Annotated in this window: 88 protein-coding genes, 2 tRNA genes and 1 riboswitch (1 of these 91 running past the window's edge); of the genes, 28 read left to right on the forward strand and 62 right to left on the reverse strand. The window is 30.7% G+C overall.

The window, feature by feature from the left end; genetic code table 11:
- Positions 1 to 589: 589 nt before the first annotated feature.
- The 8 genes from ACWYN7_RS09100 to ACWYN7_RS09135 all read right to left on the reverse strand — a co-directional run bounded on the left by ACWYN7_RS09100 (position 590) and on the right by ACWYN7_RS09135 (position 9,186).
- A complete protein-coding gene (locus tag ACWYN7_RS09100) occupies positions 590 to 1,672 on the reverse strand; it encodes a chorismate mutase (protein ID WP_459487197.1) in 1,083 nt (360 codons plus the stop codon).
- A 79-nt stretch (positions 1,673 to 1,751) separates the two neighbouring features.
- Positions 1,752 to 2,603 (reverse strand): prephenate dehydrogenase, encoded by an 852-nt coding sequence (locus ACWYN7_RS09105; protein WP_459487196.1) that lies wholly within the window; start codon positions 2,601 to 2,603, stop codon positions 1,752 to 1,754.
- Between the two features lie 95 nt (positions 2,604 to 2,698).
- Positions 2,699 to 3,841 (reverse strand): pyridoxal phosphate-dependent aminotransferase, encoded by a 1,143-nt coding sequence (locus tag ACWYN7_RS09110; RefSeq protein WP_462859608.1) that lies wholly within the window; start codon positions 3,839 to 3,841, stop codon positions 2,699 to 2,701.
- Between the two features lie 6 nt (positions 3,842 to 3,847).
- The gene (locus ACWYN7_RS09115) at positions 3,848 to 4,705 is read right to left on the reverse strand and encodes a prephenate dehydratase (RefSeq protein WP_462859609.1); all 858 of its coding nucleotides are present in this window, start codon (positions 4,703 to 4,705) and stop codon (positions 3,848 to 3,850) included.
- A gap of 412 nt (positions 4,706 to 5,117) precedes the next feature.
- Positions 5,118 to 6,140 carry a UDP-glucose--hexose-1-phosphate uridylyltransferase gene (locus tag ACWYN7_RS09120; RefSeq protein ID WP_462859610.1) on the reverse strand — a complete coding sequence of 341 codons (1,023 nt, stop codon included), beginning with the start codon at positions 6,138 to 6,140 and terminating at the stop codon, positions 5,118 to 5,120.
- 23 nt (positions 6,141 to 6,163) lie between these two features.
- Positions 6,164 to 7,312, reverse strand: a complete 1,149-nt coding sequence (locus ACWYN7_RS09125; RefSeq protein ID WP_462859611.1) for a galactokinase — start codon at positions 7,310 to 7,312, stop codon at positions 6,164 to 6,166.
- A 15-nt stretch (positions 7,313 to 7,327) separates the two neighbouring features.
- Entirely contained in the window at positions 7,328 to 8,218 is an 891-nt protein-coding gene (locus ACWYN7_RS09130) for an aldose epimerase family protein (protein ID WP_462859612.1), read from the reverse strand.
- 2 nt (positions 8,219 to 8,220) lie between these two features.
- Positions 8,221 to 9,186 carry a GntR family transcriptional regulator gene (locus ACWYN7_RS09135; RefSeq protein ID WP_462859613.1) on the reverse strand — a complete coding sequence of 322 codons (966 nt, stop codon included), beginning with the start codon at positions 9,184 to 9,186 and terminating at the stop codon, positions 8,221 to 8,223.
- Between the two features lie 252 nt (positions 9,187 to 9,438).
- Here ACWYN7_RS09135 and ACWYN7_RS09140 point away from each other — a divergent pair, with 252 nt between their 5' ends.
- The gene (locus ACWYN7_RS09140) at positions 9,439 to 10,530 is read left to right on the forward strand and encodes a formylglycine-generating enzyme family protein (RefSeq protein ID WP_462859614.1); all 1,092 of its coding nucleotides are present in this window, start codon (positions 9,439 to 9,441) and stop codon (positions 10,528 to 10,530) included.
- 14 nt (positions 10,531 to 10,544) lie between these two features.
- On the opposite strand, the gene ACWYN7_RS09145 is transcribed toward ACWYN7_RS09140, so the two are convergent.
- Complete coding sequence (locus tag ACWYN7_RS09145) at positions 10,545 to 13,301, reverse strand: outer membrane beta-barrel protein (protein ID WP_462859615.1); 2,757 nt, start codon at positions 13,299 to 13,301, stop codon at positions 10,545 to 10,547.
- A gap of 742 nt (positions 13,302 to 14,043) precedes the next feature.
- Between ACWYN7_RS09145 and ACWYN7_RS09150 the strand changes: the two genes are divergently transcribed.
- The 9 genes from ACWYN7_RS09150 to ACWYN7_RS09190 all read left to right on the forward strand — a co-directional run bounded on the left by ACWYN7_RS09150 (position 14,044) and on the right by ACWYN7_RS09190 (position 30,373).
- Positions 14,044 to 16,797 carry a hybrid sensor histidine kinase/response regulator transcription factor gene (locus ACWYN7_RS09150; protein ID WP_462859616.1) on the forward strand — a complete coding sequence of 918 codons (2,754 nt, stop codon included), beginning with the start codon at positions 14,044 to 14,046 and terminating at the stop codon, positions 16,795 to 16,797.
- A gap of 230 nt (positions 16,798 to 17,027) precedes the next feature.
- Complete coding sequence (locus ACWYN7_RS09155; protein WP_462859617.1) at positions 17,028 to 18,347, forward strand: sugar porter family MFS transporter; 1,320 nt, start codon at positions 17,028 to 17,030, stop codon at positions 18,345 to 18,347.
- Positions 18,344 to 19,939, forward strand: a complete 1,596-nt coding sequence (locus ACWYN7_RS09160; RefSeq protein ID WP_462859618.1) for a glycoside hydrolase family 32 protein — start codon at positions 18,344 to 18,346, stop codon at positions 19,937 to 19,939. The genes ACWYN7_RS09155 and ACWYN7_RS09160 overlap by 4 nt, the downstream gene beginning before the upstream one ends.
- Positions 19,940 to 19,956: 17 nt before the next feature.
- Entirely contained in the window at positions 19,957 to 23,055 is a 3,099-nt protein-coding gene (locus ACWYN7_RS09165) for a SusC/RagA family TonB-linked outer membrane protein (RefSeq protein WP_462859619.1), read from the forward strand.
- Positions 23,056 to 23,073: 18 nt separating this feature from the next.
- Positions 23,074 to 24,768 carry a RagB/SusD family nutrient uptake outer membrane protein gene (locus ACWYN7_RS09170; RefSeq protein WP_462859620.1) on the forward strand — a complete coding sequence of 565 codons (1,695 nt, stop codon included), beginning with the start codon at positions 23,074 to 23,076 and terminating at the stop codon, positions 24,766 to 24,768.
- Positions 24,769 to 24,785: 17 nt separating this feature from the next.
- Entirely contained in the window at positions 24,786 to 26,186 is a 1,401-nt protein-coding gene (locus ACWYN7_RS09175; RefSeq protein ID WP_462859621.1) for a DUF4960 domain-containing protein, read from the forward strand.
- Positions 26,187 to 26,197: 11 nt separating this feature from the next.
- On the forward strand, positions 26,198 to 27,757 hold the full coding sequence (locus ACWYN7_RS09180) for a glycoside hydrolase domain-containing protein (RefSeq protein ID WP_462859622.1): 1,560 nt from the start codon (positions 26,198 to 26,200) through the stop codon (positions 27,755 to 27,757).
- Position 27,758: 1 nt separating this feature from the next.
- A complete protein-coding gene (locus ACWYN7_RS09185; protein WP_462859624.1) occupies positions 27,759 to 28,667 on the forward strand; it encodes a carbohydrate kinase family protein in 909 nt (302 codons plus the stop codon).
- Positions 28,668 to 29,101: 434 nt separating this feature from the next.
- Entirely contained in the window at positions 29,102 to 30,373 is a 1,272-nt protein-coding gene (locus ACWYN7_RS09190; RefSeq protein ID WP_462859625.1) for a DUF4960 domain-containing protein, read from the forward strand.
- Positions 30,374 to 30,604: 231 nt separating this feature from the next.
- Here ACWYN7_RS09190 and ACWYN7_RS09195 read toward each other — a convergent pair.
- The 20 genes from ACWYN7_RS09195 to ACWYN7_RS09290 form a co-directional block, all read right to left on the reverse strand.
- Positions 30,605 to 30,678, reverse strand: a tRNA-Asp gene (locus ACWYN7_RS09195).
- A gap of 66 nt (positions 30,679 to 30,744) precedes the next feature.
- The gene (locus ACWYN7_RS09200; RefSeq protein WP_462859627.1) at positions 30,745 to 31,662 is read right to left on the reverse strand and encodes a DUF58 domain-containing protein; all 918 of its coding nucleotides are present in this window, start codon (positions 31,660 to 31,662) and stop codon (positions 30,745 to 30,747) included.
- Positions 31,659 to 34,229, reverse strand: coding sequence for a M1 family metallopeptidase (locus ACWYN7_RS09205; protein WP_462859629.1), 2,571 nt, complete (start codon positions 34,227 to 34,229; stop codon positions 31,659 to 31,661). Before ACWYN7_RS09205 ends, ACWYN7_RS09200 begins: the two co-directional genes overlap by 4 nt.
- Positions 34,230 to 34,350: 121 nt before the next feature.
- Positions 34,351 to 34,668: a thioredoxin gene (gene trxA, locus ACWYN7_RS09210; protein WP_462859630.1), complete on the reverse strand. Its 318-nt coding sequence runs from the start codon at positions 34,666 to 34,668 to the stop codon at positions 34,351 to 34,353.
- A 180-nt stretch (positions 34,669 to 34,848) separates the two neighbouring features.
- On the reverse strand, positions 34,849 to 35,802 hold the full coding sequence (gene metF, locus ACWYN7_RS09215) for a methylenetetrahydrofolate reductase [NAD(P)H] (RefSeq protein WP_462859631.1): 954 nt from the start codon (positions 35,800 to 35,802) through the stop codon (positions 34,849 to 34,851).
- A 382-nt stretch (positions 35,803 to 36,184) separates the two neighbouring features.
- Positions 36,185 to 38,872 carry a methionine synthase gene (metH, locus tag ACWYN7_RS09220; RefSeq protein WP_462859716.1) on the reverse strand — a complete coding sequence of 896 codons (2,688 nt, stop codon included), beginning with the start codon at positions 38,870 to 38,872 and terminating at the stop codon, positions 36,185 to 36,187.
- 176 nt (positions 38,873 to 39,048) lie between these two features.
- Entirely contained in the window at positions 39,049 to 40,074 is a 1,026-nt protein-coding gene (locus ACWYN7_RS09225) for a homocysteine S-methyltransferase family protein (protein ID WP_462859632.1), read from the reverse strand.
- A 305-nt stretch (positions 40,075 to 40,379) separates the two neighbouring features.
- Positions 40,380 to 41,267: a cysteine synthase CysM gene (gene cysM, locus ACWYN7_RS09230; RefSeq protein WP_462859633.1), complete on the reverse strand. Its 888-nt coding sequence runs from the start codon at positions 41,265 to 41,267 to the stop codon at positions 40,380 to 40,382.
- A gap of 3 nt (positions 41,268 to 41,270) precedes the next feature.
- The gene (gene epsC / locus ACWYN7_RS09235) at positions 41,271 to 42,047 is read right to left on the reverse strand and encodes a serine O-acetyltransferase EpsC (protein WP_462859634.1); all 777 of its coding nucleotides are present in this window, start codon (positions 42,045 to 42,047) and stop codon (positions 41,271 to 41,273) included.
- An 8-nt stretch (positions 42,048 to 42,055) separates the two neighbouring features.
- Complete coding sequence (locus ACWYN7_RS09240; RefSeq protein ID WP_462859635.1) at positions 42,056 to 42,388, reverse strand: 2Fe-2S iron-sulfur cluster-binding protein; 333 nt, start codon at positions 42,386 to 42,388, stop codon at positions 42,056 to 42,058.
- 319 nt (positions 42,389 to 42,707) lie between these two features.
- The gene (locus ACWYN7_RS09245; RefSeq protein ID WP_462859636.1) at positions 42,708 to 43,763 is read right to left on the reverse strand and encodes an NAD(P)/FAD-dependent oxidoreductase; all 1,056 of its coding nucleotides are present in this window, start codon (positions 43,761 to 43,763) and stop codon (positions 42,708 to 42,710) included.
- Between the two features lie 55 nt (positions 43,764 to 43,818).
- Positions 43,819 to 44,397, reverse strand: a complete 579-nt coding sequence (locus tag ACWYN7_RS09250) for a precorrin-2 dehydrogenase/sirohydrochlorin ferrochelatase family protein (protein WP_462859717.1) — start codon at positions 44,395 to 44,397, stop codon at positions 43,819 to 43,821.
- 65 nt (positions 44,398 to 44,462) lie between these two features.
- Positions 44,463 to 45,224, reverse strand: a complete 762-nt coding sequence (gene cobA / locus ACWYN7_RS09255; protein ID WP_462859637.1) for a uroporphyrinogen-III C-methyltransferase — start codon at positions 45,222 to 45,224, stop codon at positions 44,463 to 44,465.
- Positions 45,225 to 45,241: 17 nt separating this feature from the next.
- The gene (locus ACWYN7_RS09260) at positions 45,242 to 47,335 is read right to left on the reverse strand and encodes a HEPN domain-containing protein (protein WP_462859638.1); all 2,094 of its coding nucleotides are present in this window, start codon (positions 47,333 to 47,335) and stop codon (positions 45,242 to 45,244) included.
- Between the two features lie 155 nt (positions 47,336 to 47,490).
- Positions 47,491 to 48,738, reverse strand: coding sequence for a sulfate adenylyltransferase subunit 1 (locus ACWYN7_RS09265; protein ID WP_462859639.1), 1,248 nt, complete (start codon positions 48,736 to 48,738; stop codon positions 47,491 to 47,493).
- A 99-nt stretch (positions 48,739 to 48,837) separates the two neighbouring features.
- Positions 48,838 to 49,743 carry a sulfate adenylyltransferase subunit CysD gene (cysD, locus tag ACWYN7_RS09270; RefSeq protein WP_459487351.1) on the reverse strand — a complete coding sequence of 302 codons (906 nt, stop codon included), beginning with the start codon at positions 49,741 to 49,743 and terminating at the stop codon, positions 48,838 to 48,840.
- A gap of 10 nt (positions 49,744 to 49,753) precedes the next feature.
- The gene (locus ACWYN7_RS09275; RefSeq protein WP_462859640.1) at positions 49,754 to 50,368 is read right to left on the reverse strand and encodes a phosphoadenosine phosphosulfate reductase domain-containing protein; all 615 of its coding nucleotides are present in this window, start codon (positions 50,366 to 50,368) and stop codon (positions 49,754 to 49,756) included.
- Complete coding sequence (locus tag ACWYN7_RS09280) at positions 50,368 to 50,631, reverse strand: DUF2061 domain-containing protein (RefSeq protein WP_462859641.1); 264 nt, start codon at positions 50,629 to 50,631, stop codon at positions 50,368 to 50,370. The genes ACWYN7_RS09275 and ACWYN7_RS09280 overlap by 1 nt, the downstream gene beginning before the upstream one ends.
- Positions 50,632 to 50,857: 226 nt before the next feature.
- Positions 50,858 to 52,078: an acyloxyacyl hydrolase gene (locus ACWYN7_RS09285; protein WP_462859642.1), complete on the reverse strand. Its 1,221-nt coding sequence runs from the start codon at positions 52,076 to 52,078 to the stop codon at positions 50,858 to 50,860.
- 34 nt (positions 52,079 to 52,112) lie between these two features.
- Positions 52,113 to 52,526: an RrF2 family transcriptional regulator gene (locus ACWYN7_RS09290; protein WP_462859643.1), complete on the reverse strand. Its 414-nt coding sequence runs from the start codon at positions 52,524 to 52,526 to the stop codon at positions 52,113 to 52,115.
- Between the two features lie 207 nt (positions 52,527 to 52,733).
- Here ACWYN7_RS09290 and ACWYN7_RS09295 point away from each other — a divergent pair, with 207 nt between their 5' ends.
- Both ACWYN7_RS09295 and ACWYN7_RS09300 read left to right on the forward strand, forming a co-directional pair.
- On the forward strand, positions 52,734 to 54,644 hold the full coding sequence (locus tag ACWYN7_RS09295) for an Ig-like domain-containing protein (RefSeq protein WP_462859644.1): 1,911 nt from the start codon (positions 52,734 to 52,736) through the stop codon (positions 54,642 to 54,644).
- A gap of 29 nt (positions 54,645 to 54,673) precedes the next feature.
- The gene (locus ACWYN7_RS09300) at positions 54,674 to 57,097 is read left to right on the forward strand and encodes a T9SS type A sorting domain-containing protein (protein ID WP_462859645.1); all 2,424 of its coding nucleotides are present in this window, start codon (positions 54,674 to 54,676) and stop codon (positions 57,095 to 57,097) included.
- A gap of 48 nt (positions 57,098 to 57,145) precedes the next feature.
- Here the strand turns inward: ACWYN7_RS09300 and ACWYN7_RS09305 are convergent, their stop codons facing one another.
- The 4 genes from ACWYN7_RS09305 to ACWYN7_RS09320 form a co-directional block, all read right to left on the reverse strand.
- Positions 57,146 to 58,351 carry a polysaccharide lyase family 7 protein gene (locus ACWYN7_RS09305; protein WP_462859646.1) on the reverse strand — a complete coding sequence of 402 codons (1,206 nt, stop codon included), beginning with the start codon at positions 58,349 to 58,351 and terminating at the stop codon, positions 57,146 to 57,148.
- 137 nt (positions 58,352 to 58,488) lie between these two features.
- Complete coding sequence (locus ACWYN7_RS09310) at positions 58,489 to 59,655, reverse strand: trans-sulfuration enzyme family protein (RefSeq protein ID WP_462859648.1); 1,167 nt, start codon at positions 59,653 to 59,655, stop codon at positions 58,489 to 58,491.
- Between the two features lie 99 nt (positions 59,656 to 59,754).
- Positions 59,755 to 63,156 (reverse strand): bifunctional aspartate kinase/homoserine dehydrogenase I, encoded by a 3,402-nt coding sequence (gene thrA / locus ACWYN7_RS09315; RefSeq protein WP_462859649.1) that lies wholly within the window; start codon positions 63,154 to 63,156, stop codon positions 59,755 to 59,757.
- A gap of 222 nt (positions 63,157 to 63,378) precedes the next feature.
- The gene (locus ACWYN7_RS09320) at positions 63,379 to 64,653 is read right to left on the reverse strand and encodes an O-acetylhomoserine aminocarboxypropyltransferase/cysteine synthase family protein (protein ID WP_462859650.1); all 1,275 of its coding nucleotides are present in this window, start codon (positions 64,651 to 64,653) and stop codon (positions 63,379 to 63,381) included.
- 124 nt (positions 64,654 to 64,777) lie between these two features.
- Positions 64,778 to 64,899: riboswitch (SAM riboswitch) on the reverse strand.
- Between the two features lie 311 nt (positions 64,900 to 65,210).
- Between ACWYN7_RS09320 and metK the strand changes: the two genes are divergently transcribed.
- Together metK and ACWYN7_RS09330 are read left to right on the forward strand one after the other, a co-directional pair.
- Positions 65,211 to 66,467: a methionine adenosyltransferase gene (gene metK / locus ACWYN7_RS09325; protein ID WP_462859651.1), complete on the forward strand. Its 1,257-nt coding sequence runs from the start codon at positions 65,211 to 65,213 to the stop codon at positions 66,465 to 66,467.
- Positions 66,468 to 66,609: 142 nt separating this feature from the next.
- A complete protein-coding gene (locus tag ACWYN7_RS09330) occupies positions 66,610 to 69,105 on the forward strand; it encodes a zinc-dependent metalloprotease (RefSeq protein WP_462859652.1) in 2,496 nt (831 codons plus the stop codon).
- A 68-nt stretch (positions 69,106 to 69,173) separates the two neighbouring features.
- Here the strand turns inward: ACWYN7_RS09330 and ACWYN7_RS09335 are convergent, their stop codons facing one another.
- Entirely contained in the window at positions 69,174 to 69,560 is a 387-nt protein-coding gene (locus ACWYN7_RS09335; RefSeq protein ID WP_462859653.1) for a pyrophosphohydrolase domain-containing protein, read from the reverse strand.
- Between the two features lie 106 nt (positions 69,561 to 69,666).
- Here ACWYN7_RS09335 and ACWYN7_RS09340 point away from each other — a divergent pair, with 106 nt between their 5' ends.
- A complete protein-coding gene (locus ACWYN7_RS09340; protein ID WP_462859654.1) occupies positions 69,667 to 69,876 on the forward strand; it encodes a hypothetical protein in 210 nt (69 codons plus the stop codon).
- 81 nt (positions 69,877 to 69,957) lie between these two features.
- Here ACWYN7_RS09340 and ACWYN7_RS09345 read toward each other — a convergent pair whose 3' ends face one another.
- Together ACWYN7_RS09345 and ACWYN7_RS09350 are read right to left on the reverse strand one after the other, a co-directional pair.
- Positions 69,958 to 70,515 (reverse strand): DNA-3-methyladenine glycosylase I, encoded by a 558-nt coding sequence (locus ACWYN7_RS09345; protein WP_462859655.1) that lies wholly within the window; start codon positions 70,513 to 70,515, stop codon positions 69,958 to 69,960.
- Positions 70,516 to 71,862 (reverse strand): M24 family metallopeptidase, encoded by a 1,347-nt coding sequence (locus ACWYN7_RS09350; protein ID WP_462859656.1) that lies wholly within the window; start codon positions 71,860 to 71,862, stop codon positions 70,516 to 70,518. It abuts the gene before it with no gap.
- A gap of 224 nt (positions 71,863 to 72,086) precedes the next feature.
- Between ACWYN7_RS09350 and ACWYN7_RS09355 the strand changes: the two genes are divergently transcribed.
- Positions 72,087 to 72,524, forward strand: coding sequence for a DUF6146 family protein (locus ACWYN7_RS09355; protein ID WP_462859657.1), 438 nt, complete (start codon positions 72,087 to 72,089; stop codon positions 72,522 to 72,524).
- Here the strand turns inward: ACWYN7_RS09355 and ACWYN7_RS09360 are convergent.
- Complete coding sequence (locus ACWYN7_RS09360) at positions 72,521 to 73,009, reverse strand: dihydrofolate reductase (RefSeq protein WP_462859658.1); 489 nt, start codon at positions 73,007 to 73,009, stop codon at positions 72,521 to 72,523. The two genes, ACWYN7_RS09355 and ACWYN7_RS09360, sit on opposite strands and share 4 nt — an antisense overlap.
- A gap of 302 nt (positions 73,010 to 73,311) precedes the next feature.
- Here ACWYN7_RS09360 and ACWYN7_RS09365 point away from each other — a divergent pair, with 302 nt between their 5' ends.
- Entirely contained in the window at positions 73,312 to 73,608 is a 297-nt protein-coding gene (locus ACWYN7_RS09365; RefSeq protein WP_462859659.1) for an isoamylase early set domain-containing protein, read from the forward strand.
- A 70-nt stretch (positions 73,609 to 73,678) separates the two neighbouring features.
- Here the strand turns inward: ACWYN7_RS09365 and ACWYN7_RS09370 are convergent, their stop codons facing one another.
- From ACWYN7_RS09370 to ACWYN7_RS09395, 6 genes are all read right to left on the reverse strand, one after another.
- On the reverse strand, positions 73,679 to 74,503 hold the full coding sequence (locus tag ACWYN7_RS09370; RefSeq protein WP_462859660.1) for a thymidylate synthase: 825 nt from the start codon (positions 74,501 to 74,503) through the stop codon (positions 73,679 to 73,681).
- 153 nt (positions 74,504 to 74,656) lie between these two features.
- On the reverse strand, positions 74,657 to 76,060 hold the full coding sequence (locus ACWYN7_RS09375) for a NupC/NupG family nucleoside CNT transporter (RefSeq protein WP_462859661.1): 1,404 nt from the start codon (positions 76,058 to 76,060) through the stop codon (positions 74,657 to 74,659).
- Between the two features lie 15 nt (positions 76,061 to 76,075).
- Positions 76,076 to 76,687 carry a bifunctional nuclease family protein gene (locus ACWYN7_RS09380; protein ID WP_462859662.1) on the reverse strand — a complete coding sequence of 204 codons (612 nt, stop codon included), beginning with the start codon at positions 76,685 to 76,687 and terminating at the stop codon, positions 76,076 to 76,078.
- 187 nt (positions 76,688 to 76,874) lie between these two features.
- Entirely contained in the window at positions 76,875 to 77,831 is a 957-nt protein-coding gene (locus ACWYN7_RS09385; RefSeq protein WP_462859663.1) for an electron transfer flavoprotein subunit alpha/FixB family protein, read from the reverse strand.
- Between the two features lie 124 nt (positions 77,832 to 77,955).
- Complete coding sequence (locus ACWYN7_RS09390; protein ID WP_462859664.1) at positions 77,956 to 78,702, reverse strand: electron transfer flavoprotein subunit beta/FixA family protein; 747 nt, start codon at positions 78,700 to 78,702, stop codon at positions 77,956 to 77,958.
- A gap of 147 nt (positions 78,703 to 78,849) precedes the next feature.
- Positions 78,850 to 79,623: a polysaccharide lyase family 7 protein gene (locus ACWYN7_RS09395; RefSeq protein WP_462859665.1), complete on the reverse strand. Its 774-nt coding sequence runs from the start codon at positions 79,621 to 79,623 to the stop codon at positions 78,850 to 78,852.
- A 259-nt stretch (positions 79,624 to 79,882) separates the two neighbouring features.
- Here ACWYN7_RS09395 and ACWYN7_RS09400 point away from each other — a divergent pair, with 259 nt between their 5' ends.
- The 4 genes from ACWYN7_RS09400 (at position 79,883) to ACWYN7_RS09415 (ending at position 86,843) form a co-directional block, all read left to right on the forward strand.
- Positions 79,883 to 80,860 carry a pyruvate dehydrogenase complex E1 component subunit beta gene (locus ACWYN7_RS09400; protein WP_462859666.1) on the forward strand — a complete coding sequence of 326 codons (978 nt, stop codon included), beginning with the start codon at positions 79,883 to 79,885 and terminating at the stop codon, positions 80,858 to 80,860.
- Positions 80,861 to 81,002: 142 nt separating this feature from the next.
- Positions 81,003 to 83,513 (forward strand): DUF5686 family protein, encoded by a 2,511-nt coding sequence (locus ACWYN7_RS09405; protein ID WP_462859667.1) that lies wholly within the window; start codon positions 81,003 to 81,005, stop codon positions 83,511 to 83,513.
- Between the two features lie 121 nt (positions 83,514 to 83,634).
- Positions 83,635 to 84,168, forward strand: coding sequence for an inorganic diphosphatase (locus tag ACWYN7_RS09410; protein ID WP_462859668.1), 534 nt, complete (start codon positions 83,635 to 83,637; stop codon positions 84,166 to 84,168).
- A gap of 287 nt (positions 84,169 to 84,455) precedes the next feature.
- Entirely contained in the window at positions 84,456 to 86,843 is a 2,388-nt protein-coding gene (locus ACWYN7_RS09415) for a sodium-translocating pyrophosphatase (protein WP_462859669.1), read from the forward strand.
- Positions 86,844 to 86,985: 142 nt separating this feature from the next.
- Here ACWYN7_RS09415 and ACWYN7_RS09420 read toward each other — a convergent pair whose 3' ends face one another.
- Positions 86,986 to 87,147, reverse strand: a complete 162-nt coding sequence (locus tag ACWYN7_RS09420; RefSeq protein ID WP_215993626.1) for a DUF1328 family protein — start codon at positions 87,145 to 87,147, stop codon at positions 86,986 to 86,988.
- Positions 87,148 to 87,401: 254 nt separating this feature from the next.
- On the opposite strand from ACWYN7_RS09420, the gene ACWYN7_RS09425 reads away from it, so the two are divergent.
- The gene (locus ACWYN7_RS09425; protein ID WP_462859670.1) at positions 87,402 to 88,430 is read left to right on the forward strand and encodes a helix-turn-helix domain-containing protein; all 1,029 of its coding nucleotides are present in this window, start codon (positions 87,402 to 87,404) and stop codon (positions 88,428 to 88,430) included.
- Positions 88,431 to 88,502: 72 nt separating this feature from the next.
- Here ACWYN7_RS09425 and ACWYN7_RS09430 read toward each other — a convergent pair whose 3' ends face one another.
- From ACWYN7_RS09430 to ACWYN7_RS09470, 9 genes are all read right to left on the reverse strand, one after another.
- Entirely contained in the window at positions 88,503 to 88,703 is a 201-nt protein-coding gene (locus ACWYN7_RS09430) for a hypothetical protein (RefSeq protein ID WP_462859671.1), read from the reverse strand.
- A 7-nt stretch (positions 88,704 to 88,710) separates the two neighbouring features.
- Positions 88,711 to 89,070, reverse strand: coding sequence for a hypothetical protein (locus ACWYN7_RS09435; protein WP_462859672.1), 360 nt, complete (start codon positions 89,068 to 89,070; stop codon positions 88,711 to 88,713).
- Positions 89,071 to 89,073: 3 nt separating this feature from the next.
- Positions 89,074 to 89,406, reverse strand: coding sequence for a YtxH domain-containing protein (locus tag ACWYN7_RS09440; protein WP_462859673.1), 333 nt, complete (start codon positions 89,404 to 89,406; stop codon positions 89,074 to 89,076).
- 116 nt (positions 89,407 to 89,522) lie between these two features.
- Positions 89,523 to 90,377, reverse strand: a complete 855-nt coding sequence (locus ACWYN7_RS09445; protein ID WP_462859674.1) for a 5-oxoprolinase subunit C family protein — start codon at positions 90,375 to 90,377, stop codon at positions 89,523 to 89,525.
- Positions 90,370 to 91,101, reverse strand: a complete 732-nt coding sequence (pxpB, locus tag ACWYN7_RS09450; RefSeq protein WP_462859675.1) for a 5-oxoprolinase subunit PxpB — start codon at positions 91,099 to 91,101, stop codon at positions 90,370 to 90,372. The genes ACWYN7_RS09445 and pxpB overlap by 8 nt, the downstream gene beginning before the upstream one ends.
- Positions 91,094 to 91,825 (reverse strand): 5-oxoprolinase subunit PxpA, encoded by a 732-nt coding sequence (gene pxpA / locus ACWYN7_RS09455; protein ID WP_462859676.1) that lies wholly within the window; start codon positions 91,823 to 91,825, stop codon positions 91,094 to 91,096. Before pxpA ends, pxpB begins: the two co-directional genes overlap by 8 nt.
- A gap of 1 nt (position 91,826) precedes the next feature.
- The gene (locus ACWYN7_RS09460; protein ID WP_462859677.1) at positions 91,827 to 93,053 is read right to left on the reverse strand and encodes an Nramp family divalent metal transporter; all 1,227 of its coding nucleotides are present in this window, start codon (positions 93,051 to 93,053) and stop codon (positions 91,827 to 91,829) included.
- A 97-nt stretch (positions 93,054 to 93,150) separates the two neighbouring features.
- The gene (gene pckA, locus ACWYN7_RS09465) at positions 93,151 to 94,761 is read right to left on the reverse strand and encodes a phosphoenolpyruvate carboxykinase (ATP) (protein ID WP_462859678.1); all 1,611 of its coding nucleotides are present in this window, start codon (positions 94,759 to 94,761) and stop codon (positions 93,151 to 93,153) included.
- Positions 94,762 to 94,848: 87 nt separating this feature from the next.
- Positions 94,849 to 95,229 (reverse strand): DUF423 domain-containing protein, encoded by a 381-nt coding sequence (locus ACWYN7_RS09470; protein ID WP_462859679.1) that lies wholly within the window; start codon positions 95,227 to 95,229, stop codon positions 94,849 to 94,851.
- Positions 95,230 to 95,352: 123 nt separating this feature from the next.
- Between ACWYN7_RS09470 and ACWYN7_RS09475 the strand changes: the two genes are divergently transcribed.
- Positions 95,353 to 96,720 (forward strand): saccharopine dehydrogenase family protein, encoded by a 1,368-nt coding sequence (locus tag ACWYN7_RS09475; protein WP_462859680.1) that lies wholly within the window; start codon positions 95,353 to 95,355, stop codon positions 96,718 to 96,720.
- A gap of 57 nt (positions 96,721 to 96,777) precedes the next feature.
- On the opposite strand, the gene ACWYN7_RS09480 is transcribed toward ACWYN7_RS09475, so the two are convergent.
- Positions 96,778 to 97,500, reverse strand: coding sequence for a tRNA1(Val) (adenine(37)-N6)-methyltransferase (locus ACWYN7_RS09480; protein ID WP_462859681.1), 723 nt, complete (start codon positions 97,498 to 97,500; stop codon positions 96,778 to 96,780).
- An 88-nt stretch (positions 97,501 to 97,588) separates the two neighbouring features.
- Between ACWYN7_RS09480 and ACWYN7_RS09485 the strand changes: the two genes are divergently transcribed.
- Positions 97,589 to 98,011, forward strand: a complete 423-nt coding sequence (locus ACWYN7_RS09485) for a hypothetical protein (protein WP_462859683.1) — start codon at positions 97,589 to 97,591, stop codon at positions 98,009 to 98,011.
- Positions 98,012 to 98,079: 68 nt separating this feature from the next.
- Here ACWYN7_RS09485 and ACWYN7_RS09490 read toward each other — a convergent pair.
- The 5 genes from ACWYN7_RS09490 to ACWYN7_RS09510 form a co-directional block, all read right to left on the reverse strand.
- Positions 98,080 to 98,166: transfer RNA gene (locus ACWYN7_RS09490), tRNA-Ser, on the reverse strand.
- A 42-nt stretch (positions 98,167 to 98,208) separates the two neighbouring features.
- Entirely contained in the window at positions 98,209 to 98,733 is a 525-nt protein-coding gene (gene rimM, locus ACWYN7_RS09495; RefSeq protein ID WP_462859684.1) for a ribosome maturation factor RimM, read from the reverse strand.
- A 17-nt stretch (positions 98,734 to 98,750) separates the two neighbouring features.
- Complete coding sequence (locus ACWYN7_RS09500) at positions 98,751 to 99,287, reverse strand: 30S ribosomal protein S16 (RefSeq protein ID WP_462859685.1); 537 nt, start codon at positions 99,285 to 99,287, stop codon at positions 98,751 to 98,753.
- A gap of 139 nt (positions 99,288 to 99,426) precedes the next feature.
- Entirely contained in the window at positions 99,427 to 102,450 is a 3,024-nt protein-coding gene (locus ACWYN7_RS09505) for a WD40/YVTN/BNR-like repeat-containing protein (RefSeq protein ID WP_462859686.1), read from the reverse strand.
- 70 nt (positions 102,451 to 102,520) lie between these two features.
- A complete protein-coding gene (locus tag ACWYN7_RS09510) occupies positions 102,521 to 103,267 on the reverse strand; it encodes an outer membrane lipoprotein-sorting protein (protein WP_462859687.1) in 747 nt (248 codons plus the stop codon).
- A 246-nt stretch (positions 103,268 to 103,513) separates the two neighbouring features.
- Here ACWYN7_RS09510 and ACWYN7_RS09515 point away from each other — a divergent pair, with 246 nt between their 5' ends.
- The 4 genes from ACWYN7_RS09515 to ACWYN7_RS09530 all read left to right on the forward strand — a co-directional run bounded on the left by ACWYN7_RS09515 (position 103,514) and on the right by ACWYN7_RS09530 (position 110,562).
- Positions 103,514 to 103,960, forward strand: a complete 447-nt coding sequence (locus tag ACWYN7_RS09515; protein ID WP_462859688.1) for a ferritin-like domain-containing protein — start codon at positions 103,514 to 103,516, stop codon at positions 103,958 to 103,960.
- 146 nt (positions 103,961 to 104,106) lie between these two features.
- Positions 104,107 to 108,444, forward strand: a complete 4,338-nt coding sequence (gene dnaE, locus ACWYN7_RS09520) for a DNA polymerase III subunit alpha (protein ID WP_462859689.1) — start codon at positions 104,107 to 104,109, stop codon at positions 108,442 to 108,444.
- Between the two features lie 152 nt (positions 108,445 to 108,596).
- The gene (locus ACWYN7_RS09525; protein ID WP_462859690.1) at positions 108,597 to 109,925 is read left to right on the forward strand and encodes a D-arabinono-1,4-lactone oxidase; all 1,329 of its coding nucleotides are present in this window, start codon (positions 108,597 to 108,599) and stop codon (positions 109,923 to 109,925) included.
- A complete protein-coding gene (locus ACWYN7_RS09530; protein WP_462859691.1) occupies positions 109,909 to 110,562 on the forward strand; it encodes an HAD family hydrolase in 654 nt (217 codons plus the stop codon). The genes ACWYN7_RS09525 and ACWYN7_RS09530 overlap by 17 nt, the downstream gene beginning before the upstream one ends.
- A 189-nt stretch (positions 110,563 to 110,751) precedes the next feature.
- Here ACWYN7_RS09530 and gldA read toward each other — a convergent pair whose 3' ends face one another.
- From gldA to ACWYN7_RS09545, 3 genes are all read right to left on the reverse strand, one after another.
- Positions 110,752 to 111,648: a gliding motility-associated ABC transporter ATP-binding subunit GldA gene (gene gldA, locus ACWYN7_RS09535; RefSeq protein WP_462859692.1), complete on the reverse strand. Its 897-nt coding sequence runs from the start codon at positions 111,646 to 111,648 to the stop codon at positions 110,752 to 110,754.
- An 86-nt stretch (positions 111,649 to 111,734) separates the two neighbouring features.
- Positions 111,735 to 112,505, reverse strand: a complete 771-nt coding sequence (locus ACWYN7_RS09540; RefSeq protein WP_462859693.1) for a hypothetical protein — start codon at positions 112,503 to 112,505, stop codon at positions 111,735 to 111,737.
- A 72-nt stretch (positions 112,506 to 112,577) separates the two neighbouring features.
- On the reverse strand, positions 112,578 to 115,343 hold the 3' portion of the coding sequence (locus ACWYN7_RS09545) for a carboxypeptidase-like regulatory domain-containing protein (RefSeq protein ID WP_462859694.1). 6 nt of this gene lie beyond the right edge of the window; 2,766 of the gene's 2,772 nt are visible here — the last part of the coding sequence; its start codon lies beyond the right edge, outside the window — the gene reads right to left on this strand; the stop codon is at positions 112,578 to 112,580.

The raw sequence follows: 115,343 nt of genomic DNA on the forward strand, positions 1-115,343 counted from the left end.
CTGTATAAAAGTTATCTCTAACCACATAGAAGTTTAGAAATCTGTGTTTTGAGTGTAAGAAAAGACCCTTCAGGTTTTGGAAACCTGAAGGGTCTTAAAAATAATTCTTAAAAAAAATTCTTTATACAAAATTTCTAAAAAAGAAATTTTACTCAAAGTGACAATGTTTTTCTATATGTCTGTGTGAAAATTATCTTTAAACACATAGAGATATAGAAATCAAAGTTTTGGGTGTAAAAAAAGACCCTTCAGGTTTCCAAAACCTGAAGGGTCTGAAAAATAATTCTTCATACAAAATTTCTAAAAAAGAAATTTTATTCAAAGTGACAATGTTTTTCTATATATCTGTGTGAAAATTATCTTTAAACACATAGAAAATTAGTAATCAGTGTTTTAGATTCCAAATAAAGACCCTTCAGGTTTTGGAAACCTGAAGGGTCTTAAAATTATTCTAAAAGAAAGTTTTATGAACTTCCGCTTTTTAGTTTGCCTTACGCGTTAAGGATTGAGTGGCCTGTTTGAGCTCTTTTTTGTTTTTTACAAAAAAAGCGAGTAACGAAAGCCTGACCCTTGTGGTAACGCCCAAAAATTAACCGTTAATAATTTTTTCTTGATGATTGATAGATTCTTGGTGAATGGCTTTAAACATTTTTAAAACAAATTCTTCGCTTAAACCTTTGCTTGTTCCTTCTAAAACCATGTTTCCAAGAATTTCGTTCCAACGTCTAGATTGTAAAACAGCTACATTTTGCTCTTTCTTTAATTCTCCGATTTTATCTGCAACATCCATACGTTTGCCTAACAACTCAATTAATTGGTCATCTACCACATTAATTTGTGCTCTTAAGTTTTCTAAAGGCTCTCTGTAACTAGAGGCTGTTTCTGTAGTTTTCTTAATTTTTAACTCCTCCATAATTGATTTCAATTTTGTTGGTGTTACTTGTTGTGCTGCATCTGACCAAGCATTTTCTGGATCCCAGTGTGTTTCGATCATTAAACCATCGAAATTTAAATCTAAAGCAACTTGAGAAACATCTTGAATCATTTCTCTGTTACCTGTAATGTGTGATGGATCGCAAATTAATGGTAAATCTGGAAATTTATCTTGGAATTCGATTGCCAATTGCCAGTTTGGATTGTTTCTGTATTTTGATTTATCGTACGTAGAAAATCCTCTGTGAATTGCTCCTAAATTTTTGATTCCTGCAGTATATAATCTTTCTATACCACCTAACCATAAAGCTAAATCTGGATTTACAGGATTTTTTACCAAAACAATTTTGTCTGTTCCTTGTAAAGCATCTGCAATTTCTTGCATAATAAAAGGAGATACTGTAGAACGAGCTCCAATCCAAAGTAAATCTACATCGTTCTCAATAGCTAATTTACAGTGTGCTGCATTTGCAACTTCTGTACAGGTTTTCATACCTGTTTCTTCTTTTACTTTTTTTAACCAGCCTAAACCTAAAGCGCCAACACCTTCAAAATTTCCTGGTCTTGTTCTAGGTTTCCAAATTCCGGCTCTAAAATAATTTACATCAGAATCTTTTAATTCGTGTGCTATTTTTAAAACCTGTTCTTCGGTTTCTGCACTACAAGGCCCTGCTATTACTAGTGGATGTGTTAAATTCATATCATCCAACCATGCTCTTAATTCTTTTGTATTTTTCATTTTAATAATTAATTTGTGTTGCTTGATTGAGATTTCTCCACAAGGTAGAAATGACAACATAAACAACGGTTTTGGCTTCTTATTTTATGCCGTTTAAAATTTGTTTAATATAATTGGTGTTCTCCATTTCGTTAAAAATTTCGGAGAATTTATCTTGTTCCATCAACGTTTTAAAATTTTGTAAATTGTTGATGTATTCTTCTAATGTTTCTATTACATTTTCTTTATTCTGTTCAAAAATTGGAGTCCACATTGCTGGCGAACTTTTTGCCAAACGTACTGTAGATTGAAATCCTGAACCTGCCATATCGAAAATATCTCGTTCGTTTTTTTCTTTATTGATTACTGTTTTACCTAACATAAATGCACTAATGTGCGATAAGTGCGAAACATACGCAATATGCTTGTCATGCGAAACAGGATCCATATATCTAATACGCATTCCAAGCGCTCTAAAAAGTTCTAAAGCTTTTTCTTGCAACTTAAAAGTTGTTTTTTCTACTTCGCAAATAATGTTCGTTTTCCCTTTATATAAGCCAGAAATGGCTGCTGTTGGCCCAGAGTTTTCTGTACCTGCAATTGGATGTGCTGCTAAAAAATTACGTCTTTTTGGATGATGTTCAACCACTTTACAAATTGCCTCTTTTGTTGAACCTGCATCTACAACCAAACCATTATCTGATATTTTATCTAAAATTGTTGGTAGTAATTTTACAGTAGCATCTACAGGAATAGACACAATTACAAGATCTGCATTTTCTAAATCGTCTAGGGTTGCTTTTTTGTCTATTAAATTTAACTCTAAAGCTTTATTTAGGGTTTCGTCTTTTCTACTAATTCCGTGAATAACAGCTTCTGGATTGTGGTTTTTAATATCAATGGCAAAACTACCACCAATTAAACCAATACCAATCATGTATATATTTTTCATTTCTATTTCTAATCCCGCAAGGTTTTTGACACCTTGTAGGTTTTGTTTTTTTAGTATTTATATACCTGCTAGGTTTTGGAAACCTTGCAGGAGTTTTAAAACCTGCTTATTGCTTCTTTAATTATTTCTGAAGTTACACATAATGAGAAACGAATGTATCCTTCTCCTTGACTTCCGAAAATAGTTCCTGGAGTAATGAAAATATCATGCTCATACAATACTTTATCAGTTACTTCTTCAGATTTTTTTCCTTCTGGAATTTTTGCCCAAACAAATAAACCTGTAGCATTTTTACTGTAGGTTGCCTCTAATTTATCTGCCAATTGCCAAATTAATTTTCTTCGTTCTTCGTAAATTTTGTTTTGCGATAAAAACCAATCATCAGATAATTGTAAGGCTTCTATGGCTCCTTTTTGAATTCCGTAGAACATTCCAGAATCCATATTAGATTTTACTTTTAAAACTTCATTAATGTATGTTGATTTACCCAATAACATACCCACTCTCCAACCAGCCATATTAAAAGTTTTACTTAAAGAATTTAATTCTAAAGCAATGTCTTTTGCGCCATCAACTTGTAAAATACTGATAGGATTATCGTTTAAAATAAAACTATATGGATTGTCATTAACAATTAAAATATTGTGTTTTTTACCAAAAGCTACTAATTTTTCAAACGTTTCTAATGTTGCATCTGTACCAGTTGGCATGTGTGGATAATTTACCCACATCAATTTTACATCAGATAAATCTTGATTTTCTAACGCATCAAAATTTGGTTGCCAATTAGTTTCATCACTTAAATTATAAAAAAGAGGTTCTGCACCTACTAATTTTGTTACTGATGTATAGGTTGGATAACCAGGATTAGGAATTAATACTTTATCGCCTTCGTTTAAAAAAGCCATAGAAATATGCATAATTCCTTCTTTGCTTCCCATTAAAGGTAAAATTTCATTTTCTGGATTTGAAGCTACAGAAAATTTGTTTTTATAAAAACCAGAAATTGCATTTCTTAACTCTGGTAAACCTTGATAAGATTGATATTTATGCGCACTTGCATCTCCCAAACTATTAGAAATTGCTTCTAAAACTTGTGTTGGTGGTTGTAAATCTGGAGAACCAATACCCATATTAATGATTGGTTTTCCTGCAGCAGCTAAACCTCTTACTTCTCTTAATTTTTTAGAGAAATAGTATTCCTGTACTGTATCTAATCTTTTGGCTGGTTGTATCATACTCAATTATTTAGATTCTAAAACGAGTTCAGAATTCGGCTTAAGCCTACCATTTTTATAGGTTCCTAATACTTTAAATTCTTCTGCCATTATTTGTAAAACAGCTTCTGCTTTTTTGTAATCTTTAAAATCATCAAAAGTAATATCAACAAAAAAGGAATATTTCCAAGGAGTTTCGATTACTGGTAAAGATTGAATTTTTGTTAAATTCATTTTACAATCGCTCAACACATTTAAAATGGCTGCTAAGCTTCCTCTTTTATGATTCAATTGGAATTTTAAGGATGCTTTATTTACGGCCTCATTACGAATTGGTTCTTTTGTTTGTACAATTACAAAACGTGTAGAATTGTCTTTTATGGTTTGTAGCTCATCTTCTAAAACCTCTAAATCAAAAATTTCTGCAGCTATTTTTGGTGCAATTGCTGCAATACCTGTTAAATTTTCTTTGGCAATTCTTTTGGCAACTTCTGCAGTATCTACATCTTCTACCAACTTAATGCTTGGATGTTTTTTAAAAAACTCTTTGCATTGTAACAGCGCCATTGGATGCGACCAAACTTCTTTTATATCTTCTATTTTTTGCCCTTTTAACGCCATTAAATGATGATGAATATTTAAATATTCTTCGTCTGTAATGTGTAAATTATACTTATCTATTAAAGCATAATTCGGAATTATTGAACCTGCTATGGTGTTTTCTAAAGCCATAACTCCTAAATCTGCAGTTTTATCTAACAGACTGTCTACCAAATCATCAAAAGACATGCATTCTTTTAATTTGATTTCAGATCCATAAAAGTCGCGAGCAACTTTATGATGGTTTGAGCCTTCTGCTCCTTGTATTGCGATTGTTCTGTTCAACTTATTTTGAGATATTATATCAAAAAAAAAGCCTCGAATTAAATTCGAGACTTTATATATTATGAATGTTTCTTAACAACATACAAAGCCTCTTCTCTTATTGTAAAAATAAAAGTAAAAAAAGAAACGAGTATAGTTGTTATTTAACATTAATTGTTCTTGTTTATAGAGGCAAATCTAAAGATTAAATTCAGATACACAAATATTATTACAAAAGTTTACTGATTTTTACGAAATAAAATTAAATTCTAAAATTTTATTAAATAATTTTCATAGAAATAATCAAATCACTTAAAAATATATAAAATTTATCATTTATCTACATTCATTTTTTTATTTTGATTTCCTGCATTTTACAGTAAAACTGCCCTATTACGAAACAAAATTGACACCTTTTTCTATTAAAAGCGTTTTAGATTAAATCTTTTAACCTTTTGGCTGCTATTTCTGCTGTAATATCTCTTTGAGGTGTACCAAACATTTCATAACCAACCATAAATTTTTTAACAGTTGCACTTCTTAATAAAGGCGGATAAAAACTCATATGAAAATGCCAATGTTCGTTTTCTTTACCATTTGTTGGTGCTTGATGAATTCCGCTTGAATAAGGGAAAGACGTATTAAACAATTTATCGTAAGCTTTTGTAATTACAGAAATTGCTTCTGCATAATTTTTAGCTTCTGCATCTGATAATTCTAGAATATTCTTTTTTGCTTTTTTAGGCGCAATCATAACCTCAAAAGGCCAAACAGCCCAAAAAGGTGTAAGCACTATAAAATCTTCATTTTCAAAAATAATTCTTTCTTTAGCCTCCATTTCTTGGGCTAAATAATCACCTAAAAGACTGGTATTATTTTTTACAAAATATTCTTTTTGATGAAAATCCTTCTTTTCTACTTCATTTGGCAAGGTAGATTGACTCCAAATTTGTCCATGAGGATGTGGATTACTACACCCCATTACAGCACCTTTGTTTTCAAAAATTTGCACATAATTAATCATCTCATTTTCGCCCAATTCTGTATATTCTTTTTGCCAAGCGTGTACTACTTTTTTAATATCTTCTACTTCCATTTCTGCCAAACTTTTAGAATGATCTGGACTGAAGCAGATTACTTTACAAATACCAGTTTCGCTTTGAGCTTTGAATAATCCGTCGTTTACATTAAACGTTGGCGAATCTTTTTGTAGCGCCGCAAAATCATTTGTAAACACAAAAACGTCTTTATAATCAGGATTTACATCTCCACTAATTCTTGTATTTGTTGCACAGAGGTAACATTTTTCGTCGTAAGAAGGTCTTTTTTCTGTAGAAACTTCCTCATTTTGACCTTGCCATGGTCGTTTTGCTCTATGTGGAGAAACCAATACCCATTCTCCTGTTAAAATATTAAATCTCTTATGAGAATAATCTTGTAAGTTTGTATTTTTCATTATACTATTTTCTCGTTGATTGTTTATTGCACAATATGTGTTCCTTCTGCCAATTCAATAAAATACACAGAACACTCTTTATCAAATTTATTTTTATATGCTTTAGATGCTGATTCTGCAAATGCTTTTACCTCATCTCTAGCAATTAAATTAATGGTACACCCACCAAAGCCACCACCCATCATTCTAGCACCTAAAACACTTTTGTTCTTTTTTGCTTGATCTACTAAAAAATCTAACTCGCTACAACTTACTTTATATTGATGTTGCAAGCCATTATGAGAAGCATAAATTAAAGCTCCTAAAGTTTCTAAATCATTCTCTTCTATGGCTTTTGCAGCTTTTTGAGTTCGTTCAATTTCTTGAATTACATACAAAGCTTTTTGGTAATTTTCTGGTGTAACTTGGTCGACAACTTTTTCTAAATCTGTTGCTGTTGCTTCTCTTAAAGTTTCTATATCTAGCAACTTTGCAATGCTTTCGCAAGCTGATCTTCTATCATTATAAGCACTATCTGAAAGACTGTGTTTTACATTGGTGTTGATTAATATAAGTTGATGATCTTTAAAATCAATTTCGTAAGGTTTGGCTTCTATGGTTCTACAATCTAATAACAACGCATTATTTTTGATACCAAACATACTTGCATATTGATCCATAATTCCGCAATTTACGCCTACATAATTGTGTTCTGCTTTTTGCGAAATTAATATCATTTCTGTTTTGGTTAAACCAAGATTAAACAACTCGTTTAAGCCAAAAACAACACTATTTTCTAAAGCCGCAGAAGAAGACATACCTGCACCACCAGGAATATCGCCTTTAAAGATGATATTAAAATTGCCCACAATTTTGTTTCTATTCTGAATTTCTGCAACCACACCAAACACATAGTTTTCCCAACTGCCTTCTTTAGATGGTTTTAGTTTGTCTAACTCAAAATCTATTGTACTTTCTAAATCTAAAGCAATTGCAGTACAACTGCCAGAATTACTTTTTTGAATTGCTGCATAAATACCTTTATCTACAGCTGCAGGAAAAACAAATCCGCCATTATAATCTGTATGTTCTCCAATAATATTTATTCTACCTGGAGAAAAAATTAACATTGGTTCTGCGTTAAATGTGGATAAAAATTTAGCTTTAACTTCTTGTATTAATGCTTCCTTCATTATTATTTATGTTTTTTAGTTAATCAATTTTAAATTCCAGTTTAAAGAAAAAGTTCTACCTGGCTCTAAAACTTGTATTCCGACTTTATTATTAAAAGTATCAGAAATACCTGTCATAGGTTCTACAGCAATTACTGGAAAATCTTTAGGTGTATATAATTGTAAAAAGTTTTCTTGAGCACTTTGTGTTAATTCGATTTTATATTCTGGTGTAGCAAAACCGACTTTATTATCATTTAAAATAAAGCAATCGTCTAATTGTTTGTTTTCTAAATTAAAAACCTCTGGTGATTTTTCATCAACAATTTCTTTAGTGATCAGATTTTCATCAAACAAAACCTTTTTATCACTGTTAAAAGACAAATTACTGTTCTTAAAATCTGAACAATTAAAATAAGGATGCCAGCCTAAAGTAAAAGGAAAAGATTTATCGTCTGTATTTTTTACACTTACATTTATTCTTAAATGATCTTCGAAAAGTGTATAAGTTACTGAAATTATATAAGTAAAAGGAAAACCTTCGCTTAAATCATATTCATAATAATTAAAGGTTGCATAACAACAATGTTGATGTTCTTCTGGCTCAAAAAGATCGAACTTTTTATTATAAACCAAACCATGTAATGCGCTTTTACCTGCATCATTTGGATTTAGTTGATAATCTACTCCTTGAAATCGGTATTTACCCTCTTTTATTCGACTTGCAAAAGGGAATAAAATTGAGGAAGCATAAGAAGAGGCATAATCGAAACTTGGTTGTTCTTTAATTAAATAAACACCATTAAATTTTAATTCTTGCAATCTAGCTCCTTGGTCTAAACAAATTTTAGCTGTGGTGGTTTGGTTTGCGTTTTGTAATTCTATAAAACTCAACCCATTTTCTGATAAGGTTTTTACTTTGTACATTTTTATATAGATTTTCTAAAGATTAAACGACTCGGATTTTCAATTTTTAATTGCTCTTTATTAAGAATCATTTCTGCTAATCTTTGGCCCATTAATTTAAAATCTGTAGAAATAGTGGTAATACCCCCTTCTACGATTTCTTTAAGCATATTATCATTTACAGAAACAATAGCAATATCTTCTGCTAAAGTTAAGTTTTTATCTTTGATATTTTTTATGATTCTAATTAAATTTCTATCATCTAAAACAATATAAACCTCACCTTTTTGTACCGCTCTATTTTTCATAGACAAAACAACTTCTGATGCTATATTATACTGATTACAAAACTGTTGAAATCCTTTTAAAATACCTTTAGGTTGTTTTTCTTCTGGAAATACTAAGATTAGTTTTTCGTATTCTACGATATTTGTTAGTAATAGCGAAAGGCCTTTTAGAATATCTTTTTCAAAATTTTGATAAATGGCTGAATACTGAGTTAAACTTTCATGAACTTGATCTAAAATATATACCTTTTCTGTTGGCAAATTGTCGATTACTTTTTCTGTACCTTCTAAATTTGCTGGCATAATAACATAGTTGCTGTACTTGCCAATATTATCGTTAATTAATTTGGTAAAAACATCTTTGTTAAAATGATGAAAAAATATATCTACCTGAATATTATCATCCAAATGCTGTAAAAACGAATTGTACAAATCTTCTTTAAACGAATTTAATTCGTCGAAAAGCAAAAAAACCTTTTGTTCTACTTGAACATTTTCTGTGGATACATAATAACCTTTGCCGACTACAGAATGAATAATTCCACGATTTTTTAACTCGTTAAAAGCAGCTAAAACTGTATCTCTAGAAAGTGAATGTTGATTTTTAATTTGATTTAAAGACGGCAATTGATCACCTTTTTTTAATACACCAGCAACAATAGCCTCTTCTATAGAGGTTACAATTTGCTTGTATTTAGGCATACCTGATTTACTTTTTAGAAACACAATTCCCATAAAGCAAATATATAAAATATTCTACAAAAACAACTAGTATGTACTGGTAGGTTTTTGTGGTTTTTATATTTTTTAAAACAATAGCATAAATGGTTTTATATCAATTATAAATGTTCTTTTCAATCCTTTTTAACTAAATTTAAAATCTATTTTAAGAGTTAAAGAAAGATTATGTATTACTTTTAACCACCATAAATTAATCATTAACAAATAAAATATATGCTACCACACTCTGTAAAAAGAACTTTTAAATTCGGTATTCTTTTAACCTCAATTGCTGTATTAGCTTTTAGCTGTAAAAAAGAAGCTAAAAAAACTACTGGGGGTAAAATTACATCAGCAATAAAAACCCCAGAAAATATGGTTTGGGTTGCAAAAAAAACTTTTATAAGAGGCGCTAAAGAATCTGATAAATACGCAATGCCAAGAGAAAAACCAGCTCATAAAGTTACTGTTGATGGTTTTTATATAGATGCAAACGAAGTAACCAACAAACAATTTACCGAATTTGTTAAAGCAACAGACTATATTACTGTAGCTGAACGTAAAATTGATTGGGAAGAAATGAAAGCGCAATTACCACCTGGAACACCTAAACCTCACGATTCTATTTTGCAACCTGGTAGTTTAATTTTTAATAAAAAAGTAAATGCTGTTGTTAATATGAACAATTACCAACAATGGTGGACGTGGAAAATTGGTGCAGATTGGAAACATCCTTCAGGACCTGAATCTTCTATTGAAGGTAAAGACAATTATCCTGTTGTGCACATCGCTTTAGAAGATGCTTTGGCTTATTGCAAATGGGCAAACAGACGTTTACCTACAGAAGCTGAATGGGAATCTGCAGCACAAGGCAACAATTCTAATACTATTTTTACTTGGGGTAATGATGCTTCTATTTTAAACGCAAATGCAAATACTTGGCAAGGTGTTTTTCCTACAAAAAATGAATCTAAAGACGGTTTTGAATTTATTTCTGAAACAAGATCTTACCCACCAAACAGTATTGGTTTGTATGATATGTTAGGGAATGTTTGGGAATTAACTAGCGACTTATTTAATGTAAATCATTATAAAGAATTAGATATTTCTGAGCCAATTTTAAACCCAACAGGAGCTGAAAAATCATACAGCCCAAGTAATCCTTATCAAGTAGAACATGTTATGAAAGGTGGTTCTTTTTTATGCCACGCATCCTATTGTGCAAGTTTTAGAATATCTGCAAAAATGGGTGTAGCTATAGATTCTGGTTCAGACCACATGGGTTTTAGAACAGTTGCTACTCCAGAAATGTTAGCATCAAAATAAAGAATTTGAGAGGCCTAAAAATTTTTCTTTTTAGGCTTTCTTTTTCCATTATTTAATCTGTAGGTGTAACTTAAAATTACATATCTCCCTAAACTTTGTCCAATAGTTTCTTCGAAAAAGTTATCTGTACTTCTTCTAAAAACATCGACATTTTTATTTAATAAATCGATTAATAAGAGTTTTAATATGTTGTTTTTGGGTGATAATGAATAAGACATTGCTGCATTCCAAATTGGTAATTCTTGATGAATATCAAACTTATCATCATTATAAATAATATAATCTAACTGTGTATTTAAATTTAATCTTTTACTAACATCAAAATCTACCATTCCAAAATATTTTTGGGTTGTAAATTTACGATCTAAATCTTTTTCAATCGAAAAACTTGTGTTATTAACACCGTAAAAAATACCCGCTTTTAAATCTACTTTTCGTTTTCTTAAATTCTGAATTACCAGATTAGTAGACAAATCTTCTGATTCAATTTTATTTAAATTAAAGTTTACAATTGAGTTTACTGCATTGTAAAACAGTCTGTTATTTAGACTAAAACGCAATCCTAATTTGTTCATTTTTTTAGATAAACGAACTTGAGCGTTTAAACGATGCCTTTCTCCATTATTCTGAAAACTACTTGTTCTAATATAATCATCATCAATAGTATAACTTCTAATAATAGCATCTGTAGAATAATTGTACTGTATTCTAGTATTAAAATTTATAGAAGAATTAGCACTGTTTACATTGTAAAAAGACACAAAAGAATGCACTTTTTCTGGTTGTAAATTTACATTACCTGTTCTTATAAAATAAGGACTTAAATCGTTTACAAACGGATTGGTTTCTTGTGGTCTTGGCGCTCTAATTACTCTTTTGTAGGTAAATCGAAACTTTTCTCCTCTTTTGGGTTTGTATTGAAAGAAAAATGACGGAGTGACAAACAGTTGTTCTTTTACATAAATTTGATCGATTACTTGCCCAAACTCTCTTCTTAAATTATACAACTCTAAAGTTGTTGAAATGTTAAGTTTAGGAGTATTATAACTGTGGAATAATTTAGATCGCATAATATTCTGAAAAAACGTATAATCGAACATGATTAAATCTTCTGTTGTAGTGGTTGTAATGGTTGTTCTAGATTGATTTGTACTCTGATTAACATCATAAAAACTAGCATTAACCTCGGCATTTAAATAATGATTACCCCCTAAAGGTTCTGTGTATTTAAATCTTAAGTTAAAATTAGTAGTCGCACTACCTTCCTCTCTTAAAGCCTGTATTTGCTGATCTTTTGGAGTACTCGTGTTTATATTTCTTGTGATAAAAGTATGCTGATTGTTTTGGCGATCGTAATTATTTACAATCCAATTAAAACCAGTGTTAAAACTTCTTCCTTTTTTAAGCAAACGTCTGTACAGATTAAAATTCAAGTTTCCGAACTTTTTAAAAGTGGTGTTTTTAGATAGTTGATTGTTTTCGGTTACAATCTCTTGATTTTCATTTTCAAAAATTCCTTTTCTATCTAAATTATTCGTTCTATCATCAGTATAAAATCGACCACGAAGCTTTATGGTGTAGGTTTTGTTGGATTTATTTTCGTAATTAAAATTAAAATTATGATTGTCGGTTGTGTTTAAATAATCGTTATTCGATCTAAAATTAAAGTTATTTGTATTTGTAAAATTGATTCTATTGGTTTCTGACAGCCCACTATTTTCGGATGCATTGTAAAAATAATCTGCATTTAAAGATTCTCTCTTTTTTAGCTCTCTACCATAATGCACACCTGTAACTTTTGTTTCTAGAAAACCACTTAAACTTCTTTGTTTGATGTTAAAATTATCATTCGCATCATCATCAGACTCATCAGCAACACCATCTGCATTTTCTAAAAAACCTTGAATATTAGAACCAGTAATGTTAATATTATTAAACTTACCAATAACAGATAATTGTGTTTTAGAATTAAATTGATTGTAATTTAAATTTCCAAAATATCGATTATCTAACCCCAAACCTGCAGATAATTTACCAAAACCTCGGTTCTTTTTTGTCTTTTTAAGGGTAAAATTAATTACAACTTGCTTGTTACCATCACTAACTCCAGTTAATTCTGCTTCGTCACTTTTTTTATCAATTACCTCTACTTTAGCAATAGCATCTGCAGAAATATTTTTTAAAACAATAGAAGGATCTCCACCAAAAAACTCTTTACCATCAATCATAATTTTGGTAACCGTATTTCCTTGCGATATAATTTTACCATCTTCAATTTCCATTCCTGGTAATTTACCTAACAGCCCTTCAATATTATCATCATGATTTACCTTAAAAGAATTCGCATTATAACTAATAGTATCTTTTTTAATTTGTACAGGTACAACAGCAGCTATTACAATTTCATCTAAACTACTTACATCCTCTTTTAGCTTTATTGATTGCAAATCAATTAAACTGTTCTTATAAACTATTTTTTTTGAATAAGGCACAAAACCTAACAAATTAAACTGTAATAAAACTGTATCTTTTGGTACATCTTTTAAATGGAAAAATCCTTTTAAATCTGTAGTTGTATAACTTAAAAAGGTAGAATCTTTTGGACTTAAAATAGCCACAGAAACCATTTCTAAAGGTATTTTCTGATCATCTGTAACAATTCCTTTAATACCACTTGCTTGTCCATAAATTTTATTTGATAAAATCAGAAAAATTAAAACTAGCAAACAGTTTTGCAACCTAAAAAGTAATTTTATGTTTTTGTTTTTCATACAAAACAAAGTTTCTCAAAAAATATAGATATTCAAATTAAAAGTTAACTTATTTAAACATCATTTTACCTAAAAAATAAAAGAAATGGTTCTGAAGTAAAAAATGTAGAAGTTTTTTAAAACTAAAAAAGCTCTTCAAAAAATTGAAGAGCTTTTCGCGGTTTTGACGATAGTACTCACTTTTAAAAATTTTCGTTTACCTCAAAGCAGTGTTGATAACGAGCTATTTTTTTATGTTCCATGATTATACAGTACAAAATTAAATATAAGATCTAAAAAATGTTTTGAACTGCATAAACTATAAAGTATTTCATCTTGTTTGTTTACCCAACGTTCTTCGTTTTCTAATTCATTAAAATATAACATTATACCGATTTACATTCTCCAAACAACTCTTGCTTTTTGCTCAGAATATAAAGTTTTGCTCCTTAACTGTTTTAAATCTTTGGCATACCTTTTTTCTTACTCTATATTCGCAAATTGTTCATATCCTTTAAAGATAATCGTCTGTGTTTTTAAATTCCATTTTACAAATCTATTTAATTAGATTTGTTGAGTTATGTTATTGAAAAGAGCAATTACTTTTTAGTATAAATTGTTTGATTATATTGAGCATTGTAAAAAGGTAAACAATTCGATTATCCAAAATTTATAAGTATAATTGTATGTTGCAAGTTTTACTATACTTTGTAATTCTCTCAAACAAGGTAGATTTATTCTTAAATCATTAATACATATTCTAATGACTTCTAAAATTTTAAAAATAATTATTATTTCATGTTCATTATTTTTTATTGCATGTAATCCAACAACAAATAATGGAGATTCTAAAATAAAAATTGGTTTTTCTCAAGGATTAGGTGGGCATCCTTGGCGGTCTGCTATGAATTACTCTATGGAAATTCAAGCTTCATTACATTCCGAAGTTGACCTTACAATTTTAAAAGCGGAGGATGTTGTAGAAAATCAAATTAATGATATTCAAACGTTTATTGATAAAAAGATGGATGTAATTATAGTATCTCCCATTGATTCAGATGCTTTAGTTCCAATTGTTGAAAAAGCTTATGACAAAGGGATTCCCATTATTTTATTAGACAGAAAAATAAACTCCACCAAATACACCACCTATATAGGTGCCGATAACTTAGAAGTAGGAAGACAAGCTGGACAATATATTATTTCATCAGCAAAAAAAGAGATAAACGTAATAGAAATAAAAGGAGATGATAATTCTTCGCCAACAAAAGAAAGAAGTAAAGGTTTTCATGAAGTAATAGAAAAATCACCAAAGGTTCAGATAGTTAAGAGTTTAAAAGGACTGCCTGAGGATGATTTTAAACACATATTAGATTCACTAAATCATAAGGTTGATTATTTATTTGCTTTTAATGATGACTTAGCAGAAAAAGCATGGGAGATTGCTAGAAGATCTGGAGTAGAAAACCAACTTAAATTTATTGGTGTAGATGGATTAAATAGCCCAGAAGGAGGAATTCAAATGATACTAGATGGTAAGTTTAGTGCTACTATTTTATATCCTACAGGAGCTGTAGAAGCTATAGAAACAGCCATTAAAATATACCAAAAAGAAACCGTAGCTAAAAGGCAAGTACTTGGTACTACAATTATTGATCGTTTTAATGTAGATATTATGCGAAATCAATTTGATAAAATTGATGAACAACAAGCTATTATTGAAAACCAAGTAAGTGCTATTAAAGAGCAAAAACAATTATACTATTCACAAAATAACTTATTGAGACTCTCAGTAGTTGTGTTAATTGTTATTTTAAGTTTAACTATCTATAGCATTTATTTAATTTTTACGGTTCGAAAAAGAAATAGACAATTAACCTTGAACAATGAAAAAATAACCATTCAAAGAAATCAAATTGAAAAAATAGCCAATGAGGTTAAAGAAAGTAACGATGCTAAATTTAATTTTTTTACAGGGTTGTCTCATGAATTTAAAACACCTATTACATTAATACTAAGCTCTATAGAATCTTTAAGAGAAAACTCTAAGAATAAAGGAAGTAAACCAAGTTATGAAATTGAGTTAATTAACAAAAACTCCAATAGACTTTTAAGACTCATTAACAACTTACTTGATTTTAGAAAAATTGAAGACAAAATGTTTAACATGAGGGCTTCTAAAACCAATGTTTATCATTTTTCTAACGGACTTTATAGAGATTTTGAAAGCGAAGCAAAAAAGCGAAACATTAAGTTTGGATTAACCACAAACAACCAAGATTTAGAATTGTTTTTTGATAGAAATTTAATGGACAAAGTGTACTTTAATTTATTATCAAATGCTTTTAAATTCACTCCTGACAATGGTAAAATAGATATTATAATTCATGACAACAAAAAAGGAAATAATGTAACAATTACTTTTAAAGACAATGGTATTGGAATTCCCGAAGATGAAATCAGTAATGTTTTTGAAGCTTTTTTTAAAGGATCTAACAACCGTAAAAATAGCTCTGGAATTGGATTACATCTAAGCAAACAATTTGTAGAGTTACATTTAGGTAAAATAGAAGTAAGTTCTTTTCAAGGAACAGAGTTTAGAATCAATTTATTTAAAGGAAATACGCATTTTAATGAAGATCAAATTATTACTGAGCCAGAAGTTATAGATGCCAATCTTTTAAATATGACTTCAGAAATAATTCCTGATGATGATGATTATGCAGAAGAAATTATATCTACAGGAGATAAAGCCTCTATTTTAATTATAGAAGACAATAAAGATTTGTCTTTCTTTTTAAAAAATAAACTTCAAAAAGAATTTCAAATTATTTTATCAGACGGTACTGATGCTACAGAACAAGCATTTGAACACATTCCAGATATTATTATTTGTGATGTAAACTTACCGCTTAAAAATGGTTTTGAAATCTGTGAAATGTTAAAAAATGATTTAAGAACCTCTCATATTCCGACAGTTATTTTAACTGCATTAGGAAATAAAGAATCTTATATGCAAGGATTAAAATCTGGGGCAGATCTATACCTTACCAAACCTTTTAATTATTCCATTTTAACACAGTCCATTAAATCACTTTTATACAATAGAGAAAAATTAAGATACTATTACACAAACAACATCAACAAACTTACCAGCAACAAATCTTTTGGAAATTTAGAACAAGAGTTTGTAAGTAAATTGAATAGCTGCATTCATAAAAATATAGATAACTCTAATTTTTCTGTAGAGAATTTAGCAGAGTCATTACACATATCACGTGTACAATTATATAGAAAAGTAAAAGCTATTTTTGGAGTTAACGTAAGTGACTACATCAACAACCTAAAATTAGATATTGCAAAAGAAATGTTAGATACATCTACCTTAACTATTTCAGAAATTGCTTATAATAACGGTTTTTCATCACCCAACTATTTTTCAACAGTTTTTAAAAATAAATTCGGAATGTCTCCAAATTCATATAGAAAATCTAATGCAAATAAAGATAATGAATAAGTAAGGTTAAAATCTATCACTATTGATGTAACATATTCTTACTATCATGTTACATTAATATAATTTTACAGGATACACTAGCTAAACATAACATCGCTAAACCCCTCTTTTACTATAAGTTAACTCAAATACTAAAATTTCTTAAAAAAAACACAATACTTTGAAACATCTTTAAATCAAAACTCTCTAATTCGATGATAATTTAGTGGACAACTAAAACATTTACGAAAATGAGAAAAATTTTAATGTGGTCTATCACTGCAGCTCTAGCCGGTTTTCTATTTGGATTTGATACCGTTGTTATTTCTGGTGCAGATAAAAAACTACAATTATTATGGAATACAACAGATGCATTTCATGGTACAGTAGTGATGGCTATGGCTTTATGGGGTACTGTTATTGGTGCTCTTTTAGGAGGAATTCCTACCAATAAATTTGGACGAAAACACACCTTACTAATAATAGGAGTATTTTATGCAGTTTCGGCCATTGGTTCTGGAATGGCAAATGATCCTATTACATTTGCTGTTTTTAGATTTATTGGTGGACTTGGTGTAGGAGTTTCTACCATTGCTGCTCCTACTTATATTTCAGAAATTGCTCCAGCCAAAGACAGAGGTAGATTGGTATCACTTTATCAATTTAACATAGTATTCGGTATTCTTGTTGCTTTTCTATCTAACTATTTATTAAATGATATTAGTGAAAATGATTGGAGATGGATGGTAGGAGTTGAAGCTATTCCTGCTGTAATCTACACTCTTTTTGTTTTTACCATTCCACAAAGTCCACGTTGGTTAATTTCTAAAGGAAGAATAGAAGAAGCTAAAGTTATTTTAAACACCATTGATCCTGATCAAGATGTAGAAAAAATAGTTAAGGGAATTAACAACAGTAACGATCATTTAAAGCATGAAAACATTTTTATGAAAAAATACAGGTTTCCATTAATTCTAGCTTTTTTAATGGCTTTTTTCAATCAATTGTCGGGAATTAATGCTTTTTTATATTATGCTCCAAGAATTTTTGAAGAAGCTGGTTTAGGAGAACGAACTGCTTTGTTAAGTAGTATTGGTGTAGGAGTCGCAAACATGATCTTTACGCTATTAGGGGTCTTTTTAATTGATAAATTAGGAAGAAAAACACTTATGTACATAGGTTCAATTGGGTATATTATATCCTTAGGACTGGTTTCAGCAGCATTTTATTTAGGATGGACAGGAATGGCAGTACCTATATTTCTATTTATTTTTATAGCCTCACACGCTATTGGACAAGGAGCAGTTATTTGGGTATTTATTTCCGAGATTTTCCCAAATCATTTAAGAGCCTTGGGGCAGGCATTTGGTAGTTCAACGCATTGGGTGCTCGCTGCTATCATCCCTTCACTTATTCCTTTTTTATTTTCCTCAATTGGAGCAGGAACCGTGTTTCTCATCTTTACAATAGCTATGGTGTTTCAATTGTTATTTGTAAAACTTATGATGCCTGAAACTAAAGGAATTACACTAGAAAAATTAAGTCAAACTTTAGAAAATAAATATCAATGAAAAAATTAACACTAACATGGCTGCTCCTTATTGCCATCATAGGCTGTAATAGTATTCATAAAAATGAGGAAAAGAGTTCGCCAACATTAAAGAAAAAGAAGGTATTTACAGAAGAACAATTATACAGACCTAACTTTCATTTTACCCCTAAAAATAATTGGATGAATGATCCTAATGGAATGTTCTATTTAGATGGGATCTATCATTTATATTTTCAATATTATCCAAATGAAAGTAAATGGGGACCTATGCACTGGGGACATGCTACTTCTAAAGATTTAATTAGTTGGGAGGAACAAGCTATTGCTTTGTACCCAGATAAATTAGGTTATATATTTTCTGGAAGTGCGGTTGTAGATCATCAAAACACCTCTGAATTTGGAGATGGAACACAAACTCCTGTTGTAGCAATTTTTACTTATCATGATCCTGTAAAAGAAAAAGAAGGAAAAATTGATTTTGAAAGTCAGGGAATTGCTTACTCATTAGACAATGGAATGACTTGGACTAAATATGCTAACAATCCAGTGCTTAAAAACCCTGGTATTAAAAATTTTAGAGATCCTAAAGTTGTATGGGATGATGAACATAAACAATGGGTTATGACTTTAGCCGTTGATGATAGAGCTCATTTTTATGGTTCAAAAAACTTAAAAGATTGGACTTTTTTATCAGAATTTGGTCAAAATATAGGAGCGCATGAAGGTGTTTGGGAGTGTCCAGATTTTTTTCCTATGCAGGTAAACAATGCTACAGAAACCAAATGGGTACTCTTACAAAGCTTAAATCCTGGTGGACCTAATGGAGGATCTGCAACTCAATATTTTATTGGAGATTTTGATGGAAAAACTTTTACGTTAGATCCATTATTTAAAAATCAATTAAGCAAAAAAGAAGCTTTATGGTTAGATAGTGGTAAAGACAATTATGCAGGTGTTACTTGGAACAATAATATAAATAATAAAACTACTTATATTGGTTGGATGTCTAACTGGCAATATGCTCAAGAAGTACCAACAGAAACTTGGAGAAGTAGTATGACTATACCTAGAGACTTAGCACTATCTCATTCTAATTCTGAATATAAGTTAATTTCAACTCCTGTATCGCAATTAGGTAATTATTTTAAAGAAACAATTACTAAAAAAAATATAGTTTTTAAAAAGGAAAAAAATCTTTTAACCAATGATGAACTAGATTTATCTAAATCAGTCATTGACATCAGTTTAAAAAACATGAAAAAAGATAGCTATACTTTTTCTCTAAAAAATAAAACAGGTGATACCTTAAAATTTGGAATTAACAATAAAGATAACTTTTTGTTTATAGACCGTAAGAAATCTGGAATTGTTAACTTTTCTAATGAATTTGCAAGTAAAATTTCAAAAGCAAGCTTAAAGAAAAGCTATAATTCTGTAGAATTAAAGATTATTTTAGATAAAACATCCATAGAGATTTTCTTTAATAAAGGAGAAGAAGTACTCACTGAAATATTTTTTCCTAAACAACCTTATCAAAATTTTTCTATTGAATCTTCAGGAGATGATGCAGAAATTTTAATGTTAAAGGCAAATCAATTAAACATAAATTAAACTATAAAAACTAAATTATGAAGTATAAATTATTTATTTTATTCTTTCTTCAGTTCACTTTTATGGTGGCTCAAGAAGTAGACGTAAAAGGTACTGTAGTATCTTCTGAAGATAATATGCCACTTCCAGGTGTATCTATCATTATAAAAGGAAAAACTACTGGAACTACAACCGACTTTGATGGTAATTTTAATTTAAAGAAGGTTTCTTTAGGAGAAACCTTAGTGCTAAGTTATTTAGGTTTTTCAACAAAAACAGTTACTGTAAATAGCAATGCTACTTTAATTATTAAACTAGATCCTAGTAACGAAGAATTAGATGAAATAATTGTTACTGGTTATACCTCTCAGAAAAAAACAGATATTACAGGGGCTGTTTCTGTGGTAGATATGGATGGGGTAAACAAACAAACAGAGCCTAACCCTATTAAAGCTATGCAAGGTCGTTTACCGGGTGTTAACATCTCAACAGATGGCTCTCCAAGTGGTGGAAACACTAAAATAAACATTAGAGGTATTGGTACTTTAAACAATACAGATCCTTTATATGTAATAGATGGAGTACCTACCAAAGGAGGAATGCACGAATTAAACCCCAATGACATTCAATCTATACAAGTATTAAAAGATGCGTCCTCGGCAAGTATTTATGGGTCTAGAGCTTCTAATGGTGTTATTATTATTACCACCAAACAAGGAAAAGAAGGTAAAATGAGATTAAATATAGATTTTTACTCTACATTATCTAACTATGCCAATAAACTAGACGTTTTGAATGCTAAAGAATATGGACAAGTATTATGGCAAGCAAATATTAATGATGGTATTGATCCCAATACAAATAATTTAAGTTATCAGTTTAACTGGGGAGTTAGTAATGGGCAACCTACTTTAAATAAAGTCTATGTTCCAGAGTATTTAGATGCAGAACAAACCATTAAAGCCTCTAATACTAACTGGTATGATGAAATTTCTCAATTAGGAAAAGCGAATTCTGTAAACTTGTCTATAACTAACGGTTCAGAAAAAGGGTCTTACATGTTTTCTTTAGGATATTATGATAATGTTGGAATTGTAAAAACCACTAATTTTAAACGTTTGTCATCTCGTATCAACTCATCTTATAATTTTTTTGATGGTAAATTAAAAGTTGGAGAAAATTTTACAATCAACAGAACCAACGAGGTTTCAGATCCAGGAGTTTTAGACCCTGCATTAAGAGCTTTACCTATTATTCCTGTTCGCACAGTAGATGAAAAAGGTTGGGGAGGTCCTGTTGGAGGAATGAATGACAGACAAAACCCTGTTAGGCTGTTAGAATACAATAAAGATAATGGTTATAGTTATATGCGTTTATTTGGTAATACTTATGCTGAATTAAAACCAACAGATAACCTAACAATTAAAACTAGTTTTGGTATAGATCTTAGCGATTTCTACAAAAGATCTTTACAACGTAGTTATGTGTCAGGATATTTAAAAAACGATCAAAACTCAGTTTCTATTGATCAATCAAATAATTTAAAATGGACATGGACTAACACTGCTCAATATAATGTAACTATAAAAAACCATAGTATAAATCTGTTGTTGGGTACAGAAATGTTTAAAGAAGATGCAAGAAATACTTTTTTAAGAAAAGAAGATTTTATATCAGAAGATCCTGATTATATGTATCCAGATGCAGGAACAGGAGAATCTTATACTTTTGGATCTGCTAGTTCGTATAGCTTGATGTCTTACTTTGCAAAAGCTACATATGATTATGACAGTCGTTACTTATTTTCTGCAACCATTAGAAGAGACGGTTCTTCTAGATTTGGAAAAAACAATCGCTTTGGTACCTTTCCAGCTTTTTCTGCAGGATGGAGAATTAACAAAGAAGAATTTGCTAAAAACAATTTATCTTTCTTTTCAGATTTAAAATTACGTACAGGTTGGGGGCAAACAGGGAATCAAGAAATCAGTAACGAAGCTATTTATTCGTTGTATTTAGCAAACTATGCAGGTGGAGATCCTACTTGGAACACTTCTTACGGAACTGCTTATGATTTATCAGGAGCAGGTACAGGTTTGTTACCTTCTGGATTTATTGCTACACAAACAGGAAATGATGATTTAAAATGGGAAACTACTACGCAAACCAATATAGGTCTAGACTTTGGTTTCTTTAATCAAAGATTAACAGGTAGTATTGATGTTTATAAAAAAGTAACCGAAGATATTTTAGTGCTTCCACCATATTTAGGTGCTATTGGTGAAGGGGGTAACAGATGGGTTAATGGAGCTTCTATGGAGAATGAAGGAATTGAATTTGCCTTAAACTATAAAAACAACACCAATTGGGGGTTAAAATATGACGTTTCTGCTAATATGGCTGCCAATAGAAATCAAATTACCAAACTTCCTGAAGAAGTAAAAAATAACTATGGAGGAAATGGTTTAGATGATAATATTTTAGGAAGACCTATTAATTCTATGTACGGACATGTAGCTGACGGACTGTTTACATCACAACAAGAAGTAGAAAACTCAGCTATTCAACCGGGAAAAGGTTTAGGACGTATTAGATATAAAGATTTAAATAATGATGGTACAATTAATAGTGATGATAGAACGTGGATAGGAAACCCAAATCCAGGATTTAACTATGGGTTTAATGTTTCTTTAGAATACAAAAATGTTGATTTAACAACTTTTTGGCAAGGTGTAGGCGATGTAGATGTCATAAACCAAACAAAATATCAAACCGATTTTTGGAGTGTTGATGATGTAGGTTCTAACAAAGGAACAAGATTATTAAATGCTTGGTCTCCACAAAACCCAACCTCAACAATTCCAGCACTTACTACAGTTGATAGTAATGCAGAGTCCAGATTTTCTACGTATTATATAGAAAATGGAAGCTATTTAAAATTAAGAGTATTGCAATTAGGATATACAATTCCTAAAAACATCATAGATACTTATAAGATCCAAAACTTTAGAGTTTATGCAAGTGCACAAAATTTACTAACCATAAGTTCCTCTAGTTTTACTGGTGTTGATCCAGAAACTCCAGGTTTTGGTTATCCATTGCCACTAACAATAACTTTAGGATTAAACATTTCATTATAATTTAAAAAAACAATAATCATGAGAACGATTGTATATATATTTAGTTGTTTATTCATTTTAACAACTGTGTCCTGTGAGGACTTTTTAGAAATAGAACCAAAAGGAGTATTGTCTGAAGCTGATGTTACTAATGCAGAAAATGTTGATGGTTTTGTTACTTCAGCTTATTCAGCTTTAGGAAACGATCATTATGACACACCTTTTAGTTTATGGCCATACGGAAATGTTAGAGCTGATGATGCCTACAAAGGAGGCAGTGGAACCAATGATATTCAAGCCTTTCATTTTTTTGAAATTTCTAACAATATACGTACAGATTTTGCCGAGTTAGATAAACTATGGTACAATTATTACGTAGGGATCTCTAGAGCTAATAAAGCAATTGCAGCATTAAATCAAATTACAGAAGAAGAGTTTCCGCAAAAACAATCAAGATTAGGAGAAATGCATTTTTTAAGAGGACATTTTTATTTCATGCTTAAAATTATGTACAAAAACATTCCTTATGTTACCGAAGATACAGCTCCTGAAGAATATAGTCAAGTATCAAACAAAGCTTTAACAGATAATGAACTTTGGGAAAACATAGCTTCAGATTTTGAATTTGCAGCTAACAATACTCCTCCTGTTCAATCTCAAGTAGGGCGTGTAAACAAGTATGCTGCATATGCGTATTTGGCAAAAACAAGATTGTATCAAGCTTATGAACAAGATGAAGATTACAATGTAACTAATATTAACCCACAAACATTACAAAAAGTAATTGACGCAACAGATCAAGTATTAGGTAGTTATTCTTTAGAGGCAGATTTTGGATTTAACTTTTTATCTGGTAGTTATGAAAATGGTTCTGAATCTGTATTTGCTGTACAATATTCAAATGATGATGGAACATTACATGGTCGTTTAAATTTTGGAGATGTTCTTTCAGTTCCTCAAGGTTTAGGTTGTTGTGATTTTCATAAACCTAGTCAAAACTTGGTTAACGCTTTTAAAACCAATGCAAATGGTTTGCCAATGTTTGATACTTTTAATGATACTGATTTAGATTATAACCAATTAAATAGTTTTGATGTAGATCCTAGATTATATCATACTGTTGCCATTCCTGGATTGCCTTTTAAGTATGCAGAAGATTATATTTATGAAGAAAGCTGGAATAGATCTCCTGGTACTTACGGATATTATGCTTCGTTAAAAGAAAACGTGCAACCAGACTGTGGATGTTTTGTAAACATCGATCCTTTTTACGGAAATTCAAAAAACAGAATTTTAATTCGTTATGCTGATGTGTTGCTATTTAGAGCCGAAGCTTTGATAGAATTAGGACAGCACAATGCTGCACTACCTATCATTAACCAAATTAGAGCTAGAGCTGAAGCAAGCACAACTTTAACAAGCAGTTATACATCAAACAATTTAATAAGTCAATATCAAGATGGTGTAAACTGTGTTTGGACTCAAGAGTTTGCTCGTAAAGCTTTACGTTGGGAACGTAGATTAGAGTTTGCCATGGAAGGGTATAGATTCTTTGATTTGGTGAGATGGGGTATTGCTTCTGAAACATTAAACGCATATTACGCTGAAGAAAAAACAAAAAGAGGTTATTATTTAGATGCTGGATTTGACAAAAACAAAGAAGAATATTGTCCAATTCCATTAGCACAAATAAACTTTAGTCAAGGACTGTACAAACAAAACAAAAGGTACTAACTCAAAAAAGCGAAACAATGAAAAAAATAATAAATAAATATATAGGAAGGTTGTCATACATGCTGTTACTCCTAATAAGTATATTATCAGCTTGCGAAGATAATTTTGATGAGTCTGCTTTTGACACCAATGTTTCTGTAAACATCAATTCGTTTACCGTAAATAATGTGAATGCAGAAATCAATCATCAAGAAAGTAAGATAACAGCTACATTACCTTACGGAACAAATATTACAGCTATTACTCCAGAAGTTGCAATTCCAAATGGTACTAGTATTATTCCCGAACTAGGAACTAGTATTGATTTTAGCAATACTGTAACTTATAGTGTTTACGGAGGAAATATCTTTAAAAAATATGAAGTGAATGTTGGGACAGAAAAGCCAATTAAAAGCTTTAAAATTGGAGATCTTTCTGCCAATATTAATCATAATTCTAAAGTAATTTCATTAACAATGCCTGAGGGAACTGATTTAACCTCGTTGCAACCTACTTTTGAATTATCAGAAGGAGTAACTGCAAGTATTAGTTCTGGAAACACTATTGATTTTTCTAGCCCCGTAAAATTCAATGTTATATCAACAGGGTTAACTGAAGAATATACTGTTATCATTACCACTCCTGTTAGTGGACCCGTGATTGCTTTTGTAGGAACGTCAGCTTCTAAGCAAGCTATTTCAAATCTAGATGAAGCTGCTGCTTCAGATTGGTTATTTGCAAACTATTCAGGAGCTCAATACATCTCATTTACCGATATTAAAAACGGAGCTTCTTTAGATGAATTTGATGTGATTTGGTGGCATTATGATGAAGCTACAAATTTACCAACTATTGCTTTAGATGCTAGTGTTACTACTGCATTAAAAAATTATCAAAATAATGGCGGAAACTTGTTGTTAACCACATTTGCTTCTCAATATGTAGAAGCATTAAATATTGTTCCTTCAGGTAAAGGCCCCAATAATGTTTTTGGAGATTTTCTTCCCAATGGTTTTGTAGATGGTAACTCGTGGGGAATGTCATTTGTAGGTCACGAAGATCATCCTATCTTTTTAGGTTTAGAAACTTTTGCTACAGGAAAAGCCAATTTACTAGAAGCAGGAACTTTTAGGCTAAACCATACAGCATGGTGGTTTTTACCAGAATGGGGAGGTTATAATGATGGTGCTGGTTGGAGAGATCAAACTGGAGGAAATAATTTAGCTAGTGAAGCTTGGGATGATGGCTTAAATGGTCGTGTAACCATCGCAGAATTTCCTGGAGGCTCTTCAGATATTCATACTGTTGTTATTTCTATGGGAGCTTATGATTGGTATAATGAAGATGATAGTAGCGGAACACCAAGTCAAGCCAATGGTTTTATTGATAATATTAAACTATTAACAGCTAATAGTCTAAACTATTTAGCAGATAATTAAAATTTAAAAAGATGAACTTAACGAATAAAATTCTTATTTACCTATCCGTGTTTACCATTTTGGCTTGCTCAAATGATGATAACACATTTACTCAAGTCCCTGTAGATCCAGGGACTCAAACAAACATATATCCACTGCCACCAGAACAATGGTTAGGAGAAACAGATCCATATTACACATCTGGTTATGTAGGAGATATTATGCCTTATTACAATGATGGAAAGTTTAATTTGTTCTTTCTACACGATGCTAAAACAAAACCAGTTGGTAAAGGGTTTCATGATATACATAATTTTGAAACAACAGATTTTACGGAATTCAACTACAAAGGTAGAATGATACCTTATGGAGAGACAGACGAACCAGACTTTGCTGTAGGAACAGGTTCAGTCATAAAATCGGGAGATACTTATTATTTTTACTATACAGGTCATAACGGAAATACTCCTTATGTACAAAATAACCCTAGAGAGAGTGTTTTGTGTGCTACGAGTACAGATTTAGAAAACTGGACAAAATTGGACAATTTTAAAATGACTGCTCCATCTGGTTATACAGATTTTGATTTTAGAGATCCACATGTTTTTTATAATGAAGACGATGGGAAATATTGGATGTTGATGTCTACACAAACAGATCCCGCTAGAAAAGCTGTTCTTTTGTTGTTTACTACAGATGACCTTGCTAGCAATAACTGGACTATACAGAATCCTATTTACACTACTACTCCTCAAGAGAATTACCTTATGTTAGAGTGTGCCGATATTTTTAAGATGGGAAATTACTGGTATTTAATATTTTCTGAAAACTGGAGTAATTATACAGGGACTCATTATAGAATAGCAACTTCTCCTAACGGACCATGGACAACACCTGCTATAGATCGTTTTGACGGAAGCTATTTATATGCAGCTAAAACTGCTTCTGATGGAAATAAACGTTATTTATTTGGTTGGACTGCTAGAAAATCACCAGAAAACAATACAGGAAATAAAGAATGGGGAGGTAATATTGTTACGCATGAACTTATTCAAAACAACGATGGTACTTTAAGTGTTAAACAACCTGAAAGCATTGCTCCTGTTTACACAAACAATGCAACATTAACGGTAGAAAATACAATGGGTACTGTTACTCAAAACAACAATACATTTACGTTAGATGGTACTTCTAGTGACGCACTTGTAACATTCGATAAACTAAAAAAATCAAATCATATTGAATTTAAATTAGAGATGCAATCTAATGGAGATTTTGGAGTATTATTAAATCACGATACAGAAAATAATACTGCTTTTAAATTTGCTTTTGAACCTGGTTTCAACAGAGTAGCAGCTTACAATGTTAACGATGGCAATGATTTATATTTAAACCATGTACCTTTTAATTTTACCACTAATACGGAATACAAAGTAAGCATCACCACAAACGAAGATATTTGTGTGCTTTATATTAACGATGAGGTTGCATTTAGCAATAGATTATATGATGTTACAGGAAAAAAATGGAGTTTATTTAGTAATAATAATCAAACTGTATTCTCAAACTTAAGCTTAAAAAATCCTTATTAATATGTTCCATAATAAAGACTTAAAATTTGTTAGTTACGGCGAAGTATTATTTGATGTTTTTAAAAACGCTAAAAAAATAGGAGGAGCTCCATTAAATTTAGCCTTGAGAATTAAATCTTTTGGTTTTCCTGTATCAATGATCAGTGCAGTAGGAAATGACGAAGATGGAAATATATTAATAGACTATATACAAGACCATGAAATAGATGTTTCTGGAATTATTGTAAAAGATAATTATAATACTGGTTTAGTAACTGTTGAGCTTAGTCAAAGTGGTTCTGCTTCCTATACAATTGAGCATCCTTCAGCATGGGATAAAATTGAGACCAATGATACATTGAAAAACATAGTTTCTCCTTCTGATGTTTTCTTATACGGAAGTTTAGCTTGTCGAGATGAAGTTTCTAGAACAACCTTATACAATTTGCTAGAAAACAATAAATCTTATAAGGTATTTGATGTAAACTTAAGAGCTCCACATTATAAAATAGAAACCTTAAAAGAGTTAATGAATGCGGCAGATTTTATTAAGTTTAATGATGAAGAATTGTTAGAGATTTCTGCAGAATTAGGTTCAGCTTCAAAATCTATTGAAGAAAATATTCACTTCATTTCTCAATACACCAACACTGATAGTATATGTGTTACAAAAGGAAAACATGGAGCAGTATTGTTATGGAAAGGTGTTTTGTATCATAATGCAGGTTTTTTAATAAAAGTAATTGATACTGTTGGGGCTGGTGACTCTTTTTTGGCTTCGCTGATAACACAATTACTAAGTAATGGAAACCCACAAAAAGCAATTGATTTTGCTTGTGCTGTTGGTTCTATTGTTGCAGGTCACGAAGGTGCCAATCCAGAAATTAAAGAAGAAGATATTTATCAGTTTTTAAATCCACAGAAACAATAAAATAATTATTGATTATTCATATAAAAAGGCATCTAAAAAAATAAATTTAGATGCCTTTTTTATGTTTAAACACCTAATCACTATCACTTTTTCTCCGTTAATAAAAATAATATATTTCATCTACTATTTTATTATATCTGTCATTTGTAGTCTTTTTATTGTTCCCTTAATTATGTAACAATTTACTCTTAGTAAAACATATAAAAAACACTGTAACTATATCATAAGTACTAGTTACATAATCATAATTAAAAAAATAAAATTAGACTTAAGTAACTATTAAACTCCATATAGAACAAGGTGTCTTTACCTCTCATTGAACTACTTATCAAATCCTTATTAGTTTGATACAAACACTAAACAATAATCACTTATTTGTAAATAATTTAGAAAACAGTAAAAACTATTATTAATAAACTTTAAATTATTCTAAAATGAAAAAAATTACTTTAAAATTAATAGCTGTCTTTTTCTTATTACAATGCTACAATTTGAAAGCACAAACTAAGAGTATCGCCTTTTTAGGTCAAGCTCCTACTTATAATGATAATATTTCTGCTGCTGCTGATGGATTCACTTATGATGATGATAGAGCAGCTGCTGTATGGTTTATGGATGTTTTTATTCCGTCTCAAGCAGATATTAGTGGAACCTATTTTTCATTTCAAGATGTAGCTGAAGGTGCTGATATCAGTAGCTATGATGCTATTTGGATACAAAGTGATGGTGCAACTTACCCAGAACGTTTAAATGAATGGCCTAGAGGAGTTACTGAAGGAGATGGTGTTACAAGACACTGTGTAATTAAAGAAACTGGTTTTGAATGGAATGGTGGTGATGCTGCTTGTATAGCTTTAGAAGATGCTTTTATTAGTAGTATTCGCTCTTTCTATGAAGCCGGAGGAAACATTTTTTTAGGAAACTATGCAGGTAAAGCTTTAGAAGTTATTGGTGCTTTTGATGGTTTAACTAATCCTTGGGAATATAGACCTAATCAAACTTTTGGAGATGTTACAGTAAATGCTGCGAATACTGCTGGTGCTTGGAACACTAACTGGAGTGGTAATTCTTCTAGTTCTTATATTTCAGGCATCACAACAACTACAGCTACCTGTTCTTTTTCTACACAATCTATTGAATTTTTATCAGCTGACACTGAAAAGAAAAACCGTGCATGCCAATATAATTTAGATTTTGGAAGAATTTATGATGATATTGGTGGAACCATTGCTGATCGTAGAACTGAATTTGAAAATATTTTAAACGCTGAAATATTACTAGACAATTGTGATGGAAACGAAATACAAGGCGCACAATTTAACCCTAGAACTTCAGGTCTTGGAACAATTGTCTGGTACGGATCTGGTGTTTATGATTGGTATGCTCCAGGAACAGGAAACAATGATAATGTTAAATTACTAACAAAGAACACTTTATTAAGTTTGGCAGATGATGGAACAACTTTAACATCTAATAATCTTAACAATTCTGATAAAGTGTCTGTCTACCCAAATCCTATTGTAAATAATTTAAATATCAACTATTCAGGACAGGCTATGACATCTGTATATGATTTAAGTGGAAAAAAAATCTTAACTACAAACTCTAAAGATATTGATTTTAGTGATTTTTCAAATGGTATTTACATAATAAAGGTTGTTGATACTAAAACTAATCAAACCTATTTTTCTAAGGTTATAAAATAATATCCCCTTTTAATATTTTTAACTAAACTAAACGATACATCAATAATTAGGTGTATCGTTTAATTGTTAAATAGGATCAATCCCACAACTTTTGGTATTGATCCGAAAAAAATCCTCCGATTAAGACACTATTAATAGGATGAAATGTAAAGAAATGGAAACTGTAGAAAATAAAAAAGCCCCATTTTAGTGGGGCTTTCATCAAATTACTTTGATTTACTCTTTAAAAAGCGGTCTGGACGGGACTCGAACCCGCGACCCCCTGCGTGACAGGCAGGTATTCTAACCAGCTGAACTACCAGACCGTTGCTTTTAGCGGTTGCAAATATAATACAGTTTTTAATATCTGCAAACATAAAACAGAAAAAAAATTATTTTTTTTTTCTTTGTAACAAATATGCTGTTAAAATATCATTGTATCCTTTATTAATATCTACAGGAACATAATCAATCTTATATTGTAAACACTTATTTTTCAAATCACTAAAATACTTTAACGCCAATTCGTTATATTTTTCTTGAACATTCTCTGTAAAAACATTAATTACTTCCCCAGTTTCTACGTCAACAAATTTCTTTGGTGCATTATCAAAATTAAATCCGATTTCTGTTTTTTCATCAAACGTATGAAACAAAACTACTTCATGTTTATTGTATTTTAGGTGTCTTAATGCATCAAAAAGGGCTTCGTCTTCTTTTGTGGTCTGAAACATATCCGTAAATAAAAAAATTAAAGACCTTCTGTGAATCTTTTCTGCAATTTCATGCAAAAACAGATAGGTTTCTGTAGTTGCTGTAGAATTAGCGACCAATAATTGCTCTAATTGATGAATGAGCATTTTTCGATGTCGTTCGCTACCCTTTTCTGGCGCGTAATATTCGTATTTATCAGAATAAATGCTTAAACCCACTGCATCTCTTTGTCGTTTTAAAATTTCTATTAAAGATGCTGCTGCAATTGCCGAAAAACCAACTTTGTTTAGTTGATTAATGTTTTGCTTTTTTACTATTGGATAATGCATAGAAGCAGAATTATCAATAATAATATGGCATCTTAAATTGGTTTCTTCTTCGTATTTTTTGGTGTAAAGTTTTTCTGTTTTTGCAAATAATTTCCAGTCTATATGACGTGTACTTTCTCCTTTGTTGTATAATTTATGCTCAGAAAACTCTACAGAAAATCCGTGAAACGGACTCTTATGAATACCAGTGATAAAACCTTCTACAACTTGTTTGGCTAACAGGTCTAGGCTTTTAATTTCTGATGATTTTACTTCTGATAGCTTCATTCTACTTTTCTAATTTTTTCTGCCTTAAAACTATCGTCTGTACTTTGCAACAATTTATTGATTAATACAGGATTATAATTAGGATTTGCTGCCCTAAATTCTTCTACAATTTCAATTGCTTCTATTGATGAATAATGCCCAAATGAAGAAGTCAACCATCTTTTTGGAAAGAAAATATCGCCTGTAAGTTGCACTTCTTCTAATTTTGCCAACATTGGCCTTAAATGTTTAGATGCCGATGTTTGCCTTAAAGGATGATGAATATTATTTAAAGCGGCAAGCACCCAAGATTCGTTTTCTCTATTTTCTTTTAATAGCAAAGATTCCATAAAAAGATCTCTATCAGTAGATTTTGGCGCCAAAGAAGGTAAAAGCCAACTAAAACGTTTTGCTCTATCTGGGTTCGATATTCTTATCAATTGTTCTTCTAAGATTTCTTTTGATTTCGGGTGCTTGTAAATGGCTAATTTCATTGCTAAAGCAGTGTAATCATTTTCATTTAAATAAAGATTTTTTACTTCACCTTTTTTACTCCAAAGTGCATATAATGTTTTTTGAGAAGAACTATTATAACCGATTTGAGATAGTAATGTATACACAGTTTTTTTGATGTTTTTAGGCTTGTTTTTAGATAATACTTCCTTTAAAACTTTTTCTGTAATTGGCAACCAATCTTCCCTTTGTTTCTCGTTCAAGAATTTCCAAAAAATGGTGTTTAAACTACTGGTAATGTATCCTAAAATTAGTTCATTTTCCTCTATTCTAACATCCTCTAAATAAAATTTATAGACTTCTATTGGCTCTATTTCTCCAATTAACATGTTTTCGTACAAATTAATGAATTGATATCCTCTAGAAACCTCGTCTTTAAGATCTTTGTAGGTATAAACTTCATCTTTATAAATTGGAAAAACTCCATAACCAAATCCGTTTGTATTGTATAAAATTTGTCCTGGTTTAAAACCTTTTACAGCCTCTGTTAAATCGAAAGACTTGCCCATATTTTTTATATCGATATTTTTTACAAACCCTCTACCATCTTTTAATTGCACTTTAAAAGATTGAGTCCATATTTTATCTGAACCATCTTCTGCTTGTTGATGCAACACAAACTTGGTTACATTTCCTCTAGAATTGTATTCAATTTCTTCTGTAAAAATGGGTCTACCTGAAGAATTTACCCAAACATCAGACCATGTTTTTACATCAATAGTTGATTTTTTATCTAAGATGGTAACCAATTCTTCCCAATCTGCATTCGAATTTTTATAGGTTTTTATGTATTCTTTAATCCCTTCTTGAAAAGCGTCTTTACCCAATAAATTCTCTAACTGACGCATCATTATTGGTGCTTTATTGTAAATAATTCTGCCATACAAAGAACCTGCATTTTTAAGATTGTCTAATTTTTGGCGAATAGGATTTGTACCTTTTGTTCTATCTTCTGAATACGCACTTGGATAATGAGACATCATAAAACTTAAGCTATGATTGATTTCTGGATAAACAGGATTTACAATTTTATCTGCCATAAAATTGGCAAAAACTTCTTTCATCCAAACATCGTTAAACCAACGCATGGTAACCAAATCTCCAAACCACATGTGGGATGTTTCGTGCGCAATTAATTTTGCTCTTCTTAACTTTTGATTTTGAGTTGCATTTTTATCTAAAAACAATGAAGATTGTCTGTACTGAATTGCACCTACATGTTCCATCCCTCCATATTGAAAAGGCGGAATTGCAGCAAAATCCATTTTTTGAAATGGGAATTTTACATCTGTATATTCCTCTAAAAAATCGATTGCATTTTGATGAATTTTATACACTCTATCTACACTTTCGTCTATTTTTTCTTGATTGTTTTCTCTATATAAAAAACGCATATCAAAAGCACCAGGATTCTTGGTTTCTTCTGTAAATTTACCTGCCACAAAAGAAAACAAGTAGCTGCTCATTTTATCAGAAGTAGCAAAAGTATGTTCTGTAAACTCCCCTATATCTATCGCATTTTGTTCAAAAGCACCTGTTAAAACTTTCCAGTCTTTAGGCGCCGTTATTTTTAAGTTATATTTTGCTTTTAAATCTGGTTGATCCAAACAAGGAAACAATGTGCTTGCTCTATCAGGCACTAAAAGTGTGTATAAAAATTCTTTATTTCGATTTAGAGACTTTTCTCCTGCATTAAAAGTAATTTCAAGAGAATTATCGCCTAAAACTAAATCTTTTTTATCGATAATAATATGCTCATTAAAAGCATTTATTTCAACTTCTTTTCCGTTAACCAGCAAAGTTTTTAAACTAGACGCTTCTTCGTTAAAATCTAATAAAAGGTTTTCTTTTAAATCATGAACTGTAAACAGCATTTCTAATCTAGAGGCTATTGCAGTTTCTTTAAGTTTTGGTATTTTAAAATGCAAACTATACACAACATTAGAAATTTGCTGTTTTCTGTATTTTGCTAGTTCTAGAGAGATTCCTGTTTCTATGGTAGACTTTGAACTGTCTTGAAATTTATTGCATGAAACAATGAAAAGAAAGCACAAAAAAAAGATGGATTTATTCATTAAAATTAATTTTGGATTTACCACATAGCAACATAGTTTTTGCAACTTAAAGTATAAAGTTCTAAAATAAAAAAAGGTTTGACGTTAGCCAAACCTTTATGTTATTATAAATAGAATACCACTAAATAGCAGCATCAATTTTACTTGTATATACGTTTTTAGGTGCTACACCAACTTGCTTATCTACAACTTCTCCGTTTTTAAAGATTAAAACAGTAGGTATGTTTCTTACACCATATTTTGCGGCAAATTCTTGATTAGCATCAACATCAACTTTACCCACTACAGCTTTACCTTCGTATTCTGCGTGAATTTCATCAACAATTGGTCCAACCATTCTACATGGCCCACACCAAGCTGCCCAAAAATCTACTAATACTGGTTTGTCTGACTGTAATACTACTTCATCAAAAGTTGCATCTGTTATTTCTAATGCCATATTCTTTATATTTTTTTTTATTATTATTTTAATTTTGATATACAAAAGTAATCATTTTATTTACTTTACGGTTTTCAAAAAAATCGCTTTTTACTATTTGTGTATCAATTGTGTTTATGCTAACAACTTTGCATATAAATTTATAACATAGAAATTAAGTAGATGAACCCCAAAAACAGATTAAAACAACTCAGCTGCAATTGCCTGAATATTATCGCTTTTACCCATAGAATAGTAATGCAATACAGGTACACCTGCTGCTAATAATTCTTTAGATTGTTGAATGGCAAACTCAATACCTACTTGACGAACGTCTTTATTTGTTTTACATTTTTCTACTTCTGTAATTAATGTTTCAGGAATATCAATTCTAAAAACTTGTGGCAACAATTGCAAATGACGTTTTACAGCAATCGGTTTAATTCCTGGAATTATTGGCACGTTAATTCCTGCTTTTTTTGCAGCATCTACAAAGGCAAAATACTTTTGATTGTCGAAAAACATCTGTGTAACCACGTAATCTGCACCTGCATCTACTTTTTCTTTTAAACGTTTTAAATCGGTTTGCAAAGAAGGGGCTTCTAAATGTTTTTCTGGATACCCAGCCACACCAATACAAAAATCTGAGCAATTATTTGTTTCTACAACATCGTGTAAATATTTACCATCATTCAAATTTTGAATTTGTTCTACCAAATCTTTGGCAAAATGATTACCACCTTCATTTGGTTTAAAATATTTTTGATGACTCATGGCATCACCTCTTAAGGCCATCACATTATCAATCCCTAAATAATGGCAATCTACCAAAACATATTCTGTTTCTTCTTTTGTAAAACCTCCACACAAAACATGAGGTACAGTATCTACATCGTATTTATGCTTTATGGCTGCACAAATACCTACAGTTCCAGGACGCATTCTGGTAATTTTTCGATCTAACAATCCATCTTTTTCTATATATACATACTCTTCTCTAGATGTTGTTACGTCTATAAAAGGCGGATTAAATTCCATTAAAGGATCTATATTATTGTATAAATCTTGAATATTATTTCCTTTTTTGGGCGGAATAATTTCAAAAGAAAACAAGGTTTTTCCGTTTGCGTTTTTAATGTGATCTGTAATTTTCATTTTAATTAGTTGTTCGTTTTTGGTTTTTCGTTTTTGGTTTTATAACCCTAAACTTTTTACACTAAACTTATTTTTTGGGCGTTTCCTTTCAGGTCGCACTTTCCATTATATCTTTTTTGCTTTGTTCTCGATACAAATTTTTCGTTCCTCAAAATTCACTCGAACTGACAGCCAAAAAGGATGCCATTTCAATCGCTAACGCAACTTGTTTGCCAACGTTATTGCGAACTTAGTGAAGCAATCCGTAATTTAATTGAAGATTACTTCGTCATTTTTCTTTTTATCAATTTATTTTTATACCTAAAAGGTTTTAAAACCTTGCAGGATAGTTTATCTGAACAGACCTCACAGGTTTTTAAAACCTGTGAGGTCTAAAAAACTATTATTCTGTAAGATTAGGATGCAACCATTTTCTAGCTTTCTCTTTTGGTATTCCTTTTCTTTCTGCATAATCTGTAACTTGATCATCAGTAATTTTACCCAAACCAAAATATTTAGCTTCTTTATTGGCAAAATAATATCCAGAAACTGCTGCTGCTGGCCACATTGCCAAACTTTCTGTAAGCTTAACTCCTATTTTATTTTCTACATCTAACAAACTCCAAATGGTTTCTTTTTCTAAATGATCTGGACAAGCAGGATAACCTGGAGCAGGACGAATCCCTTTGTAACTTTCTTTGATTAAATCGTCATTGGTCAATTCTTCATCTACAGCATACCCCCAATGTTTTGTTCTAATTTGTTTGTGCAAATATTCTGCAAAAGCTTCTGCAAAACGATCTGCAATAGCTTGCGCCATAATTGCATTATAATCGTCTTCTTTAGCTTTATAACTGTCTGCTAACTCTTGTGCTCCAAAAATACCCACACAAAAAGCACCAATATAATCTGTTTTTTTAGTTTCTTTTGGCGCAATAAAATCGGCTAGAGCTAAATTTGGAATTCCTTCTCGTTTTTTTAATTGTTGACGCAAGGTTCTAAACACTACTTTATTAGATTTCTCGACTGCGCTCGAAATGACATTTTTGCTTCTATTTGGCTTCAGAGAAACTTCAATATCATCTTCATTAATAGCATTTGCCTCGAACAAACCGAAAATTGCTTTTGGTTTTAAAAGTTGCTTTGCAATGATTTCATCAATCATAACTTGCGCTTCTTTATACATGATTGAAGCTTGTTCGCCAACTACTTTATCCGTTAAAATGGCTGGGAATTTTCCATGTAAATCCCAACTTCTAAAAAACGGACTCCAATCGATAAATGGAACCAATTCTTTTAAACTTAATTGTTCTAAAGTCTGAATTCCTAATTGATTTGGTTTTACTATTTCTGAGGTTTCCCAATCGATTTTGTATTTGCGTTTGCGAGCTTCATCAATAGAAATATAAGATTTTTCTTTACCACGTTTTAAAAACTTGGTTCTGAATTCGTCATAATCTTTTTTCAGTTTTGCAACGTAATCATTATTGGTTTTCTTATTTAGCAAATCACCAACAACAGTTACAGCTCTAGATGCATCATTTACATGAACAACCGCATTTTTATATTGCGTATCTATTTTAACAGCCGTATGCGCTTTAGAAGTTGTTGCACCACCTATTAACAAGGGCAACTCAAAATTTTGACGCTGCATTTCTTTGGCCAAATACACCATTTCATCTAAAGAAGGTGTAATTAATCCGCTTAAACCAATTGCATCAACTCTTTCATCAATAGCAGTTTGAATGATTTTTTCTGGAGGCACCATTACTCCTAAATCAACAATTTCGTAGTTGTTACAGGCCAAAACCACACTTACGATATTTTTACCAATATCATGAACATCACCCTTAACAGTTGCCATTAAAATTTTACCAACAGGTTCTGATTTATCTGATTTTGCAGCTTCTATAAACGGATTTAAATAACCAACCGCTTTTTTCATGACACGTGCAGATTTTACAACTTGAGGCAAAAACATTTTTCCTGCTCCAAATAAATCTCCAACTACGTTCATACCAATCATTAAATGACCTTCTATGACTTCTATTGGCGCATTAGCTTCTTGTCTTGCTTGCTCTACATCTTCGATAATAAAAGCATCAATTCCTTTTACCAAAGCGTGCGTAATTCTGTCTTGTAGCGGATTTTCTCTCCAAGATAAATCAACTGTTTTTTCTTTTGTGGTTCCTTTTACAGTATCTGCAAAATCTAACAAACGCTCAGTTGCATCATTTCTTCTATCTAGAATTACATCTTCTATATGCTCTAATAAATCTTTAGGAATATCATCATATACCTCTAACATAGCAGGATTTACAATTCCCATATTCATACCAGCTTGAATGGCATAATACAAGAAAACAGAGTGCATTGCCTCACGAACTGTGTTGTTACCTCTAAAAGAAAAAGACACATTAGAGACACCACCACTTACAGAAACATTAGGTAAATTTTGACGCACCCATCTTGTAGCTTCTATAAAATCGATAGCATTTCTTCGATGCTCATCCATTCCTGTTGCTACTGGAAAAATGTTTAAATCGAAAATGATATCTTCACTAGGAAAGTTGACTTTGTTAACCAAAATATCATAAGAACGTTTTGCTATTTCTATTCTACGTTCGTAATTATCTGCTTGACCAACTTCATCAAAAGCCATTACAATTACAGCAGCTCCATAGCGTTTTATTTGCGTGGCTTCCCAAATAAATTTTTCTTCACCTTCTTTTAATGAAATCGAGTTTACGACACATTTACCTTGAACTACTTGCAAACCAGCTTCTATGATTTCCCATTTAGAACTATCAATCATCATTGGCACTCTACAAATATCTGGTTCTGCAGCAATTAAATTTAGAAAACGAACCATTGCTTCTTTTCCATCAATTAAACCATCGTCCATATTAATGTCGACAATTTGCGCACCACCATCTACTTGATGACGTGCAACTTCTAAAGCTTCATCAAACTTTTCTTCTTTAATTAAACGCAAAAACTTACGTGAACCAGCCACATTTGTACGTTCTCCAACATTGATAAAATTGCTGTTTTCGTTTAGAATTAATGGTTCTAAGCCAGAAAGACGCATATATTTACGCCCCTCTCCAACCTCTCCCCAAAGGGAAGAGGCTTTTGGTAATTTCTTATTTATATCTTTATCGCTCATTCTAAGAAGAAGTGCTTTTTTGTTTTGATTTTTATTCTTAAACTTTTACTCGTTAAGAAAAACTTAATTAAATAACATTCGGTTAGTTCTAAAAAAACTTAAACTAACTTCCCTTCCCTTTGGGAAGGGATTGAGGGATGGGCTCTTGGTTTATATTTTGCAGCAATATTTGCAATAACTCTAATGTGTTCTGGAGATGTACCACAACATCCACCAATAATATTAATTAAATTTTTCTTTAAATATTCTTCAATCTGCTCTCCCATTTCTTCAGGAGTTTCATCATACTCACCAAACGCATTGGGTAAACCTGCATTTGGATGTGCTGAAATAGCAAAATCAGTTTTATTGGCAATTGCCTCTAAATGTGGTTGTAATAAATTGGCTCCTAAAGCACAGTTAAATCCTACTGAAAGTAGAGGAATATGAGAAACAGAGATTAAAAATGCTTCTGCTGTTTGCCCAGATAAAGTTCTACCAGAAGCATCTGTAATTGTACCCGAAAGCATTACAGGAACTTCGATATTTCTTTCTTCTTTTACTTGTTCTATTGCAAATAATGCTGCTTTTGCGTTTAAAGTATCAAAAACAGTTTCTACTAATAATAGATCTGCACCACCATCTAACAACGCTTCTGCTTGCTGTTTGTAAGCAATTCTTAATTCATCGAAAGTTACAGCTCTATAACCAGGATCGTTTACATCTGGAGACATGCTTGCTGTTCTGTTTGTTGGTCCAATGGAACCTGCTACAAAACGTGGTTTGTGTGGTTCATTAGCCGTAAATTCATCTGCAACTTCTTTGGCTATTTTGGCAGATTGATAATTTAGCTCGTACACTAAATCTTCCATTTGATAATCTGCCATTGCAATTGTAGTACCAGAAAAGGTATTGGTTTCTATAATATCTGCACCCGCTTCAAAATATTTTCCGTGAATGGTTTTTATAGCTTCTGGTTGTGTAATAGACAACAAATCGTTATTACCTTGCAATGGAGTTGGGTAATCTTTAAAGCGTTCTCCTCTAAAATCTTCTTCTGTAAATTTATAGGCTTGTAGCATGGTACCCATTGCACCATCTAAAACTAAAATTCTTTCTTGTAAAGCTTTGTATATGTCTGACATATTTTATTATTCTATCATATGTCATCAGGAAAGTTGTAATTTTCGCTGTTATCTTTCGAATGTTAGAAGTTTATGAACTTCTGAATAACTGATTAATTTCAGTATACATTCGTAGAATGTAGCACCTTCTTTACTTTGTATTTATTTCAAAGTAAGGGTTGCCAAAGCTTCATTGGGTCTAATCCCTCTGCCTTTCGTGATAACGTATTAATAAGTTTATGAACTAAATTCGCAACAAAGTAACGAACTTTTTTTTGTTTTTTTGATAAATATCTTTCTTAGTTTACAATTGATGTAAAAAGAGATTATTCGAAGATGTCTGATGATAAGTACCTGTCTCCTCTATCGCAAATAATAGCTACAACCACTCCTTTATCTATAGCGTTTGCTACTTTTATTGCTGTTGCTACAGAACCACCACTACTCATTCCTGAAAAAATACCTTCTTCTTTTGCCAAACGAATGGTCATTTCTTTGGCTTCTTCTTCACCTACTTCTAATACTTGATCTATTTTATTTAAATTAAAAATAGCTGGTAAATACTCTTCTGGCCATTTTCTAATTCCTGGAATTTTTGCACCATCTTTAGGTTGAGCTCCAATAATTTGAATATTTTCATTCTTACCTTTTAAATAATCTGACACACCAGTAATAGTACCTGTTGTACCCATTGCTGAGACAAAATGAGTAACTTGACCTTCTGTATCTCTCCAAATTTCTGGACCTGTAGTTTTGTAATGCGCTTTTGGATTATCGAAATTATCGAATTGATTTAATCTAAAATATCCTTTTTTGTATTTTAATTTTAAGGCATGGTCAATTGCACCTTCCATACCTTTTTCTGCAGGCGTTAAGATTACCTTTGCACCATAAGCACGCATTGTTTTTACTCTTTCTATGGTTGAGTTTTCTGGCATTGTAATTACCATATTTACTCCCAATACTTTTGCCATTAACGCTAAAGCAATACCTGTATTTCCACTTGTGGCTTCTACTAAAGTATCTCCCTTTTTTATATTTTTTCTTTTTATAGCTTCAGAAATCATATAATAAGCAGCTCTATCTTTTACACTTCCTCCTGGGTTATTACCTTCTAATTTTAACAATAAAGTAACTCCCTCTTTTTTAAAAATGTTTTGAGCTTCCACCAAAGGTGTATTTCCTACAAAATCTATGATACTTTTAGTTTGCATTGTTTAATTTCTTTTTTGAAAAATATTATTTTCTGATTCTACAGTTACTACAGAATTTTCTAAAATTGATTCTGTAACACAAACATTTGCGCCAATAACAGAATTTGCGCCAATAACAACATCGCCTCCTAAAATAGTTGCGTTAGCATAAATTACTACTCCACTTTCTATGGTTGGATGTCTTTTTGTTGATGCCAAACTTTTTTTAACTTGAATACCTCCTAAAGTAACTCCTTGAAAAATTTGAACGTTGTCTTTGATAATAGTGGTTTCTCCGATTACAATTCCTGTGGCATGATCTATAAAAAAAGAATTGCCTATTTCTGCTCCTGGATGAATATCTGTACCTGTTGTGCTATGTGCATATTCGCTCATCATTCTTGGCAGCACTGGTACATTTAATTTTAATAATTGATGGCTTAAACGATGTACAGCTATCGCATAAAAACCTGGATAAGCTAAATATACTTCTTCTAAACTTTTACAAGCTGGATCGTTTTTTTCTGCTGCTATTGCATCCAAATCTAATTTTAGCCTAATTTCTGCAAAAGAACTTTTATAATCTGCCCACAATTGTTCGCCATTTTCTACAGAAAGTCTTGTTAAGATTTGAAGAAATTTATTTCTAGTATCTGCACCACTTTTTGCTAAATGATTTGTATCGAACAAATTATTAATTAATTGTTTTGTAAAAACCTCAACTGCATCTCTTAAACACATGCTGTAGTTTTTAAAATCAATTAATTGTTCTGTTGTTTTTATTTGTTCTGATTGTTTCATTTAAAATTTTAACTTTCGGGTGCTAACTCTACTTCTAAACCTTCTAAATCTGGTGTCATTTGTATTTGACAACCTAACCTGCTGTTATCTTCTACGTGAAATGCTTCTGCTAACATTGCGTCTTCATCATCTGTCATTTCCGGCAATTCGTGATCTGATTTTACATAACACTGACAAGAAGCACACATTGCCATTCCACCACATATACCAATAGTTCCTTCTTCTGCAAGTTCGTAAGAACGAACAACCTCCATCAAATTCATTGCCATATCTGTAGGTGCAACTACTTGATGAGTTTCACCATTTCTGTCGGTTATTTTTATGTTGATATCTACACTCATTTTTTTTATTTTTCCAAAAACCAAAATTAAGGAATTTGGATGGTTTAAATCCTTACTTATTTTAAAAACTGTAAGGCAATTTTGCTTTTAAATTTGCTTTTTGCTGAAAAGAAATCAATTGTTTTTTAAACTGGTTTAGCCCAGATTGAAACGGCATCCTTTTTATGCAAAAATTCTTTTCATTTTTTATGTGATATCCCAATCCAAAAAAATCTAAAAAAATGCTGATATACCATCAGCATAAAAAGATATAGTGGAAAGCTGGAAATAGCTTCTTATAAACTTTGTTGATAAAATACGTTAAACCTTACCAAAAAATTTATTCTATTGCTTTTACAACTGCTTTTGGCGCTTCTTTTTTAGTACCATCAAAACCTTGCACACCCCCAACTGTTGTGTATTTCATTACATATTTTTTATCTGGAAAAATTCTTTTATATGCACTTTGACACATTAAAGTTGCTTCGTGAAAACCACAAAGAATTAATTTTAATTTTCCTGGATATGTATTTACATCTCCGATTGCATAGATACCTGGAATATTTGTTTGGTAATCTAAAGCGTTATTTACTTTGATGGCATTTTTTTCGATTTCTAAGCCCCAGTTTGCAATTGGACCTAATTTTGGTGATAACCCAAATAGTGGAATAAAGTGATCTGTGTCTATAATTATTGCATCTTCTCCTTTTTTCTCTACAACAACACCTGTAACTTTATCATCGCCAATAATTCCTTTTACTTCAGCAGGAGTGATGATGTTAATTTTACCTAGATTTTTTAATTCTTGTGCTTTTTCTACAGAATCTAAAGCGCCTCTAAATTCGTTTCTTCTATGAATTAGTGTTACTTCTGATGCTACATCTGACAAGAAAATTGCCCAATCTAAAGCAGAATCTCCACCACCAGAAATTACTACTTTTTTATCTCTGTACAATTCGGGTTCTTTAATAATGTATTCTACACCATTGTCTTCGTACTTTGCTAAATTTTCTATTAATGGTTTTCTTGGCTCAAAAGAACCTAAACCACCTGCAATTGCAACAACTTTTGCATGGTGTTTTGTTCCTTTATTTGTGGTTACAATAAAAGTACCATCTTCTTGTTTGTCTATTGTTTCTGCTCTTTCTCCTAAAGTAAAACCAGGCTCGAATTGTTTAGTTTGTTCTAACAATTTGTCTGTTAAATCGCCTGCTAAAATTTCTGGATAAGCAGGAATATCATAAATTGGTTTCTTAGGATAAATTTCTGAACATTGACCACCTGGTTGTGGTAAAGCATCTATTAAATGACATTTTAATTTTAATAAACCTGCTTCGAAAATTGTAAATAATCCTGTTGGTCCTGCTCCGATAATTAGTATATCTGTTTGTATCATAATCTACTTTTTGTAGACCTTTCAGGATTTTAAAACCTGAAAGGTCTCAATCTTTCTACTTTTTTTCTACTAAACTTTTTGTGAATTCGTTTAGCTTTTCTACTTTTTCTTCAAAGTCTCCTTTGATAGTTTTTCTATACTCGTTTAAATTTTTCACTAAATCATCAATATTTTCTGGAATTACTTCTTCGAAAAATTGACGTAATCTTTTAGCTGTTGTTGGCGATTTTCCGTTTGTTGAAATTGCCACTTTTACGTTTCCTTTGGTTACAATTCCGCCCATATAAAAATCGCAATATGGTGGATTATCAGCAACATTAACTAAAATACTTCTTTTTCTACAATGGCTGTACACTGTTTCGTTAATTTTAGGAACATCTGTTGTTGCCACAACAATGTGTTTCCCTTTTAAATATTTTTTATGATATTTTTTATGAACTAATTGTACATTTCCTTTTTTTGACAAATTTACGGTACCTTCTCGAAATATGGGTGATACAATTGTTACATTAGCATCTGGACTCGATTTTAATAAAAAGGTTAATTTTTCTTCTGCCACAAAACCACCACCAACAATTAATACTTGTAAGTTTTTGGTTTTTAAAAAAATAGGATATAAATTATTTCTTTCCATCTCCTTTTTATCCCCCAAAGGGGGAATTTGATTCTCTGAACTTCTATTTTTTTCTAGTACTTTCACTATTTACTTATTGCTTCTTTTACAAAAGAAGTCATTATTGCTCTGTGCTTTACAACTTCTCCTAACACAATAATTGCAGGATTTTTTAATCCTTTTTCTGCAACAATATCTTCTATGGTATCTACAGTTCCAATTCCGATTTTTTCGTCTGGTCTTGTCCCATTTTGAATAATAGCCACTGGCAAATCATTTTTACTTTCAGCCTGAAATAAATTTACAATTTGAGGCAATTTGCTCATCCCCATTAACACCACAACTGTAGCATTGGATTTTGCTGCCAATTTTATATCTTCAGATATTTTGTGGTCTTTTGTTGTGCCTGTAATTACCCAAAAACTTTCTGAACTTCCTCTTTTAGTAACTGGTATATTTTGATTTGCAGCTACTGCCATAGATGATGAAATACCTGGAACCATTGCCACTTCTATTCCGAAATTTGCAGCATATTCCATTTCTTCTGCACCTCTACCAAAAATAAAAGGATCTCCGCCTTTTAAGCGAACCACATGACCAAAAGCTTTTGCTCTTTCTACAATGAGTTCGTTAATTTGTTCTTGTTGATAACGATAACAACCTCTACGTTTGCCCACAAATATTTGTTCTGCATCTGGGTTTATATAGTCTAATAATTCTTCGTTTACCAAAGCATCATATAACACTACATCTGCCGTTTTTAAAACCTTAATTGCTTTAACAGTAATTAAATCTATGTCTCCAGGCCCAGCCCCTACAACTGTTAATTTTGGTGTTTTAAAACTCATTTTTTTCTTTTTACTATTTACTGTGCAATTGTAGTTTCTGCTGCTCTAAAAGCTCTTACTTTTTGCAAAAATAAAGTTGCATCATTGATATATTTTTCTGCAAACTCTTTGGTTGGTGCAAATTTATTAATTTGATAGATCAATTCTGAAAAAGATGTACCTAAATCAATTTTACCAGATGCTACAAACAATTCATCGAATTGAGCAATAATACTTGCATGCGTATTTGTTTTCTTATTTTCTGCTAATAAAGATGCTTTTGCCGAATTTACAATTGATTGATATGTATAGTAAATTGAACCTGAATATACTCCGTTTTCTAAAGCTTCTTTAGCATTCTCTATTTTTTCTTCACTTTCCAAAAATAAAGTAGCAATTAAATCGATAACAACACCTGCACATTCTCCTATTCCGATTTCTTTTACATACTTTTCAGATTCTCCCCAATCAATAAAATCTTCTTGGGTTAAATTGGTAACATCTTGCAAATCGTTTAAGAAATTATAGAAATATTTTTCTCCTTTTTCTTTATAATACTCAACAAACTGTTTTCCGTTTGCATTTGCTTCGAAATCATTTAAAATTCTGCGCAAAGCTTCAGGTCCTCTTCTACTTGGTACTTTTACCACTTTGTCTGCAAAAATTCCATTACCATCACCTAAATTACCACCACCTAATAATACCTGTAAGGCTGGTGCAACTAATTTATCTGGCGTTCTTACTGTCATCCCCTGAAAACCAATATTAGCCATGTTATGTTGCCCACAAGCATTCATACATCCACTAATTTTAATGATTAAATCTTCATTTTTTAAATACTGAGGATATTCTGCTGCAATAACTCTTTCTAACTCTTCTGCAATTCCTGTACTACTTGCAATACCCAAATTACAGGTATCTGTACCTGGACAAGCTGTAATATCTACTGCTTTGTTATATCCTGCTTCTACAAAACCTAATTTTTCTAATTCTTGATAAAAATAAGGGACTAAATCTTCTTTTACAAAAGGAATTACAATATTCTGACGTAAAGTTAAACGGATTTCTCCTGCTGCATATTCATCAACTAAATCTGCTAATAATCTTGCTTTGTCTGTGTAAAAATCGCCTAATAAAACTTTAATTCCGATTGCAACATAACCTTCTTGTTTTTGCGGAATTAAGTTGGTCGATTTCCATAAATTAAAAGCTTCTTTGTTTTTAATTTCAACCTGAGGAACATCAACAGAAACTGGAGTTGAAGCAACATAAGCATCTGCATTTATGGCAACCGTTTTAAATTCAATTGCTTTTTGTTCTTTGGCTATTAAATCTCTAAAAGCCTCTAAACCAATATCTTTTAGCAAGAATTTCATTCTAGCTTTGGCTCTACTTTTACGTTCACCATATCTATCAAAAATTCTTAAAACACCCTCCATTACTGGAATAATTTTATCCGAAGGTAAAAAATTATACAATACCTCTGCATGTCTTGGCTGAGAACCTAAACCACCAGCAACCATCACTTTAAAACCTCTTACTCCATCTTGTATTTTTGCGATAAAACCTAAATCGTGTAAATAAGATAAACCTGTATCTTCATCCGTAGAAGAAAAAGAAACTTTAAATTTACGCCCCATTTCTTGACAAATTGGGTTACGTAAAAAGAATTTATACAAAGCGTCTGCGTAAGGAGAAACATCAAAAGGTTCGTTTACGTCTATACCAGCAGTTTCTGAAGCAGTTACATTTCTAACCACATTACCACAAGCTTCACGTAAAGTAACCTCATCTTTTTCTAATTCTGCCCACAATTCTGGGGTTCTATTTAAATCTACATAATGAATTTGAATATCTTGACGTGTTGTGATGTGTAATCTACCTCTTGAATATTCATCAGAAACTTCTGCAATTCTTCGTAATTGATTACTTTTTACTTTACCATAAGGTAATTTTATACGAATCATTTGAACACCTGCTTGACGCTGACCGTAAACTCCTCTGGCTAAACGAAGACTTCTAAATTTTTCTTCATCAATTTGTAAGTTATTGAATTTTGCAATTTTATCTGCTAATTCAATAATATCTTTTTCTACAACCGGATTTTCTATTTCTGTTTCAAAACTTCTCATAATATGCCCATACTAACCTCTTTTTAAAAAAATGAGGAACTCTTACTTGGGTGTAAGAATGTTTAATTATAATTTTCCTTTTTCCCTATAGGAGTAGTAGATTTTTAATCTAACCACTCCTACATCTATTTTATATAAACTTAAAAAAAATGCTGTTACTTTATAAAACCAACACCTACAGTATTGTTAGTCTTTGGATTAATTAAAATGAATGAACCATTTGATTTGTTGTTTTTATACGCATCAAAAGCCAATGGTTTGCTTAGTTTTAATTGGATATCTCCTATCTGATTTAATTCTAATTCTGATGGATTCTCTTCAATACCAGAAAAATCAGTTTTTATAATACTTGATAGTTGCGTAATTTTAGCTTGTGCATCATTTACACCATGTTTAATGTAATATTTTTGTGATGCTTGTAAAGGCTCTTTGTCCATCCAACAAATTGTTGCCTCTAATTGTTTTGCAATTTGTGGCTCCTCATTTATTTTTACTAACATATCTCCTCTGCTTACATTTACATTATCTTCTAGAGTAATGGTAACTGAGCTTCCTCTTTTTGCTTTTTGATATTCTTTATCAAAGAAGTTAATGGTTTTTATTTTCGATTTTGTTAACGAAGGTAAAATTGCTACTTCGTCTCCAACTTCAAAATCACCTCCATAAATTTTACCTGCATAACCTCTAAAATCGTGATACGCATCTGTTTTTGGTCTGATTACAGTTTGAACTGGAAAACGTGTTTGAGACTCATCATTAATATCTTCTGCATCTAATCTTTCTAAATGATGCATTAAGGTTTCTCCTTGATACCAATCCATATTTTCAGATTTTTCTACAACATTATCTCCTTTTAAAGCTGATAAAGGAATAAAAGTTAAATTCTGACCTTTATATTCACTTTTACTTGCTAAATATTCGATTTCGCCTTTAATGATATTGTATTTTTCTTCTGAAAAATCTACTAAATCCATTTTATTTACAGCAATTACAACATCTTTTATCCTTAATAAATTATTGATGAAAAAGTGTCTGTACGTTTGTTCTACAACTCCATTTCTTGCATCAATTAAAACAATTGAAGCTTGTGCTGTAGAAGCACCTGTAACCATATTTCTGGTATATTCTATATGCCCAGGAGTATCTGCAATAATGAAACTTTTGCTTGGCGTTGAAAAATAAATATGTGCTACATCAATGGTAATTCCTTGTTCACGTTCTGCAACTAAACCATCTGTGGCCAGAGAAAAATCTAAATAATCGAAACCTCTTTGCTGACTTTTTTCTTCTATGGCTTCTAATTTATCGTCAGTTAGCGATTTGGTATCGTATAAAATACGCCCAATTAAGGTACTTTTACCATCATCTACACTACCTGCTGTTGCTATTTTTAATACTTTCATTTTATTAGCTGTTCGCTATTAGCTTTTGGCTTTTAGCTTAATTTGTAATCGTTTTAATTTTCTACTAAAGGCTAAAAGCCAATAGCTAAAGGCTACTTTTTAAAAATACCCTTGTTGTTTTCTTTTTTCCATGGCAGCTTCAGAACGCTTATCATCTATTCTTGCGCCTCTTTCTGATATGGAGGAATCTCTAATTTCTTCTACTACCTTAGAAATATCCACTGCATCCGATAAAACTGCTGCTGTACAACTCATATCGCCTACAGTTCTAAAACGAACCATTTTTTCTATTACTTCTTCTTCTTCATCTCTATAAACAACATCATCTGCAGCAGACCAAATCATTCCATCTCTAACAAACACCTTTCTTTTATGTGCAAAATATATTGATGGGATTTCGATTTGTTCTTGTTCTATATAAGACCAAACATCTAATTCTGTCCAGTTAGAGATTGGAAAAACACGAACATTCTGACCTAAATCAATACGTCCATTTAACATATCAAACACTTCTGGACGCTGGTTTTTTTCATCCCATTGACCAAAATCATCTCTTACAGAAAAAATTCTTTCTTTAGCTCTTGCTTTTTCTTCATCTCTTCTTGCACCTCCTATACAGGCATCAAAACCAAATTCTTCTATCGCATCTAATAAAGTTTCTGTTTGCAACATATTTCTACTTGCATACCTACCTGTTTCTTCTTTAACTCTACCAGAATCGATATTATCTTGTACGTTTCTTACAATTAACTCAACACCTAAATCTTTTGCCAAACGATCTCTAAACTCAATAGTTTCTGGAAAGTTATGCCCTGTATCTATGTGCATTAATGGAAAAGGAATTTTAGCAGGATAAAATGCTTTTTGCGCTAAACGTACCAAAGTAATACTGTCTTTACCTCCTGAAAATAATAAGACAGGTTTTTCGAACTGCGCTACTACTTCTCTAAAAATATAAATTGCTTCACTTTCTAAAGCATCTACTTGTATTGTTGTCTGACTCATGTCTTATTTTTTATATATGTAAACCACATTCACGGTTACTTTCTACTTTTGTTGGATCGAAATAGGTAAACTCGTTTGGTAAATTCTTTTCTTTTAAATAAGCATCTAATTGCTCATCAGACCAATGATAAAATGGGCTCACTTTAACAATACCATCTTTACTTAAAGAAACAACATCTATACTATTTCTAAATGCTGTTTGTCCTTTTCTAAGATTTGTAAACCAAACATCTGGTTGATGTTCTTTCATGGCTCTTGCAAAAGGCTCTAGTTTTACTTGCTCTGTAAAAATTGCATGTTTTGGATCTTCTATTGATGGAACTCCTAAAACTACATTTCTATGAGCAGCTGTTTGTTTTGGTGAGTATAATTGTATGTTTAAGGCTAATTTTTCTATAATTTCTTCTGCGTGTTTATAGGTTTGCACTGTGTTATAACCAGTATCGCACCAAATTACTTTTATGTCTTTTTTTACTTCTGTAACTGCATTTAAAATTGCAACTTCATAAGGTCTAAAATTGGTAGTAATTACTGCATTTTTTGCAAAAGAAATAGCCCAAGAAATAATTTCTGAAGGGCTTTTGTCTTTTAATTCTTTGTTTATTTTGTCTAAATCTAGGCTCATTATTTTCCCCATTTTATTTTATTCCAAATTCTTTCATGGAAGAAGTATAAAACTAATTTTGTTAAAAAATCTACTGATGCTATAGAAGCCGCTAAAGCTATTTTACCCGTTAAAAAGTACGAAACTATTAGGGTGTCTAAAGTACCAACAACTCTCCAACTCAATGCTTTTACTATACTTCTTAAAGGTTTTTCTGAAGCAATATCTTCTTCAAAACTTTGTTTTGCTATCTTTTTGCTAAAAATCATTTGATCTGCAATCATAATAATTTAATAATATCATTACCCTATTTAATTGGTAGGGTATGCAAACATACGTTATTTACAAAGAAAAAGTAGTGATTAGCGCATAAAAATTACTTAAATACTAATGATTTAATACATTGATAATAAATAAAGCAAATAATTAAGAATTTATAACCACTAAAAGGTTTTAGTGAAAGAAATAACGTAGTGTTTGTTATTAAAAAAACACCAATTCCCTTTAAAACTAAAAAGTTTTACCAAAAGTGAATTGAAGTGGAATGGCTACACCATCATTTCTAGTAAAAATATTACCATTAGAATAGTGCATTATGCGTAATTCGAAATTATATTTCCTGTTTTTTCCAAAAAAAACACCAAACCCCATAGTATCTTGATAGGTTGCTTTTGGGCCTGTTTTTGTATTGTCAATATCACTTTTAGAAATATAAGCAGGACCAATAATGGAATAATTGGTATAAAAATCATAGTCTTTTTTTCTTAACAAATAGAAACGTAAGACTGGAAAAATTGAAAATGCAAACACATCTGTTTTACCTCTTGTAGACTGAAAATAAGTTGCACTGACTCCCCAATCTAAAGAAAATATTTTTTCTGATCTGTAAATTAGCCTTTGGTAGGTGATTGATAACGCGTGATTTGCTTTTATTTCTCCAACCCAAAAAACAGGAATTCCAAAACTATCGAAATTGCCTACTTTCATACTCATTCCAAAAAATTCATTAACGCCAAAACCTATAGCCCCAGTTCCATAACTGAATTGCAAAATATTTTTTGGGAAAAAATAATTGTTATTGGCATATTGATCTGCAGTAGAATCATCTACTTGTTGTAAATGGTATTCAAAACCCAAAGAAAACTGAGAAATTGGAGGCTGATTTTGTTTGTCAGATTTTGGTAAAAAGGTTCCGTTTGCAGACAACCTCCATTTATTTGTTAATCTATATTGTAATCCAAATCCATAGATTAAACTTGCATAATGTGCATTGTTATAAATTATTTCATCATTTATAGAAAAACCAAATCTGGTTAAATTGGCAATGCCTGCTTCTGTATAAAAAGAGGTTTTGTTTGACAAATAAAAATCTTTTTTAAGTGATAAAAACCAAGCATTAATCCACACACTTCTATCATAGCCTATATTATTTACATTATCGTATTTAAACCATGCAGCTGGTCTCATAGTTCCAAATTGTGCAGATAAATTATCTGTAATTTTGTGGCCTAACATAAATCTGCCAGAAAACCAGTTTTTACTAAATGTTTCTGTTTTATAACCTTCAATTAGATTATCATTAGAAAAAGGATAAAAAATACCCCCAAAGTTTACACTGTAATAAGAGTTGGCTAAAAAATTAGTGAATTTCGTTTTTTGTTTTTTTTCTTCTTGACAAAAAAGTTGAATGGACAAGAAAAAAACTAGAAGTAATAATATTTTTTTTTTCATTGTAGCAATTTCATCAAAAGTAAAAAGTCTTGTATTAACAATTTGTTAAATCTGCCAATGTTGTATTTCTAAAAATTTGCAAGGTATTGTCTCTTACCTGAATCATTAATTTATGGACGGTGCAAGTTTTTTCATCAGGACAATCTTCGCATTTTTCATAAAAATTAAGACTAACACAAGGCACCATAGCAATTGGCCCTTCTAAAATTCTCATAACATCTGTCATTTGAATTTCTGATGGATCTTTTAACAAATAATAACCACCACCTTTACCTTTTTTAGAACCTAAAAATCCGTTTTTACGAAGCGTTAACAAGATGCTTTCTAAAAATTTTAAAGATATGTTTTCGCTCTTAGAAATGGTAGCAATTTGCACAGGACTATTGCACTCTTGTTTTGCTAAAAAAGAAAGCGCTTTAATTCCATATTTTGTTTTTTTAGACAGCATTAGGCTAAGGTAAAAATTAAATTAATCTTGTGTACAACAAATTTCATTAAATATACAATTCTAATACAAAAATAAAGAAAAATTCAAGTTTATTAATTTCAAAATTAGTCCATTTAGAGTTTATATGTACTGCTAAAGAGAACATTTGTTTTACAGAAATCTAACTTTAATGTTAAACTTTACAAAAACACTAAAAACTAAACGATTATGTTAAAAAAAATTACACAATTTTTCTTTTTTTCTTTTATAATTATATTCTGCACAGGCAACTCTTGGTCGCAAAACAACATAAAATATGGTACTGATTATATTGTTTTTGAAGCAGAAGATACCAATACAGATTTTGGAGGAAAATGGGCAGTTAGAACTCCTTCTGATGCATCTTATCTCAAGTATTTATTTTATCCTGGGGAATCTCCAGACCCAATTAACCAGACTTATTTAGAATATACTGGTCCTTGGTTAGGAGATGGCAGCGAATTAGAATACAAATTCACATGTCCTAAAACAGGTACTTATCAAATTGCAATGCGATTGCACACTCCTTTAAGAGAATCTAACAATCCAAATAAAGGAAAATGGTTAACCCCTCCTGGAGAAACTGAACCTGTTTGGTGGGAACTAGCGGATCTTAGAAATGATTTTTATGTAAAAATGGAAGGAAATTACACAAGTGGCTCTGCTAAACATTCTGAATCTGATTTACGAACTTTTCATAAATTTTTTGGAAGAGGTGCCAATAAATGGGGAACTTGTATAAACTTAGAACACAATGGAAATAATGGATTGTTCTACAATTTAATTGAAGGCGAAGAATATACCTTTTATTTAAAAGGTAGATCTAACACAGCAATTGTAGATTATATTGCCTTTTACGATACTTCTTATTTGGCACATAACATCAATAACCAAAGTACAGATTTAACATTACAATTACCAGAAGAAATTTTACCTTATGGTATACCAACTGCAATGTCTTTACAACCAAATCCTGGAAATTTAAGAGTAGGTAAAACATTACAATTAGAAACTGTTGTTAGCCCAACAAATGGAAATCCGAATGCAACTTGGAACTCTTCTAACAGCGCTATAATTTCGGTTGATGATAATGGTTTAATAACAACTCATGGTGTAATTGGCGAAAAAGCAACAATTACTGCCATTAATAAATATGACAATAGTTTAGTAGCAACCACAGAAATTACAATTGTTGCAGACTTTAATGTTCCTGTGAGTTCAATATCTATTTCACCTAATTCTACCTCTTTTGTAATTGGTGATACAGCACAATTAACTGCCTCAATTTTACCTACAGATGCAGATAATAAAAATATTACTTGGTCTTCAGCAGACCAATCAATTGCCACTGTTGATGCTAATGGAATTGTAACAGGTATTGGAGAAGGTATTGTAAAAATAAGAGCAACATCAGAAGAAAACAACTCAATTTTTGCTGAAGCCGATGTTACTATTACGCAAAACATTCCTCAAGCTGTTGCTATCAATAAAATAAATGGCATGTCTTTAGAAGATTTTAAAACAAGTAGAAATGGTAAAATTGAAATCGACGAAGTTTTAAGTTTAGAAATAAGTTATTCTAACATCACAGCATATAGTGGAGGTTTAGGTAGAGTTGTTGTAAGATATGCTATAAATAATGGAGGTACCGCTATTAATCCTGCTTTAAATATAGACAATATTCCTGTTGGTGCTGCAGAAGTTACTGAAACTGTAAATTATACAGTTGCAAATCATAATACAGGCAACAGCTCAGAAGTTGCGGTTTTACAAATTTTTGCAGCCTTAAATTTTGGAGGAATAAACAGCTTATATTCAGGATTCGAAATTGTACCAAGTGGAACTTTATCTAGCAAAACAGAAACTCTAGAAAACTCCATTAGCGTTTATCCTAATCCTGCAAAAGAGTATTTTGTTATTAAAACAGATAAAAATATTGCTAATCTAGAAACCACAATTTTCGATGTTTCTGGCAAACAGGTTTATTTTAAACCAACCACATCAACAAGAATAGCAACAGATAGTTTTAAGCCTGGCTTATATATAATTCGTTTTAAGGGTGATGGTCTTTTGGTGCATAAAAAACTAATTATCAAATAAAAGCAACATCCTTGTAATTTAAAATAATTATGAAAACACTATTTTCAATTTTACTAATTCTGTTGTGCTTTACCATTAATGGACAAATTATTTTTGAAGAAAAATTTGAATCAAAAAACATTGGTTTCGACTTAGCTTCAGAAGGTTATGAACTCACTAAAATCAGCACTTATTCTGGTACAGTTACAGCAGAAGTTATAGAAAATTCGGGCAATAAATATGCAAGAATGGAAGCATCACCAAACGGATCTGCACAAATGCAAATTGCAAAACCCATTACTATTGAACCTGGTAAAGTCTATACTTTTGAGGTAGAAAGTAAAGGACCTTTTAAAAGGCAATTAAGAGTCTATACAATGAATAACGTTTTACTAGCCTCTTCTGCAGATTACAAACCAAGTACAGATGCAGAAAGTGCAGCTTGGTATAAACAAAAAATAGATTTTATTGCAGATGCTGGAGTAACTCAAATAAAAATTGCTTTTTTTCATTATTGGTCTGGCACTATAGATTTAGATAATTTTAAAGTTTCTGAAGCTGTAAGACAAACAGAATATTACATCAGCAATTCTGGAAACGATGCCAATGACGGTTCTTTAAATGCACCTTGGCAAAGTTTGGCTAAAATAAATAGCACAACATTATTGGCTGGAGATAACGTTTATTTTAACAAAGGAGATCATTTTAAAGGTCATTTTGTAGTTAATGGCTCTGGTATAGAAGGTTTGCCAATTACCATTAGTGCTTACGGAACTGGAGCCAAACCTATTATTTCTGGTGATGTTGGCGCTGCTGGTGGTGGCGATTATAAAGAAGCCATTTTAATAGAAAATAATGATAACATAATTCTAGACGGATTAGAAGTTAGAAACGATAGAACTGTAAGTAGAACTGGTGTTGCAGATACTGATAGTTTTGGAATTTCGATACACAATAGTAGCGATAAAGTAATGAGCAACTTTATTTTCAGAAATTTAACGGTTAGAGATGTTTTTGCTGTAGAACCTGTTTTAGATCGTGATAGTTTTGATGCTATTCAAGTTTCTGGAATCCGATTTACATGTGCAAGAAACACCGAAGTTGGTAAAGAAAAAAACATCGAAAATATACTTATAGAAGATTCTTATTTTACCAATTTACAACGTTTAGGAATACAGTTTAAACACAGTGGAGCTAATGATGGTGTAGGTAATGATGCCATAAATAGAAACAAAGATATTATTGTTCGTAATAACGAGTTTTATTACAATGGTGGTACAGCTGTACTTCCAAATCGTACATATAATTGTTTAATTGAAAACAATATTTTCGATCATCCAGGGGCAACCACAGATCCAAGAATGCCAGGTAGAGGTAGCTCTGTTTGGAACATTTGGTCTATTAATACAGTTGTGCAATACAACATGTGTTTAAGCACTAGAGGTTATTTAGATTCTTACGGAATTCATATAGACATAGAAAACGAAAACACCTTTGTGCAATACAATTACATGTACGATTGTGAAGGCGGATTTGTAGAAATTTTAGCTGGTAACAAAAATGCTGTTTACAGATTTAATGTTGATGTAAATAGTGGTTTTAGAGTATCTGATTGGAACAACGCAAGTAGTACAATTTATGTATATTCTGATCGTTGGAAAGAGCCAAATCAAGCTGCTCTGAATTTAAATGATGGTGTTTACATCAATAACAACACAATTGTAATTGATAAAGGTCTTAAAACCAATGGAGATGATTATACCACAAGCATTACCATAGATGCTAAAAACACCTTTGTTTATAATAATATTTTTTCTTCTACTGATGGAGCAGGAATGGGTGCCAGAAATTTTGCCATAAATACCAACAATACTCCATTTACCATGACCAACAATTTATTTGAAGGCACTATTCTGCAAGATTGGGTAAATATGGATACAAATCCTCAAAAAGGAGCTGCTCTTTTTTCTGGCTCAGGTAATGACAAATATCCTTATCAAGTAATAGAAGGCAGTTTAGCCATAAATAATGGAGTTGCAATTACAGGACCAATTATACCAGGAGCAGGAACAGGAGTTTTCGAAAACCTAAGCCCATATCCTACAGTAGATTTGTATGGTAATCCTATTGATTTATCTACAGGCACACCTAATATTGGTGCTTATAATGGCAAAACAAATAGTCAGTTAAGCACAAATTCTTATGTAATTAAAGATGATAATAATTGGATTGTATATCCTACAGAAAACAAAAAAAACCTGAATATTATTAATCATTCAGGTACTATTTCTGGAAAATTAAAAGTTGCGTTATATAATATCCGAGGTCAAATGATACAAAGAAACACTTTAGAATCTTTAGATCAGAATAAATTTATTTTAAATTTAGAAACCAATTTAGCTAACGGAATTTACATTTTAAGGTTAGAAAATAATGGTAAAACGCACAGCAGAAGAATAATTTTTCAGCGATAATAGTTACAAAGTCAACATCCAAAACTAGAATTTCTAGTTATTAAAAATCTAGTTTTGGGTATGGCTTTTTTCTAATTTATAAAAAGTTACTTGAGCATAATCATCAGCATCTCCTGTATTATTTGCTTGATAAATTCCTGCTTTAAAATACATATACTGACCACTTACATTAAAGCCACTGTTTTGCATATCTACTGTTTGCACAACATCATCTTTACCTTCTCTCATCACTGTAAATGTTAAAAGATCTCCAACAACTTTTATGGTATAGCTAAATTTTTCGTTTAACGCAATTCCATCTTCTGGATTTGCAGCAGAGCTACTTCTAGAACCTATTACATCAATCCATTGTTCATCTCCATTACCATCTGTTGGTTCGTGCGCAAAATAGATAGAACCCAAATCATTGTCTTTTAATTTTCGGTAATAAACACGAATTGGCTCATCATCATTTGCATGAATTTGTCCAATAATCAACCTTCCAATATGACTGCTACTTCCTGTGGTTGTAACTTTATTAATGGCTAAAGTTGCAGTCATTTCTCCATCAAAACCAGCAGCAGCATTTTTATCTGCATCTGGTGCAGTGCCAAAAACCCAATTGTTTTTATTTACACCTTGAGTGCTAATACTTGTATCAGTTCCTCTCAACATTTCTCTCAATTCTACTCTAGTATAACTCGTGTTTGCTGATGTTTTAAAACCATCAATTGGACATTTAAAAACCATACCTCCATCAGCACCTGTGTAAAAATATTCATCATCTTCATAACCACTATTCATTTCACTAACAGAAATTGTTTTTGCCAAACCACTTCCATTATTTTCTGGTGTATTTAATTTCCAGGTTGATAAATCAAAATTTTGCGATGGTGGTTTATTTGCATCCAACTCACCTGTATTTTCTTCTCTTGCAGCCTGAGTAATAGTTATGGTTTTTGTAAGATTACCCCCTTTAACTGTAATGGTTCCTGTTCTTTTTTCGTAAATTGTATTTGATGCTGCAGTTACTTCTACACTAGCATTATTAGTTCCATATCTTGGTTCTATTGATATCCAATTCACATCAATTTCTGTAAACCAATACATATTTGCAGTAATATTTAGCAATTGAGTTTCTTGATACGCAGAAAACTCATTTAACGAAGATAACTCTAAAATTTCTGACAATTCTTCTTCAGATTCTGTAGAACCACAAGAAAATAAAAACACAAAAAAAGAAGCAAGAAAAAACAATCTAAAAGTAATTTTCATAAAACAAATAATAGCATTAATAATTTAAGATTTTAAAAATACAAAATTGGTTAACCAATTTGGGTTGTTTTTTAAAATAAATTATTATTTAACTATTTATAAACTTTATAAAGTAGTAAAACTTACAGCAAATTATTCTAATTTTCTAGGGCTTGGCTTAGGTCTTTAATAATATCATCAACATTTTCTAAGCCTACAGAAACACGCACTAAACCATTTGTAATTCCTACTTCTAGTCGATCTTCTTCTGACAAACGCCCATGAGTTGTAGAAGATGGATGTGTAACAATAGTTCTAGTATCTCCTAAATTTGCGGATAAAGAACACATCTTAATTTTATTTAAGAATTTTCTTCCTGCTTCAATTCCGCCTTTAATTTCGAAAGCAACAATATTGCCCCCTAATTTCATTTGTTTTTTGGCAGTTTTGTACTGAGGATGAGATTCTAAAAAAGGATATTTTACCAATTCTACATTTTCATTTTCTTCTAAAAAAGAGGCTACTTTTAATGCATTTTCTGAGTGTTTTTCTACACGTAAAGACAACGTTTCTAAACTTTTTGATAACACCCAAGCATTAAAAGGAGACATTGCTGGCCCAGTATTTCTAGCAAATAAATAGATTTCACGAATCAAATCTTCTTTACCTACTGTAACTCCGCCTAAAACTCTTCCTTGACCATCCATTAATTTGGTAGCTGAATGGATTACCAAATCTGCACCAAATTTTATGGGTTGTTGTATATAAGGTGTTGCAAAGCAATTATCAACAATAAAAATTAGATTGTGTTTTTTGGCGATGTTACCTATCAACTCTAAATCTAAAATATCTACAGCAGGATTAGTTGGAGTTTCTATATATAAAATCTTTGTGTTTTGCTTGATTAAACTTTCAACCAAATCTACTTCATCAACCTTAAAATAAGAGGTTTCTATATTCCATTTTGGTAAATATTTGGTAAACATACTGTGTGTAGAACCAAAAACAGATCTACAAGAAACAATATGATCGCCTGCATTTAACAGCGCTGCAAATGATGAAAAAATAGCAGACATACCAGTTGCAAATGCATAACCACTTTCTGCACCTTCCATAGCCACAACTTTGTTTACAAATTCTGTTGTATTCGGATTTGTAAATCTGCTGTATAAATTACGTTGTTTTTCTTCTGCGAAGGATGAACGCATGTCTTCTGCATCATCAAAAACAAAACTAGAGGTTAAATATAAAGGTGTAGAATGTTCAGAAAATTGACTTCTTTCTGTTTGATTTCTAATTGCTTCTGTTTCAAAATGTTTGCTCATTATCTTTTATTTTTTTCAAAGTCTTTTTTTTTTGACTTTGTAGGTATGCTTGTAAATTCTAAAAAACACCTACAAGGCTTTTAAAACCTTGCAGAGAATTTAATTATTATGTTTTGCTAATCTTAAAATATCACCAAAAACACCTCTTGCAGTTACACTTGCTCCTGCTCCTGCTCCTTGAATTACAATTGGTTGCTCTCCATAAGATTCTGTGTAAATTTCAAAAATTGCATCAGAACCTTTTAAAGAACCTAAAGGTGTACTTTTGTCTATAGAAACTAACTTTACTTCTAAAATACCTTTATTTTGTGATAAATCTCCACTTAATTCGCCAATATAACGTAAAACGTGATTTGGTTTTTGATTTTCTTTTATTGCTTGATATTCATCATTCAATAAATCTAATTTCCCTAAGAAATCTTCTGTAGCACCTTCTCTTAAATTTTGAGGAATTAAATTTTTAATTTTTACTTCATCAAACTCATTTTCTAACTCTAACTCTCTTGCTAAAATTAATAATTTTCTAGCAACGTCATTTCCGCCTAAATCTTCTCTGGGGTCTGGTTCTGTAAATCCTTTATCAATGGCTTCTTGTAAAGTTTCTGAAAAAGAAACATCTTCAGCAGAAAAAGTATTAAACAAATAACTTAAACTTCCAGAAAAAACACCTCTAATTTTGGTGATATTCTCACCAGATTCGTGTAATAAACGAATGGTATCTATTAAAGGTAAACCTGCACCCACATTGGTTTCGTATAAATATTGTTTTTTATATTCTTTTAATTTGGCTCTTACTTCTTTGTAAAAATCAAAAGATAAGGTATTGGCAATTTTATTACAAGAAACCAAATCGAAACCAGATTCTATTAACGGAATATAATTGCTTACAAAATTTACACTTGCTGTATTATCAACCGCAATTAAATTTTCGAAATGATTGGCTTTTGCAAAAGCAATAATATCGTTAACTTTTACATTTTCCTCACCATTTTCTAAAAGATTTTCTTTCCAGTTTTTAGAAACTCCATTTTTATTTAACAACACTTTTTTAGAGTTTGCAACTGCAAAAACATTCAATTGTAATTTGCGTCTTTCTAAAACAGATTGCGTATTTTCTATAATTTGATCGATTAATGTTCCACCAACCAAACCTTTACCAAAAATGGCAATGTTTATCTTTTTGGTTACACCAAAAACCTGACCATGAATTACATTTACAGCTTTATACAATTGCTCTTTTTTAACCACCAAACTCACATTTTTACCTGTAACTGTGTTGTTAAATAAAAGCGGTACAATTTGATTTTTTATTAAAGCATTGTATGGATGATGAAATTGACTTAAATCTTGCCCAATAATAGAAATTACAGAAACTTGATCAAAAACTGTTATTTGATTTACATCTTGAGCCTGAAAATCACTTTCAAACTCATCTTTTAATGCATTTACAGCTCGTACAGTATTTTCGGCATTTATCACCAAACCAACACCTCTTTCAGAAGAACCTTGTGCAATAATATTAACACTAATATCTTCTTTACTCAATGCATTAAAAATACGAGCATCTACACCCACTTTACCTAATAAACCTCTACCTTCAAAATTAATCATCGCCATATTTTCTATGGTAGAAATGGTTTTAATTCCTTGTGATGCAGAAGTAGATGAAATTAAAGTTCCTTTATCTTTAAGATTAAAAGTATTTAATATTCTAAGGTTTATGTTTTTTTCTATTAACGGAATAATTGTTTTGGCATGCAACAAATTTGTACCAAAAGTAGCTAGCTCATTAGCTTCGTTAAAAGACAATTGATCTATTTTTTTAGCATCTGCAACCAATTTTGGATCAGCAGTGTAAATACCACTTACATGTGTATAATTTTGAAGTTCATCTGCATCTAAATAATTTGCTAATAAAGCTGCAGTATAATTGCTTCCATTTCTACCCAAAGTAGTGGTTTCTCCTTTTTTGTTTGATGAAATAAAACCTGTAACAATGTTAATTGTAGATTTATTTTCTTTAAAATATTGAATTACATTTTCTTTTGAAACTGCTTGAATTGGCTGTGCATTTCCAAAGTTTTCATCAGTAATTATTAACGATCTTGCATCAACAGGATTTACAGAAATAGATTCTTTTTCTAATAAACTAGCCACTAATTTTACTGATAATAATTCACCTTGTGCTAAAACTTCATCTTTAATTTTCTGGCTATAATCACCTAACAAAGAAACACCTTCAAAAATGGTTTCTAACTTAGAAAATTCTTCAGAAAAATCGACTGCCTTATTTGGTTCTTGTTGATATTCTTTAAATGCTAAAAATTTAGATTTATATTCCTTTTTTGCAGCTGCATTTTGTAAAATAGCTTCTAAATCGTTTGTTGAATTTCCTCTAGCAGAAGCAACAATCGTAATTTTATCACCACTTTTATATTTACTCACTATAATTTCTATAGCATTTTGTAAACCTTTTCCATTCCCTAAAGATTTACCTCCAAACTTTAAAACTTTCATCTTCTTTTCTCTGTAATCTTTATTAAAAATTGGTTCAATTATTTTTTCTAATTGATTGTATTCTATTAAAAAAGCATCATGACCATGAACAGAATTAATTTCGTTATAAGTAACATTTGCCTTTGTTAATGCTAATTTTTTATGGGTTTCTCTATTTTCTTCTGCTGTAAAAAACAAATCAGAATCTACACCAATAATGTGAATATTCGCTTCAATTTGATCTAATATGGAAATATCTTTTTTACCACCCACAGTTACATCAATCGTTTTTAACAACTGATTCATTAATTTATAAGACGATAATTGGTAACGTTCTTGCAGTTTTTTTCCATGATGCAGCAACCAACTTTCTACATCAAAAATATCTGAATTATCTTTTTTAGATCGATGAAAACGCTCTTTAAAACTCTCTGGAGTTCTGTAACACAGCATTGCATGCATTCTTGCATCATGAACAGGATTACTAGAATTTACCAAAAATTGTTCTTGTATTTGGCAATTGGCAATTAACCAATCAGTAGATTTCCAGTCTGTAGCAATGGGTAAAAAATGTTGCGTTAATTTGTTATTTAAAACCATCATTTCCCACGCAATTCCTCCTCCTAAAGAACCACCAATTAAAGCAAATAATTGCTTAATTTTTAATAGTGATAATCCTTGTAAAAAAAGTTTTGCAATATCTCTAGCAATAAAATCTTTGTAATTATCTATCAGAAATTCATCAAAACCATTACCAGGAATATTAAAAGACAAAACTGTATAAACAGTTGTATCAATGGCTTTTTCTTTACCTACAATGTCTTTCCACCAACCATTTTTACCACCAACTTCGCTATTACCTGTTAATGCATGGTTGATTAAAACCACAGGAGCTGTACCCAATTCTTTACCAAAAACTTGATAACTTAAATTTAACTCAGGAATTTTAGCTCCCAATTCTGTGATGAAATTTTTAATTTTGATATGTTGCAATGGATGTTTCAAATCTTTTTTAATAAAATAATCAAATTAGTATGTCATTTCGCTCTTGTGGAGAAATCTAAATAGATTTTTCAACTTCACTTCATTTCACTCAAAATGAAATACTTAAGGATTTTAGGTTCTTATTATTTTAAATTACAAGGTTTTAAAAACCTTAATAGGTTTATATATAATTTGTTTATTAAAATACCTACAAGGTCTTTGAGACCTTGCAGGATATAAAATTTATATTTCTGAAAAAGCCGCTTTTAAATCTGCTTTTAAATCCTCTAAATCTTCTATACCAACAGACAAACGAATTAAATCTTGAGAAACTCCAGCACTTTCTTGCTGAGCTTCATCTAATTGTTGATGCGTTGTACTTGCAGGATGAATAATCAAGGATTTAGTATCACCAATATTTGCCAATAAAGAGAAAACTTTTGTGTTATCTGCAATTGTTTTTGCCGCTTCAAAACCTCCTTTATGCCCAAAAGTTACAATTCCACTTTGTCCTTTTGGCAAATATTTATCAGCCAACGCTTTGTATTTACTGCTTTCTAAACCAGGATAATTTACCCAAGCTACTTCTTCTTGTGCTTCTAGCCATTTTGCTAAAGCCAATGCATTTTCTGAATGTTGTTTAATTCTAACGGATAACGTTTCTAAACCTTGAATAATATTAAACGCATTTGTAGGACTTAATGCGCCACCAAAATCACGTAATCCTTCTAAAATTAATTTAAACGTATAAGAGGCAGCACCTAAAACTTCGTGATATTTTAACCCATGGTAACCTGCAGATGGCTCTGTAAATTCTGGGAATTTTCCATTGGCCCAGTTAAAAGTTCCTGCATCAATTATTGCTCCACCTAATGATGTTCCTTGACCACCAATATATTTTGTTAAAGAGTGAATTACAATATTTGCTCCGTGTTTAATCGGATTTAATAACGCTGGTGTAGCCACTGTATTATCAACAATAAAAGGCACTTCTGCAGCTTTAGAATGCTCAGCAATTGCTTCTAAATCTAAAACATCTAACTTCGGATTACCTAAAGATTCCACAAAAAATGCTCTTGTATTTTCTTGAACAGCATCTTTAAAATTATCAGGATTAGAAGCATCAACAAACGTAGTTGTTATCCCTAATCTAGGTAAAGTTACGTTTAATAAATTGTAGGTACCTCCATACAAACTACTTGATGCTACAATATGATCACCTGCCTTTAATAAAGTTAATAATCCAGTTGATATTGCTGATGTTCCAGAAGCAAAAACAACTGCTCCAATTCCGCCTTCTACAGCCGCCAAACGTTCTTGTAATATTTGATTTGTTGGATTGTTTAATCTAGTGTAAATAAATCCTAATTCTGCTAACGAAAATAAATTTGCTGCATGATCTGAATCGTTAAAAACATAAGATGATGTTTGATAAATAGGAACCGCTCTTGCACCTCCATTTGCTTTTACATCATGTCCTGCGTGCAACGCATTTGTTGCTAATTTGTGTGTACTCATTTTTCTGTTTTTTTTGAGTTAATAATTAATTAAAACAAAAGTCAAATGCATCAAAAAATTGATGTACTTAAAAGAAAAATGTTATAAAGAAAATAGAAATTTCTAGCTTAAGAAAATTCAGTTTTTGTTATCTATCCATATAAATTACTAAAGTAAATTTTGGGTAGAATTTAGCACCTTCTTTAATAGATTAAAGGGTTGCTAAGGCTTCAACGGGTCTAATCCCTTCACCTTTCTTGATAACATCTCAATAAGTTATTGAACTTTGTGAGTACAAATATTGCAATAGAAAAATTTAATATCCAAGTAAAATTCAATTTATTTTAAATAATTTAACAAATTGATAGTATTTTACGAATTAACACTTAAAAAGAATATTTTTTTTATAAAAATGCAATTATTTCTAAGAATGATGTAAATTTGCATTTCAATTACAGAGGATAAATTTGAACTGATTGCAACCTCTCTAAAAAAATGCTAAAGCAGTAATTATCTACTTCTTTTAGCGACAAAGCAATCATTTATTATTATAATTTATTTAAAATATATAGAGAATTATGTCGTATTTATTTACATCAGAAAGTGTTTCAGAAGGGCATCCAGATAAAGTAGCAGATCAAATTTCTGATGCTTTAATCGATAACTTTTTAGCTTTTGATAAAAACAGTAAAGTTGCTTGCGAAACTCTAGTAACCACTGGTCAAGTAGTTTTGGCTGGCGAAGTAAAATCTGAAACGTATTTAGACGTTCAAAAAATTGCGAGAGATGTAATTAACAAAATTGGTTACACAAAAGGCGAATATATGTTTGATGGAAATTCTTGTGGAGTTTTGTCTGCAATTCACGAACAATCACCAGATATAAACCAAGGAGTTGATAGATCTAGCCCAGAAGAACAAGGTGCAGGAGACCAAGGAATGATGTTTGGTTATGCTACAGATGAAACTGAAAATTACATGCCTTTGGCATTAGAATTATCGCACAGATTATTAAAAGAATTGGCTGAGTTACGTAGAGAAAACAAAGACATTACCTACTTAAGACCCGATGCAAAAAGTCAGGTTACCATTGAATATTCTGATGATAATGTTCCGCAAAGAATAGATGCTATTGTAATTTCTACTCAACATGATGATTTTGACGCATCAGAAGAAGTAATGTTGGCCAAAATTAAAAAAGATATTGTAGAAATTTTAATTCCTAGAGTAATTGCAAAATTACCTGCTCATATTCAAAAATTATTTACAGATGATATTACGTATCACATAAACCCAACAGGAATTTTTGTAATTGGTGGACCTCATGGAGATACAGGTTTAACTGGTAGAAAAATAATTGTAGATACTTATGGTGGAAAAGGTGCACATGGTGGTGGCGCTTTTTCTGGAAAAGATCCTTCTAAAGTAGATAGATCTGGAGCTTATGCAACCAGACATATTGCTAAAAACTTAGTGGCTGCTGGTTTGTGTAAAGAAGTTTTAGTTCAAGTTTCTTATGCAATCGGAGTTGCAAAACCTACAAGTATAAATGTAGAAACTTATGGCACAGCTACTGTAGATTTATCTGATGGAGAAATCAGCAAAAAAGTAGAAGAAATTTTTGATATGCGTCCTTATTTTATAGAAAAACGTTTAAAATTAAGAACTCCTATCTACTCAGAAACTGCTGCCTATGGACATATGGGAAGAACTCCTGAAGTAAAAACAGTTACGTTTACAAATCCTATGGGAGAAACCGTTTCTGAAGAAGTAGAAACATTTACTTGGGAAAAGTTAGATTATGTAGCTAACATTAAAGAAGCTTTTAACTTGTAAGTTTAACTAGTATATACTACAAATATAAAAACCCCTCTAAAACTTTGTTTTAAAGGGGTTTTTATATTATTTCTTTAACAAAATTTTAAGGTTTATGTTTTTAGAGTTTGCGTAATTTCGAAAACAATTCAAATTACACATTATGACTAAAAAAATATTTTCGAGAGTACTTCTTTTTGCTCTTGTTTTGGGTTTTTCAGCAAATGCTGAAGCGCAAATTTTTAAAAAGAAAAAAAAGAAAGAAGAGCCTAAAAAAGTTGCTCCGAAACCAAAACCTAAAAAAGGTGCAATTCAGCCTTATGCTAAAGTTGTTACCAAAGAACACAAAACAGACGAAGGTTTATTTAAAGTTCATCAAAAAGACAACACTTACTTGTTCGAAATTCCTGATTCTCTTTTAAAAAGAGAAATGTTAATGGTAACAAGAATAGCAAAAACTGCCAGCGGAATTGGTTTTGGTGGTGGAAAAACAAACACACAAGTTTTACGTTGGGAAAAAAAACAAAAACAAATTTTATTAAGAGTTGTTTCTCATAATATTGTTGCAGACACTATTTTACCTGTACATGAAGCTGTTGTAAACTCTAATTTAGAACCAATTTTATTTGCGTTTCCTATTAAAGCATTTAGCAAAGATTCTACTGCTACAGTTATAGATGCTACTGATTTATTTTCTACAGATGTAAAACCATTAGGTTTCCCAGCATTTTATAGAAAATTCTACCAAGCTACAAGATTAGACAAAACTCGTTCTTATATTGATAGAGTAAGTAGTTACCCACAAAACATAGAAATTAGACACGTAAAAACCTATTTTGCAAATAAAGCACCTTCAAACAGTGCTTTAGGATCTATAACTTTAGAGATGAGTAATTCTATGATTCTTTTACCTAAGGTACCTATGAAACGTCGTTATTTTGATGAAAGAGTTGGTTGGTTTGCAAGAGGACAAACAGATTATGGTTTAGAGGCTCAAGAAAGTAAAACAGTAACTTTCTTAGACAGATGGAGATTAGAGGTTAAAGACGAAGACATCGAAAAATTTAAAAGAGGTGAATTAGTTGAGCCTAAAAAACAAATTGTTTATTATGTAGATAGAGCTACCCCAAAAGAATGGGTGCCTTATATTAAAAAAGGTATTGAAGATTGGCAAGTTGCTTTTGAAGCTGCAGGGTTTAAAAATGCAATTATTGCAAAAGATCCTCCAAGTAAAGAAGAAGATCCAGATTGGTCTCCAGAAGATGTTCGTTATTCTGTTGTAAGATATTTAGCTTCTCCAATTCCAAATGCAAATGGTCCTCACGTGAGTGATCCACGTTCAGGTGAAATTCTAGAATCTGATATTAACTGGTATCATAATGTAATGTCTTTATTACACAATTGGTTCTTTATTCAAACTGCAGCGATTAATCCAGATGCAAGAGGTAACAATTTTAAAACAGAAGTTATGGGACGTTTAATACGTTTTGTATCATCACACGAAGTGGGCCACACATTAGGTTTACCTCATAATATGGGAAGTTCTTCTGCTTATCCTGTAGATTCTTTACGTTCTGCATCATTTACAAAAAAATACGGAACAGCACCATCTATTATGGATTATGCTCGTTTTAATTATGTAGCTCAGCCAGAAGATAAAGGTGTTGCTTTAATGCCAAATATTGGTGTGTATGATAAATACGCCATTTCTTGGGGATATAGACCAATTTTAGATAAAGATGCTAAAGACGAAAAAGAAACTTTAGATGCTTGGATTTTAAAACACGCTGGAGACCCAATGTATAGATTTGGACATCAACAAGCAGGTGGTGTTGTAGACCCAAGTTCACAAACAGAAGATTTAGGTGATGATGCCATGAAAGCTTCTATGTACGGAATTAAAAATTTACAAAGAATATTACCAAGATTAGAAGAGTGGACATCTGAAAAAGGTGAAACTTACGAAAATTTATCTACCATGTATGGTCAAGTTTTAAGTCAATTTAATAGATATATGGGACACGTTTCTGCTAATATTGGTGGTGTTTACGAGCACTACAAAACTACAGACCAAGAAGGTGCAGTGTATACTCATGTAGATAAAGCTATTCAAAAAGAAGCTTTAAAATTTGTAGTTGATGAATTGTTTAAAACTCCTGAATGGATGTTAGACGAAAACATTTTTAGCAAAACTGAATTTTCTGGTGCTGTAGAAAGAGTTCGTGGATTACAAGCTAGAACTTTAAACAATATTTTAGATCCAGGTAGAATGGCTAGAATGATAGAAAACGAAACCTTAAACGGTTCTTCTAAAGCTTATACACTTGTAAATATGATGAGTGATGTAAGAAAAGGCGTTTGGTCTGAAATTTATTCTGGAGCATCTATAGATACCTACAGAAGAAATTTACAAAGAGCGCATTTAGATAGATTAGATTATTTATTAAATAAAGCTAAAGATCAACGAGGCACTAACAGCGGTTACAGAAAAAGATCTGGAATTACCATTAACCAATCTGATGTTAAATCTGTAGCAAGAGGTGAGTTAAAACGTATTCAGAGAGATGCTAAAAAAGCGGCTTATTCTGGGAATACTTTAAGACGTTACCACTTACAAGATGTGGTTGATAGAATCGATATGATTTTAGAACCTAAATAATCATATTTAAAATACATTTTAAAAACCTCGCAAATTGCGAGGTTTTTTTTGTTTTTTAATAAAAATTTTTAGCTCTTTAAAATCTTAGAAAAATCTGGTTTAAAATAATTAGGCCCTTTTAAAACCTTACCATCTTCTCTGTAAATTGGCTGCCCATCTTCGCCTAATTTACTCATGTTAGAACGTTGAATTTCATTAAAAACTTCTTCGATTTTATCTTGCATTCCATGTTCTATTATGGTTCCACATAAAATATACAGCATATCTCCTAAAGCATCTGCAACTTCTATTAAATCGTTATTTTTAGCAGCTTCTAAATATTCTTCGTTTTCTTCTTTCATCAACTCAAAACGTAGTTGTTTTCTTTCATCAGAAATATGTACAGTGGGCTTATTTTGAATATTTAATTTAAACGCTGTGTGAAATGCATGAACTGCTGCTATTTTGTTTTTCATTTAGTGTACTTTTATTTGTAATTTTGCAACTTACAATATATAGAAACTTTACAACTCTTTAAAGTGTCTAAAAACGGAATAATTCAAAACTTATTAAGATAAAAAAATGATGTTTATAAACGCCTACTTTACTACTGGAAGAATAATTTTTATCGCTTTTTTTGTTTTGATTTTCGGAACTCTAATATACTTAAGTTATAAAAAAGACGTTAAAAATCACGAACGTTATTATAAAAATGCTGGCAAAAAAGTTGCCATTTACGGAGGATTAATTGTTGCCATTTTTATAGCTATTCGTATTATTTTTGGCAATTAATTATAAGGTTTCCTTTTTATTTTTCGAATATTTTTTTTGTGATTTTCAAACCACTTTTATAAAGTGATTTCTAAACATGTCTTAATTCGGGTATTTAAAACAATCTGTGGTATGATCATTTACCATACCAACAGCTTGCATATAAGCATACATTACTGTAGATCCTGTAAATTTAAATCCACGTTTTTTTAAATCTTTAGAAAGCCGATCAGAAATTGGTGTGGTTGCAGGTACATCTTCTTTTTTGCAAAACTGATTAACAATTGGTTTACCATCAACATAACTCCAAATAAAATTAGAAAACGAACCAAACTCATTTTGAATTTCTATAAATAATTGTGCATTAGAAATAGCACTTCTAATTTTTAATTTATTTCTAATAATACCTGCATCTTGCATTAAGGCATTAAACTTGCTTTCTGGATATTTTGCAATTTTATGGTAATCGAAATTATCAAAAGCTTTTCTAAAATTTTCTCTTTTATTTAAAATCGTAATCCAACTTACACCTGCCTGAAAAGTTTCTAAAATTAAAAATTCAAACAAAGTTTTATCATCATAAACAGGTTCTCCCCATTCAAAATCATGATAATCTTGATACAACTTACTGTCTGTTACCCAAAAACATCGATGTTTCATTTAATTTGTTTTTATAGGTTTAATAGCTGTTTGCCTTTCATTTACATACTCAAAAATATCATCACCAAAAAAACCAGCTTCTTCTAACATAATTCTTATGTCTTTGTTCCACTCTTTAATAGCAACAGTTGTGTTTAATTCTATGGCATATGCCGTATTTTTTTGCAAAGGATAATCGCCATTAAAAGGTACTCCTTTCTGAGAATCCCACATGCCAATAGTTGTACCTGCACTGTGCCCATAAGTACCTAAAGGATGTGTATAAATTGATGGTCTTAAACCCTCGTTTTTACCTTGATTTAAAGAATTTGCTAAAATTTGATTACCTGTTAAACCAGTTTTCATGTTCGATGTTAAAATATTTTGTACTCGATTTCCTTTTTTAAAGGCTTTTTGTAAAAATTGTGGCACTTCAGTTTCATCATCTTTTAAAACATAAGCATGTTGTTGGCAATCTGTGTTTAAACCAATGTAAGTAATTCCGAAATCGCAATGTAATAAATCTCCTTTTTGAATGATTTTTTGATCTTTACTTTTAGAAAAAGATTCGATATGAGATTTTAAAGCTTCGTTATTTCTTTGTAAGTCTATTGTAGGATGAAACCAAGTTTCTAAACCTAAATCTGTTACTTTTTGACGCATAAACCAAACCAAATCTTCTGTTGATGTTTCTCCAGGAATTATCGTATTTTCAGAAAAGGTTTCGTCAATAATATCGTGGGTTATTTTTACAAGTTTTCTAAATAATGCCAACTCTTTTTCGGTTCTGGTTTCTATCCAAGCAATTCCTAATTTTTCAGCAGAAACCATTTTTTTGTTTAATTCTACTGGTAAATTTTGGGTTAATTCATCATAATCGGTTTTAACCAAACCATCAGCTAAAGCAAAATGTGTAGATGTATTTACACCAATTTTATTCGGATTTCTTTCTTTAATAATTTCTGCCAAAGCTTTCCATTGATTGGGTTCTTTTTCTTTATCCCAAGCAGACTGAATGCTTTTACCAATATCATATCTTGCCACAGCTAATCTTTCTAACGTATTTTGTTCTTTATCTCTGTAAAAAACAATAATTGTTCTTCTTCTAGCATTTAGCCAAGTTGCTGGCAACATTGTTTTTAAAATAGGATCTTCATTGTATTCTCTAGAAATTAACAACCACATATCTAGATCTGCTTTATCCATTAATGCTGGCAATAAATTTGTAAATCGATCTTCTAAAAGTTCGTCCTTTAAAACAGCTCTTTCTTTTTCTTTTAATATGGAATATTCTGTAGCAGGTTCTGTTTGATTTTTACATGATAAGAAAAGGAAAATTGTAAATAGGAAAAGAAATTTTTTAATCATATTATGGTGATATTTAAACTCTAAAATTAAGATTAAAGATTTAAAATCTATGATATTTCAATTAATTTTTAAGCATTTATTTCTGTTTACTCACTAAAAACGGGCTTTTACTCATTCCAACTTTTTAAATAAAACCAACTCAACTACTTTTGAAAGTGTTAAAAAGGATAGAACAACAATTTTTTAACAATAAAACTTATATAAATTTAATATCTTTAGATATCATGAAAATTTTAAAACAAATATTATTATTATTCGTAATCGGAATCTTTTTTTGGGCCTGTGGATCATCATCACTCATAAATAACACAGCAATAGAAAAAGAAGAACCAGTAGTGATTGCTAATGATAGTTTAGAATACGAAATTATTATAATTGATGTAGGGTTTAACAACTTTTTAAATTCAGTTGCTAAACCAGAAGGTTTTTATTCGCAACAATATTTAGAAGCTAGAAATAAAGTTTGGGTAGTTACCTGGAACCAAAGAGCAAATAATCCTAGCCAATTTAACCCAAGCATCTACGAAAACGTTATTAATTACCAACCATTTGTAGATTATGGTTATGAGGTAAATTATAAATTATTCAATTACTTTTTATTTGCACAACAAAAATATAAAATGAATTTAGGAGGAGGTTTTAGAGCCAATCGAATTAATTAGATTTTTTCGAAACGTAAAAAACTGTAATCGTATATATTTTTATCATCTGCTTTAAAATCTTCTTGTTTTACTAATTGCCAAACATCGGCATCTATTTCCGGAAAAAAAGCATCTGCTTCAAATTCATGATGTACTTGAGTTATATCTAAAGCATCCACTAAATTATTTTTCATGGCATAATTATAGACTTGTGCACCACCAATAATAAAAATTTCTGGTTTGTCTTGTACTAATTCTAAAGCTTCTTCTACACTATTAGCAATTAAACAACCTTCTTTTACATAATCTTTATTTCTGGTAATAATTACTGTTGTTCTGTTTGGTAAAGGTTTACCTATAGATTCAAAAGTATTTCTACCCATTAAAATGGGATGACCAGAAGTTACTTTTTTAAACCTTTTTAAATCTGCAGGTAAATGCCAAATTAGGTCATTATCTTTTCCTAACGCATTATTTTTTGCAATAGCAGCTATAATTGTAATCATATAAACCTCATCATTTTACACAAAAATAACAGAAATGTTTCTTTAAATTGATGTTTTAGGGTTATTTTAAACCACTTTTTGCTTATACGAATACGTTTTAGTTCTAAAATACCTGAAAATCAAGTAAAAAGAACCAACATTAATTTTATAAAAACAGCAATTAAGCTACATCTTTATTTATAATTTTCAATTAATTAGATGTTGATATTATTAAACTGATAATTCTTTAATCTTATTGCTAAATTGTGTTTGTTGTAAAGAAGTTCTTCTATATTTTTACACCATAATTTAATCGAATTATTATGGCAATTAAAAAACAATTTTTAAAAAGTAAACCAGTTTGTAAAGTAACTTTTACTGTACCTGCTGAAGAAGCTAAAAGTGTTGCAGTTGTAGGAAGTTTTAATGAATGGAATGTAGAGGCAATGCCGCTTAAAAAATTAAAGAATGGTTCTTTTAAAGGGACTTTAGATTTAGAAGCAGGTAATTCTTACGAGTTTAAATATGTTGTAGATGGCGAATATGTAAATGAAGATGCAGCTGATAGTTTTGCATGGAGCGATTTTGCTGGAGCAGAAAACAGTGTTTTAAGTTTATAATATCTTAATGATGATAAAATAAAAAAGAGCTTTCAAATTTTAAATATTTTGAAAGCTCTTTTTTGTGAAATTATACTGCAACTACACCTTTTATATGTGGGTGTGGGTTATAATCTAACAGCTCAAAATCTTCGAAAGTAAAGTCTTCGATGTTTTTGATATTAGGATTAATTTTCATTTTTGGTAAAGGTCTTAGATCTCTAGACAATTGTAATTCTAATTGTTCTTTATGATTGTTATAGATATGTGCATCACCAAAAGTGTGAATAAATTCGCCTGCTTTATAGCCACAAACTTGTGCAATCATCATTGTAAACAAAGCGTAAGAAGCAATATTAAAAGGAACTCCTAAAAATATATCTGCGCTTCTTTGGTACAATTGGCAAGATAATTTACCATCTGAAACGTAAAATTGAAAAAACGCATGGCAAGGAGGTAAAGCTGCTTTTCCATTGGCTACATTTTCTGAGAATGAAACTGATGTATCTGGCAATACAGAAGGATTCCAAGCAGAAACTAACATTCTTCTCGAATTTGGATTCTTCTTTAAGGTTTCTATTACATCTTTAAGCTGATCTACCTCATCACTATTCCAATTGCGCCATTGATGACCATAAACTGGCCCTAAATCTCCATTTTCATCTGCCCATTCATTCCAGATTCTTACACCATTTTCTTGTAGATATTTAATATTGGTATCGCCTTTTATAAACCATAACAATTCATAAACAATACTTTTTAAATGTAGTTTTTTGGTAGTTACCATAGGAAAACCTTCACTTAAATCAAAACGCATCTGATACCCAAAAACACTCTTTGTTCCAGTTCCTGTTCTATCTCCTTTTTCATTTCCGTTTTCTAAAACGTGTTTTACTAAATCGTGATATTGTTTCATAAAATGTTAGCGTTAAAATTAATTTTTCGTGTTAGTTTTAGAAAAAAACTGTTTGTAAAAATAGAAAAAGATTAAGGTTATATAAGCGGTTTTATGTAGATGATATTTTAAAGTTATCAACTATTGTAGAAAAATATAAATATTTTAAAAAAGTTACCCTATAATCATCCCTGCAATAGTTGCAGACATTAAAGAAGCAATTGTACCACCAATTAAAGCTTTAATCCCAAATTCTGACAAGGTTTTACGCTGACCAGGAGCCAAAGAACCAATACCACCAATTTGTATTCCTATAGATGCAAAATTGGCAAATCCACAAAGCATATATGTAGCCATAATTATGGATTTATTAAAAGATAAATGTGTTGCACTAGCCACATTTTTTAATTCCGCCAATTGTATATAACCTACAAATTCGCTAGCTGCTAATTTAATACCTAACAATTGCCCCATTAAAGCCATATCTTCTGATGCAACACCTATTAACCACATTAAAGGTGCAAAAATATATCCTAAAATAAACTCTAAAGAAAGATTTTCGTAACCTGTGTTTGAGGCTATAATATCATTTAAGGTAGTAATGTCTCCTGCCCAACCTAAAATTCCGTTAATCATTGCAATTACAGCAACAAAAACCAATAACATGGCTCCTACATTTACTGCCAAACGCAAACCTTCTGTAGTACCATTTGCAATTGCATCTAAAATATTAGAACCAATTTTTTCTTGAGAAACGGTTACATCTGTATTTACTTCTTCTGTTTGTGGGTACAAGATTTTAGAAATTACAATAGCCCCTGGTGCTGCCATAACAGAAGCTGCTAATAAATGTTTTGCAAAAACTAGCTCTAAAGCTTTATCTCCACCACCTAAAAAACCAATATATGCTGCTAAAACTGCTCCTGCAACTGTAGCCATGCCACCAATCATTACCAACAGCATTTCTGACTTATTCATTTTTTCTAAATACGCCTTAATTAAAAGTGGCGCTTCTGTTTGTCCTAAAAAGATATTACCTGCAACAGACAAACTTTCCATACCTGAAATACCCAAAAATTTTGATAAACCTATTGCAAGAATTTTTACAATCCATTGAATAATTCCTAGGTAAAAAAGCAAAGATGTTAAGGCTGAGAAGAAAATAATAGTTGGTAATACTTGAAAAGCAAAAATGTACCCAAATGTATTTGTATCTGCTACAATACCCGCAAATAAAAACTCACTACCTGCTTTTGTGTATTCTAAAATTTCGATAAAAATACCACCAATAAATTCGAATACTTTCTGAATAAAACTAACTTTTAAAACACCAATAGCTATTAAAAGCTGTAAAGCCAAACCAATACCAACTTTTTTCCAATCTATTGCTTTTTTGTTACTGCTAAATAAAAAAGCAATAACTATCAGCACAAACATTCCTAAAACTCCTCTCCATAAACTGGTAAAAGAAAAACCTTGACTTGGAATTATTTCTTTTGCTGCTACAACAACTTCTGCGTCTTGAGAAAAAATGGTAGCTGAGCATAAACAAAGAAAGACAATGAGTATTTTTTTCATAATGAACATAAAATTTTAAGAACGCTTACTAATTTCGTCTCTTATTTTTGCGGCCAATTCATAATTTTCATTATCAACGGCATTGTTTAATTGGTTGTTTAATTCACTTAAAGACAAGGTGGAAAAATCGCTCTTATCATCAGAAGCTTCTAATTCAAAATCTATAGGAATTTCTTGAGATTCTTGCTTGTTTTCAATAGCCATTTCTTCTTCTACTTTTAGATAAATACCTGCTTTATCTAAAATGTTTTCATAAGTATAAATTGGCGCATTAAAACGAACAGCAATTGCAATTGCATCCGAAGTTCTTGTGTCTATTACTTCTTCTACTCCTTCTCTTTCACAAATTAAGCTAGAAAAGAAAACACCATCTACCAATTTATGAATGATAACCTCTTTAACAGTAATCGAAAACGTATCTGAGAATGTTTTAAATAAATCGTGTGTTAATGGTCTTGGTGGGCGAATTTCTGTTTCTAAAGCAATAGCTATAGATTGGGCTTCAAAAGCACCTATAATAATAGGTAAAGTTCTTGTTCCTTCCATTTCACTCAAAACTAGTGCATATGCACCACTTTGGGTTTGACTGTAAGAAATTCCTTTAATGGTAAGTAGTATTAAACTCATATATCTTCTACAAATCTAAAAAGCAACATCAATAAAACAGATATTATTTCCTGCTTTTTTAGAGGGCACAATTTAATAAAAATTATAGATTACACCTTTAATTTTAATAGTTTTTACTGAAAAGAAAAAACCCATTAGGTATTAAACTAATAGGTTTTAATTAAAAAACTGTGTTTGAATATTTGAATTAAGCTTGCTTAAAAGCTTTGAGCTTCTCTATTAATTTAGGCACAACCTCAAAAGCATCGCCAACAATACCATAATCTGCAGCTTTAAAGAAAGGTGCTTCTGGATCTGTATTGATTACTACTTTTACTTTTGATGCATTAATACCTGCTAAATGTTGAATGGCACCAGAGATACCAATAGCAATATATAAATTTGAGGCTACTGGCTTACCTGTTTGCCCTACGTGTTCTCCATGAGGTCTCCAACCCAAATCTGAAACTGGCTTAGAACAAGCTGTTGCAGCACCTAAAACGTCTGCCAACTCTTCTACCATTCCCCAATTTTCTGGTCCTTTTAAACCTCTACCTGCAGAAACCACAATATCTGCATCTGCAATAGTTACTTTACCTGTAACTCTTTCTATTTTTGTTGATGTTACTCCTGAATCTGCAATGGTTGCCTCAAAAGTTTCTGTTGTACCCTCTACAGGATTTTCAAAAACTCCATAAGAATTTTTTGCAACGCCTATAATTTTATTTTCTGTTGATATTACTGTATTACTAAATCCTTTATTAGAAAAAGCTTTTCTTTTAACAGTAAAAGGGCTAGTAGAACTTGGTAATGCAACTACATTTGATGCGTAACCAGCATCTAAGGCAACTGCTAAAATTGGAGCTGCATATAAAGTATCGATACTAGAATCTAAAATAACTACTGATGAACCTTGTGCGTCTGCAACTTGTTGAATTACTGATGCATAACTTTTTGCATTAAAAGTTGCTAAAGCATCATTAGAAACAGCAATTACTTTTTCTGCACCATAGGTATATAATTCTTCGTTATTACTAGCATTTATGGTTAAGGCAACTAAATTACTACCCAATTCTTCAGCAACTTTTTTTCCGTAAGAAACTACTTCAAAAGCACTTTTTTTGAATTTTCCTTCTGCTGAATCTGCAAAAACTAAAACTGACATATATCTTAAGTTTTTAAATGTTAGTACTATTTTATCAACTATACTAACAAAATTATTTTTTTATTTTGATGTTAAAACCCATTGTAGAAATTCTGAAACAAACTCAGAATAATATAATCTAAGATTATATCACTTTAGCTTCATTATGTAACAAGCTAATAAGCTCATCAACATTATCTGCATCTACTAATTTTACGGTTCCTTTTGGTGCTGGTTTTTCAAATGATTCTATTGATGTTGCATTTTCTGCAGCAACAGGCTCAACTACATTTAAAGGTTTTTTACGAGCCATCATAATACCACGCATATTTGGTATACGTAAATCTTTTTCTTCTACAATTCCTTTTTGGCCACCTATTACTAATGGTAAAGAAGTACTTAATGTTTCATTACCTCCATCAATTTCTCTTGTTGCTGTAACTGAAGTTCCATCTACTTCTAGACCAACACAACCATTTACAAAATTGAAATCTAACAAAGCTGCTAACATACCAGGAACCATACCTCCATTATAATCAATAGATTCTCTACCTGCTAAAACTAAATCGTAATCACCATTTTTAACTACTTCTGCCAGTTGTTTTGCAACAGACAAACCATCTGTAGCATCCATATTTACACGAATTGCATCGTCTGCACCAATAGCTAAAGCTTTACGTAAAGTTGGTTCTGTAGATGCACCACCTACATTAACAACAGTTACACTTGCACCTTGCTTTTCTTTAAACCACATTGCTCTTGTTAAACTAAACTCATCATAAGGATTGATTACAAACTGTACTCCATTTGTATCAAACTTTGTATCATTTTCAGTAAAATTAATTTTTGAAGTTGTATCTGGAACGTGACTAATACATACCAATATTTTCATAAATTCTATTTTTAGTTTAAATTATCTCTGTTACAAAACTACGTCTTTTTTTTAAAAAATACTATGCACGCATAATAAATTTTTTGAAAAAGTGAAATTCCGTTAAAAATTGAGGCCTATTTTAAATAATTTTTATTGTGCGAAACTTTAGTCGTAAATAAACAGAAACCTACTATAACTCACTTTAGTTTTAGGGCCAGAGACTTGCGTATATGCACCTGCTTTAAAGTAAAAATTACCATCCATTTCTTTCCAAAGATCGCTTACTTTATACGACTTCTTTTCTTTTTTGCCTTGAGTTATATTGTTTACAAATACTGTAACTTTATCATCAGCATCATTAATTTCAATTTTACATTCTATTTCATCTTGATCTTTAAAAGCAGTAAAAAAATCATTAGTAACTATCCCTTCATTTTTAATATAACTTTCGGTTACAATTACTTTAATTGCATTTCCACCAGCAATTTCTACTCTTAAAAGTGGTCTTTTAACACCTTTAGTATCATTATGAATTTGTCCAATAGTAACCCCTTTTCTTTCATTAGAATCTGGTGCTTTTTCGAATTTACCTTTAAAATACATGGCACTATACTCATTTAAACTCAAGTTTTTATCTTGTCTAATTTCTGTTCTATCGTTTTTTTGACCTGAAGAGATTAAAACCATTAAATTATTACACGTATAAAAATAATTGGCATCACAAACTTCTTCTGCTTTTTTTAAGTCTAATTTGGTTTTACCTTTGTTTGTATAATAATGTAGTTTAGCATCAGTTAATGCAGCTTCAAATTCTGCAATTTTACCTGGCAAAGTTTCACATAAATTACATTTTGATTTTTCTGATTGATTTTGACCAAAACTTGAAAAAATCGTTAATAGAAAAAAGGTAATTGACAAGTAAGATCTTGATCTATTCATTGGAGTTAAATATTTTAATTTATCAGTAAATATAATTAATTGTAAAGTGATATCAACACCAAAATACATACCAAAATTTTTAAATTAATTTTTCATCTAAGTAAATAAATAAGACTTCTTTTTTTTAGTAATCTAGTTGTTGAATTAACTTAGGTAGAAAACATCTTAAAATCTAAAGATTTATAGCGCTAAGAAGTGTTTTGTTTACATCAAAATTTCTTACTTTTGTTTCGGAAAAATAAACTACTAATTAAAACAAATGAAAACAGTTCAATTTAGAGAAGCTATTTGCGAAGCAATGAGCGAAGAAATGCGCAGAGACGAAAGCATTTATTTAATGGGTGAGGAAGTAGCAGAATACAATGGTGCTTACAAAGCTAGTAAAGGAATGTTAGATGAGTTTGGCGAAAAAAGAGTTATCGATACTCCTATTGCTGAACTTGGTTTTGCAGGTATTGCAATTGGTTCTGCCATGAATGGTAACAGACCTATTGTTGAGTATATGACCTTTAACTTCTCTTTAGTTGGAATTGATCAAATAATTAACAACGCTGCTAAAATTAGACAAATGTCTGGTGGCCAATTTAATTGCCCAATTGTATTTAGAGGACCAACAGCTTCTGCAGGTCAATTAGGTGCAACACACTCTCAAGCTTTTGAAAACTGGTTTGCAAACACACCTGGTTTAAAAGTAATTGTACCTTCTAATCCTTATGATGCAAAAGGATTATTAAAAGCTGCAATTAGAGATGATGATCCAGTAATTTTTATGGAATCTGAACAAATGTATGGTGATAAAATGGAAATCCCTGAAGGAGAATACATTATACCAATTGGAGTTGCAGATATTAAAAGAGAAGGTACAGATGTTACTATTGTTTCTTTTGGTAAAATAATTAAAGAAGCTTACAAAGCTGCTGATGAATTAGCTAAAGAAAATATCTCTGTAGAAATTATTGATTTAAGAACTGTAAGACCAATGGATCATGCAGCAATTATTACATCAGTAAAAAAGACAAATAGATTAGTAGTTTTAGAAGAAGCTTGGCCATTTGCAAGTGTTGCATCAGAAATTACATATAGAATTCAAGACGAAGCATTCGATTATTTAGATGCTCCTATAAAAAGAATAACTACTGCAGATACACCTGCTCCTTATTCTCCTGTTTTATTAGAAAAATGGATACCAAATTCTAACGATGTTGTTAAAGCTGTAAAAGAAGTTTTATACCTTTAAAAAAAACTTATTATCGTATTTTAAAAGACCTTTTTTATAAAAAAAAGGTCTTTTTTTTTTAAGTGTGAATTATATTCTTTTTTTAACTTTTTATAAAGAAAAAACCGTTTCTTTATTTGTTCTTTTGATCTTTTAAAAGTACATGAAAATTAAATTTATTTTACTCTTTACAATTCTGCTAAACACCTCATTTTTAGCACAAACAAAAATTAAAGGAATTGTAGTAGACACTAACAAAGAGCCAATACCTTATTGTAACATACAATTTAAAGGATCTACTGAAGGCACTACAAGTGATGATAATGGTGCATTCTATTTAGAATCTGATAAAACTTGGCAATACATCAGCCTATCTTTTATTGGCTATAAAACTTTAGAATACAAATTAGAGAAGAACATTCAGTTTAATTTAATTCTTACGTTAGAAGAAGAACAAGAAGCTCTTAGTGAAATAACCATAGTTACAGGTAAACAACCCAAAAAAAATAATCCTGCCATAGCTATTCTTAGAAAAATTTGGGCGCAAAAACGTAAAAACGGATTAAAACATTTTAATCAATATCAATATAAAAAATATCAAAAAGTAGAATTTGATTTAAATACAATAGATGATAAATTAAAAGAAAAAAGAATCTTTAAAAATTTAGAATTTATTTTTGATGATGTAGATACCTCGAACATTACAGGCAAAAGTTATCTACCAGTTTTCTTAAACGAATCTTTATCAGAAGTATATGGAGACAATATTTTACAAAAAGAAAAAGATATTTTAATAGCGAACCAAAACTCGGGTTTTAGCAACAATCAAGAACTAATTGCTTATATAGATGATTTATATGCAGATTATAATATCTACGACAATTATATAAAAATATTTGACAAAAGCTTTGTTAGTCCATTATCTAAAACCGGAATTAGCAACTATAATTATTACTTGGCAGACAGTGCTTTTATAAATAAAAAATGGAGTTACAACCTAGTGTACTATCCTAGAAGAAAAAACGAACTCACTTTTAAAGGAGACTTTTGGGTAAGTGATACCACATTTGCCATAAAAAAAATTAATTTACAAGTTGTAAAAAATGCAAACATCAACTGGGTAAAAGATGTTTATATAGAGCAAGAATATGATTTGTTAAACGACTCTATTTTTGTACTTAAAAAAGATTATTTTTTATCTGATTTTTCACTTTCTAAAAAAGAAAAATCTAGAGGAGTTTATGGTAAAAAAACTACCATTTACAAAGATTATGTTTTTAATAAACCTATCACAGACAAAGATTTTTACGATAAAAAAGTATACAATATAGGGAGTGATTCTCTTTATAATAAACCCAGAAGTTTTTGGGATAAAAATAGATTTGAAGATTTAAACAAAAATGAACAAGGAATTTATCAGTTAATAGACACTTTAAAAACGGTTAAAAAATTTCAAACCATAAATAAAGTTGGGCAATCCATCTATTCTAGATATTTTTTAATAGAATCTTTAAACTTCGATTACGGACCTATTTTTTCTACTTTTGGTTATAATGATGTAGAAGGTTTACGTATTAGAGCTGGTGGTAGAACCTTTAAAACGTCTAACGATTTGTTTCGGGTAGAAGGTTATGGCGCTTATGGTTTAAGAGATCAAAAATTTAAATATGGAGTGCAAGCCAAATGGCTTTTAAATAAAAAAAACAGATTCACCATTTCTTTAGGTAAAAGAGACGATGTAGAACAAATTGGTACTTCTTTAACAGCTGCATCAAATGTTTTAGGGCAAAGTGATGGATCATCTTCTTTAGTAGGTACTGGAACAAATGACAAGCTTACCAAGTTAAACTTAACTAGTTTTACATTAGGTTTAGAACCAATACCAAATATAGAATTTAAATTATCTGCAAATTACAAAACACTTCGTTCTGCATCTAGTACATTTAGTTTAGATTATAACGATTCTGAATCAGAAACAGGTATTGCATCACAAACCAATCAATTTGAAACTATTTTTGCTGCAGGTTTTTATCCTGGTAGAAAAATGTCGGGTTATGGAGTGCATAGAGAATTTGCTAATCCTTATTTTACAAAGTTTTATGCACAAATTACCAAAGGAGATAAAAACCTGTTTAACAGCGATTTTGATTATACCAAAGTTCAATTTTCATTTTACAGACTATGGAAAATAGGTGGTTTTGGTAGATTAACCACTTCTTTAGAAACTGGTAAAACTTATGGTTCAGTCCCATTATCTTTATTGAGCGTAGCTCCAGGAAATCAAACTTATTTTATGTATGAAAACACATTTAATTTGTTAGATTTCTATGAATTTGTATCAGACACTTATGCTGCTTTTCATTTAGAACACAATTTTAATGGTCGATTATTTTCGAGAATTCCTTTGTTAAAAAAAGCCAACTTAAGAACTATTATTGGCTTTAAAACATTTTGGGGTAGCTTATCAGACCAAAATAGAGCATTAAATACAACAGGAAATGAATTTGAAATTCCGTTAATAGCTCCAGATGCAGAACCTTATTATGAGTACAGTATTGGGGTATCTAACATCTTTAAATTATTGCGTGTAGATTTTAATTTTAGAGGCAACTATTTAGAAGCTCCAGAGGTTAGAAACTTCGGAATTACAGCAGGTATTCGATTTAAATTTTAGGTTACTTCTATTGGCTAAATTAAATCACACTATAACCATTGCGTAATTTATAATCTAAAAACAATTGATAAAACCTCTTTATTCGTTATGTTTGTAATAAGTTAAATTTAAAAAGATATTAATGAGTAAAGAACAAAAACCTGCAGTAACCTTCGATGTGTTAATAGAAATCCCTAAAGGAAGTAGAAATAAATATGAATACGATTTTACATTACATAAAATTCGTTTTGATAGAATGTTATTTTCGTCTATGATGTATCCAGGTGATTATGGATTTATTCCAGAAACGTTAGCTTTAGATTCAGATCCATTAGATGTTTTAGTATTGGGTCATCAACCAACTTACCCAATGGTTGTTATGGAGGTTAGACCAATTGGTGTTTTTTATATGACCGATGAAAAAGGACCAGATGAAAAAGTAATTTGTGTGCCTGTATCTGATCCTATTTGGAGTAAAAAAACAGATATTGCAGATATTAATCCTCATAGATTAAAAGAAATTGAACATTTTTTTCAAGTTTATAAAGATTTAGAAAAGAAAAAAGTAGATACTGGTGGTTGGGGAAATGCAGAAGCTGCAATTAACATTTATCATGAATGTGTAAAACGTTATGATGAAAGTGAACATAAGAAAAAAAGAACTTTTACCATTTAATAACGGATAAAAATTATTAAAAAACACCTTAAATATTAAGGTGTTTTTTTTTGCTCAATTTTTAAAAAACACCAATTATATAGATATAATTTATATTAATTTTTACTTAGATATCAAAATTCAATACTATTCATAAAAAAGCTGACATAAGTCATAGTTTTAACAATATAATAATTTATCAGTATTTTCAATGTATATTCTTTAAACAATATACTCTTTTTTTATCAATTTAATTTTATTACTTTTACCATCGTTTAAAAATAATTTATTAATATCAACTAACTAATATGGAAACAGTAGTTAAATTTTTACCGCTTTTTGGTGTTTTAGCCTTAGCGTTTGTGTTCTTTAAAAGTGCTTGGGTTTCTAAGCAAGATCAAGGTGATGATCGAATGAAAAGAATAGCCAAAAATATTGCAGAAGGTGCAATGTCTTTTCTTAAAGCCGAATATAAAGTTCTGGCAATTTTTGTGATAGCAGTAGCTATCCTATTATTCTTTAAAGGATCTAACGAAGTGGGTTCTAACGGAATGGTAGCAGTATCATTTATTATTGGAGCAATTTGTTCTGCTTTAGCAGGCTTTATAGGAATGAAAGTTGCTACTAAAGCTAATGTAAGAACTACACAAGCCGCAAGAACCTCTTTAGGAAGAGCTCTAGAAGTTGCTTTTGCAGGTGGTGCAGTTATGGGCTTAGGTGTTGTAGGTTTAGGAATCTTAGGTTTAAGTGCTTTATTTATTATCTATCAATTAATGTGGCCAGGAGCTGAAAACTTAACTCTTGTACTAAATGTACTTTCTGGTTTTTCTCTGGGTGCTTCATCTATAGCATTATTTGCTAGAGTTGGTGGTGGTATTTATACAAAAGCTGCAGATGTTGGTGCAGATTTAGTTGGTAAAGTAGAAGCTGGTATTCCAGAAGATCATCCTTTAAACCCTGCAACTATTGCAGATAATGTAGGTGATAATGTAGGTGATGTGGCTGGTATGGGTGCAGATTTATTTGAATCTTATGTAGGTTCTATTATTGGTACCATGGTTTTAGGTGCATTTATCATAACACCAGATTTAAATGGTCTTGGTGCTGTGTATTTACCTTTAGTACTTGGTGCAGTAGGAATATTGATGTCTATTTTAGGATCATTTTTTGTAAGAGTAAAAGATGGAGGAAATCCACAAACCGCTTTAAATATTGGTGAGTTTGGTTCTGCTGGTTTAATGATTGTAGCTTCTTATTTTATCATTAACGCTTTAATTCCGGAAGCTGTAGAAGGTTTACCTTTTGGTTCTTGGGGTGTATTTATGGCTACCATTGCTGGTTTAGTTGCTGGTTTAGCTGTTGGTAAAATAACAGAATATTATACGGCTACAGGTAAAAAACCTGTACTATCTATTGTTGAACAATCTAAAACTGGAGCTGCAACAAATATTATTGCGGGTTTAGGTGTTGGTATGATGTCTACAGCTATTCCAATTCTTTTAATTGCAGCAGCCATTATTCTTTCGCATCATTTTGCTGGTTTATATGGTATTGCAATTGCTGCAGTAGGTATGTTAGCCAACACAGGTATTCAATTAGCTGTAGATGCTTATGGACCTATTTGTGATAATGCTGGTGGAATTGCAGAAATGGCAGAATTGCCAAGCGAAGTTAGAGAACGTACAGATAAGTTAGATGCTGTTGGTAATACCACTGCAGCTGTTGGTAAAGGGTTTGCAATTGCTTCTGCAGCATTAACTGCATTAGCTTTATTTGCTGCATTTATGAAAACTGCTGGTGTAATTGCTATAGACGTTTCTCAACCAAAAATTATGGCAGGTTTATTAATTGGTGGTATGTTACCATTTGTATTTTCTGCTTTATCTATGAATGCTGTGGGTAGAGCTGCAATGGCAATGATAGAAGAAGTGCGTAGACAGTTTAGAGATATTCCGAAGTTAAAAGCTGCTTTAGAAGTAATGAGAGCTGTAGATTCTGATATGACAAAAGCAACTGCTGAGCAAAGAGCTATTTTTGATGCTGCAGATGGTGTTGCTGAATTTGATAAATGTGTAGCCATTTCTACAAAAGCATCTATTAAAGAAATGGTTTTACCAGGTTTATTAGCCATTGCTGTACCTGTTGCCATAGGTTTTATTGGTGGTGCTGAAATGTTAGGTGGTTTATTAGCTGGTGTAACTACTTGTGGAGTGTTAATGGCAATTTTTCAATCGAATGCAGGTGGAGCATGGGACAATGCAAAGAAAACTATTGAAGAACAAGGCAGAAAAGGAACTGAAGATCATAAAGCTGCTGTTGTAGGTGATACTGTTGGAGATCCTTTTAAAGATACTTCTGGACCTTCTTTAAACATTCTTTTAAAATTAATGTCTGTGGTTGCTCTTGTTATTGCACCAAGTATTGCAATGAATAGTGCAGATGTATCTGATTACAACACTAAAAAAGAAGTAAAAGTAGAAATTAAAAGTACTTCTGGTGATTTAGCACAAGCAACTATTACAACTACAAAAACTGTAAATGGTGTTATTACTGAGGATGTACAAAAAATAGAAGGCACTGTTGAAGAAATTGAACAAAAAGCAAAAGAAGCTGGTAAAATAATTTCTGTAAATGTTTCTAAAAACAAAAAAGAAGCTACAGAAGATGTAGAGATTATTGTAGAAAAGAAAGAATAATACTTCCCAAGACTTTTTGAAAAAGGGAAAAGTTCAATTGTAAAAGCACTTTTTAAATAATTATTTAAAAAGTGCTTTTTTTATTGTTTGGCTAATAATTGCCTATAATTTGGATAGTTGTTAACTATATAAAAACTTGTATCTATCTAACAGTTCTACCTCTAATTAATGATATAACAAATAAAACTAAAAATACAAAGAATAAAATTTTTGCGATTCCTGCTGCTGCTCCTGCAATTCCTCCAAATCCTAAAACTCCTGCAATTAAAGCGATTACTACAAATGTGATTGTCCAACGTAACATAATATATTTTTTTTAAGTGAGCATTTATTTCATTTATAGATGCTAAATGCTTTACATCCTTAAAGTATTTCATAACTTTTTCTTACACTTCAAAGGTATCTATACTATGTGCTAGTTCTTAGTGCATGAGGTTTAGATTTTAACTCATATCAAAAAATTATAAATATTTTAAAGAATTTAAACCAAATTTTAAAGTACATTTACTAAAAAAAATAATAGAGTTCTATTAATAATCAATAATTTTTATAATAAATATGTTACATATTGAAATTATTCCAGATGGTCCTAAAGATTTTTTAGAACAACTACAAGATGCTATTGGAGGAGAAATTACTGAACGTTGGAGCGAATTTGTGTTAAGAGTTAATAATGAAAATGCCATTGGTAGCATTAGATATATCCCTTTTGATTGGGGCGTACACTTAATAGATTTCGATATAAAATTTCATAAAGAAATTTTTATTCATACTCAATCAAATGAAGAATTTAATCCAATTCGTTTTATTTATCCTTTAGTAGGTAGTTTAAAACATAAATTTGGTATTCATAATAGTATTAAAGAAGTAAATCAATTTCAATCTTTAATTTACACCAATAAAGATGGTGGTTATAATGATATTATTTTTCCGAAAGGCGAAACCCTAAAAATTAATGTGATACAAATTGTTAGAAAATATTTCTTAAAGAAAAGAACTACGAATGTTTCTACTTTAAATCAGAAATTATACGAAGTTTTTGTAGATACAGATCATGACAATCGATTTTCTAGCTATGGTACTTTAGACCTTAAAATGGCAGAATTAATCAAAAAAATGCTTAATATAAACGCTAAAGGAATGCTTAGAATTTTAAAAATTGAAGCAAAAATTTACGAAATTCTATCTTTACATATACAGCAACACAACCGACTTTTAGCAGGCGAATCTTTACCAGAATCTATTAGTAAAAGCGATTTAAAATTGGTTCGTAAAATTGGAAATGATATTTTAAAAAACCCTGCAAAACCTTATACGTTAAGTCAGCTTTCGTTTAAATCTGGTTTAACCCAAGCAAAACTGCAAGAAGGTTTTAAGTTTTTGTATAACAGAACAGTTACAGAATACATTAGACATGTACGTTTAGAATCTGCAAGAGAGATGTTAAAAAATAGCGATTTAAACATTTCGCAAATTGTTTACAGTATTGGTTTTAGTAGTAGAAGTTATTTTTCTAAGATATTTAAAGAGAAATATAACATTACTCCAAATCAATTTAAAAAAAAACTAAAAGTAGTATTAGTATAATAAAAAAGCCTTGATATTTATAAAAATACCAAGGCTTTCAATCAACCAACCACTATTAAAAAAATTTACTACTTATTTTAACATTTTCTTTATAAGCAACATAATACCATATTTACTTATGGTTCTTAGTATTGAATTTATCCAGTTTATAGGTTCTAGAATACTTTCAAAATTATGTTTCACAATTTTTAGTTCTTCTTTAGCAATATCTTTTTCAAGTTCTAACTTTCTTAAGTCTTTTTCAATTTCTAGAAAAGAAGTGTATGTTTTCATAATGGTTTTATTTATTTGAATCGAAAAATTGATTAGACATTTCGCTTATAATTATTTTATCGATTATTCTTTTTCTTAGCATATAAACTATTAAACCTATAAAAGTTAATAGAAGCCCGATAATTAAGTATCCTAAAGAAATATTATTAAGATAATTTCCTATAGAAATGGCACCAGCAATCAATAAAAAAATAAATCCTACAGATAATAAACTACCTATAAAAAAGAGTTTACAAATTGCACTTAAAGAATAGGTTAAAATCTGAAATGTTTTCAATTTACCATACTTATAAGCAGTAGTGATGTACTTTTTACCAACATCTGCACCCTCTTCAGAATTACTTTTAAAAGCTTCTAAAATGTTCATAAACTAGGCTGTTTTTTGTAATTTTTTATTCTTCTCTTTTAAATCTTTCAATTTATTTTCTAAAGTTGTAATTACATCTTCTGTTTTATGGCTTACATTAGAAACCACCTTTTCTAATTGTACATCTAACGTTTCTTTTTGATTCTCTAAAGTATTGGTTGCTCTTTCTTTTAAATCGATGGCAGTATCTGCAATAATGTCTTTTACATTTATAGCCTCATCAGCTATTTTCTTTCTTGTTTTGGTTCCTTTATCTGGCGCAAATAATATTCCTAATGTTGCTCCAATTGCTGTACCTGCTAATATCCCGATTAATGTGTTACTACTATTACTCATCTTATATTTTTTTAATGGTTAAACTTAACTTGTTTGCATTATTACTAGCTATGTAATGAATACACCACAAAATTAAAGGATAAGTATAGTTTTGCTTAACTCAAATACAATGAATATTAACTCATACCAATAAGTAAAAATTGAAAAGCTGCACTTGTAGTTTTTTGTGCCAATTGATTAATTGCGTTTTCTGTAAGTTGCAAAACTCTTGGATAACCTCCTGTAACTTGGCAATCTCTCATTAACACAATTAAAGTGCCAGAAGGTGTTAGTTGTACTGTGCCTGGTAATACTGATGATGTAAGTATTTGCGCTAAATTGTTGGTTAAAACCTCATTTAGTTTATACCCCATTCTACTATTGTCTTTAGAAACAGTAAAAAAAGTATCTAAGATTTGTTTTTGTTGATGATCGCTCATTAAATCAAATTCAGGACCTTTATAACATTCAATAAACAGATTTGTAAAATGATTTTGATTGATTTTGATGGATGCTTTTGATGTTTCAATTCCATTTTCTATCTCTTTATAAGGAATACAATCTCCTTTTCTAAGCAAAAAATCTTTGGTTATATTTGGATAAAAACTTCTACTATTTAATTTCTTTGCTGACAAAAACCCATCTTTAACAGCCAAATAACAGCGAATTCCGTAGTTAATTTTCCCAAAGGATAAGATATCATTTGGATGAATTAAAATTCTTTTATTTAGAGAAATTGCTACATTATTAATAGTTGGCGAAAAATCTCCACCAGAAATACAGATTGTAGTGGTTTTAGTAAACTGGAATTTACAAGCACCTAATGTAATTTCTAGTACAGCACAATTAGCAGAATTATTTAAAATACTATTTGCTAAATCTGAAGAAAACTGATCCATTGCACCAGAAATAGGCACACCAACTGAAGCAAAACCAACTCTACCTTTATCTTGAATAGTAGTAAAAAAACCTGATTTTAAAACCTTAAGCATGTTGTAAAGTTTTAATAAGTTGATATTTTTTTGCCTGTATTTCTTTTTCTAGTTGATAAAACTCATCTAAAGAAATGGATTTGAATTTTATAAAATCGCCAGCTTTTGCAAAACAAGGGTTTTCTTTTTCTACATCAAAAAAATTGATGGGAGTTTTACCAATAATATTCCAACCTCCAGCAGAATGATTAGGATAAACACCAGTTTGCATCCCTCCTATTCCAACAGAACCTTTTGGTACATTTAATCTCGGATTTGGTTTTCTATCAAAAAATAATTGTTGATGCAAGCCTCCTAAATATAGAAATCCTGGTAAAAAACCGATAAAGTAAATTTTATATAAAGCAGAGCTATGTAGTTGAATAATTTGATCAATAGCTAAGTTCGATTTTTTAGATATTTCTTTTAAATCAATTCCGAAAGTAACATCATAACAAACAGGAATTTCCCATTGAAAATTGTTTTGTTTTTTTTCTTTTAAAGTTGATGTATAAATCAATTTTAATTGATGAACCTCATCATTAAAATTCGAAATAAAGTACTCATAAACAATAGTTAAAGAATTATAACCTTGAAGAATATCGACAATTTCTGTTTTATTTATTAATATTATTTTCTCTTTAAAAAGTAAAATATCTTCTAATATTTTATCATCAATAATAGATTGCCATTCAATTAAAATTGCTTTTGCTCCAAATGGTTTATATGTAAGATTATTAACCAATAGTAAAACCTTCTTTTGATAATTCTTTATGTAAAAATTTTACAATTTCTAGAGCATTTTCAGTATCTCCATGCACACAAAAAGTATCTGCTTTTATGGATATTTCTAAACCTGAAATTGTTTTTACTTTCTGATGTTTTATCATCTGTAAAACATGATTCAAAACTTCTTTTTCATCAACTAATAAAGCATTTTTTTGTTTTCTAGAAACCAAAGTTAAATCGTTATTATAATTCCGATCAGCAAAAGCTTCATACATTATCTTGATATTATTTTTTAAAGCAACTTTCTCTATCACAGAATTGTAAGGCACATATAAATAAGCTTCTTTTAAATATGGTTTTATAACATCAACAAAAAAAACAGCCAACTTTTCATCTACAGCAATTGCATTATACAATGCTCCATGTGGTTTTATGTGATGTAATTTTGCATCAAACAAAGACAATCTTTCTAAAAATAAATTTATCTGATTTTGAAGATTCTTCTTTAAGTCTTCATCAGCAATTTGCATTAACACTCTACCAAAATTTTCTTTATCAGGAAAAGAAGGATGTGCACCAATTTTCACCTTATTTTCTTTCGCTAATTTTATAGTTTTATCAATGGTTTTAACATCACCAAAATGACCACCACAAGCAATATTACAAGACGAAATATAAGGCATTAGTAAATGCTCATTAGCTACACCTTCTCCAACATCGCAATTAATATCAACAATCATTTTAGAAAACATTAAACACTTTTAGAATACCTTTTACACCAAGAAAAACAGCAATTAATAAAATTATAAATCCAAAAATATTCTGAGTTTTAGAATTTACAAAACCACCTAAAACACTCTTTTTATTCATAATCCATAATAAAATTCCGGCTATTATTGGCAATAACATACCATTTGCAACTTGCGCAAATTTTATAATTTCTATAGGTTTAATACCAATTGACGAAAACAAAACACCTAAAAAAAGTACAACAATCCAAACAAATCGAAATGATTTAGATTGTAAACCACCTTTTAAACCCAAACATCCTTTTGCTACATAAGCTGCTGCTAAAGGTGCTGTAATTGCAGAAGTTATACCAGCAGCAAATAAGCCTAAAGCTAGAAAGTATTTGGCAAATTCGCCATATAAAGGTGCTAAACCTTCTGCTAAATCTGCAGCATTTAAAATATCTTTAGATGGTATTGAGGCTGCAGAAATAATAATAGCCATAGAAACCATTCCTCCTAAAATAATAGATACAATTGTATCTTTTTTCGCGTATTTTAAATCCTCTTTTTTATTCCATCTTTCTTTAACTAAAGAAGCATGTAAAAACAAATTGTAAGGCACAACAGTTGTACCAATTAAACCAATAATTGTTAATAAACTTTTCTCTGGAAACTTAGGTATCAACAATCCTTTTAAAATTTCTAAAAGATTTGGTTTGGTTACTATTGCTGTTATTACAAAAGAAAAACTCATTAATAAAACCAAAGCCACCAAAGCTTTTTCAAGAAATTTATAATTACCAATATATAAAAGTACAAAAGCAATTACACCAATTATTAAACTCATTAAATTAATAGTTAACTCACCAAAAATGAGTTTAAACTCGCCAAAAACAGTTTCTAAACCTAAAATTCCTCCACTAATATTACCTGCTTCATAAGAAGCATTACCAATAACAATTGCCGATAAAATTAAAATGGTAATAAATTGTTTTAAAAACGGTATTTTAATTTCTTCACGAATAACTTCTGATAATCCTTTTTGAGAAATAATACCCAATCTTGCAGCCATTTCTTGCAAAACAATGGTTGCAATAATTGACAATAACATTGCCCAAAGTAAATTAAAACCGAAATTTACACCAGCCAAAGTGCAAAGTGTTACTGTTCCTGGGCCAATAAATGCTGCAGCTACTAAAGTACCTGGACCAATATTCTGAAACCATTTTTTAATCATGTAAAATACATTTTAGTAAACAGAATAAAGATACTATTTAAAAAGAAAAACACCTCAAAATTGAGGTGTTTCTATCTAAACTAACAACACTAACAAACTAATGAGCGTATCTCTGAGGGCCACCTCTTCGAATCTCTTCATTAGCAAATTCTTCGAATTGCTTAAAATTATGTCTAAATGCATTCGATAATTTAAACGCAGTTTCATAATAAGCTTCATCGTTATTCCAAGTTGCTCTTGGGCTCAATAATTCTGTTGGCACACCAGGACAAGATCTTGGTTGTGCAACACCAAACACAGAATGAATGTGATAATCTTCGTATCTATAATCACCTAAATCTCCATTTAAAACAGCAGTAATCATGGATCTTGTGTATTTTAATGGCATTCTTCTACCCACACCATATTTACCTCCAGACCAACCTGTGTTTATCAACCAAACATTTACACCAGCTTCTGTCATTTTTTTACTTAACATTTCTGCATATCTTGTTGGATGTAAAGGCATAAATGGCGCACCAAAACAAGCAGAAAAACTTGGTACTGGTTCAGTTACACCTGCTTCTGTACCTGCAACTTTTGCTGTGTAACCAGAAATAAAATGATAGGCAGCTTGTGCAGGAGTCAATTTTGAAATTGGAGGCAAAACACCAAAAGCATCTGCAGTTAAAAAGAAAATATTTTTCGGATTTTGGCCAATAGAAGGCTCTTTGATGTTATCTATATGATAAATAGGATAGCTAACTCTAGTGTTTTGAGTGATAGAAGTGTCAGAAAAATCGACAACTCCATGATCATCCATTACAACATTTTCTAAAATTGCACCTTTTTTAATGGCTGCAAAAATTTCTGGTTCTTGTTCTTGCGATAAGTTAATTACTTTTGCATAACAACCTCCTTCAAAATTAAAAACAGTGTTTTCAGCTGTCCAACCATGTTCATCATCACCAATTAAACTTCTGTTTGGATCTGTGGATAACGTTGTTTTTCCTGTACCTGATAATCCAAAGAAAATAGCAGTATCTCCAGCTGTACCAACATTTGCAGAACAGTGCATAGGCAAGGTATTTTTATACATTGGTAAAATAAAATTTAGAGCAGAAAAAATTCCTTTTTTAATTTCACCTGTATACCCTGTACCACCAATTAAAGCAATTTTTTTTGTAAAATTTAAAATTGCAAAATTGTGCTGACGAGTTCCATCAACCTCAGCATCAGCCATAAAACCTGGTGCATTAATCACTGTCCATTCTGGAGTAAAATCTTCTAACTCTTGCTCTGTTGGTCTTAAAAACATATTATAAGCAAACATATTGCTCCAAGGATATTCGTTAACCACACGAATATTTAACTTATAATTTTTGTCTGCACACGCATAATTATCTCTTACAAAAATTTCTTTTTCTGATAGATAATCAACCACTTTGGTGTACAATTTATCAAATTTATCTTCTTCAAAGGGTAAATTTATCTTGCTCCACCACACTTCATTTTCTGTAATTGCATCTTTAACAATAAAACGATCCATAGGAGAACGCCCAGTAAATTCTCCTGTATTTACAGCAATTGCACCTAAAGAAGATTCTACACCTTGTTCTTTTTGCAAAGTTTCATGATGTAATTCATTAGAAGTTAACTGATAACGAATTGTTGCATTTTTGATTCCTAGACTATTTAACGAAATCGATTTCGTATTTGTATCTACCATACCAATATTTTTGTATATTAAACTATAGAACAAAACTAATGAATATTTTAAAACCCTTATATATTGAACCTAAAAATTATTAAATTTTTAGTCGTTTTTTAATTTCTTTGCGAATATAATAATCATTGAAATCCAAGCGATTATAAAAAATAATCCGCCTAAAGGCGTGATAAACCAAATGGATTTTGCTGTAATTTTTGTTAATTGAATTAAATAAATAGATCCTGAGAAAAAGAGAATTCCTAAGAAAAAAAGGTAACTAATTGTATTTTTTTGTTTGATAGAAAACTCATCATACATATTTACAAACAACAAAACAATTGTATGATACATTTGATAACGAACTGCAGTTTCAAAACTTTGTAACTCAGCAACAGTTAAAGTTTCTTTTAAAGCATGTGCACCAAAAGCACCTAAAATAACAGCTGATACACCTAAAAAACAAGTAATTATTAAATTTTTAAACATTTATTATTGATTTTGTTAATTTTTAAACAAATATATTATCTTCGTAACCAATCATTTTGTTTTGTAACCAAATAATTCTCTCAAAATGATTACTAATACTTCACAAAAATACAGCTTTCTTTTATGAAAAATATTTTAATCATTGGCGCAGGAAAATCGAGCTCAGCTTTAATAAAGTATTTGTTAGAGAAATCTAATGAAGAAAATTTACGATTAACTATTGGAGATTTATCCACAGAAAATGCGCAAAAATTAATCAACAATCATAAAAATACAAAGGCAATTATTTTGGATGTTTTTGATGCACATCAAAGAGAAAAAGAAATTGAAAAAGCAGATCTTGTAATTTCGATGTTGCCTGCAAGATTTCATTTAGAAGTTGCCAAAGATTGTATCAAACTTAAAAAACATATGGTTACAGCATCATATGTATCCAAAGAAATGAAAGCACTAGATAATGCCGCCAAAAAAAATGGTTTGGTTTTTATGAACGAAATTGGTTTAGACCCAGGATTAGATCATATGAGTGCCATGAAAGTTATTGATAACATTAGAGAAAGTGGTGCTAAAATGCTGTTGTTCGAGTCTTTTTGTGGTGGTTTGGTTGCTCCTGAAAGTGATACAAATTTATGGAACTATAAGTTTACGTGGAATCCTAGAAATGTAGTTTTGGCTGGCCAAGGAGGAGCTGCCATGTTTATACAAGAAGGTACTTACAAATATATTCCTTATCATAAATTGTTTCGAAGAACAGAATTTTTAAAAATTGATAACGAAAAATTTGAAGCTTATGCCAATAGAGATTCTTTAAAATATAGAAGTGTTTATGGTTTAGATGATATACCAACTATGTACAGAGGAACCATTAGACGTGTTGGTTTTTCTAGGGCTTGGAACATTTTTGTACAATTAGGAATGACAGATGATTCTTATACTATTGAGGATTCTGAGCACATGAGTTATCGCGATTTTACAAACTTATTTTTGGCCTATTCTCCTTCAGATTCTGTAGAACTAAAATTACGTTCTTATTTAAAAATTGATCAAGATGATATTATGTGGGAAAAATTAGTTGAACTTGATCTTTTTAATCCGAAGAAAAAAATTGAATTGGTAAATGCAACTCCTGCTCAAATTTTACAAAAAATTTTAGAAGATTCTTGGACTTTACAAGAAAACGATAAAGATATGATTGTAATGCAGCACCTTTTTGGTTATGAATTTGAGGGCAAAAAACTACAAATTGAAAGCAGTTTGGTTGTGGAAGGCGAAAATCAGACCTATACAGCCATGTCAAAAACTGTGGGATTACCTGTTGCAATTGCGGCTTTAAAAATTTTAAAAGGAGAAATAAAAACTCCTGGAGTACAAATACCCATAACTAAAGAAGTATATGAGCCTATTTTAAAGGAACTTGAAAACTATGGAATTAAATTTACTGAAAGAAATGTGAAATATTTGGGGTATAATCCTAATAATGTTTTTGGTTGATCGTTATTCCACAGAGATTCACAAAGTTTTTTCACGGAGATTCTCTGAGTTTAAACCTTACATTTTCAAATAAAAATCTTTGGTTAAATCAATATATTCTTTGGTGTATTGATGACGTTCGGTTTCAATGATTAAATGTTCCTTTTTTATTTCAGATTGATGAAAAGAAAATGCTAACAAACTTCTTTTTATTGCTGATGTTGGGTTTCCTTGAACATGACAAACTTTATTTAAGAATAAACCTTTTTTACTTGCTAAACTGATAAAATTCTCTTCTTCTTTAAATGGAAGAATAATATTAAATTTTCCATTGGCTGATAAAATTTTAACCACTCCAGAAATTAAATCATCAAAAGACAAAGCAGATGTAAATCTGGCTTTATTTCTAGCTTTATTATCAGACTCAAAATCATCTGTATAAAAAGGCGGATTCGAAATAATTAAATCGTAAGTTTCTTCCTCTTCTGCAATTTCATCCGCAAATTCTTGAAAAGTGGCATTGTAACAATACAAACGATCTCCCCAATCAGATTGCTCAAAATTTTCTACAGATTGTTCGTATGCATTTTCTTCTATTTCTACAGCATCTATTGTCATTGCATCAGAACGTTGTGCAAGCATTAACGCAACAACACCAGTGCCAGAGCCAATGTCTAAAATTGTATCTGGATAAAAATCTACAGCACACCAAGCACCTAATAAAACTCCATCTGTACCAATTTTCATCGCTGTTTTATCTTGGTTAACTGAAAACTCTTTAAATTTAAATACTGAATCCATTCTGCAAAATTAGTAATATTTATTTCTAATAATTCTTATTTTAACTGGCATTGCGTTATTTTTGTACATCACCCTAGAATCATTTAAAATGAAAAAATTATTTCTTTTATTACTTGTTGTTTATAGTTGTACAACAGGGCCAATTCAAACTGAAGAAGAAAACACGGAAGTTTTAGATAAAACAGTTAGAATAGAAGTAAATACTTTACAAGAAAATGATGCAGTACAGATTAATTATTATGACTATATTGAAGACAAACATATTTTAAATGAATATCTTTTTGATTATGATTCATCTGGGGACGCAATACCTATAGTTATTACTTTAGATGATTACGATTTTAGATATATTCAAGGAAATATTTATAGAAAAAACTCTATTCCGACACAACTCTCTTTAAAAATTTATGTTGATGATGAATTGATTATTGATGAAAGCAAAACTGGTGATGGATCAGAGTGGATAAATATTGAATTTAACTACGATATTTTAAAGGAAGAAAACATCTAAAAGCAACAGATTAAGAAATTTTAATCTATCTATTTAGATGTTATTGATAAATTTCTGAAATTTATTTGCAGAGAGGAAGGGATTCGAACCCTCGATACAGTTACCCATATACTACCTTTCCAGGGTAGCTCTTTCGACCACTCAGACACCTCTCTAATTTAGTAGTAACTTTAAATTTTTTTAATCCGAAGAAAGATTTACAAATACAATTCGATTAATCCTTCAGGAGTTTCTACGTGTATTTGTTTGTTTTCTCTATCTACTTTTTTGATAAAATCATCAATCATAGGTATAAAGATTTCTTTACCTTCTCTATCAATTTCAAAAAGTGGTTGTGCTGCTTTATCATTGATATGAACAATATTGCCAACTTCGCCAAAATTAGCATCAACAACCTTAAAACCAATTACTTCGTGAAAATAAAATTTATCTCCAGATAATTTTGGTAATAAATCTAAAGGTAAGTAAATACCACATTTTAAAATAGAATCAGCTTCTTGTTCAGAATAGACATCTTCGAACTGAACACGCAATTGATTGCCTTTGTGTAGCGAACTTTTTTCAATAAAAAATGGAACCAGATTTGTGCCAAATTCGACATAAACTGATTCCATATTTTTATACAACTCAGGTTCGTCTGTATCTAATTTGATAACAACTTCACCTTTAAAACTATATTTTGTTACGATTTTGCCTAAATAAAAACAATCTTCTTTACGCATTCGTAATAATTTATAATTTATTCTGCTGCTTTTTCTGCTGCTTCATCAATAGTTTCAGCTGCTGCTTCAACTTCTTCAGATGCATCTTCTGCAACTTCTTCTACAGCTGGTTTAGCTGCTTCAATTCTTGCTTCGTTAACCGCTTTTTCAGCTGCTAAAGCTTTCGCTTTTGCATCAGCTTCTGCTGCTGTTAAACCTTCTTCTTTTGCAGAAATTTTAGCTTCTTTTTCTTCTAACCAAGCAGTAAATTTAGCTTCTGCTTGCTCTTCTGTTAAAGCACCTTTACGTACACCACCAGCTAAATGATTTTTTAACATAGCACCTTTATAAGATAAAATTGCTTTTGCAGTATCAGTTGGTTGTGCACCATTTTGTAACCATTTTACAGCACCATCAACATCTAAGTTAATTTCTGCAGGGTTAACATTTGGGTTGTAAGTACCTATTTTTTCTAAGTATTTACCATCTCTTTTTGCACGGGCATCAGCAGCAACAATCCAATAGAATGGTTTCCCTTTTTTTCCGTGTCTTTGTAATCTGATTTTTACAGACATAATTTGTTAATTTTTTAAGGTTCTCGACCTTGGTTATTAAAAATCTTACCATCTCGTGATAAGTGGGCGCAAAAATACTAACTTTTTTTGATACTAAATCACTAATAACCTATAAATTAATGATTTTTTTAGTATAAAATTATTTTATAAATTCTTCAAAAGACTTTAAATTTAATTCATCTAAGAATTTAACTTTCTTTTTTATTTTCTGATAATCAAGTTTTGCAGTTTCAAATCGTTCTTCTATTATAGATAAACTTTCTAATTCTGCATTAGAAGGTTTATCATAACTTGTGGCAATTTTACTGTATAAATCAGCCATTTTTTCTCTTAATTGAGGTTCTGCTGAGCCTACATAATTGTCTCCAGTTGTAATTACCAAAGTTTTCTTTAGAGCTGTTAACTTTTCTACGATTTTTTTCTTTCTAAGCGCTTCTGCCTTTTCTAATATTGCATCTAACTCATATACCATATATGCCAATTCTTCTGTCATATCATACATTTTCATGGTGGTATTGTGTTTCATTTCTCTGTCTGATGCTGATAAATTTGATTTAGGATCATAGATTAATTCTAAATCTTGAGTAAAAGTATCTTTACCTTTCTTTAAAACAACTTTGTATGTTCCAGCTTTAACTAAAGGAGAAGTAAACCCACCAAAACTAAAGGTTTTTCCTTTTGCTACTTTTGGGTTTTTAAGTCTGTAATTCCAGTTTACAATATTAATTCCTTTTGATTTTCCAGGACCTAATTTACTAATTATATTTCCGTCTTTATCTTGTACTTCTAATGTCATTTTACCAAAAGTATGACGTCTGCTTAAATGGTATTTTATTTGCGCAGCTCTACTTGGGTTTGCACCTACAAACTGAGTTTCTGCTCCAAAATCTCCAGAAAAACTTCCTTCTTCGAAAATTACAGTTGGTTTAGATGTAAAGAAATGTACTTTCTCTTTTAAAACATCATCATTAATTTCTCTTAATGGAGATATATCATCAATAATGATAATTCCTCTACCATGTGTTCCCATTACTAAATCGTTAGTTTGTTTCTGTAATTCTATAAAATGTACAGCTACAGCAGGCATATTATTAGTAAATTTTACCCAATTTTTACCTCCATTAATCGTAATGTATAAACCGAATTCTGTACCTAAAAATAATAAATCAGGATTTACATAATCTTCCTGAATATTTCTAACAGAACCTACCACATCACTAGTAATAATACTTGTCCATGTTTTACCAAAGTCTGTTGTTTTGTATGCATAAGGTTTCATGTCATTCATAGTATGTCCATCAAAAACAACATAAGCTGTACCTTTATTAAAAACACTTGCTTCTATATGATACGTCCACGTATTTTTAGGTAAATCTGGCACATTTGCAATGGTATTTGTCCAAGTTTTCCCTCCATCTTGTGTTACTTGTACATTACCATCATCTGTACCAACCCAAATTATATTTTCATCTAAAGTAGATTCTGCAATTGTAAAAATTGTGGTATGATTTTCTGCTCCTGAGTTATCCATAGACAATCCACCAGAATTACTTTGGTCTTGTTTTAAAGGATCATTAGTTGTTAAATCTGGTGAAATTATTGTCCAAGTATCTCCCATATCTTCAGATTTGTGAACATACTGACTACCCATATAAAAACGATTGGGTTGATGTGCACTTATAGCCATAGGTGCATTCCAATTAAAACGAAATTTTTCATAACCTTTTTGTGGCAAAGGCTGAATGGTTTTTACTCTTTTTGCAGCTACATCATACCTCCAAACATTTTCTGCTCCTTGCATTTCTGAGTAAATGATATTTTTTGTCGGATGTTTTAACACTCTAAAACCATCTCCTGCTCCTATAGAATTCCAATCTCTTGCTTCTATCCCTCCAGGTGATGAAGAAGGGCCATACCAAGAACCATTATCTTGTAAACCACCATAAATATTATAAGGTTCTGCATCATCTACACTAACTTGATAGAATTGAGAAATAGGTAAATTCTCTACAATCTCCATAGTTGTACCTCCATTTAAAGAACGATAAACTCCACCATCTGTACCTGCATAGATTCTATCAGAGTTATGAATATCAAAAGTAATATCGTGAATATCACTATGCATATTCCCTAAGTTTTTAAACGTTTTACCTCCATCTCTAGAAATAGAACCACTTAAACCTCCTTTTACTACTACATCAGGATTTTTTGGATCTATAACAATTCTAGAAAAATAAAAAGGACGCACAGTAATACCAAAATCATTGTTCAATTGTTTCCAACTTTTACCTGCATCATCACTTCTATACAAACCTTTTCTTTCGTTTTTTTCTGCTTCAATAACTGTGTAAAGAATATTAGAATCAGAAGGTGCAACTGCAATTGCTAATCTACCTAAACTACCTTCTGGAAATCCGTTATGAATTTTATTCCAAGTTGCACCACCATCAATTGATTTGTACAACGCACTATTTTTACCTCCAGATTCAAAAGACCAACCTGTTCTTCTAAATTCCCACATAGAAGCATATAAGATATTTGGGTTATTAGGATCCATGGTTAAATCTGCACAACCTGTTTTTTGATTGGTATATAAAATTTTAGCCCAAGTTTTACCAGCATCAGAAGACTTATAAACACCTCTTTCTTCACTATCTCCCCACAAAGCGCCTAAAACACCTACATAAATTTCGTTAGAATTCTTTGGATTAACGATTATATTTGCAATACGATCTGAGTTTTCAAATCCTATTTTATCCCAAGTAACTCCACCATCAACAGTTTTATACAAACCATCTCCATAAGAAACACTATTTCTTGTCCAAGTTTCTCCTGTACCTACATAAATTGTATTATCAGGATCGTTAGGATCTACTTCTACAGCGCCAATAGATTGACAATAATCATCAAAAATCGGATTGAAAGTTACACCTCCATCATTCGATTTCCATACACCACCACCTGCAGTTCCTGCATAAATAATTCTATTATTTGTTGGGTGATTTTCTAAGTCATTAATTCTACCACTCATTAAGGCTGGCCCAATATGCCTTGCAGTTAAATCTCCAAATAATTGTTTTCCTTTTGTGTTTTTACTTTGTGCATCAACCTTAATTGAAAAAAATAAAAACAAAAAAGCGACTAGTAAAAGTTGTTTTTTCATTTTAGTTTGGTTTTAGTGATTAAAAAAATCCCCAAAAATTAATTTGAGGATTTTAAAAGATATTGTTAAACTATTCTTTTTCTTCTGGAAAAGCGAATAAAGCTGCATCTACAGTTGGATTTAATTCAATTTTAGTGATTGTTAAAGGCGCTCCTGGCTGCCCTTTTACACCTTGTGTCATCGAAAAAGGAAAGAACAAACCATCTACTTCTTGATAATCGCTCATTGTAATTTCTGACATCATTCCTTTACCAGGTCCAGATTTTATTTCTGTTTGTATTGCAATTGGTACAAAATTTTCGGTATCAAAAAAGTAATATGTAATGCTATCTTCTTTTTTACCATCAATAGTAACAGGTTCTTTTGTTAGTTTTATTTTAAAGGTTTCTGCACCATCAATCGTTTCTTTACCTAATAATTCTACTTTGTACCCTTTTTCTTTATAATCGATAAATGCATCAGGAAAATCATTCATATCTAACTTCATATTTGCAGTAGCTTCTGCATCACTTTTTTCGGCTTTCATCGTCATAAAATTATGTCCCCATAAAGTTTCGCCGTCAAAAACACCTTGTTTAATTTCTTTACCTTGAAAATTGATAACCGTCATTTGTTTACCATCAGCCAATTGATACATCTCTAAAGGAATTTCCATACCCTGCTGATTTACTTTGGCTGTCATTTTAATCCCTTTTATGTTTTTAAAATTTTCAATCCCACCAATGTTTTCATAGTAAGTAGCTAAAATTTCATCTACTGTTTGCGCATTAGCAATAAGTCCAATAAACATTACAGCTACTAATAATAATTTTTTCATTTTTTAAAATTTTGATTTAATGTTTCTTTATATGTGTGTCAATTTACAAAATTGTTACAGATTATTTACTTGTTTTTTAACACAATCCTAAAATTCTTAAAAATTACTAAAAAGCAAATGAGTTAAAATCGAAAGCTTATGAATCAATCTCAGCTTTACTTCTTGTTTAAATTTGTATCAACATTAAGATGTGAAACAATACGCATCTCAAAACAATTTATTGGAATTTAAAATGAAAATGACACAATGAAGTACACAGAAAAAATTTCGAACAAATTAAACGAACTATTAGAAAAGAATTACGATGCAGAAAAAGGATATTTAAATGCTGCCGAAAATGTAGATAGTTCTCGATTAAAAATTTTCTTTAAAAATAGAGCCTCAGAACGAAGTGAGTTTGCTAAAAACTTAAGAACAGAAATCTTATCTTATGGGCAAATACCAGAAGAAACAGGAACATTTCAAGGTACTATGCACAGAAACTGGATGTCCTTAAAATCTTTATTTAGCTCTAATGATGAAGAAGCAATTTTAGAAGAAGCAATTAGAGGTGAGCAAGTAAGTTATAATGAATACACAGAAATCTTAGAAGAAGATGCCTTTGCACCATCTACAAGAAAAATGTTAGAAAGCCAAAGACAGCAAATTCAATCTGCAATTAATAGTTTAATGGTAGAAGAAGAATTAGCATAAAAATAAATTATTTGAATTAATTTTAGAAAGTCAATCCTTAATTGGGTTGACTTTTTTTGTTGATAAGTCTCTTTACTTTTTAACTTAAAAACTTCTTTGATTTCGTACATTTAACCTTCCAAAATAATGAGCAAAAAAAATCATTTATGTACTTAATTTTTGATACAGAAACCACTGGTTTACCCAAAAGTTGGAATGCACCAATTACAGACACAGACAACTGGCCAAGGTGTATTCAAATTGCATGGCAATTGCATGATGCAATGGGAAATGTATTAGAACATAACGATTTTTTAGTACAACCAGAAGGTTTTAATATACCTTATGATGCAGAAAGAATTCACGGAATTTCTACTGAATTAGCACAAGAACAAGGTATTAAACTAGACAAGGGTTTAGCACTTTTTAACGAAGCTCTTAAAAAAACCAAGTTTATAGTTGGGCAAAATGTTGGTTTCGATATTAATATTATGGGATGTGAATTTCATAGATTAGGTGTAGAAAATAACTTAACAAAACTGCCACTTTTAGATACTTGTACAGAAAAAACGGCACAAATGTGTCAAATTCCTGGTGGTAGAGGAGGTAAATTTAAATTACCAACGTTAACAGAATTACACAATCATTTATTTGGTGTTGGTTTTGGTGAAGCCCACAATGCAACTGCAGATGTTGAGGCAACTACACGTTGTTTTTTAGAATTAATTCGATTAAGAGAGTTTACCAAAGAAGAATTAGATGTAGATGCAGATTATTTTAAAAACTTTTCTGAAGCAAATCCGAAACCTATTCAGGTTATTGGCTTAAAGCACATCAACCTAAAAAAAGAAAGCGACAAGATTCGTAAACGTCTCGAAAAATTAAAAGACGTTAAAGAAACCAAATCTACATCAGAAGGTTTAGCAGAATTAAAAGATGTACAATTTGCTCATTTACACAATCATACGCAATACTCTGTTTTACAATCTACCATGCAAATTGGTAACATTGTAAAAGCGGCTGCCAAAGATAATATGCCAGCTATTGCCATGACAGATACTGCAAATATGATGGCTGCTTTTCATTTTGTGAGTGCTATTTTAAATCACAATAAAAATGCAGAAAAACCTATAAAACCAATTATTGGTTGCGAGTTTAATGTGTGTGAAGATCATACCAATAAATCTCAAAAAGACAATGGTTACCAAGTAGTTTTGTTAGCAAAAAACAAAAAAGGATATCACAATTTAGCAAAAATGTCTTCGATTGCTTTTGTTGATGGGTTTTATTACGTGCCCAGAATTGACAAAGAAATCATTAAAAAATACAAAGATGATATCATTGTTTTAACTGGTAATTTATATGGAGAAGTACCAAGTAAAATTCTAAATCTTGGAGAAAAACAAGCTGAAGAAGCTTTACTTTGGTGGAAAGAGCAATTTAAAGATGATTTTTACATTGAGTTGATGCGTCACAATCAACAAGATGAAAATATTGTAAATGAAACCTTATTAAAATTCTCTAAAAAACACGATATAAAAATTGTTGCCACAAACAACACTTTCTATTTAGAAAAAAAAGATGCAAACGCACACGATATTTTACTATGTGTAAAAGATGGCGAAAAGCAAGCTACACCAAAAGGTAAAGGTCGTGGTTACAGATATGGTTTGCCTAATGAAGAATATTATTTTAAGTCTTCAGATGAAATGAAAACGCTTTTTGCAGACTTGCCAGAAGCCATTATCAACATTCAAGAAATTGTTGATAAAATTGAAATATTCACTTTAGCAAGAGACGTTTTATTACCAGCTTTCGATATTCCAGAAAAATTTAAAGACGCCAGAGATGATGAAGATGGAGGAAAACGCGGAGAAAATAATTTCTTAAAACACCTAACTTTTGAAGGTGCAAAAATTCGTTATGGAGAAATTACGCCAGAAATTAAAGAGCGTTTAGATTTTGAGTTAGAAGTAATTGAAAAAACAGGTTATCCTGGTTACTTTTTAATTGTAGAAGATTTTATTCGCGAAGCCAGAAAAATGGATGTTGCTGTGGGTCCAGGACGTGGTTCTGCAGCTGGTTCTGTAGTTGCGTATTGTCTTTGGATTACGAATATAGATCCTATTAAATACGATTTACTTTTTGAGCGTTTTTTAAATCCTGAACGTGTTTCCATGCCAGATATCGATATCGATTTTGATGATGAAGGTCGTGGACGTGTAATGGATTATGTAATTGATAAATATGGTGCAAATCAAGTTGCACAAATTATAACTTACGGAACAATGGCTGCAAAATCTTCGATTAGAGATACAGCCCGAGTTTTAGATTTACCGCTTTTTGAAGCGGATAGAATTGCCAAATTAATTCCTGGAATAAAACTTAAAAATATTTTTGGTGATGACCCAAAAAGTAAAGGTAAAGTTGATGGTTTACGTGCAGAAGAAAAACAATTAGTAGAAGAATTAAGAAACATGTCTTTGGGTTCAGATCTTATTTCTGAAACCATTAATAAAGCCACAATTTTAGAGGGTTCTGTTAGAAATACAGGTATTCATGCTTGTGGTGTAATAATTACACCTGGTGATATTACAAATTACGTTCCTGTTGCTTTGGCTAAGGATTCTGACATGTATGTTACCCAGTTTGATAACTCTGTAGTAGAATCTGCAGGTTTGTTAAAAATGGATTTCTTAGGTTTAAAAACGCTGACTTTAATTAAAGACACTGTAAAAATTGTAAAAGCAAAACATGGTGTAGAATTAGATCCTGAGAATTTTCCCTTAGATGATGTAAAAACTTACGAGTTATTTCAAAGAGGAGAAACAGTGGGTATTTTTCAGTATGAATCTCCAGGAATGCAAAAACACATGCGCTCTTTAAAGCCAACTGTTTTTGCAGATTTAATTGCAATGAATGCCTTGTACAGACCTGGACCAATGGAATACATTCCGAGTTTTATCAACAGAAAACACGGAACTGAAGATATTGAGTACGATTTACCAGCAATGGAAGAGTATTTGGCAGAAACTTACGGAATTACAGTTTACCAAGAGCAAGTAATGCTACTCTCGCAAAAACTAGCAGACTTTACCAAAGGTGAAGCCGATGTTTTGCGTAAAGCCATGGGTAAAAAGCAAATTGCTGTACTTGATAAAATGAAACCTAAGTTTATTGAGCAAGCAGGTAAAAATGGTCATGATGAAGAAAAGCTAGAAAAAATCTGGAAAGATTGGGAAGCTTTTGCAAGTTATGCTTTTAACAAATCTCACTCTACTTGTTACGCTTGGATTGCTTATCAAACTGCATATTTAAAAGCACATTATCCTGCAGAATATATGGCTTCTGTACTTTCTAATAATATGAAAGATATTAAAGCTGTATCTTTCTTTATGGAAGAATGTAAACGAATGGGATTACAGGTTTTAGGACCAGACATAAATGAATCTTATTTAAAATTTTCGGTAAATCAAGAAGGCGCTGTTCGTTTTGGAATGGCAGCAGTTAAAGGAGTTGGTGCTGCTGCTGTAAGAGCCATAATTGCAGAGCGTAAAGAAAACGGAAATTATACCTCTATTTTCGATTTGGCAAAACGTGTAGATTTAAGAGCCGCAAACAAAAAATCTTTTGATAGCTTAATTAAAGCTGGTGCTTTTGATTCTTTTACAGATACACACAGAGCACAATATTTTGCTACTGATGAAAAAGGGTTAACTTTCTTAGAACGTGCCATGAAATTTGGTAGCAAATATCAAGAAAACAAGAATTCTGCACAGGTTTCCATGTTTGGTGAAGCGTCTACTGTTCAGTTTCCTGAACCAGATATTCCTGAGTGTGAAACTTGGGGAACCATGGAATTATTATCCCAAGAAAAAGAAGTTATTGGTATATATATTTCTGCACATCCTTTAGATGATTTTAAAAATGAAATGATTTTCTGCAATGCTTCATTAAAATATTTTAAAGAAGATTTGGCAAAATATGTGGGTATGAATTTGTCTTTTGCTGGTATTATAACTGATGTACAACATAGAGTTTCTAAAGCTGGTAAAGGCTGGGCAATGTTTACCATAGAAGATTATGGAGATAGTAATGAGTTTCGAATTTTTGGCGAAGATTACCTAAAAATGAAACACTTTTTAGTGCCAAATTCTTTCTTATTTGTGCGTTGTACAATTCAGCCTGGTTGGACAAATAAAGAAGGTGTAACTGGAGAACCAAGATTAAAATTTACAGAAATGAAATTATTGCACGATATTATGGATGAATTGTGCAAAAAATTAACCATTAAAATTTCTGTAGATGATATTACTGAAGAAACCATAACTAACCTACAGAGAATTCTTAGAACAAATGGAGGTAAACAGTCTTTAAAGTTTACTATTTGGGATGCTAAAGAAAAAATTGAAGTAAACTTACCAAGTAGAAACACAAAAGTTAAGGTTTCTAGCGAATTATTAGCAACACTTCAAAAACAACAAATTAATTATAAATTGAATTAAAATAAGACATTATTGTATTTTGAGTACTATTTTTATCAATTTGATGAAATAGTGCTTTTTATTTATCAAAAATTCATTTTATAATTTTTATCATTTTAAAAGCTATTATAAATCGTTTATTTTGTAATTTTGTTTAACAAAATCAAAATATCATGAAACAAAAAAATAACGGTACTTGGGTTAGCTGGAATGAAAATTTAAAGTACAACTACACTACAAAGTATGCTATTACTACTGAAGATGAGCTGAAAGAAGTAATAGCAAATAACGAAAAGATACGTTTTTTTGGAAGCAAACAATCTTCCGCAGATATTGCTGCAGGCACAGATGTTTTGATTGATATGACAAACTATAACAAAATTGTTTCCTATGATTATAATAAAAAAACAATAACAGTTCAGTCTGGTTTAATCTTAAGCGAGTTATTAGAAGCTATAGAATCTGTTGGTTGGTGTATACCCTGCTTACCAGATATTAATACCATTACCATTGGTGGAGCTTTAGCTACAGGAACCCATGGTACAAGCGGAAAATTATTATGTGAATACATGACTGCATGTAACTTAGTGCTTGCAGATGGTAGCATAAAAAAAATTACAGAACAAGACAATTTAATAGATGCAGTTCGTGTTTCTTTAGGCATGTTAGGTGTAATGTCTACAATTACTTTTCAATGTGAACCTGCTTACACACTTCATGTAAAAGAAAGACCAGAAAGTGATAATGAATGGTTACCAAAAATAAAAAGCAGATTAAAAAAGCACGACTTTCTAAGAATTTTATGGTTGCCTCATACAAACAAAGGTTATGTAATTACTGGTGATAAAATTGATCCTAAAAAAGAAATTACTGAAAATAAAGGACCAAATTACTTAAAACATAGAAGAAACACTTCTAAATTTCTATATAAATATTCTCACAAATTTCCTTGGATTACTGCAATCGCTAATAAAATACTAGCCAAAGCCTTTTTCAGCGCTAAAAAAGAGCACAAAGGTACATTATACCAAGCTACAGTTACTAAATCTAGAGGTTCTACTTTAGAATTGGCAGAATGGACAATTGCTTTAGACAAGTTTCCAGAAGTTTTTAATGAATTAAAAACAGAAATTAACAAGTGGAGTAATAAATCTTTTATTCACATTCCTATGGATGTGCGTTTTGTGTATCAAGATAAATCTTGGTTAAGCTATGCCTATAAACAAGATACAGTAACTATGGGCTGTGTTTCTAGAAATGCTGCAACTGCAGATACTTATGAAGCATTTAAAAGTATCGAAAAAATATTTTTAAAACACGGAGGTAGACCTCATTGGGGCAAACGTTTTTCTGCTAAAGATGCTCAATTATCTAAAATTTATCCAAAATGGAATGACTTTAAAGAAATTAGAGAAAAATTAGATCCAACTAACAAGTTTTTAAATCCATATTTAACTAAATTAGTGGCCGCTAAAACACTAGTAAATGAAACTGTTGCCTAAAGGTTTTTTATTCGATTTTGATGGAGTTATTGTAGATAGTTTTAACAGTCATTATTCTGCTTGGACTTCTGCTTTTAAAGAATTATTTAATGAAGAAATCGCTCCTTTTCCAAAAAGTCATACAGGCAAAACACCTTTAATAATTGCAGAATATTTTTGCAGCGTTATTGGTAAAGAAGCTCAAACTAAAGAATTGTATTACCTAAAAGACGAGCATTTAGACAAGTATTTTACAGTGCCTGAATTATTACCAGGTGTTCGTGAAATTACAGCTTTTTTATCCGAAGAAAAGATTCCTTATGGCATTGCAAGTAACGCAACTAAACAATTTTTAAAAAATAGCATTCAGCATTTAGACTTAAACTTTACAACTGTTTTTGGAGTACAAGATTACAAAAAACCAAAACCAGATCCAGAAGCGTATAAAACACTAGCAAAAGCCTTAAATTTTAAAGAAGAAGATTTTAAACATCTTTGGGTTTTTGAAGATAGTTTAACAGGTACAAAAGCGGCTAAGGCTGCAGGCATGAATCCTATAGGAATTTTAACCCAGAACTCTGAACAAGAATTAAAAGAAGCTGGTAGTATTATGGTTTTCCCTACTTTATTAGAAGCTTATCAATATTTAACCCATTAAAATTTTTAGGGCGTTCCCTTTCAGGTCAGGCTTTCGCTACTCACTTTTTTTGCTGAAAAAGCAAAAAAGAGTTCAAACAAACCGCTCAATCCTTAACGCGTATTGCAAACTTTAAAAGGAAGTAATTTGTAGTTATTTTTTCGAGATAATTCAAGACCTGTAAAGTCTATATTTTACAGATATACAACTTTATTGTAAAGTCAATTCTCTAAACAAACTTTCTAAATTTTTGTTTTCTGCAACTAACTCTAAAATTTTTATTTTATTTTCTTGCGCAAAATCAAAAATTTGAGAACGCATATCTTCTTGGGTTTTAAAAAATAATCTCCAAGACTTATGGTCTAATTTATCAAGAGATAATAAATAAGGAATTTGTTGCATCTTACTCTCATCAATTGCAACATCAAAAACAACTTTTATAACTTGTTGATTGTAATTTTGGAGGTCTTTTAATTTTTTATCAACCAGTAATTCGCCTTTTCTAATAATTAGAACTCTATCACAAACCGCTTCTACTTCTTGCATAATATGTGTAGAAAAAAGTACCGTTTTATTTTTACCCAATTCTTTAATTAATTCTCTAATTTCTACCAATTGATTTGGGTCTAATCCTGTTGTGGGTTCGTCTAAAATTAAAACTGAAGGATTGTGTAAAATGGCTGCTGCCAAACCAACTCTTTGCTGATATCCTTTTGAGAGTTGATGTATTTTTTTATGTGCCTCTACTGTTAAACCTACTTTTTCTATACAAGTTTCTATTTGGCTTTTATCAACTTTAAAAATAGATACCTGAAATTCTAAGTATTCTCGCACATACATCTCTTTATACAAAGGATTATGTTCTGGCAAATAACCAATTGTTTTTTGAGCTGTTAATGGGTTTTGTAAAACATCAATTTCATCAACAAAAACTTCTCCATTATTGGGTTTTATAAAACCTGTTAATATTTTCATCATTGTAGATTTTCCTGCTCCATTTGGACCTAAAAAACCAATAATCTGACCTTTATCCGCAGAAAAAGAAATATTATTTAATGCTTTTTGAGTTTTATATGTTTTTGTTACGGATGCTACTTTTATTGACATTTGTTTTTTTAATTAGTTCTCGACATCATTTTTATCACTTAAAATTTACTGGAACTGTTATTTTTAATAACGAATATTATTTGATATTAGTTTGTTAATATACTTTTACTTAAACGAATACTTCTGATGTGTTTCATTCTTTGCCAAGTAATTTTATGACGTTTTTTATACACCCACAAACAACCTAAATCTAATAAAAAATAGAATAAACTAATTCCACTTGGTGGATTATGGCTTGGTAAAAACGGAATTACATCCCAAGCAATTGGAGGCCATTTCCAGCATAAAAGGCTTGTACCAATAATTTCTAGATAAGCAACAGAAACGTACATGGTTAAATAAAACAAACGTTCTCTGGGTTTGTTTCTTAAAATGTATAAGGTTGCCATTGTCATTACAAAACCAAAAACATCGAACTTAAAAATTAGAAATACGGTTGCATAAATAAAGATAAAAATGGCTAAAAATATTTCTATTTTTTTTCTGTGTTTAATGATTGAAGCTGCTTTAGAAAAATATAACACTGCTAAATAAACTAAAGCATGCCCAAAAGGAATATAATGTGGCACGTTGTCTAATCTGTAAGTATACATCCCCATTAAAACCGAAAAAAGATACTCGCCAAAAAAGCCGATTAAAACTCCAGCAATTAAGTGCTCTTTAGATCTTTTATTTACTTTAAAATATACGATTGGAAAAACCAAAAGCATGCTAATATTTGCATACAATTGTGCATTTTCTGTGATGGTAAATACATAAAAACCATCTAAAAAAAGACCATATGCAATAAATAAATACAGCAAGCCTAAACTTTTAAAAGTAGCGTATAAAGATGATTTTGTTGCTAATAAACTCATGCTGTAAAAGTAAAAAAACTAAATAAAAAATGGCTCTAAAAAGAGCCATTTAAAAATAAATAAAATATTTTTTTATAGTTGATAACGTAGTCTTAAACTAATAAATCTTGGCATAATAAATCTTTCATTTACATTAAAAGAAATTATACTTTGTCCAACAGAAGTTTCTGAACCAGTACCTAATAAGTTACTACCTACTAATTCGTATTCCATTTTTGCATCTTTATCTTTTCTGTACGCAAATTTTGCGTTAAAGATGTTAAAAGAACTTTGTTTACTACCTTCTTGTCTAACTTCGTTAAAAGTATAATCTGCAGTAAGCGTTAAAGAGTTCCAGATATAAGCGTCGAAATTAATAGCTGGTGCGTGTGTAACAGTATTAATATCTTCTGTTCTTGCACTGTTTACTTGATCGTTAAAAGTTAAATTATAACTCAAACTAACGTTAGGTGCTTTTGTAAAGTTTGTACCAATTCTTGAGTTAAATCCTCTTGAAATGTTTTCGTTTGTATTTTCTTCAAGGTTTATAAATTGATAGCTTTTGTTGTATGAAAAGTTACCTCCAATTCTTGCTGTAATTTTTCGAATGGTTTTGCTTAATCTAGCAAAAGCTGTAAAACTTTCGTTGTCAAATGGTGAGTTAATACTTGTACTACTAGAAACTACAGAACTTGGTTCGAAAATTGTATTCGAATTTACTTGATCTATTGTTTTTCTATAATTAAGCCTTGCAAAAACACTACTGTTATTAAACAAGTTAAAACTTCTGTAAAACAAGCTTACATTATGGAAACTTGCATTTATTAATTCTGCATTACCTGCATAATAAGAACTATAACTGTTAGCTACAATACCTCTTGCAATTTGATTTACATCTGTAAAATTAACCTCTTGTTTGTAGCTGAATGTTAAACTCTCGCTACTTTTAAACTGCGCAATCGTTTCGAACTCTGGTAACACTTTTACAAAAGTATCTTTAAATGTTTCTGACCCATATTGTGTATTGTTAGAGTTGTAAGAGTGTACTGTAAAACCTGGAGTAATTGTAAAAATCCCAGTTTTTAAACGGTATCTTAAACCTGCATAAATATCTGTAAAATTATATTCGGTATCGTTTGTAGTTTCTGAACTGTCTATTCCTGAAATTGTAGGAGTAGGATCTACCTCAGAACCATCATCTAAAATTTGGAAAAAACGAGAATCGTAATTTTGTGAACTTAAAATAGTTCCTGTTACAAAGTTTAAATTACTTTTATCATTTAAGATATAGTAATAATCTAATTTTGCATCTAATTGATTCGATTTTACACGTCTATCTTGCTCTAAGTTGTAGTACATATTAGATCTGTCTAAACCTAAAGTTAAAGCAGTATCATCAAACCCATCTTCTAAGTCTTCTAAATCTTCGTCGTTAGTTGGGTTATTGTTAAAAGGATCATTCTCTAAAGAAGCCAAATAAAATGGATCTTCGTCTTGTAACAAATGTTTTACTTCTAAAGCAAAAATACTTTTTTCGCTTGCTGTATAAAAATAGCTGAAATCTTGATTTATAGTATATGGTGTCGCTTTTTCAGTCTCTGTAATATCACTTAAAACAAAAGAGTTTACATTATCGGTTCTAAATTCGTTAGAAAAACGACCAGAAACATTATAGTTTAATTGATTGTTAATGTTCTTTTTGTAAATAGTACTGAATCTGAATAAACCTGTATTACTAGTTTGATCTGTGCTATTATCTACAACATCATCTGGAGTATCTGGATCTATATAATCGATAGAATTAATATTTCTTTGTCCATTTGAGTTACTAGACCAGATTAAAAATCCGCTTAAATCTAACTTTGGATTAGGAGAATACGTAAAGTTTAAAGCTCCTAATTTAGTTTCAATTCGATTTGCATTTCTTGTACTTGCATTTAAAAATCCAATACCTGCATCTGCTAAATTAATGTTTGTACCATTAGATGGACTTTGACTTCGAAAACTACCACCAAAACTTCTGGCATCTCTTCTGCTAATTACAACTTCGCCCATGTTATTTACATCACCAATAATATTGATAGTGTATTTAGGAGTGTAATAAAATAATTTTGGCTGAAATAAATACAAACCTGTATCTGGAGAATCTCCTGCACCTGCTAAAACATCTCCAAACCAGAAATTCTTTTTTCCTTCTTTTAATTTAATATTTATAGCAACTCGATCTTGGTTGTTTTGTACACCACTTAATTGGCTAACATCTCCATAATTTCTTAAAACCTGAATTTTATCTACAGCATTAGAAGGTATGTTTTCTGTAGCTAATTTAGTATCTCCACTAAAAAACTCTTTACCATCTACCATTATTTTTTCTACAGCTTTACCTTCTACTTCTATTTGTCCATTATCATTAATTTCTACACCTGGTAATTTTTCTAAAACATCTTTCAGCTTTCTTTCAGAACCATTTTGAAAAGAATCTGCATTATACACAATAGTATCTCCTTTAATAGTTACTGGCATTTTAGCAACAATATTAATACCATCTAACATATTGTCTTCGTATAAGGTATAGTTTTTAGAAATGCTAGTTTCTTTAGTTTTAATAAACTCACTAATTTCTTTAAAACCAACGTAACTAATTTTTATATTATAGGTAGTGTTGCGTTTTAAATCTAATTTAAAGTTTCCATTTGCATCTGTAAAACCAAAAGAACTAATTGTTTTTGCTACAGTATCTAGAGCAATAACATTGGCCATTTCTAAAGGCTCTCCTATAGAATCTTTAACCACACCTCTTAAAGTAATTTGGGCTGTAGATATCCATGACACCATTAAAATGGTGAATAGTAATATTTT

Source organism: Polaribacter sp. M10, assembly GCF_054968445.1.

Coding starts and splice junctions, on each gene's coding strand:
- ACWYN7_RS09200 (WP_462859627.1), bottom strand. CDS start 31,662: ATGAAGCTATCAGAAGTAAAATCATCAGAAATTAAAAGCCTAGACCTG.
- ACWYN7_RS09425 (WP_462859670.1), top strand. CDS start 87,402: ATGTTACATATTGAAATTATTCCAGATGGTCCTAAAGATTTTTTAGAA.
- trxA (WP_462859630.1), bottom strand. CDS start 34,668: ATGGCATTAGAAATAACAGATGCAACTTTTGATGAAGTAGTATTACAG.
- ACWYN7_RS09240 (WP_462859635.1), bottom strand. CDS start 42,388: ATGAGTGTAGATATCAACATAAAAATAACCGACAGAAATGGTGAAACT.
- ACWYN7_RS09380 (WP_462859662.1), bottom strand. CDS start 76,687: ATGAGTTTAATACTACTTACCATTAAAGGAATTTCTTACAGTCAAACC.
- ACWYN7_RS09500 (WP_462859685.1), bottom strand. CDS start 99,287: ATGTCTGTAAAAATCAGATTACAAAGACACGGAAAAAAAGGGAAACCA.
- ACWYN7_RS09205 (WP_462859629.1), bottom strand. CDS start 34,229: ATGAATAAATCCATCTTTTTTTTGTGCTTTCTTTTCATTGTTTCATGC.
- metF (WP_462859631.1), bottom strand. CDS start 35,802: ATGAAAATTACAGATCACATTAAAAACGCAAACGGAAAAACCTTGTTT.
- ACWYN7_RS09105 (WP_459487196.1), bottom strand. CDS start 2,603: ATGAAAAATATATACATGATTGGTATTGGTTTAATTGGTGGTAGTTTT.
- ACWYN7_RS09305 (WP_462859646.1), bottom strand. CDS start 58,351: ATGAAAATTACTTTTAGATTGTTTTTTCTTGCTTCTTTTTTTGTGTTT.
- ACWYN7_RS09515 (WP_462859688.1), top strand. CDS start 103,514: ATGAAGTACACAGAAAAAATTTCGAACAAATTAAACGAACTATTAGAA.
- cysD (WP_459487351.1), bottom strand. CDS start 49,743: ATGAGTCAGACAACAATACAAGTAGATGCTTTAGAAAGTGAAGCAATT.
- ACWYN7_RS09300 (WP_462859645.1), top strand. CDS start 54,674: ATGAAAACACTATTTTCAATTTTACTAATTCTGTTGTGCTTTACCATT.
- ACWYN7_RS09185 (WP_462859624.1), top strand. CDS start 27,759: ATGTTCCATAATAAAGACTTAAAATTTGTTAGTTACGGCGAAGTATTA.
- ACWYN7_RS09165 (WP_462859619.1), top strand. CDS start 19,957: ATGAAGTATAAATTATTTATTTTATTCTTTCTTCAGTTCACTTTTATG.
- ACWYN7_RS09540 (WP_462859693.1), bottom strand. CDS start 112,505: ATGAGTTTATTAGCAACAAAATCATCTTTATACGCTACTTTTAAAAGT.
- ACWYN7_RS09415 (WP_462859669.1), top strand. CDS start 84,456: ATGGAAACAGTAGTTAAATTTTTACCGCTTTTTGGTGTTTTAGCCTTA.
- ACWYN7_RS09480 (WP_462859681.1), bottom strand. CDS start 97,500: ATGGATTCAGTATTTAAATTTAAAGAGTTTTCAGTTAACCAAGATAAA.
- ACWYN7_RS09180 (WP_462859622.1), top strand. CDS start 26,198: ATGAACTTAACGAATAAAATTCTTATTTACCTATCCGTGTTTACCATT.
- ACWYN7_RS09110 (WP_462859608.1), bottom strand. CDS start 3,841: ATGATACAACCAGCCAAAAGATTAGATACAGTACAGGAATACTATTTC.
- ACWYN7_RS09390 (WP_462859664.1), bottom strand. CDS start 78,702: ATGAAAATATTGGTATGTATTAGTCACGTTCCAGATACAACTTCAAAA.
- ACWYN7_RS09365 (WP_462859659.1), top strand. CDS start 73,312: ATGGCAATTAAAAAACAATTTTTAAAAAGTAAACCAGTTTGTAAAGTA.
- ACWYN7_RS09280 (WP_462859641.1), bottom strand. CDS start 50,631: ATGATTGCAGATCAAATGATTTTTAGCAAAAAGATAGCAAAACAAAGT.
- ACWYN7_RS09135 (WP_462859613.1), bottom strand. CDS start 9,186: ATGCCTAAATACAAGCAAATTGTAACCTCTATAGAAGAGGCTATTGTT.
- ACWYN7_RS09260 (WP_462859638.1), bottom strand. CDS start 47,335: ATGAGAAGTTTTGAAACAGAAATAGAAAATCCGGTTGTAGAAAAAGAT.
- ACWYN7_RS09470 (WP_462859679.1), bottom strand. CDS start 95,229: ATGTTTAAAAATTTAATAATTACTTGTTTTTTAGGTGTATCAGCTGTT.
- ACWYN7_RS09265 (WP_462859639.1), bottom strand. CDS start 48,738: ATGAAAGTATTAAAAATAGCAACAGCAGGTAGTGTAGATGATGGTAAA.
- ACWYN7_RS09405 (WP_462859667.1), top strand. CDS start 81,003: ATGAAAATTAAATTTATTTTACTCTTTACAATTCTGCTAAACACCTCA.
- ACWYN7_RS09140 (WP_462859614.1), top strand. CDS start 9,439: ATGCTACCACACTCTGTAAAAAGAACTTTTAAATTCGGTATTCTTTTA.
- ACWYN7_RS09275 (WP_462859640.1), bottom strand. CDS start 50,368: ATGAGCCTAGATTTAGACAAAATAAACAAAGAATTAAAAGACAAAAGC.
- ACWYN7_RS09310 (WP_462859648.1), bottom strand. CDS start 59,655: ATGAGCAAACATTTTGAAACAGAAGCAATTAGAAATCAAACAGAAAGA.
- ACWYN7_RS09285 (WP_462859642.1), bottom strand. CDS start 52,078: ATGAAAAAAAAAATATTATTACTTCTAGTTTTTTTCTTGTCCATTCAA.
- epsC (WP_462859634.1), bottom strand. CDS start 42,047: ATGAAACAATCAGAACAAATAAAAACAACAGAACAATTAATTGATTTT.
- ACWYN7_RS09375 (WP_462859661.1), bottom strand. CDS start 76,060: ATGAAAAAAATACTCATTGTCTTTCTTTGTTTATGCTCAGCTACCATT.
- dnaE (WP_462859689.1), top strand. CDS start 104,107: ATGTACTTAATTTTTGATACAGAAACCACTGGTTTACCCAAAAGTTGG.
- ACWYN7_RS09525 (WP_462859690.1), top strand. CDS start 108,597: ATGAAACAAAAAAATAACGGTACTTGGGTTAGCTGGAATGAAAATTTA.
- ACWYN7_RS09100 (WP_459487197.1), bottom strand. CDS start 1,672: ATGAAAAATACAAAAGAATTAAGAGCATGGTTGGATGATATGAATTTA.
- ACWYN7_RS09510 (WP_462859687.1), bottom strand. CDS start 103,267: ATGAAAAAATTATTATTAGTAGCTGTAATGTTTATTGGACTTATTGCT.
- ACWYN7_RS09290 (WP_462859643.1), bottom strand. CDS start 52,526: ATGCTGTCTAAAAAAACAAAATATGGAATTAAAGCGCTTTCTTTTTTA.
- ACWYN7_RS09340 (WP_462859654.1), top strand. CDS start 69,667: ATGATGTTTATAAACGCCTACTTTACTACTGGAAGAATAATTTTTATC.
- ACWYN7_RS09155 (WP_462859617.1), top strand. CDS start 17,028: ATGAGAAAAATTTTAATGTGGTCTATCACTGCAGCTCTAGCCGGTTTT.
- ACWYN7_RS09320 (WP_462859650.1), bottom strand. CDS start 64,653: ATGAGTACACACAAATTAGCAACAAATGCGTTGCACGCAGGACATGAT.
- pxpA (WP_462859676.1), bottom strand. CDS start 91,825: ATGATTGTTGATATTAATTGCGATGTTGGAGAAGGTGTAGCTAATGAG.
- metH (WP_462859716.1), bottom strand. CDS start 38,872: ATGCGTCTTTCTGGCTTAGAACCATTAATTCTAAACGAAAACAGCAAT.
- ACWYN7_RS09250 (WP_462859717.1), bottom strand. CDS start 44,397: ATGGAAAGAAATAATTTATATCCTATTTTTTTAAAAACCAAAAACTTA.
- ACWYN7_RS09385 (WP_462859663.1), bottom strand. CDS start 77,831: ATGTCAGTTTTAGTTTTTGCAGATTCAGCAGAAGGAAAATTCAAAAAA.
- ACWYN7_RS09400 (WP_462859666.1), top strand. CDS start 79,883: ATGAAAACAGTTCAATTTAGAGAAGCTATTTGCGAAGCAATGAGCGAA.
- ACWYN7_RS09120 (WP_462859610.1), bottom strand. CDS start 6,140: ATGAAAAATACAAACTTACAAGATTATTCTCATAAGAGATTTAATATT.
- ACWYN7_RS09370 (WP_462859660.1), bottom strand. CDS start 74,503: ATGAAACAATATCACGATTTAGTAAAACACGTTTTAGAAAACGGAAAT.
- ACWYN7_RS09225 (WP_462859632.1), bottom strand. CDS start 40,074: ATGTCAGACATATACAAAGCTTTACAAGAAAGAATTTTAGTTTTAGAT.
- ACWYN7_RS09145 (WP_462859615.1), bottom strand. CDS start 13,301: ATGAAAAACAAAAACATAAAATTACTTTTTAGGTTGCAAAACTGTTTG.
- ACWYN7_RS09170 (WP_462859620.1), top strand. CDS start 23,074: ATGAGAACGATTGTATATATATTTAGTTGTTTATTCATTTTAACAACT.
- ACWYN7_RS09420 (WP_215993626.1), bottom strand. CDS start 87,147: ATGTTACGTTGGACAATCACATTTGTAGTAATCGCTTTAATTGCAGGA.
- ACWYN7_RS09160 (WP_462859618.1), top strand. CDS start 18,344: ATGAAAAAATTAACACTAACATGGCTGCTCCTTATTGCCATCATAGGC.
- metK (WP_462859651.1), top strand. CDS start 65,211: ATGTCGTATTTATTTACATCAGAAAGTGTTTCAGAAGGGCATCCAGAT.
- ACWYN7_RS09130 (WP_462859612.1), bottom strand. CDS start 8,218: ATGTACAAAGTAAAAACCTTATCAGAAAATGGGTTGAGTTTTATAGAA.
- ACWYN7_RS09410 (WP_462859668.1), top strand. CDS start 83,635: ATGAGTAAAGAACAAAAACCTGCAGTAACCTTCGATGTGTTAATAGAA.
- ACWYN7_RS09505 (WP_462859686.1), bottom strand. CDS start 102,450: ATGAAAAAACAACTTTTACTAGTCGCTTTTTTGTTTTTATTTTTTTCA.
- ACWYN7_RS09530 (WP_462859691.1), top strand. CDS start 109,909: ATGAAACTGTTGCCTAAAGGTTTTTTATTCGATTTTGATGGAGTTATT.
- ACWYN7_RS09350 (WP_462859656.1), bottom strand. CDS start 71,862: ATGATTAAAAAATTTCTTTTCCTATTTACAATTTTCCTTTTCTTATCA.
- ACWYN7_RS09430 (WP_462859671.1), bottom strand. CDS start 88,703: ATGAAAACATACACTTCTTTTCTAGAAATTGAAAAAGACTTAAGAAAG.
- rimM (WP_462859684.1), bottom strand. CDS start 98,733: ATGCGTAAAGAAGATTGTTTTTATTTAGGCAAAATCGTAACAAAATAT.
- gldA (WP_462859692.1), bottom strand. CDS start 111,648: ATGTCAATAAAAGTAGCATCCGTAACAAAAACATATAAAACTCAAAAA.
- ACWYN7_RS09335 (WP_462859653.1), bottom strand. CDS start 69,560: ATGAAAAACAAAATAGCAGCAGTTCATGCATTTCACACAGCGTTTAAA.
- ACWYN7_RS09190 (WP_462859625.1), top strand. CDS start 29,102: ATGAAAAAAATTACTTTAAAATTAATAGCTGTCTTTTTCTTATTACAA.
- cysM (WP_462859633.1), bottom strand. CDS start 41,267: ATGCAAACTAAAAGTATCATAGATTTTGTAGGAAATACACCTTTGGTG.
- ACWYN7_RS09440 (WP_462859673.1), bottom strand. CDS start 89,406: ATGAGTAATAGTAGTAACACATTAATCGGGATATTAGCAGGTACAGCA.
- ACWYN7_RS09345 (WP_462859655.1), bottom strand. CDS start 70,515: ATGAAACATCGATGTTTTTGGGTAACAGACAGTAAGTTGTATCAAGAT.
- ACWYN7_RS09395 (WP_462859665.1), bottom strand. CDS start 79,623: ATGAATAGATCAAGATCTTACTTGTCAATTACCTTTTTTCTATTAACG.
- ACWYN7_RS09435 (WP_462859672.1), bottom strand. CDS start 89,070: ATGAACATTTTAGAAGCTTTTAAAAGTAATTCTGAAGAGGGTGCAGAT.
- cobA (WP_462859637.1), bottom strand. CDS start 45,224: ATGAGTTTTAAAACACCAAAATTAACAGTTGTAGGGGCTGGGCCTGGA.
- pckA (WP_462859678.1), bottom strand. CDS start 94,761: ATGGTAGATACAAATACGAAATCGATTTCGTTAAATAGTCTAGGAATC.
- ACWYN7_RS09445 (WP_462859674.1), bottom strand. CDS start 90,377: ATGCTTAAGGTTTTAAAATCAGGTTTTTTTACTACTATTCAAGATAAA.
- ACWYN7_RS09475 (WP_462859680.1), top strand. CDS start 95,353: ATGAAAAATATTTTAATCATTGGCGCAGGAAAATCGAGCTCAGCTTTA.
- ACWYN7_RS09150 (WP_462859616.1), top strand. CDS start 14,044: ATGACTTCTAAAATTTTAAAAATAATTATTATTTCATGTTCATTATTT.
- ACWYN7_RS09360 (WP_462859658.1), bottom strand. CDS start 73,009: ATGATTACAATTATAGCTGCTATTGCAAAAAATAATGCGTTAGGAAAA.
- ACWYN7_RS09460 (WP_462859677.1), bottom strand. CDS start 93,053: ATGATTAAAAAATGGTTTCAGAATATTGGTCCAGGTACTTTAGTAGCT.
- ACWYN7_RS09330 (WP_462859652.1), top strand. CDS start 66,610: ATGACTAAAAAAATATTTTCGAGAGTACTTCTTTTTGCTCTTGTTTTG.
- ACWYN7_RS09175 (WP_462859621.1), top strand. CDS start 24,786: ATGAAAAAAATAATAAATAAATATATAGGAAGGTTGTCATACATGCTG.
- ACWYN7_RS09295 (WP_462859644.1), top strand. CDS start 52,734: ATGTTAAAAAAAATTACACAATTTTTCTTTTTTTCTTTTATAATTATA.
- ACWYN7_RS09245 (WP_462859636.1), bottom strand. CDS start 43,763: ATGATACAAACAGATATACTAATTATCGGAGCAGGACCAACAGGATTA.
- ACWYN7_RS09485 (WP_462859683.1), top strand. CDS start 97,589: ATGAAAAAATTATTTCTTTTATTACTTGTTGTTTATAGTTGTACAACA.
- ACWYN7_RS09125 (WP_462859611.1), bottom strand. CDS start 7,312: ATGAAGGAAGCATTAATACAAGAAGTTAAAGCTAAATTTTTATCCACA.
- ACWYN7_RS09355 (WP_462859657.1), top strand. CDS start 72,087: ATGAAAATTTTAAAACAAATATTATTATTATTCGTAATCGGAATCTTT.